The organism is Paraburkholderia sp. NMBU_R16, assembly GCF_013282575.1.
GTDB lineage: Bacteria > Pseudomonadota > Gammaproteobacteria > Burkholderiales > Burkholderiaceae > Trinickia.
In genome coordinates, this window is record NZ_JAAAYE010000001.1 from 57,672 (window position 1) to 173,014 (window position 115,343).

Genomic DNA, 115,343 nt, shown 5'->3' on the forward strand with positions numbered 1-115,343 from the left:
CTCGATACGCGGAAACAAGAGCGCGATGGCGAGCAACACCGCTGCCGCGACGATCGCCGCATCGCGCGATTGCGCCATGACACGCACGCGTTCGCCCAGTGTCACGGCAAATCCTCGCTCTTTGCGCCGCGCAGCTTGATGTCGCGCTTGGTCGTCCCGTTAGCGGCATCGCTATCGGCGACGGTTTCGGGTGCGACGCGCAAGGCGCGCTCGAGGTTGTATCGCGCATCCCAATCGTCAGGCGCGACGCGAAGCAACGCGCGATAGCGCGCCTTGGCCTGCTCGACGAGCGGCAGGGAGCGCAATGACTGCGCTGCGTCGCCCGCGCCCTGGCGAAGATACATATTGGCCAAATCGAACAGCGCCGCGCGGCCGATGGCGTCGTGCGGCCCGTCTTCGACGAGCGCTTCGAAAACACTGCCCGCCTCGCCATAGCGCTTGGCGGACGACAAGGCGATCGCCCAAGCGAGTCTCGCCTCGCGCGATGCACCGTTCTTCTGCCCTTCCCTTCCAGTCCTTCGCGCAACGGTTGCGGCCACGCGCTCGCTTCCGGAAGAGACTTGCGCCTGCGATTGCGCCGGTGCCTGTGTCTGCCCCTTCGCGGCGTCGGCAAGAGCGGTCACCTCGCCGTTGACCTGCGCGGCATGCGCGAGCCTCAGTGCCTCAGTGCCCGCGTACACCGCACAAACGAGGCTCACGGTGGCGAACGCGAGATGAACCGACCTGCGTCTCATGCCCAGCTCCTGACCTGAATCGCGCGCGAGGCGATCACGAGCACGCAGCATACGAGGGCGAGCGCAAAGCACCCAGGGCTGCGATCCTGACGCGGTAGACGCTCGACAAATGAGACGGGAAAGTTCTGCTGTCGATTGATTTCATTCATCGCGGCGGTCATTGCGGGCGCATCGCCCGCCTGAAACAATCGATAAGGCGTTTTGAGCGTCAGAAAGAATCGATGCAGCTGGGCCTCCGGCGAGTCGCCTTCCGCCCGTGCGGCGCGATCGAGCTCGGGGCTGAAGACGCTGCTGCGCAAATAGATGAAGTAAAGCGCGATCCGGTTGCGCTCGAGCCCTTCAGCGATTCGCGCACGGGCCGCGCCATCGAGCAACGCGCCCCCGTCGGATACGAGCACGATCGCGCGATGTCCGGTCCAGGGCCGTTCGTCGAACTGAGCGATCGCGGCGATGAGACCGCGGCCAAGCTGCGTGTCCGGTTGGCCGCGCCCGATCTTCGTCCCGTCGATCGCATCGCGGATGATCGCGTGATCGTAGGTGAACGGCATCGCGAGCACGGGGCTGATGCCGAACATCATGAAGGCCAGGCGATCGTTCGGGCGACCGTCGACGAAATCCGTCAGCGCGGCGCGGGCGACCGCGTTCTTCGAGACCCCCGACGTATTGACGCCTTTGCTCGCCATGACACCGTTCATGCTGCCGCTGCGATCCATCAGAATCAGAATTTCCGCGCCGCGGCCGGTGCGCCGCGCTTCGAGATGAGAACGGCCCGGACCGGCGAGGCCAACCACGGTGGCCGCTATCGCGAGCGCCGCCGCCACACGCGCGACGAATCCGAGCCAGCGCCCGAGCCGGTCTCGCGGGATCCAGGCCGCCCATGAAAACGGTAACGTCTCGCCGCGCCGCGGCAAGAGCGGCAGCAGCGCGAGCGGCAGCCATAGCAGCATCGCGGGCGACGTGAAGTCGAGAGAGGCATTCATCGATGCCGCGCCTTCTCCGCGCGATAAAGCGAACGCGTCAGCGCCGCGAGCCCCGGCAGCGCTGGCTCCACGGCAAGCCCGTCCGGCAGCTCGTCGGGCGTCAACGAGAAGAAGCGGACGTCCGAGCGCAGATAGAACTGTTCCAACTGCGGCCGCAACGGCTGCAGCCAGGGCGCGCGAGCGAGAAGCCGGGGCAACGAGCTCCGTTGCACGACGAAGCCCGCCGTTTCGTTCAACGCGCGATGCACGATCCGCCATGCGGCATCCGTATGCTCGCCGCCGTCATTCGCCATCCGTTGCCGGCGCAGCTCGCGCCACGCGCGGGCGAACGGCAGGCGAGACGCGTCGCGGCGGTTGCGCGCGACCCACCACGCCAGCCACGCGAGGAGCGTGGCGGCGAGGCCGCCGAGGCCGATCGCGATGCGCCGCTCGATCGGCGCAACGGCGAGCGGCGCGGGGCCGCGATCGGGCTGCATCGCGGCCAGCCCGCCGGTGTCGAATGCGGCATCCGGTGCGAGCGGACCGATGCTGATCGGCCAGGCCGGCACGCGCAGCACGTCGCCGGCGCGCGTGCGCAATGCAAGCGCCGGCAGCTCGGTTTGAGTAAGCGCACTTGGCGCGTTCGTCACCTGATACGCGAGCAGGAGCCAACGATTGCCGTCGGCCGCCGTTTCGATGCGAGCCGGTAGCCGCTCGAGCCAAACACCGACGCGACCGCCCGAGGGCAGCACCGGTTCCGCTTCGACGCCGGAGCGCCCGGCACTGGCCAGCCGCACACGCTGCACGAGAACATCGCCGATCGTATGACCGAACGCGCGCGGCTCATCGACATGGGCGATTGCATCGGTCGCGGCAACGCCTATCGTCGGGGCGCCGCCCCCTAGCACGAGGGCCGCGCAAATCGCACATGCAGCCCGGGCCACAATCGAGCGTCGTACCGCAACCCATGCCGTCCTTGCGCGAAGCAAGCGTATGACGCGACTCATGCGCTTTGCTCCATGAAGTATTGCGAGAGCGCTTCGCCATCGAACCCTCCCTCGATGTAGAACGGACGCACGCTGCGCTTCGCGAACAACGCGTCGATCTCGCCGCGGCGACGCGCCACCGCCTCGCGCCATGCGGTGCGCACGCGCGGCGAGAGCCACACGGTCCTGCGCGCGCCCGACTCGACGTCGTGGACCGCGAGCAGCCGACCATCGTCGGGTGGCGCGAGCTCAGCGGGGTCCCAAACGACGATCGGCACGACACAGGCATGCGCGAGCGTATCGAGCACAGCCGGCAACGCATCGAGCGGCCAGTGGAAGTCCGAGGCGATGAAGACGAGCCCCGAGCGCCCCGCGAGCGGCATCAACGCTCGCGCAAGCCCGGCCGCGCCATGGCCGTCATGGCCCGTGCGCGCCGCGCGCAGCATGCCGGCCATGACCTCGCCGGCGCCGCGGCCATGGCGCGGCGGCATGAAGAGATCGTCGCGCTCCATCGCATCGAATGCGCTCATGCCCACCCGATCGCCGGAGCGAAACGCGCTGAAGCCGAGCGCCTCTACGAAATCGGCGACGATGTCGAGCTTCGTGCGACGGGCACCGAAGCGCATCGAAGACGACACATCGACCACCGCGTGCACGGGCACGGCGACACGCTGCAAGCTCAGGCGCACGAGCCATTCGCGCCGCACCGATTGCACACTGGCACGCAAATCGAGGCGCCTCGGGTCGGGAAAGTCGACGAGCCGCGCATGCATGGCGAACTCCTGGCCGGCCCCCAAGCTCGTGCCCGGATGCGAGCCAGGACGCGAACCGCTTGCGCGCCCCGGCAGGCGATAGTGGAATTCGGTCGGTCCGTTCATGCTGTCGGGTCAGGGCACCGCCAGCCGCGCGACGATGGCGTCGATGAGCGCCTGCGCCAACTCCTGCCGGCGCAGCTCGTAGATCGGCGTAAAGAAGACGCGATGGCCGAGCGCGGCGGGCAGCACCGCTTGAATGTCGTCGGGGCTCACATGCGAGCGGCCGCCCAGCCACGCGTTCACGCGCGCGGCGCGCACGAGCGCACTCATGCCGCGCGGGCTTGCCCCGGCCAGAATCAGCCGGTCCATTTCGACGTCTTCGAGCGCCACGCCGAAGCGTTGCGGCGCTTCGGTCGCCTGCCAGATATCGAGCAGATAGCGCTCGATCGCCGCGCTCGCGTGAATGCCCCGCTGGATCGCCGCCCCCATCGCATTGAGCCGTTCCCACGCCACGACGCCCGGACGCACCTGCTCGACGAGCGCATCCGCGTCGTGAAACGCCGTATCGAAGACGAGTGCGCGCCGTACCTCGGCGTCCTCGGGTGTCGGCATATTGAGCTCGAAGAGAAACCGGTCGCGCGCCGCCGAGGCAAGCTCGAAAGTCTCCTCTTTCTCGACTTTGTTGCGATCGGCGAACACCGTCATATGCGGGAAGCGATATTCGCGATCGAACGCCGCGACCGAGCGCTCGGCCATCGCCCTCAGCAACAGCGATTGAACCTGCGGACGAGCGCGGTTGATCTCGTTGAAAAAGAAAGTGGTGAGCTGCTCGCCGCGCCGCAGGAGCGGCCCCGGATCGATGCGAGGCTTGCCTTGCGCATCGACATAGGTGTGATAGACGAGATCGCCGGGCATCAGGTCGATCGTGCCTTCGACGCGCTCGAATGCGCCGCCGACGGCACGCGCGAAGGCGCGCAACACCGTGGTCTTGCCGACGCCCACCCCTCCTTCGAGCAGGACGTGGCCGCGCGCGAACAGCGCGACGTTGATCAAGCGAATGGTCTGCTGCTGGCCGATCACGACCTTGCCCACCTCGTCTTCGAGGCGCAAGGCATCGCTACGCCAGTCTTGAAGCTCTTCCCCCAATGCCATCGATCGATCCCCCACCCGCCGCATAGCCGAGCGCCGCGCGCACGAAACGCGCGCTCGTCGCGCAGGGCCGCTTCCGCCGGCCCCGGGTCTAAGCAGAGTTCATGCCGAAGCGAGGGGGCGAATGCGCGCGTCGCGTCGGGCGTGGCTGAGCGTCGACGGACGCACGCCTGCCGCGTGAGCAACGCTGTCTGTCACGGCACGCCGGGACAGACTGTCACCGAAAGGACAGAGGTCCCGCCCGCGCAGACGTTGCGGGGCGGATCGAGACATTCGCCGCGGACGATCAGCGGGCGATGCGATAAAAGAACAGCGCCGTGCTGCCGGCAAACATGCCGAACAGCGTGAGCGCCATTGCCATGGCGAGATCCATGCGTTCTCCAGAGGGACGGGAGGGGCGGCAGCGGCAACCGTTTCGGGCGGCACGAAAGTCGCATTATGGGCATCCCCCTGTGTCGGACAAAGTCGAGATTTCCCGAGCAAGGGTTTTTCCCAAGCCGCGGCTGGCGCACAATATCGGCTTCGGCGCACACCGGCCCGGTGGTCTGCGCCGCCTCTTCCCCGCTATCCACGGACCATGATGACCCGCTTTCAAGATCACGACATCGTAGAACTGCGTCACGGCGACTCGCTCATACGCGTCGCACCTCAATTCGGCGGCCGCCTGCTGTCCTGGGACATCGGCGCCGAACCGGTCATCTACTGGCCCGATCAGGCGGATTGGAGTCAGCTCGCGCGCGTGCGCGGCGGCAATCCGCTGCTTTTCCCGTTTCTCGGCCGCCATCGCGTGGACGGCCGGCTCGGAGAATGGCGCGACAGCGCCGACGTCGTGCGGCCCATGCCGATGCACGGCTTTGCGCGCGATTTGCCGTTCGCGGCCACGGTCGATGCCGACGGGCGCAGCATCCGCATGACGCTGACCGATACGGAGGAGACCCGCCAGGCCTACCCGTTCGCCTTCCGTTTCGAAGCCTGCTACCGGCTCATCGATAGCCAGACGCTCGAGGTGTCGCTGACCACGGCCAATACCGGCACTCAGCCGCTGCCGTCCTATCCCGGCCACCATTTTTATTTTGCACTGCCGCACAAGATGCGTCCGCACACCACGCTCGAGCTGCCCGCGACGGACCGGCGCCATCAGCTCGAGGACGGGGCCATCACCGCGCCGGTCCCGGGCGAGCCGCGCTACACGCTCGACGAGGCACGCATCCATGATCGCTTCCATTGCCTGCGTGCAATTCCGTCCGCGCCGATCAGCATCGTCTGCCCACCGCTTCGCAAGCGGATCGAGATCGATCTCGACCGGCCGGGTTCGGTGCCCTGGTATGCGGTGACGACGTGGACGGAGAAGGACACCTCCGACTTCTACTGCGTGGAACCCTGGCTCGGGCTCCCCGACGCGATCCATAACGGCTTCGGCTTGCGCTGGATCGCCCGGGGAGAGAGCCACACCGCCATCCTGCGTATTTCGGTCTCGAATATCGGCTAAGCGTCGGCTGACTGCGGGCTGACTGCCGGCTGACTGTGGGCTGACTGTGGGCCGACATCGCCGCCGCGCGCTCGCCAGCCGGTAAAATCCGACGTTTCGAGCGCGCCGCCCGCCGGGGCTGCCGCGGCTCGCCGATGCCGTTCAAGCGAGGATCAATGTCGAGAACAACGATGAGGCGGCTGGCCGCCGCCGCGATGGCGGCGACGCTGGTCGCATGCGGCACGCCCAGTGTCGCGCCGGGGTACTACCGCGTGGAGCGCGGAGACACGATATCGAAGATTGCGCGTGCACACCGCCAATCGGTACCGAGCATCGTGCGCTGGAACAATCTCACGAATCCCGATTCCATCGAGGTCGGACAAGTGCTGCGCGTGGCCCCGCCCGGCGCGGGCTCGACCCGTACCGCACCTGGCGACGTCCGCACGACACCGGGCACCGCGTCCGCTGGGGTGACTCCCCGCGCCGGTTCCGCCACGGAGGCCACGCCCGCGCCCTCCTCGCGCAACGCGCTCGTATGGCCCGCCCAAGGTACGACCGTGCGCACGTTCGATGGCGCCAGCTCGAAGGGCATCGATATCGCCAATGCGCTGGGTACACCCGTCGTCGCCGCGGCTGGCGGAACCGTCGTCTATGCGGGCAACGGCCTGCGCGGCTACGGTAATCTGCTCATCGTCAAACATAACGCGAACTATCTCACCGCCTATGCTCATAACAGTAAATTGCTGGTCCAGGAAGGGCAGACGGTTTCCCAAGGGCAGCAAATCGCCGCCATGGGCGACAGCGACAACGATCGTGTCGCGCTGCACTTCGAATTGCGGTACAAAGGACAGTCGATCGATCCTGCGCGCTACCTGCCGACACGTTGAAAACGCAACGGTCAGCAGTCACGATGATTATTGCGCCCCTAGCATGAGGCTCACCACTCACGAAAAAAAGGCCCGGCAGTGCCGGGCCAACGGGGGTTCGGCGCATTGAGGCAAAGGACCGGTTCGCCGTGCGCCGTGTAGAAATCTAGTCGTTCGGTGCAGCGCCCACAATCGCCGGGGAGCCGCAAGCGATATAAATGTCCGGCAAAGCCGAAGTAATGTCAGGGAAACGATGATTCAATAAGGATTAAGCTGATTTAACGAAGAAAACTTTCTTCAGAAATTATTATGTAATTGCGGTCATTTAAAAATCAGTTCAATCAAGCGTCGGACGAATTGCTGGAGCGAGACAGACATGCTGACGAAGACCGATACCTACGAATCGCTAGTGCGATCTTTTGCGTGGCACATTCCCGCCCGCTACAACATCGGCGTCGATACCTGCGACAAATGGGCCGATGGAAGCGGCCGCCTTGCCCTCGTATACGAAAGCAGCGACGGCACGATCGTGCGCTACAGCTTCGACGACCTGAAGGCGCTCTCGAACCGGCTTGCATCGAGCTTCGCGGCTCGCGGCATTACCCGCGGCGAGCGCATCGGCATCTTCCTGCCGCAGGCGCCCGAAACGGCGCTTGCCCATCTGGCAGCCTACAAGCTCGGGGCGGTTGCGGTGCCGCTCTTTGCGCTGTTCGGTCAGGAAGCGCTCGAATATCGCCTCGCCAACAGCGGTGCCGCGGCACTCGTCACGAACGCGGCAGGCCTCGCGAAAATCGCACCGATCCGCGCCTCGCTGCCCGAGTTGAAAGCGGTGTACTGCATCGATGGCGATGCCCCGTTCGCGGCGCTACCCGAGGCGCTCGCCTTCTGGCCCGAGCTCGAATCGCGCTCGCCCGAGTTCACGCCAGCCGATACGCACGCCGACGACCCCGCGGTCATCATCTATACCTCGGGCACGACCGGCAAACCGAAAGGTGCGTTGCATGGCCACCGCGTCCTACCCGGCCACCTGCCCGGCGTCGAGATGCCGCTGGCATTCTTCCCCGACCATGCGCGAATGATATGGACGCCGGCGGATTGGGCCTGGATCGGCGGACTGCTCGACGTTCTGCTGCCTGCCTGGCACCACGGCGTGCCGGTGCTCGCACGCCGCTTCGAGAAGTTCGAGCCCGAAGCCGCGTTCGATCTGATGGCGCGCCATGGCGTCACGCATGCGTTCTTGCCGCCCACGGCGCTCAAGATGCTGCGTACGGTCGGCTCGCCGCGCGAGCGCTACGCACTTTCGCTCGTCGCGGTTTCGAGCGGGGGCGAATCGCTCGGCGAAGAGTTGATCGAATGGGGACGCGCGGCGCTTGGAGTCACGCTCAACGAGTTCTACGGGCAAACCGAGTGCAACGTCGTACTCAGTTCGTGCAGCACGCTGTTCGAGCCGCGCATCGGCTCGATCGGCAAAGCCGTGCCGGGCCATCGCGTCGCCATCGTCGACGACGAAGGGCGCGAACTGCCACCGGGCACCGAAGGCAACATCGGCATCCGTTCGCCCGACCCGGTGATGTTCCTCGGCTACTGGCGCAATGAGGAAGCGACCCGCGAGAAGTTCGCCGGCGATTATCTGCTGACGGGTGACCTCGGCGTGCTGGATGAGGATGGTTTTTTCCGCTTCGTCGGCCGCAACGACGATGTCATCACGAGCGCCGGGTACCGGATCGGCCCGGGGCCCATCGAGGACTGCCTGCTGGGCCACCCTGCCGTGCGGCTCGCGGCGGTCGTCGGCGTGCCCGACCCGACGCGAACCGAGATCGTCAAGGCGTTCATCGTACTGAACCCGGGCTTTGCGCCGTCGCCCGCATTGGAGCGCGAAATTCAGGAGCATGTGAAGACGCGCCTTGCCGCGCACGAATATCCTCGGGCCGTCGCTTTCGTGACGAACCTGCCGATGACCGCGACCGGCAAGATCATTCGCCGTGCGCTGCGCGACAGCCCGCCCGACGCGGCTTAGGCGCGGCCCGCGATGGCGGGCGTCAGGCCATGCGCCGAAGCACGCCGTCGCGCAAAATGAAGTGGTGATAAAGCGCACCGGCGAGATGCAGGCCGATGAGGCCCAGCAACCCCCACGCGAGCACCTGATGAAGGTCGCCCATTTCATGGCCGAGCGGGGAGCCGGTGGCGGAAAGCGCCGGCAACGAAATCGTCCCGAATAGCGTGACGTGCCAGCCGCGCGATGAAGCGTTGATCCAGCCCATCACCGGCTGCACGATGAGAAGCAGATAAAGAAGGCCATGCGTGAGGCGCGCGACGAGGCGCATCGAGGGCGTCGTTTCGACGACATCGGGTTCGCGCCGCATCAGGCGCCAGACGATTCGGACGAACATGACCGCGATGATCACGGTGCCGATCTCGAGATGCCAGGTAATCAAGCCGACCGGCTGGGTCCCTCGATGAATCTCGGGCATCGTCCATGCGACTACATATTGCACGACCAGCAGTGCAACGATGAGCCAATGCAAAACGCGGGCAAATGGGTCGTAGCGCGAAATCGAAATCGCTGCCATGAGCGGATGTCCTTTGAAGTGAGTGATTCGATAGCCGTTTGAGCGACGACGGATTTTAGCGTGCCGGACAGTCCGCAACATCACCGCGCGTTACGGGATGTAATCGAGCATCGAAAACCGGCGATCAGTATCGGTTATAGTGACGCCCGCCTTGAACCGCATATTCCCATCATGAGTTCCGAACACCCCGACGCCGGCAACGGCCAGCACAGTCCGCTCTATCTGAAACTGCTCGGCGAAACGGCAAAAATCGGCTGGAGCGAGCTCGAACGCTTTTTCGCGCGCGGCATGCTGCTGCTCGTCGCACGCGATCTCGACCTCGTGAGTGTGGCCGAAGCCATTGCCGCGGACGATTCGCAACAAGTGGCGCAATGGCTGTCGGCCGGGCTCGTCGAGCGGCTGCAAGCCGAAACGGCGGCCGAATTCGCCGAGCGCGACCCTGAACTCTGGGCTGTCGTCGTCTCACCGTGGGTCTGCGTGCAAGCGCGCGGCTGACGCTCACCGCTTCGCGCCGCGCTCCCCCTCCGATTCGCCAAGAAGTGTCCTAATATGTACTCGTCGCTTTATGGCGAAAGGAGGCATCCATGGACGCTGAATCGATCGCCGGCCTGGTCGGACTGGGAGTGGGCCTGCTGGTGCTGGTCGGGCTGACAATCTTCGAATCGCTCTCGTACAAGCGGGAACATGGCGAAGGCATCCTTCACCACTGGCTCTCGGCCCATCACATGCTCGACTGGCGACGCAAACATTGATGGCGTCGTGCGTCACGTCCAGCCCGCGTGACGCCTTTCAGGTCGATGCGAATTGCCGAAGCGCGGCTTGCTCTGCAGCCAGCGTGGCGGGCAACTCTGCGCGCATGAAATCCACCCAGGTCCTGATCTTTGCATCGAGATATTCGCGTGACGAATAGAGCGCGTGGATGTTCATCGGCTGCGACGTATAGTCGGGCATGACCCAACGCAGATCGCCGCTTTTCAAACCCCGCATGACCGTATAAGTCGGCAATACGGCGATGCCCATGCCCTCGCGCACGGCCATTGCCATTGCCTCCGCGCCGTTGACCTGAAACGGTGCGGGCGGCAGCACGAACGTTTCGGCGCCGTTGGGGCCGTCGAAATCCCATTTGTCGAATGTCGAGCCCGGCGTCACGAGCCGCAGACAGACGTGATCGGCCAGTTCGCCCGGCGTTTTGGGCACGCCGTGTCGTTCGAGATACGCGGGCGATGCGCACGCGATGCTGAACGCGGTGCCGAGCCGCTGCGATATCAACCCCGAATCGGGCAGGTGGTAGCCGAGTACCAGCGAGACATCGTAGCCTTCGTCGAGCAGATCGGGGATGCGCTGCGCCAACGTGAGTTCGACCGACACGTCCGGGTAGCGCTGCCGGTAGCGGCCGATCGCGGGCACGACGTAGTGTCCGCCGAAGCTCGCCATCGCGTGCATGCGCAGTTTGCCCGACGGGCGCGCGTGCGCATCGCTTGCTTCGGCCTCGGCCTCTTCCACGTAGGCGAGGATCTGCTGGCAGCGGCGCAAATAACGCTCGCCCGCCTCGGTGAGCGCAATGCGCCGCGTCGTGCGGTTCAAAAGACGCGTGTGCAGATGCGCTTCCAGATCCGATACCGCGCGCGACGCGTAAGCGGTCGTCGTATTCAAATGCTGCGCGGCCGCGGTGAAGCTGCCCGATTCAACGACGCGCGTGAAGACGCGCATGTTCTGAAGCGTGTCCATAGCCGGTTTTCCCTTCAACGATGCGGCTCGATTGTTGCACGGCCTGCAACGTCGATTATCTCAAAAGCTGTAAAGATCTCTTGCATCCTTACCGCTTATTCCACAATGACGCGAAAAATATAATCGATTCGGTCTATTACCGCTGTCGAGGAGAGAATCGTGCTACTGCGGATCGGGAAACGAGGTGTCGCGTTCTCGTTTCTTGCATTACTGATGATAATGACCGGTTGCGCAAGCACGCATGGCATTACACCGCAGGCGCAAGTGCCCGACGCCGCGACGCTCGACGTCGGTCCCGCCATCGATGCGGCGAACGCGAGCGCGCAGTGGCCGAAGACCGACTGGTGGCAAGCGTTCGGCGACCCCCAGCTCGATACCCTCGTGCAGACCGCAATCGAGTCGAACCCGACGCTCGCGGCCGCTTCGGCCCGGGTGCGCGAAGCGGCATCGATCGCAGGCGTTGTCGAGGCGGCCGAAGGTCCGCAGGTCGCCGGCAGCCTCGATATCACGCGACAGCATTGGCCGCAGAACGTCTATTACGGTCCCGGGCCGCTCGCGGGGCGCACCACCTGGAACAACACGGGTGCCTTGCACCTGTCGTACCGCCTCGATCTGTGGGGACATGAAAAGAACGCGACCGAGCAAGCGCTCGATGTCGCCCATGCACGCGCGGCCGATGCGCGTGCCGCTCAGCTCGAAATCGAGGCCAACGTCGTACGCGCTTATCTCGATTTCGCTCAGCATTACGCGTTGCTCGATATCGCGACCGATGTGCTCGCGCGCCAGCGGCAATTGGCCGACCTGGCGCGGCGGCGCCTCGCCGGCGGCATCGGCACGCAGCTCGAACTCAGTCAGGCCGAGGCGCCGCTGCCCGAGTATGAACGTACCGTCGAGGCGCGCCGGGAGGCCATCGAGCTCGATCGAAACCAGCTTGCCGCACTGCTCGGCAAAGGTCCCGGTGCCGGTGCCACCCTGGCGCGCCCCGCACTTGCACTGAACGCGCCTGCAGACCTTCCCACTCACCTGCCGGCCGAGTTGATCGGCCATCGGCCCGATGTCGTCGCCGCGCGTTGGACCGTGGCGGGCGAGGCACGCGGCATCGACGTGGCGCACGCCGCGTTCTATCCGAACATCGACTTGGTGGCAACGCTCGGCGGCTACGCGGCGGCCGGTCCGCTATTCGGTTTCCTGCGCGCTGCGAGCGGCGGCTGGACCGGTGGACCGGCGCTGTCGCTGCCAATCTTCGACAGTGGCGCCTTGCGTGCGCGCCTCGGCGCAGCCGCCGCTAGCTATGACGTGGCGGTCGCCCGCTACGATCAATCGATCGTCGGCGCACTCAAGGAAATCGCCGATGCAACGGTGCGCCAGCGCTCGCTGGACATCCAGCAGCACGATGCCGAGCGCGCCGCCGATGCCGCCGAGCGCAGCTATCGCCTCGCCGATCGCGGCTTCCAGCGCGGGCTCACCGATTACGTCAATGTCATCGTCGAAGAGACGCGCTGGCTCGGCGCCCAAGAACGCGTCGCCGAAATTCGTGCCGCGCGGCTCGCGGCCTATGCCACGCTGATGACCGCGCTCGGCGGCGGATTGGCGACGCCCGCCGACGGGCCGGCCGACGAGCACCTGATACCAGCGCATGGCATGCAGGCCGCGCGTGCCGGGATGCAGTCGGTCAGACGAGGGAGCGAGCGATGATGTTGTCCGACAACGCGAACGCTATCGTCTCCCGTGCCGCGGCTGGGCGTGCTGCGTTGAGCGATTGGTGGGACACCGAGGGGCGCACCTGGATACACGTAGCGAAGGCGCTGCTGGCGGCGTTCGCCGCGCTGGCCATCGCCCTGCGGCTCGATCTGCCGCAACCCCGTACGGCGATGACCACGGTTTTCATCGTCATGCAGCCGCAAAGCGGCGCCGTGCTCGCGAAGAGCTTTTATCGGATAGGCGGCACGCTCGTCGGCCTCGTCGCCACACTTGCGCTCGTTGCGCTGTTCTCGCAGCAGCCCGAGTTGTTTCTCGGCGCGCTCGCACTGTGGACCGGCATCTGCACGGCCGGTGCGGCGCGCAACCGCAATTTTCGCTCGTACGGGTTTCTGCTCGCGGGTTATACGGCCGCGCTGATCGGCATTCCCGCCGCGCAGCATCCCGACGGCGCGTTTCTCGCCGCGCTCACGCGTGCGGCCGAGGTTTCGCTCGGCGTCGTGTGTGCCGGCTTCGTGAGCGCGCTGGTTTGGCCGCAGCACGCCAGCGACCAGATGCGCAGCACCGTTCGCGCGCGCTTTTCGAAGTTCGTCGAGTACGTCGCATCGGCGCTCGCCGGCAACATGGCACGCGAGCAGATCGAGCGTACGAACGCGCGCTTTCTGGCGGAGATCGTCGGCTTCGAGGCCATGCGCAGCATCGCCGTGTTCGAGAGCCACGATGCCCGCTTGCGTAGCGGGCGCCTCGCTCGTTTGAACCGCGAGTTCATGACGGCCTCTACTCGCTTTCACAGTCTGCATCAGTTGATGAATCGCCTGCGCGCCGCGGGCGCGCGCGAGATCGTCAACGCGCTCGAACCGTATTTCGCCGAGCTGGCACCCATGCTCTATACGCCCGGCGAGCCGGTGCTCAGGGCATCCGATGCGACACGCTCCGCCGATAGGCTTCAGCACTTCAAGCGTGAGCTGCCAAGCCGCATGCGCGCCACGCGCGAGCGGCTGAACACGCTATCCGATTCGGCGCTGCTCGACTTCGATACCGCTTCCGAACTGCTCTACCGCTTCGTCGACGACATGCACGCTTATGCGCAAACCTATGCGTCGCTCGCAACGGCCAGCCATGCGCGCGAACGTTCGCCGGAGCGCTACGAGCCGAAAACGAGCGCCATCGTCACCGCCATCGCCGGTGTGCGGGGCGCCATCGTCATGGCCGCGCTGAGTGCGTTCTGGCTCGCCACCGCGTGGCCGAGCGGCGCCACACTCGTTTTGAATGCTGCCGCGGTTTGCGCGCTTGCGTCGTCGTCGCCACGCCCGACCCGCATGGCGCTGCAAATGAGCATCGGAACAATGCTAGCGGCAGCGGCCGGTGCGATCGTCGTGTTCGGCATCTACCCTCGTATCGATGGGCTTGCCCTCCTCTGCGCCGTGCTGGCGCCACCGCTCGCGTTCGGTGTGTTTCTTTCCACGCGCCCCAAGCTGGCCGGCATAGGCGCGGGCTTCTGCATTTTCTTTTGCGTCCTGGCGGGGCCCGACAACGTCATGCAGTACGATCCGGCCGGATTTGCCGACAACACGCTCGCGCTGATTTTGTCGATGGTTGCCTGTGCCGCCGCGTTCGCTGTGCTGCTGCCGCCCTCCACGCCCTGGCTCATCGGCCATCTCGTCGCCGACTTGCGGCGACAGGTGGCGCTCGCCTGCCGCGCGCCGCTCGCCAGCGTACGGGCCCGCTTCGAAAGCCGCGCCCGCGATATCGCGTTCCAGGCTTACGCGGTGGCCGAACGTACGCCGGCTGCGCGGCGCGACGCGCTGGCCTGGCTCGTCGCCGTCCTCGAAGTCGGGCACGCCGTGATCGACCTGCGCGGCGAGCTCGTCGGGCTGCCGCGCGATGCGCGTTATGCGCCGACGATGCCCTGGCGGCGCAGCATCGCAGCCGCGGAGCACGAGCTTGCGGCGCTGTTCGAACGTCCGCGGGGCAGGCGTCTCGATGCAGCGCTCGCGGCGAGTGTCGACGCCATCGCCGCCACTCGGCAGGTGCTCGTCGCCTTTGCGCCGCCACGCGAAGAGCGCCATTGCCTGCAGCGCATCCTGAGCCACTTGCACTTCGTGCGCACCGCGCTGATGGATCCGCAATCGCCGCTCGCGGCGTTCGCCTCGCACGGGCAGCGTGCGAACGAAGGCGGCGATGTACCGCCCAACCATGGAGCTCGTCATGCCACGTGATCTCGCCATGTTCGGCGCCTACTTACCGGCCATGGTGCCGCTTTGCGTCGGCGGTGCCGCGCTCACCTGGCTGCTCGATCGCCTGTTTGCGGCCGTGGGGCTGTATCGCTTCGTCTGGCATCCGTCGCTGGTGCGCGCGAGCCTGCTCGTGATCGTATGCGGCGCGCTCGGCCTGGCCGTATATCGTTGAATCACCGTTCGAACCCATCATGAACACTTCCGCAGCTCACCATCCGGCATGGCGTTATTTGATCAGCTTCATTGCGACGGCCCTGGTGTTCGTCGCCGCGCTGGCGATCGGCCGTACACTCTGGATTCACTATATGGACGAGCCCTGGACACGCGATGGCCGCGTGCGCGCCGAGATCGTCAATGTTGCGCCCGATGTCTCCGGTGCTGTCGTCGATCTGCCTGTCGTCGATAACGGGTTCGTCAAGAAAGGCCAGGTGCTGATGCGCATCGACCCGTCGCATTATCAGGTCGCGCTCGAGCAGGCGGAAGCGGCTGTCGCCGCACGCCGGGCCGAATGGCAGATGCGCCGCGCCGACGCGCAGCGGCGCGCCGATATGGACAGCCTCGTCGTGTCGAAGGAAAGCCGCGAGAACGCTGTGCAATCGGCCTCGGCGGCCGAAGCACAGTATCGGCAGGCGCTCGCAGCGCTCGACGCGGCGAAGCTCAACCTTGCGCGCACAACCGTCGTCTCGCCTGTGGACGGGTACGTCACCAACCTGTCGCTCTATCGCGGCGACTATGCGACGGCCGGCACGCCGAAGCTTGCGATCGTCGACAGCCGCTCGTTCTGGGTCTATGGGTATTTCGAGGAAACGAAGCTGCCGCGCGTGAAGATTGGCGACAAGGCCGAGATTCGCCTGATGAGCGGCGGTACGCTGACAGGCCATGTCGAAAGCATTTCGCGCGGCATTTACGACCGCGACAATCCGCAAAGCCGTCAGCTCGTCGCCGATGTGAATCCGACGTTCAATTGGGTGCGTTTGGCTCAGCGCGTGCCGGTGCGCATCCATATCGACGAAGTGCCTGCGGGCGTCATGCTTGCCGCCGGCACGACTTGCACGGTTGTTGTTTCGCCGAGCTGATCGAGGCGGCTAACCGGACCCGGTCGGTTTGCGCGCGGGCATCACACGCCCGCGTGCAAAATGGCTACCGTCTGCGTGCCGTAGCGCACGAGATAACCGCCGTGCACGCTTTGCCACGCGCGGGCCGTCGTATGGTCCGGAAACCAGTTGGTCGCGAAATCGGCGAAACACCCGGCATCGAAACGTAATGCATCGAGCTCGGCGCTCGCACGCGCATCCACGTCGCGCTTGCAGGCGGCCCAATCGGCGTAGCCGAGTTCGGTCGCCAGCATGTTGAGCACATGCTTGAGCCGTACCGACTCGCGTGCGGCGAAAAGCTCCGTGAGCGTATGCGCGGGAACGACCCCGGCGGCTTTGATTCTCCGCAACACGGGTAAGGCACGGCTCGCATCGGCATGCGCCGCGCGCAGCAATCGGCGAGCATGGCGACGCAGGAATTCGACGTGAGAAAGACTCGAACGGGTGGGATTGGCGGTGGACCACATGAACACTCTCCTTTCATTGCGCCGTTCTCGCTGCGGCTTGAAGGTTGAGGTTGCGATGCGTCCGGGAAGGATCGTTCGACTGCTAAGAGCAGGTGCGGGTGGCTTTCGCGAGAACGGGCGCCCTGCCGCGCCCGGTGCGTATTCTAACGCGGGATCTTGCGATGCGCACGCCGGCGAGTCTATTCGGAACTGACTTGTTCTGGCGTACGCAGAGGAGGCGGTAAACACTTGCCGGACGGCGTACTTTTCGACTTGGCCGCGAACGATCCGGCTCGAAGCCGATCCGAACGTTCATGTCACCGATTGCGATTCCATAGCTACCGCCTACCGGCTACCTACTGAAAAGTACGGTCTCGCCGAGCTATCGTTGCGCGGCAGCCCCATGATCCGGCGGGCTTCCGCAGGCGTCGCGATGTCGTAGTCCATTTCACGCAGAATCCGCACGGTGCGCTCGACGAGTTCAACGTTTCGCGCGAGTTGGCCGCGGCGATAGTAGAGATTGTCTTCGAGGCCCACGCGAATGATCTGTCCGCCGAGCAGCAGCGAGTTGATACTTGCGGGTAGTTGCGCCGGCCCGATGCCGCTCACACAGAAGATGCTGTCCTTTGGCAATAGATCGACCATGAACTGCAAGGACTTCGGGTTATAAGGCATCGCATTCTGAAAACCTCGGTGCGCATTCATCACCAGGTTGAATACATACGGTGGCTCGTCGAGCCCCATCTGGATCAAGGTGGTGGCGTCCTGAACGATATGCGTCGGGCTGAAGACTTCCCACTCTGGCTTGATCCCGCGCTTCCTCATTTCCTCGGCCAAAAACTGGCATCGCGACGGTGAGGTATTGAGCAGGACTTCATTGCCGTCAAAGCTCGCCACGAATGTGCAGGCGTCCAGCGTGCACATCTCGGCACCGGCTTCCATGCCCTTCAGACGCTCTGCCCAGACGGTATCCCACATCCCTCCGTCGATCTGCCGCACCATGTCGCCATGAACGCCACCGCCCGTCGAATTGTTAATCACGATGTCGCATTTGGCGCGAATCAATTCGTTGATGTTGCGATAGATGTCGGCGTTGCACGTCGCCTCGTCGTCAGGCCGCCGCGCGTGCACGGCCACGACGCTCGCGCCGGCGTTGTAGCAGTCAAACACGTCCCGTGCGATCTCGTCCGGCTGCGTAGGCAAGTATGGGTTCTGTGACTTGAATGCCATCCCCCCGGTGGGTGCGACGAGGACGATAACCTTATTCGTAGCCATTTCAGTGTCTCCGTGAAAAATTGAATCGATTCGCGCCGCCATGAGCCGCCGGTCGAAGGAGTCGTGCTACTGCGTGGGCGCTTCGGCCAGAAACAGCGAGAGGCGCTGGCGAAGATGATCGGGAATCGCGACCGATTCGCGCCGCTCGAGCGAGAACAGGACGATCGTCTGCTGAACCTTCACGCGTAGCGCGTCACCGGCGAACGCTGCGAGCGAAAGCACGATGGAGCGCGTGCCGATCCGCTTCACGGTCAACTGAAATTTCAGCGTGTCACCGATTTCGCTAGGCGCGACGAAGTCCACCTCGATGCGGACCGTCGGCACACCTAGCTTCTGAATAGCGATGAAATCCGCGTAATTCACGCGCAGTCCTTCGTTGAACCAGTCCTCGATCAGCTCGTGGAACAGCACGAAGTACTGCGGGTAGAAGACGATGCCAGCCGGATCGCAATGCTGAAAGCGAACGAGCTTTTTCGTTTCGAATGAGCCTGCAATGGTCATGTTGCTTTTCCCATCCGGCGCCTCGACTCGTGAAGCGCCGGTTGTCCATCAGTTAAGCGCGCCTTCACGCTCGAGATCGCGTTCGAAATCGATGAGCGCTCGCCCCAGCCGTTCGACGAGATCGTCGATTTCCGGCTCCGTGATGATCAGCGGCGGCGCAATCAGCTGGATATCGCCGAACTGCCCGCGGTTGGCACGCCGGTTGTAAAGCGCGATGCCGTGCGCGAGTCCGTAATTCGTCAGACGGGCCGGCGCATTCATCGCCGGCGGCAATTGACGCCGCGTCTGCTTGTCCGCGACGAGTTCGATCGCCATCAGCAAACCCTTGCCGCGCACGTCGCCGACGAGACGGCTTATCTGCTGCAGCTCATGAAGTCGCCGCTCGAGATACTGTCCCATCCTCGCGGCGCGTTCGACGAGACCCTGTTCCACTACTTCGTCGATAACGGCTTCGGCAACCGCGCACGAGAACGGGTTCGAAAAGTAAGTGTGGCCGTGAACAAAGCCGCCTTGCGCGCCGATCGTCTCGACGATCCAGTTCGGCGCGAGCAGCGCCCCAAAAGGCGTATAGCCCGCGGCAAGACCTTTCGCCAACGTCACGATGTCCGGACGTGAACCTTCCCAATGGTGCGAGGACAGGAATGCGCCCGTGCGCCCCGCACCACACATGATCTCGTCGTGAATGAGCAGCACGCCGTGCCGGTCGCAGATCTCGCGGACCCGCCGGTAATACGACGGAGGCGACACGAGCGCGCCACTGGACAGGCCGCCGATCGGTTCGAGGATGAATGCGAGCACGGTGTCGGGGCCCTCCTCGACGATTCGCCGTTCGAGCGCATCTGCGCAGGCTGCGACATGCGCTTCGGCTGTCACGCCGGGCGGCAACCGGTAGGTCAGCGGCGCGGGAATCTTGGGCATCTGCCGCATCATTGGGCCGTAGATCGACTCGGTAGACGAGTCGCCCGTGACGGCCATCGCGCCCAGCGTGGAACCGTGGTAGCTCGGATCGCGGGAGATCACCTTCCAGCGAGTGGGCTGTCCACAGGCGACCGCGAACTGCCTTGCGAGTTTCAGTGCCGCCTCGATAGCCTCCGAGCCGCCCGAGACGAAGAACGCACGATCGAACCCCTCGCCAGCCAGTTCAGTGAGCTTGCCGGCCAGGCGGACGTTCTGTTCGCTCTCAAAGAAGCGCGGATACGCAAAGGTGACGTGGTGGGCTTGCTCCGATATCGCAGCAACGACGCGCGGATTGGAGTGGCCAAGGTTGCTCACCACCGCGCCCGACGTTGCGTCGAGATACCGGTTGCCGTGCTCGTCGTACAGGTGAATACCTTCGCCGCGCGCAATGCGCGGCGGTCGCGCCGCGCCCTTCGGGAGGTAGAAACTCATGACGCTTCCGCCGCGCGGCGTGTCCCCGACGAGACGCTTTCCAACCGTATCTTCCATTCCAATGCTCCTCACAAAAACGCACTGCCTCGTGCGGCGAAACAATTGTCTTCAGGCGAGGACGCTTGCGTAGCGCTCGACAAACTCATCGAACGCCGACAACAGTCGCCCGATTTCCTTCTCGGTAATGGGCATGCTCAAAACGATAAAGCCGCGGCGCGCGAGATAGATGCCGCGTTCAAGCATGTGAAAGAAGAAGAGATCCTTGACGCTATTGCCCTCGGGTAGCAGGTCTTTGATCGATCGTATTGCGTGCCTGCCGGTCTGAAGATTCATGAGGGACCCTCTTCCGGTGAACTGAAGAGGGACATTGCGCTGCACACAAATCGCGTTCAGTTGCTCGCGCAGGCGATCGCCGCAGGCATTCATTTCCCGCGCGACGTCCGCGGTGTACAGCCTGGATAGACCTGCTGCGCCGGCCGCCATACTCAGGACGTTGTTGTTGAACGTGCCGGCATGCGGCGTGGCGCCAGGCTTGCGCGGATCGAATTGATCCATGATGGATGTCCGACCACCGAACGCACCGAAAGACATGCCGCCTCCGATGTACTTGCCGAGCGTCGTGAGGTCCGGCTCGATTCCAAACGCTTCCTGGAGCCCACCGGGTGCCAGCCGCGAAGTCATGACCTCGTCAAAAATCAGCAGCGCACCGTGCTTCGACGCAAGCGCCCGCAGCCCGGCCAGAAATTCGCGTTCACCGCAGATGCAACCGGCCGCGCCCTGCATCGGCTCGACGACGACGGCAGCGACCTCGTCGGGATGTGATTCGAAGAGGCGCTGCGCGCTCGCCAGATCGTTGTAGTGGGCGATCAACAGGTCGTGCGGGACGTTGACCGGACTGTTGCCGTTCGCGAACGTCAGCACTCCGCCGTGGTACCCGCCAGCAAAAACGATGACCTTGTCACGGCGGGTATGGACCCGTGCAGCCGCGATCGCCATCAGATTCGCTTCGGTACCCGAGTTCGTGAACCGCACCGCGTCGACCGTTGGAAAGCGATCGCAGATCAGACGCGCAAGCTCCGACTCCAGCAGGTTATGTCCGCTCAGATTGATGCCGGTATCGAGCGCACGATCGATGGCCTGCCGGATGACGGGGTTCGAGTGCCCGTAGAGACCCGCCGTGAACTCCGCGATGAAGTCGATGTATTCGTGACCGTCCGCATCCCAGAGGCGGCAACCGTCACCGCGGGCGATGGCGAGCGGAAATGGACTGTAAAAAAGCACCGACCGCGTGTTGCCGCCAGGCATGACCTGAACCGCCCGCTCGTACTGAAGTGCGCTTCGCGGATTGCGCTCGGTGAAACGCTCGACCGCGTGATTGATCGCCTCGGCAAGCGGGGAAAAGGCTGAAGTATCGGAGCTTTCCATCGAGATGTCCCTGTGCATGGCATCGCGTCCCTCGGACCGAACCACTACAAATCCGGCCAGTACGATGAACTACTATTCATTGTACACTGCACAAGCCAAGTTGCAAGATTCTCTGTGTCGCCGGAGAGGACAGAGCGACGGCGAGCCGCGCGCGGCAAAAGTCGGGGGGGCGATTGTCCGGTCTACAATGGGCGCTTGTTCACCACACAATCGCGTTTTGGCAACGAACCGACAAATGACGACATCAGCTCGCAAGGCGACCCTCCCGGGAAAAACGGGCACCGTCAGGAAGGGCCGCGGCAGTGGCGAAGGTATGGATCGAGCTGGTGCCGGCGGGAATTCCCCGGCATCACGTACGCGCACCAGGAAGGACGGGACTACCGGTTCCGGGCTCAGCAAGGAAAGGATCATTGCTGCAGCGATCGAGCAGATCGACCGCAACGGGCTCATGGGATTCAGCTTGCGCGATGTCGCGCGATCGCTTGGCGTCTATCCGTCCGCGGTGTACTGGCACGTTGCGACGCGTGACGACCTGCTCGCGTCGGTTGTCGAAGCCACAATGGCCGACGTTGCGCCCGAACCCGGCAAGACGTCGTGGCAAGACTGGCTCAGGGAGTTGTTCTCCCGGTGCCGGGAGGTGATTCGCCGACACCCGAATGTCGCGCAGCTCCTCGGCGGACACCTCGTCGCCAACGCAAGCTTGAACCCCGGCATGATCGACAGGATTCTTACTGTGCTTGTTGCGGCCGGGTTCAAGGATGATCAGATCGTTGACATGTATAACGTGGTTATCGCAACGATGGTCGGTTTTTCGACGCTTGAATTCGCATCCATGCCCACGGACGATCCCGCGAGATGGGCAGCGCAACTGCAGGAGAAGGTGAGTTCGATCCCGGCGCTCGAGTTTCCGACGCTGGCGCGGTACCTCCCTGCGATGGCCAACAGGTCGTTTATCGTTCGCTGGCAGAACGGCACGGACGCAGCCATGGACTCCAGCTTCAGCGCATACGTCGAAACCGCTATTGCTGGCATGGAGCGGGCGTTGGCGCGCGCCTGATGGCTGCCAACCCGGCAAAACCGCCTGAGACGTTGTCCAATCGCCGCGAGCCTTGGCGTCAGAGTTCCAGGATGTCCCCGATCGTTGCTCCAAGCGGCGCTTCGTCAGTGTCGCTTCAGCAATGAACCTGCAGCGGGCAGCAAAGGGCACACTACCCGCCACCATCAGCCACCACGCCCGCCCACCCCCTCACGCGTGCAGCTTGAACTTCCCAACGAGCCGCTTGAGCGCTTTCGCCTGATCGTCGAGCGAGCGTGCAGCCGCGGTAGCCTCTTCTACGAGCGCCGCATTCTGCTGCGTACCGGCATCCATCTGCGTGACCGCACGGTTGATTTCCTCGATGCCTGAACTCTGCTCCGTGGACGCCGCGGAGATCTCGCCCATGATATCGGTGACTCGCTTGACCGCCTTCACCACCTCATCCATCGTGCGACCGGCGTCCTCCGCCAGCGTCGAACCGTTCTCCACGCGTTCGAGCGAGGTGTTGATCAGCGTCTTGATTTCCTTTGCCGCGGCGGCGCTGCGCTGCGCGAGCGAGCGCACCTCGCCCGCCACAACTGCAAACCCGCGCCCCTGTTCGCCCGCGCGCGCCGCTTCGACGGCCGCATTCAAAGCAAGGATGTTGGTCTGGAACGCGATGCCGTCGATCACCCCGATGATGTCGCCGATGTTTTTCGCGCTCGCATTGATTTCGCCCATCGTCGTGACGACACGCGAAACGACCGAACCGCACGTCGACGCGATCTCCGACGCATTGTTCGCCAGCGAACTCGCCTGCTTCGCGTTATCGGCGTTTTGGCGCACCGTCGAAGTCAGCTGCTCCATGCTCGACGCGGTGCGCTCGAGCGAGACGGCCTGCTGCTCGGTGCGCTGCGACAGATCGAGGTTGCCCATCGAGATCTCACCGGCCGCCGATGCGATCGCCTCCGCACTCGCCGCGATTTCGCCGACCGTTCCGGCTAAACCGGTGCGCATTTCGGAAAGCGCGTAAAGCATGCTCGATGTGTCCTTTCTGCCGAGCGCGATCGGGTGCGATAGGTCGCCCGACGCAATCCGGCTCGCGATGTCCTTCGCATAGACCGGCTCGCCGCCGAGCTGGCGCGTCAAGCGCCGCACGACCCACTCGCTGACGACGATCGCCACCGCAATCAGCGCGGCCGTCATCGCTGCCATCATGACGAACGACGACTTGAAGATGAATGCCGATGCGTCGATCGTCGCTTTAGCCTGCGCGCCGCGGGCCGCGACGAGCGCGTCCACGAGCTTTTCGAGCTTGCCCGTCTCGACCAGCAGAGAAACGTCCTGCATGCCGACTTGCCAGTTCATTTGCGACAAGTCGAGCGGCTGCGCCTTCACGAGCGTGACGAAATCGCGCAGGTGGCTCGCCCACGCCGAGACGGCGGCGGCCAGCTTCGTTTGCTGATCGAGCGCTGCTTTGTCATTGACGTCGGTGTACTGTTTGAGCGTGCCGAGCTCGCCGTTGATCGCGGCAAGGCCCTTGTCGATTTCGGCTCCGAGCTCATCGCGTTCCTTGGCCGTCGTGGCGGTAAGCAGCATTTTTTGCGCACGGCTCGAACGCAGCATGTTGCCGCGCACTTCTTCCGCGGCTCGGCTCGCCACATGGCCCTGCTCGTAGATCGATCTGGACGAATCGTTCAAACGGCTGATCTGCGTGAGCGCGAATATGCCGATCGCCAGCGTTCCGGCCAGCAATACCGCGAATGCCAGCCGCAGCGACATCTTGACCGACAGCCCATTGAGGCGCGCCTTCACGCCGGCACCACGCGACTGGCCGCCCGCCGCGGCACCCTCCGGCACAAACTCCGCCTCCGCACGCAACCTCCGTGAAACCATCTTCATGCAACCCCCTTCTGATAAGCCCCGCCTCGTGGGCAGGTTGGACGGCAAATCCGACCGCTACCGCTGGTCAACGGCATCTTCGGCGGCCTTCTTGAGCCGGGAGATACGAGAGAAAACCCGTATCCGGCGTACATTTTTTGCCTCGATTTTTCGTATGCGGGAGCGGTTATACCTCGCCAAAAAGCGCCTCGATACGAAGCTTGGCAGCGCTTGTCACGTTGGCTCTGCGCCATAAACCGGGCATTCGCGACGCCGACGCGCGACGAAAATGTCTCATGTACGACAAACAATGTCCGAGTCGTCTTTTTGAGACAAACTACACTTACGAAATCGAGGGGCACCGATTCGCTCATTGCTGAACCGCGCTCGTGCCCCAGGCCGCTCACTGAAGCGGCAAACGCTCACTCTTTCAGGATGCCTGGCATGCAGAAGAACGCTCTCGCGGCGAATGCCGCGCCTCAAATACCCCCCGCGCCTGCCGCCGGCGGTGTACAGCGCACGCTCTATTCCGTCCTTGGGGCCATCAGCTTCTCGCACTTGCTGAACGACATGATTCAGTCGCTCGTGCTGGCGATCTATCCGATGCTGAAAGCCAACTTTTCGCTGTCGTTCACGCAGGTCGGCCTCATCACGCTGACTTACCAGATCACGGCGTCGCTGCTGCAACCGCTCGTCGGCATCTATACCGACAAGCGCCCGCAACCGTACTCGTTGCCGATCGGCATGGGCTTCACGCTGAGCGGGCTGCTCCTGATGTCCATCGCGCCGAATTTCGGCGTATTGCTCGTCGCCGCGGCGCTCGTCGGATGCGGGTCCTCCGTCTTCCACCCCGAATCGTCCCGTGTCGCGCGCATGGCCTCGGGCGGCCGCTACGGGCTCGCGCAGTCGCTGTTTCAGGTCGGCGGCAACGCCGGTACCTCGCTGGGCCCGCTGCTCGCCGCGCTCGTCATCATTCCGCATGGTCAACGCAGCATCGCCTGGTTTTCGGTTGCGGCGCTCGTCGCCATCGTCGTGCTCGCGCAAGTCGGCCGCTGGTACAGCCGTCACCCGGCCACCAAGAAAAAGGCGCAGGCCCGCGCAGGCCACCCCGAACTCTCGAAGCAACGCGTCGCGCTCGCTATCGGCGTGCTGGTGCTGCTCGTGTTCTCGAAGTACTTCTACCTCGCGAGCATCAACAGCTACTTCACCTTTTACCTGATCGACAAGTTCCATCTGAGCGTGCAGGCCGCGCAGATCCACCTGTTCGTCTTCCTGGCGGCTGTTGCGGCGGGAACGATCGTGGGCGGCCCGATCGGTGATCGCGTCGGGCGCAAGTATGTGATCTGGGTGTCGATCCTTGGCGTCGCCCCGTTCACGCTGCTGCTGCCGTATGCGAATTTGTTCTGGACCGGCGTGCTGACCGTCCTGATCGGTCTCGTGCTCGCCTCGGCGTTCTCGGCCATTCTGGTCTACGCGCAGGAGTTGATCCCGGGCAACGTCGGGATGGTGGCCGGCTTGTTCTTCGGGTTCGCGTTCGGCCTCGGCGGGATCGGCGCAGCGGTGCTCGGCAAACTGGCCGACGTGACGAGCATCGACTACGTCTACAAGGTCTGTTCGTTCCTGCCGCTGATCGGCATTCTCACCGTCTTGCTGCCGAACGTCGAACAAAAGCGGCAAGCTCGGGCCGGCTGATTCAAACACTTGCCCGCACATCGCGGGGCTCAATTCGTCCGAATTCTCCCCCCGCGCCGGGGGCGAGAACTGAAAACGACTACTTTGCGCGATCAGGTCCACCGTTAGCGCAAAGGAGTCGTGAATGACCGTTTTTCCGCGAGGCGGAAGCACTCGCCCTCTGGCGTTGCCGCCTCTCGCCGCATCGCGTGCCCTGCTCACCACCCTCCTTTCGAGCATGCTCGCAGCCTGCAGTGGCGGCGGCGACGCGCCCGCGGCCACTGCCAGTCCCGCCCCCGTCAATGCGCAGCGGCTGCCCGCCGATCCTCTCTTCCAATACCAGTGGCATCTCGTCAATACCGGCCAGCTCGTGCGCCCCGATCGCTGGTGGCGCGGGACGCCGGGTGTCGATATCAACGTTGCGCCCGTGTGGACGCAAGGCTTCGAGGGTCACGGCGTCACCGTTGCGGTGGTGGATGACGGTATCGAAATCGGGCACGAGGACTTGCGTGCCAACATTGCGCGCGGACTGAGCCGCAACTATGTGACGGGCGGTGCGGACCCGACTCCTTCCATCGAAGAGAGGGCTCACGGTACGTCCGTGGCGGGCGTCATCGCCGCCGCGCGCAACAGCGTCGGAGGCGTCGGCGTTGCGCCCGGCGCCAAACTCGCGGGCCTCAACTTACTGTTGAGCAGAAACGAGTCCGACCTCGCGGACGCGCTGGGCCTCGGCATCGCCGATGGGCGCATCGCAGTCTCCAACAACAGTTGGGGCTCCGCCAACGTTGCCATGCCCGGCATGCGGGACATCCTAGAAGAGGAGATCGTCCGCAAAGGCGTCGACGAAGGCCGCAACGGTAAAGGGATCGTCTACGTTTTCGCCGCCGGTAACGGCAACAAGGATTTCAACGAATCGACGCAACCCCGCCTACCTCACTACGGATGGAGCAACTTCGACCGCTACGTACCGACGCAAGCGCTAGCGGTATGCGCCGTCAATGCAAACGGCGTTGCGTCCGAGTATTCCTCGAACGGAACGAACCTTCTCGTCTGCGCGCCGAGCGATGACATGCCCGACGCGCACGGCATGCCGCAGGGCCCCGCCATAACGACGACTAAGCCGTACAGCAAATACACGCATGAATCGGGCGGCACATCGTCCGCGGCGCCGATGGTCTCGGGCGTGGTCGCACTGATGCTGCAGGCGAACCCCGAACTGACGTGGCGCGACGTGCGCCTCGTTCTCGCGCGCACCGCTCGCGTCCTGCCTTCGATGGAAAACGATCCGGGCGCCAATTGGATCGCCACTGGCGCGACAAACCCGTACACAGGGAATCCGTATCGCTACAGCAGCCGATACGGCTTTGGCCTCGTCGATGCGCAAGCCGCGGTCTCGTACGCGCAGCGCATGAAATCGGTCGGCGGCTCGAGTCAGGCGTTCTGGGCGCAGCCATGCGGGGGCTCCGTCAGTGGAGACGATCAGGCGGCAGCGGCCACGAGCTCCGTCGAGCGAACGTTCAAGATGGCCTGCGGTAACCGCACGGTTGAATTCCTTGAAGCCGACATCGCGCTCGAGCATCCGAATTTCCGCGCGTTGCGCGTGACGCTGGAATCCCCTCGCGGTACGAAGCTGCTGCTGAGCCCCGAGTACCCCCGCTGCGTGGCTTCATACGAGAACTACGGCATGCCCGCCGCGTCATGCCGCACCGAAATGTTCGACCACCGCTTCCGGACTCACGCCGTCACGGCCCTCGACGAACCCGTGAACGGCGACTGGACACTGCGGATCGAGGATGCGCTGAACACGGGCGAACCGATCCAGTTGCGCAGCGCCACGCTTAGCATCTACTGAACGAGGACCATTATGTCAAGACCCGCTCTTTTCGCCGTGGGCGTTGCCACGCTGCTTTGCGCTACGGGACACGCTCCCGCCGTCGCCTCCGAGGCGCCGGCGCCCACTTACTGGTACAACGGCGATGCGAAAGTGCCGCTCTACCGCCAACCGCAATTGCAGGCCCCGGGCCATCGAGAGACAGCGCCGCGCGGCGCAGCGCGTATCGCGGCCGGACGGAATTTGCCCCCCATCTACGAACGCGCACCGCAGGAGTCGGCCGGGCGCCCGTCGGCACTCACCGTATATTCGACGCGCGCCGATTGGCGCCGCGGAAAACTCATGGTCCAAGCACCGGGCGTCGTGTTCACGGTCGCGGACGGCGAGCGCGCAAAACGCGCCGAGGCTTGGCTCGCTGAACGCGGAGTGCGCGCCGAACCCATTGCAGACGGCGCCGCATATAAGGTCGACGACGTCGCGGGCGTACAGGCACTCAACCTGGCAAACGCACTCTATGAGAGCAAGCTCGTGCGCCATGCGCAGCCGAATTGGATGATCGACATCGACCGGCAGTAGACACGCGATTAATCGCTCGTGGAACCGGCGCTAGCCGCCCGCGGGTGCGGCGGCGGCCGCATAGGTGCGCAAGAAGCGTTGCAGCACGCCCGAAGAATAAGCGCCGGCGATATCGCTCAAGAATGTGGTGAACAAGGCGGTTGCATGATCGTCGGCCGTGTCCGAAATCGTTCGCACGATCGCGTGCTGTACGTCATGCTCATAGCAGACCTGCGCTATGGCCGCACCTTCCATCTCGACGGCCATCGCCTCGGGCAAGGCATGCGCCAGCGCGCGTACTTCCGTCGTGCTCGAGACGAATCGGTCACCGCTGACGATCAATCCCCGGTGCACTTGCGGCGCCGCAAACCCAAAGCGTTCGGCCAGCATTGCGCCTTCGTCGGCAAGGAACCGCTGGCAGGCGGTTGCAAGCAGCTCGGCCAGCGGCGCATAAGTGAGAAAGTGCGCGCGCTCGAGCAGCGGCACCTCATAGCGCGGGAAAAGCGGCGAAGCGTCGAGATCGTGCTGCAGCGAGGAATCGGCGACCACGATATCGCCCACTCGCACGCCGGGGCCAACGCCACCCGCGACGCCCGTAAAGATGATCGAATGGACACCGAAGACGTGAATCAGCGCGCTTGCGCTGGCAGCCGCCGCGACTTTGCCCACCCGCGCTAGCGTGGTCACGCAGGGCACGCCGTACGCGGTGCCTACGTGATAGTCGCGCCGGCCGAGCGTCACCGTTTGCATCTCGCCTTCAGCGCGCATCGCTTCGACGAGATCTCCCAACTCTTGCGGCAGCGCCGCCAGCACGCCCAGGCGGCGCACGGCCTGCTCGCCGTGATTTACGGCGTCACTGCCGCTCACGTTGTATGTGCCCATCTGCACCCTCACTCGACCACCTGCAGTTTCGCGACGGCGAGTGCAAGCCACTTCTCCCCATGCCGCTTGAATCGGACGTGCGCGCGCGCATCGGCACCGCTGCCTTCGAGCGCGGTGATGGCGCCTTCGCCGAACTTCGTGTGAAACACCTGCTGGCCGACCCGGAAACCCGTATCGGCCGCGCGCTGCTCGTTCGCAAAGGCGGGCAGCGGCGCCGCGGGCGCCTCGGCGGCGGCATGACCGCCGTAGCGTTGTTGCTCGCGGCCGGGCCGCGCGAACCAATCGCGCCCCCAAGCCGCATTGTCGGATCGCCCGCCCCAGCGCGCGCCCGCTTCGGCTTTCGGCGTCAGCCACTTGAGCGTGGCCTGCGGCAACTCATCGAAAAATCGCGAGCGCACGTTGTAGCGCGTCTGGCCGTGCAACATGCGGCTTTGCGCAAACGAGAGGTAGAGGCGCTCCTTCGCACGCGTGATCGCCACATACATCAGGCGGCGCTCCTCCTCGAGCCCGTCCGGGTCGATCGCACTGTTCTCGTGCGGGAAAAGCCCTTCCTCGAGTCCCGAAATGAAGACAGCCGTGAATTCGAGTCCCTTCGCCGCGTGCACCGTCATCAGTTGCACGGCATCCTGGCCGGCTTGCGCCTGGGAATCGCCCGCTTCGAGCGACGCGTGCGAAAGAAACCCGGCAAGCGGGGTCATCGTGTCTGGGTTTTGCGCGGGCTCGCCCAGCCCCGGCGCGTCGAGTACGGTCACGCCCGCGTCGTCCGGATCGGACGCAATAGCCGGTGCGGCAGTCGCACCCGGTGCTAGCGGTATCGAACGTGCGGGCGTATCGAGACCGTAGCCCTCCTCGCTCACGAACGCGGCAGCCGCGTTGACGAGCTCCTGCAAGTTCTCGAGCCTGTCCTGCCCCTCGCGCTCGCCCTCATAGAAAGCCGCGAGGCCGCTCCCGCGCACGACATGCTCGACCGTCTCGGGCAGGCTCATGCGCTCGGTTTCGGCGCGCATCTTCGCAATGAGATTCGCGAACGCGGCAAGGCTCGAACCAGCCTTTCCGGTCACATAGGGAATGGCGGCTGCCATGGAACAGTTGTAAAGCCGCGCCGCGTCGGCCAACTGTTCGATGGAGCGCGCGCCGATACCGCGTGTCGGAAAATTCACGACGCGTGCGAAGGCCGTATCGTCGTTTGGATTGTCGATGAGCCGCAGATACGCCAGAGCATGCTTGACCTCCTGCCGCTCGAAGAAGCGCAGCCCGCCGTAGACGCGGTACGCAATGCCGGCGTTGACGAGCGTATGTTCGATCGCGCGCGATTGCGCGTTGCTGCGATAAAGGATGGCGATCTCGCTGCGCGCGAGCCCGTTGTTCATGAGTGCGCGGATTTCCTCGACGATCCAGGCGGCCTCCTGCGTGTCCGTGGCCGCCTCGTAGACTCGTACGGGCTCGCCGTGGCCCGCATCGGTGCGCAAATTCTTGCCGAGCCGCCGCGCGTTGTTCGCGATCAGTTCATTGGCGGCGTCGAGAATGTGCCCGTGCGAGCGGTAGTTCTGTTCGAGCTTGATCAGATGCCGCACGTTGAACTCGCGCTCGAAATCGCGCATGTTGCCGACGTTCGCCCCGCGAAACGCGTAGATGGACTGATCGTCGTCGCCGACCGCGAAGATGGCATTCGACTGCCCGGCGAGCATCTTGAGCCATGCGTACTGGAGCTTGTTCGTATCCTGGAATTCGTCGACGAGGATGTGGCGAAAGCGCGCCTGATAGTGCGCGCGCAGCGGCGCATTGTGCGCGAGCAACTCGTAGCAGCGCAGGAGCAGTTCGGGGAAATCGACGACGCCTTCGCGCTGGCATTGTTGCTCGTAGGCGCGGTAGAGCTCGACGAACTTCAGGTTGAAGTTGTCGGTGGCGTCCACCTGATCGGGCCGCAGTCCCTGCTCCTTCGCATTGTTGATGAAGTACTGCAGATTCTTCGGCGGATATTTCTCGTCGTCGACGTTCAAGCCCTTCATCAACCGCTTGATCGCCGACAACTGATCGGCCGTATCGAGAATCTGGAACGTGGCGGGCAGCGCCGCATCGCGATGATGGGCACGCAGCATTCGGTTGCACAGGCCGTGAAACGTGCCGATCCACATGCCGCGCGTATCGATCGGCAACAGCGCCGACAACCGCGCCATCATTTCGCGCGCCGCCTTGTTCGTGAACGTGACGGCGAGCACCGTCGCAGGCGACGCGAGCCCCTGCTGGATCAGCCATGCGATCCGCGTAATGAGCACGCGCGTTTTGCCGCTGCCGGCACCGGCCAGAATCAGTGCCGGTTCGTTCGGCAGCGTGACGGCCGCGAGTTGTTCGGGGTTCAGATTGACAAGCAGATCGGGCATGGAGGAGGCGATAGACGAGGCACGGCGCCCATTATAGCCAGCGGGAGTACGCCGGCGCTCGCCGACCGGCGCGTCCGGCAAAGCCGCGCAGCCCGCCGATGCGGCCGCCCGAACGTGCGACCCTTTATAATTCAACGTTTCCTACGGTCTTTTCATGCATCTTTCGGCGGATTTCCAACCATGAGCGACACCACGCTGGCCAAGAGTTTCGAGCCCCAGACGATCGAGGCCCAATGGGGGCCCGAATGGGAAAGGCGCGGCTATGCCGCCCCGTCTTTCGAGCCGGGTCGCCCCAATTTCTCGATTCAGCTGCCGCCGCCGAACGTCACGGGCACGCTGCATATGGGGCATGCGTTCAACCAGACCATCATGGACGGATTGACGCGCTATCACCGCATGCTTGGCGACAACACGCTTTGGCTGCCGGGTACGGACCACGCGGGCATCGCCACGCAGATCGTCGTCGAGCGTCAGCTCGATCAGCAAGGCGTGTCGCGCCACGATCTCGGGCGCGAGCAGTTCGTCGAACGTGTCTGGGCGTGGAAGACGCAATCGGGCTCGACGATCACCCAGCAGGTGCGGCGCCTCGGCGCATCGATCGATTGGTCGCGCGAATATTTCACGATGGACGAGAAGATGTCCAAAGTGGTCTCCGACGTCTTCGTCCGGCTCTACGAGCAGGGGCTCATCTATCGCGGCAAGCGGCTCGTGAATTGGGATCCGGTGCTGATGACGGCCGTTTCCGATCTCGAAGTGGCCAGCGAGGAGGAAAACGGCCATCTCTGGCACATCCGCTACCCGCTGGCCGACGGCAGCGGACACCTCACGGTGGCCACGACGCGTCCTGAAACGATGCTCGGCGATGTCGCAGTGATGGTCCATCCCGAAGATGAACGATACGCGGCGCTGATCGGCAAGAAGGTGAAACTGCCGCTCACGGATCGCGAGATTCCGATCATCGCGGACGATTACGTGGACCGCGAATTCGGCACCGGTGTCGTGAAGGTGACACCCGCGCACGATTTCAACGACTACCAGGTCGGCCAGCGTCATGGTCTCGCGCCCATCGAAATCCTGACGCTCGACGCGAAGATCAACGACAACGCCCCGGCAGCCTATCGCGGCCTCGATCGTTTCGAAGCCAGAAAGCGCGTCGTCGCCGATCTCGATCGGGCGGGCCTGCTCGAGGCCACCAAGGCGCACAAGCTGATGGTGCCGCGCGGCGACCGCACCGGTGTCGTGCTCGAACCGATGCTGACCGATCAATGGTTCGTCGCGATGAGCAAGCCGGCACCCGCCGGGACGTTCAATCCCGGCAAGTCGATCGCCGAAACGGCGCTCGACGTCGTGCGTCGCGGCGAGATCCGGTTCGTCCCCGAGAATTGGACGTCCACCTACTACCAATGGCTCGAAAACATTCAGGACTGGTGCATCTCGCGCCAGCTCTGGTGGGGCCACCGGATTCCGGCCTGGTACGGCGAGAACGGCGAAGTGTTCGTCGCCCATAGCGAAGACGAGGCGCGCGCACAGGCCGCCGGACGCGGCTACACCGGGGCATTGAGGCGCGACGAAGATGTGCTCGACACCTGGTTCTCGTCGGCGCTCGTCCCGTTCTCCTCGCTCGGTTGGCCGAACGAGACGAAAGAGCTGCAGTGCTTTCTGCCTTCCTCGGTACTCGTCACGGGCTTCGACATCATCTTCTTTTGGGTCGCGCGCATGATCATGATGACGACCCACTTCACCGGGCGCGTTCCGTTCGAGGCCGTCTATGTCCACGGGCTCGTACGCGATCACGAAGGCCAGAAGATGTCGAAGAGCAAAGGCAACACGCTCGACCCGATCGATATCGTCGACGGTATCGATCTTGAAACGCTCGTTGCGAAGCGCACCACCGGCCTCATGAATCCGAAGCAGGCCGAATCGATCGAAAAAAAGACACGCAAGGAATTCCCGAACGGCATTGCCGCGTTCGGCACCGATGCGCTGCGCTTCACGATGGCTTCCATGGCGACGCTCGGGCGCAACGTCAACTTCGACCTCGCGCGCTGCGAGGGCTATCGCAATTTTTGTAACAAATTGTGGAACGCGACGCGCTTCGTCCTGATGAACTGCGAAGGCCACGATTGCGGTTTTTCGAAACCGAAGCCCTGCGCGCCGGGCGACTGCGCGGCCGGCGGCTACACCGATTTCTCGCAGGCCGACCGCTGGATCGTCTCGCTGCTGCAGCGAACCGAAGCCGAGGTGGAAAAGGGCTTTACCGATTACCGCTTCGACAACGTCGCGAACACGATCTACAAGTTCGTCTGGGACGAGTATTGCGACTGGTACCTCGAGCTGGCCAAGGTGCAGCTGCAAAACGGCACGCCGGCCCAGCAGCGGGCCACGCGTCGCACGCTGTTGCGTGTGCTCGAAACGGTGCTGCGGCTCGCGCATCCGATCATCCCGTTCATTACCGAGGCGCTATGGCAAAAGGTCGCGCCGCTCACGGACAGCTACCCGCAGGACGCCGCACCCGGTGCGGCGTCCATCATGGTGCAGCCCTACCCGCGCGCGCGGGAGAGCAAGATCGATGAGGCGGCCGAGCGCTGGGCCGCCGATCTGAAGGCCGCCATCGACGCCTGCCGCAATCTGCGCGGGGAAATGAACCTGTCGCCCGCGACGAAGGTCCCGCTGCTCGTGCATGGCGACGCCACCCGTTGGACGAGCTTTGCGGCCTATGCGCAGGCGCTTGCGCGCCTTTCCGAGGTGCGCATCATCTCGGACGAGGCTACGCTGGATCGCGAGGCGCACGGCGCGCCCACCGCGATCGCGGGAGGCGACCGGCTCGTGCTGAAGGTCGAGATCGACGTCGCGGCAGAGCGGGAGCGCCTTGGCAAGGAAATTGCTCGGCTTGACGCGGAAATTACCAAGTGCGCTGCGAAACTTGGCAACGAATCTTTTGTCGCAAAAGCACCGGCCGCGGTCGTGGAGCAGGAGCAAAAAAGGCTGTCACAATACCGGGATACCGTCGCCAAGCTGAGCGCGCAGCTGGCACGGCTGCCTGTATGACGCGTGCCGGACGAGTCGTTTCGACGAAGCCAATCGATAAAATCAGGGTAATGCCATGCTAAAAGTCACCAAGGCAGTCTTTCCCGTGGCCGGTCTCGGCACACGGTTTCTTCCCGCCACCAAGGCGAGCCCCAAGGAGATGCTGCCGATCGTCGACAAACCACTGATCCAGTATGCGGTGGAAGAAGCGATGTCAGCAGGCATCACCGAAATGATTTTCGTGACCGGGCGCAGCAAGCGCGCGATCGAAGACCACTTCGATAAGTCCTATGAGATCGAAGCGGAGCTCGAGGCACGCGGCAAGGAGCGGCTGCTCGAGCTCGTGCGCAGCATCAAGCCGAGCCATGTGGACTGCTTCTACGTGCGGCAGCCTGAGGCGCTCGGCTTGGGGCACGCGGTGCTGTGTGCCGAGAAGCTGGTCGGCGACAATCCGTTCGCCGTCATCCTCGCGGACGACCTGCTCTACGCTGTGCCGAGTGTCATGAAGCAGATGGTCGACGTGTTCGACCACTATCACAGCTCGGTCATCGGCGTGGAGGAGATTCCGCCGCAAGAGACGAAGTCTTACGGGATCGTCGATGGCAAGGAATGGGAAGACGCGATCATCAAGATGTCGGGCATCGTCGAGAAGCCGGCGCCTGAAGTTGCGCCGTCGAATCTCGGCGTGGTTGGCCGCTATGTCCTGAAGCCTCGCATTTTCGAGCATCTGCGTTCGATCAAGCCCGGTACCGGCGGCGAGATTCAGCTCACCGACGCGATTCAGTCGTTGCTCTCGGACGAGCAGGTGCTCGCTTACAAGTATCACGGCACACGTTTCGACTGCGGTAGCAAGCTCGGGTACCTGAAGGCAACGGTGGAGTTCGCGCTGCGCCATCCGGAAGTGGCCGAAGAGTTCGAGCATTACCTGCGCACGCGCTCGCCGGTAATGGATAGCTAGGATTGGGGCTGCGGACGGCGCGAGTGATGCGGTCAGCGCCGTTCGCAACGGGTTGAGGGCGCGTCGTTCAGTGTGCTGGGGCCGCTGGCACGAGCCCGTACCTGGACATGACCTCGATAAGTTTCTCGCGGTCGGGCGGCCCGCCGGCATTGACGATTGCTCCGACATCACGAAAATACTGAGCGCCAATGTCGGGAGTCAGAACGATCAGCGCGCGGGCAATGCCATCATGTGGATTGCTGAAGTGATGGACCGAACCCCGTGCGGTGAACATCCATTCTCCGGGTGTCAGGTCTCGGACTGCTCCATCGACCGAGTACCGAAGCGTGCCTTCCAGCACATAGACGCATTCTTCGTTACGTGTATGGCTGTGTGGCGGCGGAACCTGCGCGTTAGGGGGCACGGTCAACTCGAAAACACCCATCCCGCCTGTCGCAGTTCCATCTATCAGGTATTGGATGCTCAATTGACCCACGTGGATTGATTCGCGTGTCGCCGCGCCGCTGAGAGTCATTTTCAAACTCCTCGAGATTACGGATTCTCATGGATCCGTCGACGTTGTAGGCGAGGGACGCAGCGCTTGCGGCGCGTCCGGCGACCTGTAGGGCACACTCCGTTTAACTCGGATTATGCGCCTCTCACATGCGCCCAAACATGGATTTGCAGCCGGCGGAAGCGAGGCGCCCCCCGTCGGCGTCGATGGGTACCGCGCGTTCATTTTCGCCTCGCGTTCAGGGGCCGTGAACGGCCAATCAATTTGAACGCTTCGCGAGGCATCGCGAGCCGCCCCGCTCAACGACGACGCATCAAAAACACAAACGTCTTATCCTGCGCCGAGCTTTCGACGATCTCATTACCGGTCTGCTTGGCGAACGCCGCAAAATCGCGCTGCGAGCCCGGATCCGTCGCCAGCACCTTAAGAATCTGTCCGCTCTGCATGTCGGCCAGCGCCTTTTTCGCGCGCAGAATCGGCAGCGGACAATTGAGCCCGCGCGCGTCGACTTCCTTATGAATTTCCATCGGTGATCGGCCTTCGTCGTGAACGGCTCGGCCACGTCAGCCGTGGCCAGTTGAATCGAGCAACGTAAACGTGGAATTTTACCGCAGCGCATCGCGCGACGCTTGCGTCTCGGCTTCTCCCCACCACGGCAGGTCGCCGCTGCTCCAACTGCGTGCACGGAACTGTACGGCGCCGAGAGCGCCACCATCAGGCCGCTCGGGAGGCACAACGACAACGGCGACCGGACGATCGGAATCGGTCGTCCCCGCAACGAGCACCTTGTTGCCGACATGGTGTGCCCGGCCGATCGCCATCGCGATGTTGGTGAGCGCGCTACCCGCGCCCATGTCTCCCAGGCGCGCCGCCGTATTGAAGGTTTGCTTGCGGTAATCGAAGGCTGCAAGCATCTCGGTCAACGAACGGCCAAGCGTGCCAAGCCGCGCCGCAGCTACATCGCTCCCCGCTCCGGCGTCATGGATCACGTAATCGATATTTGCCACTTCGCTATGCGCATAGGCAGCCGCCATCGCTACGGTATCTCGCCATGCTTCGATCGGCCGCACCGCACCCGGCCTCGGAACGTAGTTCCCGATACTCCCAGTGACCGCCCTGCCGATCCATGCAAGCGGCTCGCACTGCGCCTCATAACGTGGGCCCGCAAGCACCAGCAACGCCATATTCTCGCTGGACTGTTGGCCTTTCGACGGGCGATCCGGTGCGTCCCAGTTCATCACCCACACGCTCTTGTCCGGATTCTCCTGCAGATAGTCCAGCGCCGCATTCAGAGAGGCGAAGCCGGCGTTCGCGCCGCCGCGCGTCAAATTCACGTGCGGAGACACCTGAGCGCCGCGGCCGTCGTCCAACGGTGCACTCCCGCTAGCGAAGTCACGGGCGAGCAGCCTATGCACATACTCGTGGACTTCGACCGGATCGAGCCGATAAGCCGGGATGGCATATTCGAGGCGTATATCGCGGATCTCTGCTCCTGGGCCGAAACCGTCAAAGCGCCCGCGGGCGAGCAGCCTGAACATTTCATCGATGTAGCTTTCATGGGTTCGATGGAACGTTTCGCCTTCGCGGTTGTGACGCGCGACCGTCAGCACAGGCCGCAAGGCGCCAGGTTTCGCGCCCGCTGCCGTCCAATCACGCCCCTGATCCTGCTTCATCAAGCCGAGTGTCCAAAGAATTCGCCATTCGGTCGGATAATCGGGTCGACACAGTGGATTGAGCCAAATAACACCGACCACCTGGGCCATATCCATCGCCCCGCGCTCCTCCCCTGCCGACGCGGGTTTGGATTTGTTACGCACCTCGGCTCGAGCGCTATCGAAACCCGTCAGCGCGAAGCAAGCCACGAAAACGTAAAAGCTCACCGTCAGCGGCAAAATCAACAATCTCCTTATCAGATCGTCTGTCGTCAAATACCCGATCTCGACGCCACTCATTCTCACGAGCGGAAATACAGAAATGCCGAACGAGAGCGCAGTCAATGCAGCCGCCCAACCAACCTTGTTGCCATTCACCAGGATCACTCGATTCACAGCAACCTCCGGTCTATAAAAAGATGCCCTTATCCGTTTATCTGGCTTTCGCGGGGCGATAAGCCGCGGCATGACCCACAGGCCACGCCATACGGTGGAATGTTCGCCGCACGAAAAAACGAGCGCGCCCCACCCTCGACAGAAGACGATTAGCAATCCTAATTATCGAGATGGAAAATGCTGTTTGATTCGGAAACAACTGCGGCAGAACTGAGCGATAAACTACCGACGGAAAAGACCGGCGAAATCGATGCTGGGGTTTCTCGGACGAACGCCCGAAAGAGCAAGACAGGCCTGCTAAACAGGCCCGTCGCAAGGGATCGGTTCCACGCAGGGGCGATGACGCGCTACTGCGCCACAGCTATAGCGCGACAGGTTGTCCGCTTTCGAGCGCCCGACGCAGCGCCTGTCCGATACGCGTCGCTTCGAGCGCGTCGGCAAGCGAGGCTCCGGACGCCACACCGTCGCCCGGGCCACCGGACGCAACCGATGCGACCGACGCGACAAAAGCCTGCGCCTCGCATAAAAACGCCTCTTCGAAACGATCGAAGAACGTCGGCGTGCATTCGTTTCGCACACCGCGTTCATCGTAGATCTCGACGCGGTTGGCGCGCGGATTCTGACCGATGGCGAGCGCACCCGATGTACCGATCACCTCGCTGTGCGTATCGTTTCCATGCGCCATCGTTCGCGAAGCGTAAAAAACCGCAAGCCGGCCGCCCTCGAATTCGACGACCCCCACGCCGTTGTCCACATCGCCGCACTCGCGCAAGCCCTCGTGCAGCGCAATCGTCCCCGTCGCATAAGCGCGCGTGGCACGCGCGTTGCCGAAAAACCAGCGCGCGATATCGATATCGTGCACCGTGCAGTCGAGAAAAATGCCGCCCGATGTCGGCGCAAAGCGGACGAAGAACCCTTCCGGATCGTTCTTGTCCGTCGTCTGCGATCGGACCATGAACGGCCGCCCTATCTGGCCTGCCGCCACTTTGTCGTACGCGTCGCGGTAGCTAGGATCGAAGCGACGCATGAAGCCGATCGTCGCAACGAGCGACGGGTGCTCGCGCGCCACGGCCAGCACCCGCTCGCACTCGGCCACATCGAGCGACAACGGCTTCTCGCAGAACACATGCTTGCCCGCACGCAGCGCGGCCACGATCTGCTCGGCGTGCAGCGACGAAGGCGTCACGAGCCACACCGCATCGATCTCGCTGTCGGCAAGGAGCGCTGCGTAATCGGCATAAAGCCGCGGCCCCGGCAGCGCCTCGCGCGCCCAGGCGCGCTCCGCCTCGACGGGACTGCAAACGGCTGTCAGTATCGCGCCCGGCACCCGGTAGGCCAGGTTCATGGCATGCCGTGCGCCGAGGCGGCCAAGCCCTGCTACACCGATCCTGATCGGCGCGTGGTTGGCAATAGTCGTCATCTCCACACTCCACCCGGATCGATCAGGCCGCCGCTTCGTCGATGCACACCGCGCGCCCTTCGCGCCACGAGCGCGTCGCCGCCTCGGCCAGTTCGAGCGCCTTCACGCCGTCGGCAATCGTCGTGCGTACGGGTGTGCCGCGCGTCACCGCATCGAAAAAATGGGCAATTTCATTCGCGTACGCGGTACGGTAGCGCTCGAGAAAAAACGCCTCGGGAACGTCTGTCGATACGGCCCGCGCGCTGAATGCCGTCACTTCCGTCGGCCGCACATTGCCCGCTTGCAGCATGCCACCGCTGCCGAGCACTTCGAAGCGCTGGTCGTAGCCATAGGCTGCACGGCGCGTCGTATTGATCTGGCAGAGCCGCCCCTGCTTCGTGCGGATCGTGACAGCCGTGCAGTCCGCATCCCCCGCCTGCTCGATGGCGGGATCGGTCAGGCAGCTGCCCGTCGCATGCAGCGTCTGCGCTTCATCGCCGAGTATCCAGCGGAAAATGTCGAAGTCGTGAATGAGCATGTCCTTGAAAATGCCGCCCGAGCGCCGAATGTATTCGACGGGCGGCGCCCCCGGATCGCGGCTCGTCACGACGAGCATCTCGGGCGTCCCGATCTCGCCGGCATCGAGCCGCGCCTTGACGGCCGCGAACGTCGGATCGAAACGGCGCTGGAACCCGATCATGCAAACCACCCCGGCACGCTCGACCGCTTGCGCGCAGGCACGCGCGCGTTCGAGCGCGAGATCGACGGGTTTTTCGCAAAACACATGTTTGCCCTGCGCGGCCGAGCGCTCGATCAGATCGGCATGCGTGTCCGTGCTCGAGCAAATGACCGTCGCGCCGATCGAGCGGTCGCCGAGCGCGACATCGGCCTCGACGACTTCCGCGCCATGCTCGCGCGCCAATGCCTCGGCCGCCTCCCGGTTGACATCGACTACATATTTGAGCCGCGCCCCCGGCTGCCGCGCGAGATTGCCTGCGTGAATGCGGCCAATGCGTCCGGCCCCGAACACGGCCACGTTCATCGCGCCGTGGGACTTGTCAGTCATCGTATCCTCCAGTGTCTTTGGATTCTTCAACTTTAAGTTCGAGCCTGTAGGCCAGCGCGACGAAAAGCGCCTGACACAGGCAGATCGTGCTTGTCAGCGCGCGAAATGCAAACGCGCTGCCTTCCTTCACAAACAGTTGCGCGCTCGCATAGCGCGCGAGCGGAGACAGGCGGCTATCCGTAATGACGAGCGTTTGCGCCTGGTGATGATGCGCGACGCGCAGGCAATACTGCGTTTCGCGGCCATAGGGTTCGAAGCTGATGGCGACGACGACATCGCCCTTTTTCACGCTGCGGATCTGCTCCCGGTACATACCGCCGAAGCCGGAAATCAGATGCACGCGCTTGGCCGTGTGCTGAAGCGCATAGACGATGTAACTCGCCACGGCGAACGAGCGGCGCACGCCCACCACGTAGATGTTTTCCGCGCGTTCGAGCATCGTCACTGCCGCGTCGAACTGCTCGTCGTCGAGCGAGGCATCGAGTTCGTCCAGTCCGTTGCGGCAGGCCGTGATGAATTCGCGCGCCATCGTCCGACCCGACAGGCGTCCCGGCTTGTCGTCGATCAACTTGCGGATACGCTGCTTGTAGGTCTGCCCCGAAGGGTTCTGGCCCGTGTAGGCCTGCTTGAACACTTCCTGCAGATCGGAAAACCCGGAAAAACCGAAGCGCTGCGCGAAACGGACGACGGCCGACGGGTGCACGCCGCAACTCGCCGCGATGTCGCTCGTGCGGTCCACCATGACACTCGAGCGGTGCTGCTCGAGATACGTGGCCACGCTTTTCAGTTGCCGCGGCAGCGAGTCGTACGCATCCGCGACACGCTGCATCAACTCTTCGACGCTCGGAAGCTGATCTGTGCTGTCTTCCTGCATGACTGATGTCCCCTCTGTTCTCCCGCACTGCACAACGCTTACCGCAGCAGGCGATGGATGCGGATTATAGGCGTTGGGCCCTCGAAATGGAATGGATTTTCCATTTTCCATACGGATGAAATTTTCTTTGCAATCTCGCGCAAGTTCGCCTACTCTTTTCCGTGAGCGATATGGCCGGGTTGACCGCCGCGCTCGTCACAACATAACTTCGAACAGGTGGAGACAAATGAGACAAAGCAACCGCAAGGCCGCTTTGAAGACGATCGCGGCAACGCTCGCATCGGGGCTCGCCATTGCATTCACGGCGTTCGCCGCGCCGGCCGCCCAGGCGGCCGATGCGAAATTCGTGCTGATCAGCCACGCGCCCGATTCGGATTCCTGGTGGAACACGATCAAGAACGCGATCAAGCAGGCCGACGAGGACTTCAACGTTCAGACCGATTACCGCAATCCGCCCAACGGCGACTTGTCGGACATGGCGCGTCTCATCGAGCAGGCGGCGGCACGCAACTATGATGGCGTCATCGCGACGATCGCCGATTACGACGTGCTGAAGGGTTCGATCAAGAAGGTGACGGACAAGCACATCCCGCTCGTGACGATCAATTCCGGCACGGAACAGCAGAGTAAGGAACTCGGCGCGATCATGCATATCGGCCAGCCCGAATACGCGGCAGGTCATGCCGCCGGCCTGAAGGCGAAGGCGGCGGGCGTCAAGTCGTTCCTCTGTGTCAATCACTATGCAACGAACCCGGCGTCGTTCGAGCGCTGCCGCGGCTTCGCCGAGGCGCTCGGCGTCAATTTCAAGACCTCGACGCTCGATGCGGGCACCGATCCGACCGGCATTCAAACGAAGGTTCAGGCGTATCTGCGTAACCATCCCGACACCGGCGGCGTGCTCGCACTCGGCCCCAATTCGGCGGAGCCGACGATCAAGGCACTGCAGCAAATGGGCAAGGCCGGCAAGATCTGGTTCGCGACGTTCGACTTCTCGCAAGATATCGCGAACGGCATCAAGGACGGCACGATCCAGTTCGCGATCGACCAGCAGCCCTATTTGCAAGGCTATATCCCGGTTGCCGTGCTGGCCATCGTGAAGAAGGACCACACGACCGATCCGCTCAAGATCGAGAAGATCCTGCAAAGCAACGAGAAGTTCAAGAAGCGTCTGGCCGACTACGGTCTGGACCCCGTCTATGAGGCGACCACGATCCGCTCCGGCCCCGGCTTCATCACCAAGGAGAACGTCGATAAGGTCGTCAAGTTCGCGGGCCAGTACCGCTGAACGCAGCCGCGCTTAGCCCAGGCGCATAAGCGCGGCTCGACCTCCGATTCCACTTTTCTTGCGCGGCACGAACGGGCTGGGCCCGGGGATGCCCGGCCCGGTTCGCCCGCGCGATTCAGCTTGGAGACTTTCGATGAGCGTCACCGATCAAATCCACGGCAACCCGAGCCACCCCGAGCAGCCGGGTTCCTCCCCAAGCGCCGCTTCCGCGGCGGCCGCCGACGAACGCGTGCGCAGCGAGTCGTGGTTCAAACATCTGCTCAATCGTCCCGAATTCGCCGCGCTCGCCGGCACGGTCATGGTGTTCCTCGTCTTCGCGCTCGGCGCGCGCGATTCGGGCATGTTCAACCTCGACGGCATCATGAACTGGTCGCAGGTTGCCGCCTATCTCGGCATCCTGTCCGTCGGCGCATGTCTGCTCATGATCGCCGGCGAGTTCGATCTGTCGATCGGTTCGATGATCGGCTTCGCGGGCATGATGGTCGCCCTGCCGACGATGTACTTCCATTGGCCGATCGAACTCTCGATTCTGTTCGCATTCGTGGGCTCGATGGCGCTCGGCGCGCTCAATGGCTATCTCGTCATGCGCACGAGGCTGCCGTCGTTCATCGTCACGCTTGCTTTTCTCTTCATTTTGCGCGGCCTGACGCTCGCGCTGTCCGTCATGTTCGCGGATCGAACGATCATCTCGGGCGTCGGTGACGTGGCCACCCACAGCGCATTCGCCCATATGCTCTTCCAGGGCGTCGCGTTCCACGATTTTTTCCGCTGGCTCGCGCATATCGGCATCGTACGGCTGCTCGATAACGGCGAACCGCTAGTGCCCGGCGTGCCGAAGGTGATCGTCTGGTGGATCGCGCTCGCCGCCATCGGCGCCTTCACGCTTGCCAAGACTCGCTTCGGCAACTGGATCTTCGCCGTCGGCGGCGACGCCAACGCGGCCAAGAATGTCGGTGTGCCCGTGCGTCGCGTCAAGATCCGGCTTTTCGTGCTGACCGCATTTTGCTCGTGCCTCTTTGCTGTGCTGCAAGTCTGCGATATCGGTTCGGCCGCGGCCGACCGCGGCCTGCAAAAGGAATTCGAGGCCATCATCGCCGCGGTGATCGGCGGCACGCTGCTCACGGGCGGATATGGCTCCGTCGTCGGCGCGTCGTTCGGCGCGCTCATCTTCGGTGTCGTGCAGATCGGCATCAGCTACACGAATATCGATTCGGACTGGTTCCGCGTCTTCCTCGGCCTGATGCTGCTTTTCGCCGTGCTCTTCAATCACTACGTCCGCAGCCGCGTCGCGACGTCGCGCTAAGCGCGAACTCCGAACGACAGGAGACTAAACGATGTCTACCCTCGAACACACAACGACGAACGACGACGATTTCATCCTCGCGCTCGAAAACGTGAGCCGCTACTTCGGCAACGTCATTGCGCTCAAGGACGTCACGATCAAGCTGCGGCGTGGCGAAGTCCACTGCCTGCTCGGCGACAACGGCGCCGGCAAGTCGACGCTCATCAAGACGCTGGCGGGCGTGCATGCGCCGAGCGAAGGCACTTATCGCGTCGATGGCAAACCCGTGCATTTCGCTTCGCCGAAAGACGCGCTCGATCTGGGCATCGCGACCGTCTATCAAGACCTCGCGCTCGTGCCGCTCATGTCCGTTGCGCGCAATTTCTTCATGGGCCGCGAGCCGCAGAAAAAGCTTTTCGGGCTCGTGAATGTCATGGATATCGAAACTGCGGCGAAGACGGCTCATGACAAACTGGCCGAGATGGGCATACACGTGCGCGATGCGAACCAGCCGATCGGCACGATGTCGGGCGGCGAGCGCCAGTGCCTCGCCATCGCGCGCGCCATTCACTTCGGCGCGCGCGTCCTGATCCTCGACGAGCCGACCGCCGCACTCGGCGTCAAGCAAAGCTTCAATGTCCTCAAGCTGATTCACAAGGCACGCGAGCGCGGCATTTCCGTTATCTTCATCACTCACAATGTCCATCACGCCTATCCGATCGGCGACTCGTTCACGCTGCTCAATCGAGGCCGCTCGATGGGCACGTTCACGAAGGAAACGATCAGCAAGGAAGCCGTCCTCGACATGATGGCAGGCGGCGCCGAGATGCAAAAGATGATCGCCGAACTCGATGGCGCCACGATCTGACACGCCCTTTCACCACGATCCCGAACTTTCCATGGCAGCGAACCAACCTACTCTCGCCACGGCCACGCCGAGTCGCTTCGCGCCGGGCCGCACACGCGACATCATCTGCCTCGGCCGGCTCGCCGTCGATCTCTACGCTCAACAGATCGGCGCGCGACTGGAAGACGTGTCGAGCTTCGCCAAATATCTTGGCGGCTCCTCGGCCAACATTGCCTTCGGCTGCGCACGGCTCGGCCTCGCCTCGGCGATGCTCGCACGCGTCGGCAACGACCATATGGGCCGTTTTCTGACCGAAACGCTCGCGCTCGAAGGCTGCGACGTCAGCCACACGCGCATCGACCTGGAGCGGCTCACCGCGCTCGTGCTGCTCGGCCTGAAGGACCGCGATACGTTCCCGCTCATCTTTTATCGCGAGAACTGCGCCGATATGGCGATCGACGAAGGCGACTTCGACGAGGCATTCATCGCGTCGAGCAAAGCGCTCTTGATCACGGGCACGCATTTCTCGACCGAGCGAGTGAACCGCGCGAGCCGCCGCGCGCTCGATTACGCGCGCCGCAATCAAGTCCGCACGGTGCTCGATATCGACTATCGGCCGGTGCTTTGGGGCCTCACGGGCAAAGCGGACGGAGAAACGCGCTTCATCGCGAACGAGAGCGTGACCGCGCACTTGCAGCGCATCCTGCCGCTTTTCGATCTCGTCATCGGCACGGAGGAGGAGTTCCGCATCGCCGGGGGCAAGCATGAACTCGTCGATGCGCTGGCGATGGTGCGCGCGGTCACGAGCGCCACGCTGGTCGTCAAGCGCGGGCCGCTCGGCTGCACGATCGTCGATGGCGCCGTGCCTGCATCGATCGACGATGCGCCGACTTATCGCGGTGTGGAAGTGGAAGTCCTCAACGTGCTCGGCGCGGGGGATGCGTTCGCCTCGGGATTTCTGTCCGAGTGGCTGCGCGACGCGCCGTTCGAGCGCTGCGCGCAGACCGCCAACATCTGCGGTGCGCTCGTGGTGGCGCGCCACGCATGCGCCCCGGCGATGCCCACGCCAGCCGAGCTCGCCTACTTCCGCGAAGCCGCCGCGAAGGACCCGGCCCGCATGCGCCGGCCCGATCGCGATGCCGCCCTCTCGCGCCTGCATCGTGTCAGCGTCAAGCGCACGCCGCGCGATGAAGTGCTGGGCTTTGCCTTCGATCATCGGAATCAGTTCTTCGATCTGGCGCAGCAAACCGGTGCCGACGAGACGCGCATCGCCGCGCTCAAGCAGCTTTTCGTGCAAGCCGTCGCGCTCACCGAGAAAAGCCTCGCGCTCGAGGGACGCATCGGCGTGCTCGTCGACGACCGCTACGGGCAGGATGCGCTGAACGCCGCAACGGGCCGCGGCTGGTGGATCGGTCGCCCGGTCGAGCTGCCGGGGTCCCTTCCGCTCGTCTTCGAGCACGGCCGTTCCATCGGCACGACGCTCGCAAGCTGGCCGCGCGAGCACGTCGTCAAGTGCCTCGTGCAGTACCACCCCGACGCGCCGATCGACGAACGCATCGAGCAGGAAGCGCAGTTGCGCGCGCTTTATGACGCGGTTCAAGCCAGCGGACACGAGTTGTTGCTCGAAGTCATCCCGCCGAAGCGCGCCGCGTCCCCCGAGGCGCCCGACACGGTCTACCGCGCGCTCAAGCGTCTTTACAACCTCGGCATTCAGCCCGAGTGGTGGAAGCTCGCGCCCATGACGGCCGTGCAATGGCAAGCGATCGACGCGCTCATCGCCGAGCGCGATCCTTACTGCCGCGGTGTCGTGCTACTCGGTTTGTCGGCTGGCGTCGAGCAACTGGCCGAGGGCTTTCGCGCCGCCGCCGCGTCGACGACCTGCAAAGGCTTCACGGTCGGGCGCACGATTTTCCACGAGCCGAGTCGTGCCTGGCTCGCAGGGGAGATCGGCGACGACGCCTTGATCGCAAACGTACGCGAAAGATTCGAAACATTGATCGGCGCATGGCGCGCGGCGCGCACGAATGCCACGCCGCATGCGTCGAGCGCAAACTCGGAGGCCGCGTGATGAATGCACCCGAAAACGCTCCCGACCCGAACCTCGCTCGGCACGCCGGCACGGGCGCCACCGTCCGTCTGACCGCCGCGCAGGCACTCGTCAGGTTTCTCGCAGCGCAGCGCGTATCGATCGATACCGACGACGGCCAGACCGAGAGCGTGCCGCTTTTCGGCGGCGTATTCGCCATCTTCGGCCACGGCAATGTAGCCGGCATCGGCGAGGCGCTCTATCAGCACCGCGAAGTACTGCCCACCTATCGCGCGCACAACGAGCAAGCGATGGCGCATGCGGCCATAGCCTATGCGAAAGCGCATTTTCGCCGACGCATGATGGCCGTGACGACCTCGATCGGACCGGGCGCGACGAATCTCGTCACGGCAGCGGCGCTCGCCCATGTGAATCGATTGCCGGTCCTGCTGCTGCCCGGCGATATCTTCGTCTCGCGCGCACCGGACCCGGTGCTGCAGCAGGTCGAGGATTTCCACGACGGCGGCGTCTCCGCCAATGACACGCTCAAACCGGTATCGCGATACTTCGATCGCATCGTCCATCCGGCGCAACTGCTGAGCGCGCTGCCACGTGCGCTGCGCGTGCTGACCGACGCCGCGCTCTGCGGCCCGGTCACGCTCGCGATGCCGCAAGACGTCCAGGCGATGGCATACGATTTCCCGGTCGATTTCTTCGCGACGCGGCTGGTCACGTTCCACTCGCCGGCCCCGAGCGCCGCGGAACTGGATGCCGCGCTCGCAGCCTTGCAACGCGCCACGAACCCGATGATCGTCGCCGGCGGCGGCGTGCTCTACAGCCGCGGTGCCGCCGCCGCGTTGGCGGCGCTGGCCGAACGCCACGGCATCCCGGTTGCGGAGACGCAAGCCGGCAAAAGCACGCTGCCTTGGGATCATCCACTCAATGTCGGTGCGATCGGCGTCACGGGCTCGAGCGCCGCCAACGCGCTCGCGCACGAAGCCGATTGCGTGCTGGCCATCGGCACGCGCTTGCAGGACTTCACGACGGGCTCGAACACGCTGTTCACGCAAGCCGAAGTGGTCTGTGTCAATGCGAATATGTTCGATGGGATCAAGCATCGCGCGGTGCCTGTCGTTGCCGACGCCTGCGCGGCAATCGACGCGCTCGCGGCTTGTCTCGGGTCATGGCGGGCAAGCACGGCCTGGACCGAACGCGCACGCACACGGGCCAGCCAATGGCGCGACACGGTTACACAGCGCACCCATGCGGAGCCCGTACCGGGCAAACTGCCGTACGACGCCGACGTCATCGGCGCCGTTCAGCGCTCGTCGGCCCGTTCCGCAGCCGAGGATATCGCAGTATGCGCGGCGGGGACGCTGCCGGCCGAGTTGCATAAGCTTTGGCGGGCGGCACGCCCGGGCGGCTATCACGTCGAATATGGCTACTCGTGCATGGGCTACGAAATCGCCGGTGGCCTCGGGGTTAAGCTGGCCAGGCCGCAACGCGAAGTGATCGTTCTCGTCGGCGATGGCAGCTATCTGATGATGAACAGCGAGATCGCCACGTCCGTGATGCTGGGAGCCAAGCTCATCGTCGTCGTGCTCGACAATCGCGGCTACGGCTGCATCAACCGGCTGCAGCAAGCCTGCGGCGGCGCGCCGTTCAACAACCTGCTCGACGATTGCCTGCAAGGGCCGCTGGGCGCACCGGCGATCGACTTCGCCGCTCACGCGCGTTCACTGGGCGCACACGCCGAACACGTGGCCGACGTGGCTGGCCTCGAGGCGGCGCTCGCGCGCGCGCGTGCGGCCGATCGGACGACGGTGCTCGTCATCGACACCGACCCGGCCCGCACGACCGAAGATGGCGGTTGGTGGTGGGAAGTCGCCGTGCCGGCCGTATCGGAGCGCGAGGCGGTACGCACAGCGCGCGCCGACTACGAAGCGCAGCTCGCGGCACGCGGCACGCGCTAAAAGTTGATTTGCGACTGGCGGCAGCCAGGCGCAAAGACAGATTACACATCGAGGATCAGCATGAGTGCTTTCGAAGTCCGCATCGGCATCAATCCGCTGTCGTGGATGAACGACGACCTCCCCTCGCTGGGGGGCGAAACCCCGCTCGAAGTCGCCCTGACGGAAGGCCGGCAAATCGGCTACGAGGGGTTCGAACTCGGCAACAAATTTCCGCGCGAACCGCAGGCCCTGAAGGCACTGCTCGCGCAATACGACCTCTCGCTCGTCTCGGGCTGGTATTCGGGCCGGCTCGCGCAACGCAGCGCGGAAGAGGAAATTGCCGCGGTCGGACCGCACCTCGAGCTACTCGCGAAAAACGGTGCGACGGTAATGGTCTATGGCGAAGTCGCCGACACGATCCAAGGCTCGCCACTACCGCTCTTTCAGCGGCCGCGGTTCTTCACCGAGGCGCAATGGAGCACATACGCCGAGCGGCTCGAGCGCTTCGCGCGTTACACCCTTTCGCAAGGCGTGCGCGTCGCTTATCACCATCACATGGGGGCCTATGTCGAAACGCCGGCCGATGTCGACGAACTGATGACGCGCACGACCGATGCCGTCGGCTTGCTGCTCGACACGGGCCATATCACGTTCGCGGGAGGCGACCCGCTCGCGCTCCTGGAACGGTACGCCGCCCGCGTTTGCCACGTGCACTGCAAGGATGTTCGGCCCGACGTCGTCAAGCTCGCCCGCAACCGCGATTGGAGCTTCCTCGAAGCGGTCATCAATGGCGCGTTCACGGTGCCGGGAGATGGTGCGGTCGATTTCGCCGCGGTGATCGGCAAGCTCAAGGAGATCGGCTATCGCGGCTGGCTCGTCGTCGAAGCCGAGCAGGATCCCGTCATCGCGCCCAGCTATGCGTACGCTGAAAAAGGGTACCGGACGCTGCGCGCGCTCGTCGATGCGCCATCGATCGCGCCGAACGCCGCCACTGCCAAGGAGATCGCCTGATGAGCCTGCTCGTGAAAGCCCAACGCGAGGGCTCGACGATCGCACGCGTAACACCCGAATCGGCCGGCTGGCGTTATGTCGGCTTTGCCGCCCACAGATTGAGCGAGGGCGAGGCACTCGACGTTCATGAAGTGGCGCGCGAAGTCTGCATCGTCGTGCTGACCGGCACCGTAACGATCGAGGCAGACGGTCAGCGGTTCTCGAGCATCGGTACGCGCGCCAGTGTGTTCGAGGACACGTCCCCCTACGCGCTGTACCTGCCGCCCGGCAAACGCGCGACGGTGCGCGCCGAACGCAGCGCGGAAATCGGCGTCGCAAGCGCGCCGGGTACGGGCCGTTACCCGATGCGTTTGATCGAGCCCTCGCAGATGAAGCGTTCCGTTCGCGGCAAAGGACTCAATACGCGCTATGTTTGCGACATCCTGCCGCAAACCGAGCCCGCCGAATCACTGCTCGTCGTCGAAGTGCGCACGCCGGGCGGGCACGCATCGAGCTATCCGCCGCACAAGCATGATGCCGACGACATTCCGCTCGAAAGTGCGCTCGAAGAGACGTACTACCATCGGCTCGATCCGCCGCAAGGGTTCGCGTTCCAGCGCGTCTATACGGACAGCCGCGATATCGACGAATCGATGGCAGTCGAAAACCACGATGTCGTGATGGTGCCGCGCGGCTATCATCCTGTCGTCGTGCCGTACGGATACGACTCCTACTATCTGAACGTCATGGCCGGGCCGCAGCGCGTCTGGCACTTCAAGAACGATCCCGCGCACGAGTGGATCATCACGCGCGACGTTTGAGAAGCTCCGGCATTGTTCGAGTGCCGAGTGCACACGCTGATGCCTCGCCAGACGATCGCCGCGCCGATACATCTGACGGCGCGGCGATACGCGCGACGGGTGGAGGTTCAAAACACCCGCGAGCGATCTGCCGCGGATGCCTGCGGCTCGACGTCGACGAATTCCATCTTCATCGAAAGCGGTCCTTCGCTCGTGGCCGAATAGCGGACCGCGGGCGCGTTGAGCACGCTCTCGTCCGTTACGCCGAGCCATCCCGTTTCCTGCTCGCGCCCGATAGTGGTCTGGTAGCCGCCGGCCGAGCCATAGTCGACGTCCAGCCCGTCGGCAACGATCAGCCCCACCGCATGGGCGTCGATCTCGCCGCTGTCTTCGGCCGGCACGAAAAGCTCGGCCGAGCCCCCCGGCGGCAACCGGTAAGGCTTCGCCTTCGGGCGACCGTCGAGTATCAGAATCTGGTCGTCCCAGTTGGGGTCGCCGGAAATGAAAATATCGCGGCTCGATTGGTTGCTGACTTGAACGATGGCATCGCTCATGGTTCGACTCTCCTTTGAAAGCGCCGAACGTCAGAACGAGAACGGCGGAGCTTCGCTACGAAACAGCGCGGATTGATTGGCCGTCTGTGCAAATCCGTTCATCGGCGGCGGATAAGGTTCGCCTGCCACGAACCTGCTACCGCTTTGCGCGATCGATTCATAAACGAGCGTCGGCTCTGGAAACTCGGGACTACTGACCGTATTGATTGGATAAGCCATTGCGTGCTCTCCTCAGACTGGACTGCCGCCACTGCGCGCGTGCTCCGGGCTGAAGCCGCATCTGCAGAAGCGGGACGATCCTATCCGCGCCGGTATCGGACCGGGCGAGCCGCGCACCGACTATCGGACGTTCGGAAGCACGAGGCGCGTCATCGCAATCGAGACAGGTTATCTCGAAGCAAAAGCACGGAAAGCGGCCGTCGACTCACTGTCCGACCGCAATCCATTCATCGACGATATCCGAGCCGAGCGCTTGCATCGGGCCGTCGAATACGAGGCGCCCATGCCCCATGACCGCAACGCGTCGGGCAATGTCGCGCGCGATGGTGAAGCGCTGTTCGATCAGCAGCACCGCGCCGCCCTCCTCGCCAAGTTCGCGCAGGCAGCGCAGGACCTCGGCCACTGCCTGCGGCGCCAGGCCTTCGGTAGGTTCGTCTACGATCATGAGCCGCGGCTCGCCAAGCCATGCCCGCGCCAACGCCAGCATCTGCTGCTCGCCGCCCGACAGGCTGCCCGCTTGCGTGCGGCGCCGGGCCGCGAGCATCGGGAACCGGTCATAGGCGCGCTCGAGTGCGGCGCGTATGGCCTGTCGCCGCTTGCCGGGTTTGACGCCGAGCTGCAGATTCTCATCGACGGAGAGTTCGGCAAAAACATCGCGCCGTTCGGCCACATAACCGATCCCGCGCCGGGCGATCTCGAAGGTCGGTTGCGCGATCAGTTCGTCACCGTCGAAGCGAACCGATCCCTCGCGCGCGACCAGCCCGACCAGCGCTTTCGCGAATGTCGATCGGCCCGCGCCGTTGCGTCCGACGAGCGCCACGATTTCACCGGCGTCGATGGACAGATCGACGTCGCGAAGCACCTGCATTTCGCCGTAAAAAGCGCGCAACCCGCGCACGGTGAGCAACGTACTCATGAGAGTGGCCTGTCGCCGAGATAAGCGGCACGCACGCTCGCATCGGCGCGAATCTCGTCCGGCGTACCGGTCGCCACGATGCGCCCCTGCACGAGTACCGAGATGCGATCGGCCAAGCCGAACACGGCCTCCATATCGTGCTCGATCATGAGGAGGGTTTTGCCTGCGCTCGCCGTGCGCAACAGCGCAATGGCTCGGCGCGCTTCCTCGCGGTTCAAGCCGGCAGTCGGCTCGTCGACGAGCAGCGTCGTCGCGCCGCTCGCCAGCGCGATACCGAGATCGAGCGCGCGCGCGTCGCCATAGCTGAGGGCCGCCGCAGGTGCATCGGCATGGCCGCTCAACGCGAGCGCGTCGAGCACTTCCCACGCACGCCGGTCGACCTCGCGCGAGCCGGCAAGATGGCGCCGCCAACCCAGCGAGCGGGCGCTGCCGCAGCGCACCGCGCAGCGCAGGTTCTCGAGCACGCTCATCCGCTCGAACACGCTCGTCGTCTGAAAGCTGCGCGCAAGACCCCGTCGCGCGATTGCGTGCGCCGCGCGCCCGGTGATATCGGTACCGTCGAGCACGACGCGCCCTCTGCGCGGACGGCGGATGCCGGCAATGACGTCGAATAGCGTCGACTTGCCCGCGCCGTTCGGCCCGATCAGCGCGTGGCGCTCCCCGGCCTCGATCGAAAGATCGATACCGCGCAGCACCTCGGTCGCGCCGAAGCGCTGCTCGATGCCTGTCAGGGCGAGCGCTGCGCGCATCATGACCGCGCTCCCCGATGTACCGCCCTGCCGTGCCCGCTCGTTCTCGCGCGCCGCGCATGAAGCGCCGCGATCGCACCGACGCACGCGAGCGCGGCCACGACCGCCCAGGTCATCGGCGAGGCCGCATCGAACCGGTACGCGCCGAAGTGCCATTGCCCTCCGGCATCGGCTGCGAATTGACGTGCATAGAGCGTCTCGATACCGAGTACGCAAGCTGCGAGCGCAGCCAGCCACGCCACGGCACTCGAGAACGCCGCACGCACCATGGCGAGCCGTTCGGATCGGCCGAGCGTGCCGAGCCGCCCGATCGCCGCGAAGCCATGGCCGACGATACCGACGATACCGTTGGGTGCGCGCATCACGATCGCCACGAAAATGAGCCCGAGATAGAGCGGCCATGCGCGCGTCACCGAAGCCAGCCCGACGCTGAAGCCGGTCAGCATGGCAGCGCCGAGCACGGGTCCAAAAAACGACGCGCTGCCGCCCATCACCGTAGCGATCAGCACGTCGCCCGAGCGGGCCATACTCAGGCCTTCGGACGATGCGACTTCGATGTCGATGAGCGTCAGTGTTCCCGCCACGCCCGCAAAAAACGCGGAGACGACGACCATCGCATAGCGAACCCGGCGCGGGTCGGTACCGAGTGCGGACACGCGCCGTTCGTTGTCCCGCACCGCGTTGGCCAGCCGCGCGAACGGCGTGCGCGCCAGCGCTGCCATCGCCGCGCAAGCCAGCATGCACCATGTCGCTACCACCGCATAGGCTTCGCGCGCCGGTCCGAACGTCCAGTGACCCCAGGCCGGTCCGGCCGCACGATCGATGACGACGCCGGCCGCATCGCCGAAACCGGCCGGCGCCGCCCAGACGACAGCGAGCGCCAGCTCGCCGATCCCGAGCGTGATCATGGCAAACGCGGTGCCGGCCCGGCGTGTTGCGATAAAGCCGAATGCGACGGCCAGTGCGGCACCGGCCATGCCGCCGACGAGCGGCAGGTACGGCAAGGCGATCCCGTAACGGTTGAAGGCCTGCGCGGCCACGAATGCCGCGAGCCCTGAATAGGCCGCGTGGCCAAACGAGAGCAAGCCCGTCTCACCGAGCAGCAGGTTGTAGGACAGCGCGAGCACGATCATCGCCGCGGTTTGCGCGAGATAGGCAAGAAGCCCTCGATACTCCGCCGTCAGCGCCAGTGGCGCGGCGAAAATCGCGACCAGCACGACCCATGGAGTGAGAACGCGTAGGGCGCGCGATGCGCGACGCTGCGATGCACTCATCGGCTCATGCGGCATCGCCGCGCGTTCCGGCGATCCCTCGCGGGCGGCATACGAGCATCGCCACGAGCAGCAGGTACGGCACGAGCGGCGCAAGCTGGGCGAGCGTCAGCGCCCCCCACCGTGAAGGCAAAGCGAGCCCGGCCGCGTCGGCGAGCGCGGCGAGCCGCCACGGGCTGGCAGCCGCGAAAGTCTGAAGACAACCGATCAGCAGAGAGGCCGCGAGGGCGCCGCCGATAGAGCCGAGCCCCCCAACGATGACGACGACGAAGACGATCGATCCCATCGACTCGGCCATCCCCGGCTCGACGACGAAAAGCGGTGCACCGACGACGCCGGCCAGCGCCGCGAGGCCCGTGCCCAGTGCAAAAACGAGCGTGCCGATACGCGGCACATCGTGGCCCAGTGCTTCCACGGCCTGCCGCGCGCCGAGCGCGGCACGCAGTACGAGGCCGGTCCGCGAAAGATGCAGGACGGCGTAAAGCAGCGCGAGCATGACGAGCGCCGTCGCCATCACGAATGCGCGATAGCGCGGGAAAGCGGCCGAGTCGAACACGAACAACGGCGCATCGAGTACCGCGGGCACCGGGGCCGCCAGCGTGCCGGGTCCCCAAACGAATTTGACCGCTTCGCCGAGGAGATAGGCGAGCCCGAATGTCAGCAGCAATTCGTGCAACGCGCCTTGCGCGCGCACGTGACGCAGCGCTAGCCGCTCGACGAGCGCACCGGCCGCGCCCACGACGGCGGGTGCCGCAACGATCGCAACCCAGAAGCTCCAATGGGCACCGATTGCCGTGCCGACATACGCGCCGAGCATGTAAAAGCTTGCATGCGCGACATTGAGGACGCCGAGAAAACTGAAGATCAGCGTCAAGCCCGACGAAAGCATGAAAAGCAGCAGCCCGTAGCTGATGCCGTTCATGGCATCGACGATGAATGTGCTCATGATGCTGCGGGCGTTACTGCCCCGGCCTGTCCACGAACTCGAACGGCAGGCCCCGCCGGCGCATCCATTCGGCCAGGGCCTGACCGGTCCCCGCACGCCATGGACGCAGCTTCGCCGGCTCGACGAGCCGATATTCGAGCAGCTCCGGCGACAGCGAAATCGTGCCGTGGGCCTGCACGTGATACGCGATGATGAGCTCGTTCTTTCGAATGAATTCATAGACGCCGATCAGTTCGGTCGTCTCGGCATGCAGCGACGTTTCTTCGCGCACTTCCCGCGCAATTCCGGCTTCAGGCGTCTCGCCGTTTTCGAGAAAACCGGTGATCAGGGCAAACACGCCCTCCGCCCAGGCGGCATTGCGGGCGAGCAGAATTTTGCCTTCGTACTCGACGATTGCCGCGACGACAGGCACCGGGTTATGCCAGTGAACGAACCCACAGTCCCCATCGGGACAGACGCGGCGCGTGCGGCCACCCTCCTCGGCAGCATCGTCGCGCTCGACGAGCGGCTTCGTGCAATGCGGGCAGTATCGATAATCGCTGGAAACGTTCATGGGTGGCGCGGAATGTGGCTGGCCGGCCAGGGCCGGAACGCGCACATTCTAACGGCTTTGCTTTTCGCGCGCGGCGCACGTGCTCCACATCGCCAATACCGCGAGTCCCACGGCGCCGGCAACGAGCAGGCCGGCAGCCAGCCAAAGCGCCGGCGAGAACGAGCCGACGCGCGCCGCAATCGGCGCGGCCACGAGCGGCCCGACGATCTGCCCGAGGCCGTAGGCCGCCGTCGCATAACCCATCAGTCCCGCGGCACGCTCCCCCTTCAGCCGGCGCGCCTCGCGCATCGCAAAAAGCGTGATGGCGGTGAACGGGAATCCGATCAGGATGCTGCCGAGCGCAAAGCCCGCGACATTCGGAAACACGATGCCAAGCGCGATACCGGCCGCTTGCAGCAGATAACAGACGGCGAGCAGGCTCCGGTTGTCCCACGCGGGCGGCACCCGCGCGGCGAGCAGCGCGCCCGGAATCAACGCCGCGCCGAACATCGGCCAGAACAGGTCGGGCCACGAGGAGCCCGGCAACGCGTGACGGGCGATAACGGGCAAAAACGTCGCGGTGATGATGTAGCCGAAGCCCGGCAACCCATAGAGCAGCACGAGCCACGCGCCTTGCGCACCGGCGCGTGGCTCGGATGAAACATGCCCGTCGGCCGGCCCACTCGCAGCGGGTGCCGCGCCTGCCGCCGCCGACGAGGCGTGGGCCGCGCCGTCGTCGGCAAACGTGCGCCAGATCGGAACCGCGCACACGGCGCAGAGCACCCCGAAGCCGATCCACCCGGCCGCCGCCCCATAGCGGGCAAGGAGGCCCGCAAAAAGCCCCGTGACGACAATGCCGATGCCCGGCCCCGTATAGATCAGCCCGCCCCACGCATGCGCACCGCGCCGCGCCAGACGCGCCAGCCCCCACTGGGAGGCGAACACGAACGTCCAGGCGCTCACCGCCCCCGCCGCGAAACGAATCGCTGCCCAGACCCAGAACGCGTCGACGAGGCCCATGGCACACGTGAGCACGACGGTCGCCGCGAGCCCCGCGCGGACCACCCGCCCCGGCTCGACGCGCAGCGCCGCGCAAGTGAGGGCGCCAACGAAATAGCCGGCGTAATTCGCCGATGCCAACCAGCCGCCTCCGCGCAGATCGAGCGCGCCGCCGTGCAGCATCAGCGGTAAAAGCGGCGTGAAAGCGAAGCGTCCCACCCCCAACGCGACAGCCAGGACGACCATGCAGGCGAGCGCCACCCGCGCCGGGCTGGGCTGAGCGGCAAACGACGGAGCGTAGTTTCGTAGCACGGAATGGCGCATGGCGACGGCTGGCGCGCGGCGGTTCGGACAGGGAAATCATAGCTTGACCGTTCGTTCTCGAAAAATGAATAATTTCGAACGGAATCATCTTTGAGAGAGAACCATGGATCTCGCTGCGCTGACCGTCTTTCGCGCGGTCGTTCGGGAAAATGGCGTCACGCGCGCCGCGATGAAGCTCAACCGCGTCCAATCGAACGTCACGACGCGGGTCAAGCAATTGGAGGCGGAGCTCGGCACGCCGCTGTTCGTGCGCGATGGGCGCAGGCTCGTGCTGACGCCGGCAGGGGAAACGCTGCTGCCGTATGCCGAACGGTTGCTCGCGCTGGCCGACGAAGCGCGTCAGGCGCTCGTCGACGATGAGCCCCGCGGGCGATTGGCACTGGGTACGATGGAAAGCACCGCGGCAACGCGGCTGCCGAGCTTGCTCGCCAGCTATCACCAGCGGTGGCCCGACGTAGCGCTCGAGCTGACGACGGCCACGACGGGCTGTCTGCACGAACGGCTCATGAAATTCGAAATCGATGCGGCATTGATGGCGCGGCCACCCGAGCCGGGCATGCTCGACGAGTCGCTCGACAGCGTCCCCGTCTTTCAGGAGTCGCTCGTCATGCTGACGCCGCGCGGCCATCGGCCGATTCGGCAAGCATCCGATATCGCGCTGTCGACACTCGTCGCATTCGAGCGCGGCTGCTCGTATCGAGAATATATCGAGCGATGGTACGCCGGGCATGGTATTCGCCCGGCCCGCGTGCTCGAGCTCGGCTCATATCATGCGATCGTGGCCTGCGTGGCCGCGGGCGCGGGCGTGGCCGTCGCCCCACGCTCGGTTCTCGAGCTGCTGCCGCGCGGTGCGGACGACGTGGCGGTCCACGCGCTCGACGAACTGGACGCGATCGACACGCTGCTCGTCTGGCGCCGAGGGCAATGCTCGGCGGCGCTCAAGGCGCTGCGCGAGCTGCTGCTCGCCGCGCGATCGAGCGCCGCCGCGTTTCAAAGCTGAGCGCGCACCCACCCGGTAACGGCAGCCAGTGCGGCGGGCAGCGCAGCGGGCTCGGTACCGCCGGCCTGCGCCATGTCGGGGCGACCGCCGCCCTTGCCGCCGACTTGCTGGGCAACGAAGTTGACGAGCTCGCCGGCCTTGACCTTCTTGCTCGCGTCCGGCGTCACGCCTGCGATGAGGCTGACCTTGCCGCCGTCGACGGCCGCGAGCACGATGGCCGCGTGCTTGAGCTTGTCCTTGAGCTTGTCCACGGTCTCGCGAAGCGTTTTGACGTCGGCGCCGTCGAGCGTCGCGGCGAGAACCTGCACGCCGTCGACATCGACGGCCTTGGCCACCAATTCGTCGCCCTGGCTCGACGCGAGCTTGGACTTCAGCGCCGCGAGTTCCTTCTCGAGCGATTTGACCTGTTCCTGCACTTGCCCGATGCGCTGCGTGAGCTCGGAAGGCTGCGCCTTGAGCGCCGCGGCCGCGGCAGCCAACTGCGCCTCGAGCGTCTGCGTGTAGCGCACGGCGTTATCGCCCGTCAGCGCCTCGACGCGGCGAACGCCCGCGGCGACGCCGGTCTCCGCGACGATCTTGAAGAAACCGATATCGCCTGTGCGATGCACATGCGTGCCGCCGCAAAGCTCGCGCGAAAAACCGAGATCGAGCACCCGTACCTCGTCGCCGTATTTTTCGCCGAAAAGCGCCATGGCGCCGGCCTTCACCGCTTCGTCGAATGGCATGACGCGTACGACGCCGGGCGCGTTGGCGAAAATTTCCGCGTTGACGATGTCTTCGACACGGCGGATCTGGTCGTCCGTCATCGGCGCGTTATGAACGAAGTCGAAACGCGTTTTGTCGGGATCGACGAGCGAGCCTTTTTGCTGCACGTGCGCGCCGAGCACTTCACGCAACGCCTTGTGCATCAGGTGCGTCGCCGAATGGTTGCGCGCGGTGCGCGCGCGGCGGATCGCGTCGATCTCGGCCTTCACGACGTCGCCCACCTTCAGCGTGCCCTGCTCGAGCGTGCCATGATGGCCGATCACGTCGGCCTGGACCTTGAGCGTATCGAGCACCGCGAAACGCACGCTGGCGTTGGCAATGACGCCCGTATCGCCCACCTGACCGCCCGATTCCGCATAAAACGGCGTGTGATCGAGCACGACGACGGCCTGCTGCCCAGGCGCAACCTGGTTGACGGCCGAGCCGTCGACATACAGTGCGACGATTTTGGCGTCGTCGAAGATCTGTTCCTCGTAGCCGTGGAACGTCGTCTTGGCGCCCGAGTATTCGAGGCCTTGCGCCATCTTGAACTTGCCGGCCGCTCGAGCCTGCTCGCGCTGGCGCGACATCGCTTCGTCGAACGCGGGTTCGTCCACCGTCACGTCGCGCTCGCGGCAGACATCGGCCGTCAGATCGAGCGGAAAGCCATAGGTATCGTGGAGCTTGAAAGCGACTTCGCCATCGAGCGTCTTGCCGCCCTTGGATGCGAGATCGGTCAGCGCCGATTCGAGGATCGACATGCCGTGCTCGATCGTCTCGAAAAAGCGCTCTTCTTCCTGGCGCAGGACGTCCGTCACCCGTGCTTGCGCATCGGCAAGCTCGGGATAGGCGGCGCCCATCTCTTTGACGAGATCGGCCACGAGCTCGTGGAAGAACGGCCGCTTACAGCCCAGCTTGTAGCCGTGACGGATGGCGCGGCGCACGATCCGGCGTAGCACGTAGCCGCGGCCCTCGTTGCCCGGAATCACGCCGTCGACGATCAAGAACGAACACGCGCGGATATGGTCGGCGATGACTTTCAGCGAATTGTTGCCGAGGTCGCTCACGCCGGTTTCGCGCGCGGCGGCCTTGATCAGCGCCTCGAAGAGGTCGATCTCGTAGTTGCTGTGGACGTGCTGCAGCACGGCCGCGATGCGTTCGAGGCCCATGCCCGTATCGACACAGGGCTTGGGCAGCGGCGTCATGTTGCCCTGGGCGTCCCGGTTGAACTGCATGAACACGAGGTTCCAGATCTCGATGTAGCGGTCGCCGTCTTCCTCGGGCGATCCGGGCGGGCCGCCCCAGACTTCGGGACCATGATCGTAGAAGATCTCCGAGCAGGGGCCGCACGGGCCCGTATCCGCCATTTGCCAGAAATTGTCCGACGCATAGCGGGCGCCCTTGTTGTCGCCGATGCGGATGATGCGCTCGCGCGGCACGCCGACTTCGTCGGCCCAGATGCCGTACGCCTCGTCGTCTTCCTGATAGACCGTGACCCAGAGCTTGTCCTTCGGCAATCCATAGACGCCTGTCAAAAGCTCCCAGGCGTAACGAATCGCGTCGCGCTTGAAGTAGTCGCCGAACGAGAAGTTGCCGAGCATCTCGAAGAACGTATGATGCCGTGCCGTATAGCCGACGTTCTCGAGATCGTTGTGCTTGCCGCCCGCGCGGACGCTGCGCTGGGCCGTGGTGGCGCGCGTATACGGCCGCGATTCGGCGCCGAGAAACACGTCTTTGAACTGCACCATGCCCGAGTTGGTGAAGAGCAGTGTCGGGTCGTTGCCCGGCACGAGGCTCGACGAGCGGACGATCGTATGGCCCTTCGATTCGAAGAACCTGAGGAATTTCTCGCGGATTTCGGCGGCTTTCATAAAGGACGGGGGACGGTCTCGATTGGAACCCGGCGTCCGCCTCACGCGGGCGGCCGGCTTCGCCTAAACGACCAATTATACGGAAATGTCGCCCGATTGCCCCTACCGGGCAAGGCGGCTTGGGGTGCGCATCGAAAACCGCTTAAGATGCTCGCGACGCCGGACGTTCGCTCCGGCGGCCGATTCGAGGAGCCAATGACAGACATGGGAGCGCTCAGCCACATTCGCGTACTCGATCTCACCCGCGTGCTCGCGGGCCCCTGGTGCGCGCAGACGCTCGCCGATCTGGGCGCCGACGTGATCAAGATCGAGCGGCCCGGAACAGGCGACGACACTCGCCACTGGGGCCCGCCGTACCTGAAGGCGGCCGACGGCACCGATACACGCGAGGCCGCTTACTACCTCTGCGCGAATCGCAACAAGCGCTCGGTCACCGTGGATATCGCATCGCCCGACGGACAGCGGATCGTTCGCGAACTCGCCGCGCAAAGCGATGTCGTGCTCGAAAACTACAAGGTCGGACAGCTCGCCAAGTATGGACTCGACCACGCATCCCTTACGCAGGTGAAACCCGACCTGATCTATTGCTCGGTGACCGGCTTCGGTCAAACGGGGCCGCTCGCCGAACGCGCGGGCTACGACTTCATCGTGCAAGGCATGGGCGGCTTCATGAGCGTGACGGGCGAACGGGACGGCCAGCCCGGCGGCGGACCGCAAAAAGCGGGGGTGGCGATCGCCGATCTGATGACGGGAATGTACGCGACGGTGGCGGTGCTCGCCGCCCTCGCCCATCGAGAGCGTACCGGCGTCGGCCAGTACATCGACATGGCGCTGCTCGACGTGCAGGTTGCCATGCTCGCCAACATGGGCTCGAACTATCTGACGAGCGGCCGGCCTCCGCAGCGCTGGGGCAATGCGCACCAGAACATCGTGCCCTACCAGGCGTTTCAGGCGAGCGATGGCTGGATCATCCTTGCCATCGGCAACGACGCTCAATTCCGCAAGTTCGCGCAGGTGGGTGGGCGCCCGGAGCTCGCCGACGACCCGCGCTTTGCGACGAACCCCGAGCGGGTCCGGCATCGCGAGACGCTCGTGCCGATCGTCGCCGAGATCGTGAAGACGCGCGGCAAGCGCGAGTGGATCGCGTTGCTCGAAGCGGCCGGCGTGCCGTGCGGGCCGATCAACGATGTCGCCGAGGTGTTCGACAACGAGCAGGTGCAGGCGCGCCGCATGCGCGTGACGGTGCCGCATCCGAGCGGAGCCGAGGCGGCACTGGTACGCAACCCCATCGTCATGAGCGAGACGCCGCCGGAAGTGCACAGCGCCCCCCCGATGCTGGGCGAGCATACCGACGAGGTGCTGCGCAGTCTCCTGGGCTACGACGATGCGACGATCGCCGATTTGCGCGCACGCGCGGTCATCTGAAAGAGCCTCGCGACATCGTTGCGGCCGCGGGCTCGCTGAAGCCCGCTCAGGTAGAATGACCGGAAACGCCGCGCGGGCGCGGCCCGCCTACTTAGCCGATCCTCATTTTTCGCATGAACAACGAACGCAACGATGCGGCGGCCGTGGTGCCGTCCAACTTCATTCGCAACATCATCGACGACGACAACCGCACGGGGAAATGGGGCGGACGCGTCGAAACGCGCTTCCCCCCCGAGCCGAACGGTTATCTGCATATCGGACACGCGAAGAGCATTTGCCTGAATTTCGGTATCGCCCGCGATTACGGCGGCGTCTGCCATCTGCGCTTCGATGACACCAATCCGGAAAAGGAGAGCGTCGAGTACGTCGATTCGATCGTCGACGCGGTCCGCTGGCTCGGCTTCGATTGGGAAAAGGACGGCAAAGCGCATCGCTACTACGCGAGCGACTATTACGAGAAGCTCTATGAGTTCGCCGAGCTTTTGATCGCACGCGGCAAGGCTTATGTCGACAGCCAGTCGGCCGACGAGATGCGCCATGGGCGCGGCACGCTGACGGAGCCGGGCACGCCCTCCCCGTATCGCGAGCGCTCGCCGCAAGAGAGCCTCGACCTTTTCCGCCGCATGAAAGCGGGCGAATTCCAGGAAGGCGAACACGTTCTGCGTGCGAAGATCGATATGAGCTCGCCGAACCTGAATATGCGCGACCCGGTGCTCTACCGCATCCGCTTCGCGCATCATTACCGCACGGCCGATCAGTGGTGCATCTATCCGATGTACGACTACACGCACTGCATCTCGGATGCGCTCGAGAACATCACGCATTCGCTTTGCACGCTCGAATTCGAGGATCATCGTCCGCTTTACGACTGGATCCTCGGCGAGCTTGCCGACGCCGGCGTATTCACGCGCCCTTTGCCGCAGCAAATCGAGTTTTCGCGGCTCAACCTGACGTATGCGATCACGAGCAAGCGCAAGTTGTTGCAACTCGTGACCGAAGGACATGTCGACGGCTGGGACGATCCGCGCATGCCGACGATCGTCGGTGTGCGCCGCCGCGGCTTCACGCCTGAGAGCATCCGGCTTTTTTGCGAGCGCATCGGCGTGACGAAGGTCGATTCATGGATCGACATGAGCGTGTTCGAAGGCGCGCTGCGCGACGATCTCGACGATAAGGCGCCGCGCACCGCGGCTGTGCTCGATCCGCTCAAACTCGTGATCGACAACTTCCCTGCCGATGTATCGGAGCCGTGCAGCGCACCGGTTCATCCGCACCATCCTGAGCGCGGAGAACGCACGTTCCCGATCTCGCGCGAGCTTTGGATCGAGCGCGAGGACTTCGTCGAGAACCCGCCGAAGGGTTATTTCCGTCTCTTTCCGGGCAACAAAGTGCGGCTGCGCTACGGCTACGTGATCGAGTGCACGGGTGCGGAAAAAGACGATCAAGGCAATATCGTCGCCGTGCACTGCAATTACTTCCCGGACAGCAAGTCCGGCACGGAAGGCGCCAACCAATACAAGGTCAAGGGCAATATCCATTGGGTCAGCGCAAAGCATGCGGTTGCGACGGAGGTTCGGCTTTACGATCGCCTGTTCAAGGAAGCGCAGCCCGATGCGGGCGGCCGCAATTTCCTCGAAGCGCTGAACCCCGATTCGAAACGCGTCGTGAACGCGTACCTCGAACCCGGTGCCGAGACGATGCAACCCGAAGATCGTTGCCAGTTCGAACGTCATGGCTATTTCGTCGCCGATCGCCATGACTCGAAACCGGGCAAGCCCGTCTTCAACCGGATCGTCGGACTGCGCGACAGCTGGGGCAAGCCGGCCTGAACAGACGAGCCCCAGGGCGCACAGGGGCCTGCTGCACGCACCGACCGGACGGGGCCGCTCAAGCTGACAGCCGCATCGGCTGCCGGATGCGAATCACAACGTCTTATGCAGTTCGGTCAGTGAAAGCGCCGTTTCGAAGAGCCGCGTGAGGCTGCGGCTCGCGAAGCGGCCCACCTCCATCGGCGCCACCCAACGGAACGCATCCATCTCCGGAATCATCGAGCCGTCCTTGCGGCTGGGAAAAAGCGACGTGCAGTTGCAGCGCGCAAGATCGATTTCTCCCCCTTCAGCGCGCACCGCAAAAAGATGCAGATCCTTGTCCCGCCGATAAACAAAGCGCCCGAGGTCCTTCAGACGCTCGGGCGCAAACTCGATGCTGGTCTCCTCGCGCAATTCGCGCAGCGCCGTATCGATCGGCGCCTCCCCCGTTTCGCCTTGTCCTTTTGGAATGTCCCAATGCGTCGTATCCGTCGCATGGGCAAGCAATACATATCCACGCCGGTCGAGCACAACGACACCGCACGATACGCTGCGTTCGCTCATCGGCTAGTGGCCTGCCAACTCCAGCCGGCCCGACTCACGTCGTCGCAGCCTGACCGACGGCCGCCTTCGGCGCAGGCTCGAGCACGAGCCGATAGATCGCGCCGCCCACCGCCCCGCCAACGAGCGGCACGACCCAGAAAAACCAAAGCTGACCGAGCGCCCAACCACCCTCGAACACGGCCACGCCGGTACTGCGGGCCGGATTGACCGATGTGTTGGTCACGGGAATGCTGATCAGGTGGATCAACGTCAACGCAAGGCCGATCGCGATCGGCGCAAAACCGGCGGGGGCCCGCTTGTCCGTTGCGCCGAGGATGATCAGCACAAAAAACGCCGTCAGCACGAACTCGGTCATTGCCGCCGCCGCCACGGAATAGCCGCCGGGCGAATGTGCTCCGTAGCCGTTGGACGCGAATCCGCCTGCCATGTCGAACCCCGGCTTGCCGGTCGCAATGCAATAAAGCACGCCCGCCGCGGCAATCGCGCCGAGCACCTGCGCGACGATATAAGGTCCCACCTCGTATGCGGGAAAGCGCCCGCCGGCGTACAGTCCCACCGTCACGGCCGGATTGAAATGGGCACCCGAGATATGGCCTACAGCGTAAGCCATCGTCAGCACGGTGAGTCCGAACGCCAACGCCACGCCGGCAAAACCGATCCCCAACTGCGGGTACGCGGCAGCGAGAACGGCGCTGCCGCAGCCGCCCAACACCAGCCAGAACGTACCTAGGAATTCCGCCGCAAGCCGCTTCGTCATGTGTCGCTCTCGATAGGTCATGAGGTATGACGATGCTAGGCCAGGCACTGCAACAACTCAAGCCGTATGAGGCCGCCGACAGCCGATTTGACGAAATTTCATAATTTGTGGGATTTGGCCACGGGTAAGCGCGTTACGCGACTCGATGTACACGCTCATTCGGCCGGCATCGCTTCGTAGCCGTCGGTCAACGTCCGCAAGAACGCGATGACATCGCGAATCTCCCGCTCGTCGAGCGCCGGTTTGCCGCCGCGCCGACGATCGAAAGGGGGCTCGGTATTGATGTTGGCCCAGTACCGCTTCGGCAGATCGTCGAATTTGCCGAAGCGACCGCCAACGACCGGATAGAACCGCTCGGGATGCGTGTCGCGCTCGGCATAAAAGCGCAAGACCTCCTCGAGCGACCGATAGATGCCGTTATGAAAAAAGGTCTGCCGCGTGGCGACGTTGCGCAGCGTCGGCGTGCGAAACAGTCCACAGAATTCGTCGCGCCCGGCCAAGTCCGTGCGCCAAGGCCCGCATGCGCCCAGATCGAAGAACCGAGGGTCGCGATTCGCCGCGAGTGCGCGGTTGCGCGGCACGCCGAGTGCGATCAGGCCAAAGTCGGTAAAGAGGGGCGGCGAGCCATCTTTGGCTCGCTCGCTCGGATGGCAGCTAGCGCAGTTGCCTTTGCGTTCGTCGTTGAATAGTTGCAGGCCGCGCAACTCCGCCTCGCTCAACGCGGCACGGCCGGCAAGATAGGCGTCGTACTTGCTCGTGTAGGGAGAGAACACCGACGGCTTTTCCTCGAATACGGCGAGCGCGTCCAACACCGCATCGAACGTAGCCTGATCGTCGTCGAGCACGTGCGCGCCGAATGCCGCGCGAAATGTCCGGGCGTAAGGTGCCGCACGCACGGCCGCGGCGACATGTGCCGGCGCGCTGCCCATCTCGAATGGCGATAGCAGCGGAACGGCAGCCTGCGCGCGATGGGTGTCGACACGGCCATCCCATGTCAAACCGCCCGTCGGGCCCGCGTCGACGCTTTCGTCGCCTTCGTCATCGGAGTCGTGATAGTGCTCGCTGAAAGCGGGTACCCATTGCGAGTACATCAATGTCGGCACCGCGCGATAGCCGGGTTGGCGCAGATCCGTCCCGCCGAGTTGAACAGATAAAGCATTGGGCGGCCCGAACGCGTGCGCGGGGCTATGGCACGACGCGCAGGCGAGCTTGCCCGAGCCCGATAGCGACGGGTCGAAAAAAAGCTTCTCGCCCAGTGCCGTCTTCATGCGAACCGACGCATACACGTTCGCACGCGTCGCACCGCTTCCGATGCCGATGCCGAGTTCAGCCGCTTCGCCCGGCCGCGGCGCCTGCGCGGGGCGCGTACAGGCGGCAAGCGACGCGATCGCGCAAACCGCGCTTGCAATGGCCACGGCGCTCCGCAGGCGCCGCTCCATGCCGGACACGCGTTCGCCGGCCACACGCGTCACCGCGCTCGCGCACGCGCGTGCGTTGAGCTCCACGTCCAACCTCCCCGTTTCGACGTCGGGAAAAAGACACGTTATCGCGATAAACTGCCGCGACCCGCGCGAGCTGCACCGGCGCACCGATAGATGCCACACGGCACGAAACGCTCGACCCAACGGAGAATAAGCGATGCGCAAGAATACGAGAAAACGCCTTGCTGTGCCTATCATTGCGGCCGTCGTTGCATTGGGCGGTTGCGCCAATGGCACGCTGAGCGGCCGGCAAGACTTGTCGAGCGTGCGCAATGTCGTCGTCATCTATGCGGAAAACCGCAGCTTCGACAACCTTTACGGCAGCTTCCCGGGCGCCGACGGTCTGCAAAACATCTCGGCCGCCAGCGCCCGCCAGCTCGATCGCGACGGCAAGCCGTTACCGACCTTGCCGCCCATCTGGAACGGCCTCACCCAACGCGGTGTCACACCGGCGGTGACGCAAGCGGCAACGCGCGACCTGCCGAACTCGCCGTTCGCCATCGACGACCCGAGCGGCTTCAACACGTCGCGCCAAGTCGCCACGCGCGATCTCTGGCATCGTTTCTATGAAAACCAGATGCAGATCGACGGCGGCAAGAACGACATGTTTGCCGCCTGGGCCGATTCCGGCGGCCTCACGATGGGCCACTACGCGGCCGATACCTCCACACTGCCGCTCTGGAAGATTGCCCGGCAATACACGCTCGCCGATCATTTCTTCATGAGCGCATTCGGCGGCTCATTCCTGAATCACCAATGGCTCGCCTGTGCTTGCACGCCGGTGTACCCGAACGCCGACAAGAGTCCGGCGGCGCGCCTCATTTCGGCGGTCGAGCCCAACGGCGTCACACTCAAGGTGGCCGCCAACTCGCCCAGCTCGGCGCTGGCCGGGCCTCCGAAGTTCGTCAACTCGAGCAACCTGACGCCGGACTTCTACGCCGTGAACACGATGCAGCCGCCCTACCAGCCGAGCGGCAATGCAGCGGCGGCCGGCGGCGATCCGCGCTTCGCCGATCCAGCCAACCCGACGACGCTGCCGCCGCAAACGCAACGTCATATCGGCGATGCACTCAACGACGCGGGCGTATCCTGGGCGTGGTACGGCGGTGCCTGGAATGCCGCGCTCGAAGCGACGAATCGGCGCGACGTCATTTACGGCCCGGACCGGTCGGCCCCCAACTTTCAGCCGCATCATCAACCGTTCAACTATTTTGCCGATATGGCGCCCGGCACGGAAAATCGCGCGCGACATCTGCTCGACGGTGGCGTCAATGGAAGCAAGTTCATCCAGGCGATCGACAACGGCAGCTTGCCGCAAGTGGCGTTCTACAAGCCGCAAGGCAACCTCAACGAGCACCCCGGCTATGCGGACGTCGAATCGGGCGATCGTCATATTGCCGATGTCATCGCGCATCTGCAAAAGAGTCCGCAGTGGCAGCACATGGTCGTGATCGTGACGTATGACGAGAACGGCGGCTTCTGGGATCACGCGGCCCCGCCGAAAGGCGACCGCTTCGGCCCCGCGACCCGGATTCCCGCGATCATCGTTTCGCCGTTCGCGAAAAAGCACTACGTCGATCACACGCAATACGATACGACCTCGATCCTGCGCTTCATCACGCGCCGCTTCGCGCTCAAAGAGCTGCCCGGCCTGAAGACCCGCAATGAAGCGCTCGTCGCGCACGGCAATATGCCGATGGGCGATTTGACGAACGCGCTCGACCTCGCCGGCGATCGATGATCCCGATAACCCGTGCTGCCGGCACACTCGCTCAGGACGGCGTGCCGGCCGCGCTGTCCGACACTTCCCCGGTCGCACGGGAGATCGCGGTCTGCAGCTCGAAGAGCGCCCCATGAGGCGGCTCGCGGTTTTCCAGGCAAGCTTCGAGGCGCGTTGCCGCCTGAGCGACGGCTTGCAGATGAAACCACGAGGCGGTACCGACGATGCGATGCACGATCTCCTTCGCGCGCACGGTATCTTGCTCCAGCGATAGTCCCAACAACGTCGAAAGCTCGCTGACGAGCGTGCGCTGCAGCTTTTCCCACAGATCCGTATGCCGCTCGGAGGGAATGCCCGCTTTCTCCAATTCGACGATGGGGGGCGCCACGATGCCGTGCTGTTGGAACAGCGTGCGCAACGCGTCGATGCCGACCGGCTTTACGAAGACGTCGTCGGCACCCGCGGCGAAGCAAGCCTCGCGCTGCTGCGGCATGGCATTCGCCGTCAAAGCGATCAGCGGCATGCGGCGCCGGCCCAGCTTGCGCTCGAGCTCGCGAATGTGCCGGATCAACGTGACACCGTCCATTCCCGGCATCATGCAATCCGTGATCACCATCGCGTAAGCCTGGCGTTCGACCAACTTCAGCGCCTGCGCGCCGTCGACTGCCGTGTGGCACTCGGCGATGCGCAGCGTCAGGATCTGCCGCTTGAGTACTTCCCGGTTGATCTCCTGATCCTCGACGACCAATATTTGCAACGGCCCCGTCGCTGCCGCAGCCGGATCGGACGTCGTACGAGGCGACGCGGTATGGTGGCACGGCGCGCGTATCGCCGGATCGATCCGCAGCGGCAAATCGATGGCGATCGTCGTGCCGCGGCCAAGTTCGCTGGTCAGCGCTATGGTGCCGCCCATCGATTCGATCAACCGCTTGCAGATCACGAGCCCGAGTCCGGTGCCGGGCGGACGGCTCGCGCTCAACGAGCGGGCCTGCACGAACGGCGCGAAAAGGCGCGCTTGGTCCTCCTGCGCGATACCGATGCCCGTATCGGCCACTTCGATGACGACATGCTCGATTCCGTTTTCGCGCAGACGCAGCTTGACGGACAACGAAACGAAGCCATAGTCGGTGAACTTCGACGCATTACCGAGCAGATTCAGCAGTACCTGTCCGAGGCGCTGTGCGTCGCCGAGATATCGCGGCGCAAGGTCCCGGGCGACGTCGACCGCGAAACGCAACCCTTTGCGTTCGATCTCCGGCGCCGCGATACCGGCTGTCCGTTGCGCCACGTCGGCCAGCGAGAACGGCTGACATTCGAGTGTCAGTTCACCGTTCTCGCTCTTCGCGAAGTCGAGGACGTCGTTGAGGATGCGCAACAGAATTTCAGCCGCGTTGCGCGCCATGTCGACGAGATGCTGGTCGTCGGGCGGTAGCCTGCCGTGATCGAGCAACTGCAAAATGCCGACGACACCGCTCATCGGCGTGCGGATCTCATGGCTCACCGTGGCAAGGAAGACATCGCGTGCCCGGGACGCCTCCTCTGCATCGTGCTTCGCATCGATCAGTGCGGTCTGCGTTTCCTTGGTTTCGGTGATGTCGCGAACGTACCCGCTCCAGACGATTTCCCCGCGCGCGTGAAACTGGGGTGCCGCTTCGAGTTCGACCCAGGTCGGGCGGGGTGCGTTAAGCGACAGAGCGAGCTCGGCGCGCACCGTTTCCAGCGAGCGAGTCGAATGCAGGAAACGGTGCACCAGCCGGAATCGCGCCTGCGCGTCGAGCGCAACCAAAAAGCGCTTGAAGAGTTCGTCCGCCTTGGCGGCTCGCGGGTTGAGCCAATCGTAGGCGCGGCGATTCACGAAGACGAGCGTGAACGGGACGGCAGCGGCATGCTTGGTCCGCACGAACCGCAGCTGAAACACGATCGCGGGCAACGACTGAGTGAGTTCCACGAGTTGCCGTTCGGTCGAGCGCCGCTGCCGTACCTCTTTACGAAGCCGAAGCATGTAGACGCACAAGACCGCGAGGAAAAGCGCCGTCAATACGGCGATCGGCGTCAGGACGATCCACAGCGTCCGGGCAGGTACACCGAACGTGAAGCGCGCCGATAGCCAGCTGTTCTGGATATGCTCGCGCTCGCTTTCGGGAATCGCGGCGAGCGCCCGGTTGATGAGCGGGACGAGTGGGGCATATTGCGGCCCGACGCCGAACGACAACTCCTCGACATAGCCTGCCGGCGCGGCGATGCGCAGGATGCCCTCGTATTTTTCGCGAACGAGGCGGTCGATGACCCCCAGGTTGCCGATGTAAGCGTAGGCCTTGCCTTGCGCGACGGCATCGAGCCCCTCCTCGGCCGAGCCGACGATGATCTTATGCGTGTCGTGCATGCCGGGCAGTTCCGCCGTGAGCGCGTCGGAGTCTTTTACGATCGCGACCTCCGCACCCGAAATGTCGCCGGCGCCCGCGATGAAGGGTGCCGTTTCGCGCGTCACGATGACGAGCGGGTAGCGACCATAGGGAGTCGTGTATTTGAACGTGCTGTTCAGGCCATCGGATTGCGACGTCGCGACGACAAGGTCGAGTCCGCCTTCATTCGCAAGCTGCACCGTCTTCGCCCATGACCCCGCTGGGACGACGTGAAGCCGTAAGCCGAGCGTCTGGCGAACGAAGTCGAGATAATCCGCCGAGATGCCGCCGACGCGACCCGATGGGTCGAGGAATGCGATCGGCGCCCAGTGGGGATCGGTGCCGATCCGCAACGGCGGCAACGATTCGAGATAGGCTCGCTCCTGCGGCGACAGCGCAATGCGCAGGTCCCAGCCAATGTGGGGCGGCTGCTCGTCCTGTCCGTGCGTATGGCAGCCGGCGATCGACAGCGCAACGACGATGCAAGCCAGCCCGACGATGCGCCCGACGCAAGCGCCTACGAATCGCCTGCACGAACCGGCTTGCGCGTTCATGTCAGAAACACGTTGTTCTTGCGGCAATACTCGAGCAGTTGCTGACTATTGTGCGCACCCAGTTTGCGTTGCGCACTCATCTTGTGACGGCTGATCGTCTTTACGCTCCGATTCAGCCGCTGGGCGATTTCGGTCGGACTCTGACCTTGGACGAAAAGCCGGATCACCTCGAGTTCCGCTGTCGTCAGCTTCGCCTCGTGACCGACGCGGGTACCGACGATGCTCGCACCCGCGAGCAGTGACTGGAGCCCGGGACTCAGATAAGAGCGACTCTGCGACACGGCAAGCAATGCGTAATGCAGTTCCGTGACACCGCCGGCTTTTTCGACGATGGCCTTGACGCCCTTGGCTATCAGCTTGTTGAGAATGGCGGCATTGCGCAAAGCAGTGACGACGACAATGGGCGCATTTGGGCAAAGCCGCATCAAACGATCGATTAACGCCATGCCATCCTGGGTGATCTCGCCAGGCATCGAATAGTCGGTGACGATCGCGTCGCACGGCTCGCTTTGAACCACCGCGATCAGTTCGTCCGAGCTGGACGCTTCCGCAACGATTTCCGCGACACCGCTCGCCTCGATAGCGAGACGAATGCCATAGCGGACGATCGCATGATCGTCGGCGAGAATGATGCGGAATGATTTGTTCATGGTTGAGCTCCGACCCGACGCAAGTCGCCGATTGGCGCGGCACGCCGATATGCGCATTGCGCAGGAGGGCGACTCGAACCCGGTTTTGCTTGCGAAAATCAAAAATACTAAAGGGCATCAGTCGAACCGATAATACGAAAAATCTTGTAAATGGAAATCCCAAACGCAGCCAATTACATCTCGATATCGTCGCAACCCAGGTGAAATACCAACATATGGGAAGAAGCGGCCCAACTTGCTCATCGACCGCGATCGAGAAATCGTTCGATGATCGAGTCCCATTCGATTTCCCACGCTCCGCCTCCGACCTCGAGGCGGCAATGACCCTGAGCTAGCGAGACGTCCGCCTTCACCGCCCAGGGCAGCCCGATGCTCGCGGCATCGTCCCCCAGCGCCATTGCATCGTCCGGACTGACGAACAGACAACCGGCCGCCTCTGTGCCAGCGCATTCGCGCAGAGCTTGTGCGCAGATCTTCACACGCTGCGTAGGCGGCAAAGTTGCGGCCAGACGTTTTATCGCCACGGCCAGCGCCGCATCGAGCGTCGTTTCGAGCCGCGCCACCAAGGCATCGCGGCACGTTCTGTAGGCGGCCTCCAACTCGATGGCACGCTCGAGCAACGCGGCATCGGCGCTGCGACGACGCCGCGCGCATTCGAGCGAGGTTTGCTCCTGCAGCACGGCGGCTTCGTCGCGCGCCCGCGCAACGAGTGCATCGGCTTCGCGGCGTATGGCTTCCGCATAGTCGGTCGCTACGTCGAGCGCATCTCGATCTGCGCGCCGAAGCACGGTCCGCGTGATCGGAACGGGACACTCCGGCGGTGTCGCGATGCGGCGGGAGACAAAACTCATGGACCGGTGTTCGTATCGAGCGCGCGTAGCCGTCGCAGCACGGCAAGCCAAAGCGTCACGCACCGAGTCACATCGATCCGCTCGATGACGAGCCATGCGTCGGTCGCCAACCGTTGCGGTGCTCGCATCATCGCGACGCGGGCTGCCACGTCAGGCCAGCCGGCCTCGGCCATTCCAGACAACAGGCTCAGGCCGCAAACCGTCGCATCCCATTGCGCGCCGGATGGTACAAGACGCGCATCGAGGCAACTGACTTCACGATAGCGAAGCGCGATCGATAACTGCGGCTGCGCCGCCCTGCCCGCTTCCTGGACGGCTCCCGCTCTTACGAGTGCGATCCATCCGAAGATCGCCGCTGCATCGAGCATCATGGGCCGCGGCGCGGCGAGCGCCTCGAACCATCGCATATCGGCCGGCGGTGACCAGCACCGTCCAAGCGCGAACGCACCGATCCAGCCGCGAAACAGCAATCGTTGGCCCGCTACGCCGGCAGGAGGCACCGCCGTCGATGCGCCGTATCGCCGATGCCAATCGGCATGGGCCCAGCGCCATGGCGAGCACCAGAACGCCGGCCAACCGTCATCGAGCGTTCCGCTCATCGCTTCGCTGCGCGCAAGCGCATCACCCGACGGCGCAGACGCCATCCCAACATCGCTGTACCCGCCGTGCCGAGTGCCGCTGCCGCCGCCCATGCCGCATAGGACTGACGCACGACGGCTTCGGGGCCGGCTCGCACCGCCGCGGCAGCGGGCTCGCGCTCCTTGACCAGCATCACGGCGACATGTCGATCGTCCTCGCCGGCCAGCCCCGGCACGCCGTTCTTGACGAGCCGTACAAGCCCCGGCAGAAGGCCCGTCAGATCGACATCGGGCCGATGCTTGACGAGCAGCGACGCGGAGGCCGGCACCAGGGGCGCACCGGGCGAGGGCCGCTCGGGCGGTACGACGCGAACACGCACCGACACCACACCGTCGATGTCGAGAATGACGCTTTCCAGCGCTGTTTCGAGCGCATGGACATAACGGCTCCGCTCTTCGAGCGGGCTCGGCAACAGTCCTTTGCCGGTGAATGCATCGGCCAACCCGCGACGAGGCTGCCGCGGCAACCCCGCGTCGCGCAGCGCGCCGGCCGCACCGTAGAACTCGGCGTCGGTGACGGACAGCACGACGTCCTCCTTGTCCCGCGCTCGCTCGACACCGATCCCACGGTGACGCAACGCAGCCTGGATTTCGTTGGCGGCCTGGACATCGGATGAGCGAAACAGTTCGACTCGCGCATCGCAGCCGGCCAGCGCCAACGCGAGTCCCGCTGCGACCCAGCTGCCAACGCGCCAACGACGTGACGATGCGGCGCCATGCGTCATGACGCGGCAATCAGTTGTTTCAGCGAAGCTGTCGCAGTGCCGACGAGCTTCGCGGTCCACAACACATCGAGTTGATACGCTGCCATGAGCCTTGCCTGACGATGCATCGCAATCGCGATATGGGCCGTGCCCGCGCCGTTTGCATGAGCCTTGGCGATGCGCTCGGGCAACTGGCGAACTTCGATCCGGGTGCGGGCGATATGCTCGAGGTGCCCCTCGAGACGATCGAGCGCCGAGGAATGGGCCGGTGCGCGAAGTGTGCGCAGCGATGGGCCGGCCAGCGGTGCCTCGGCCAGCGCCTGCGCGAACTCGGCGCCCTCGCGGGCGAGGGCGGGAGCATCGGCTGCCGGCACGACGCCGACGGCAGGAAACGCCCGAAAATCGGAACGGTGCAACGCGTCCATGGTCTCGCTCCCGGCCGGCATCAAGCCTTGATTTGCTGCGTCAGTTGGCGAAGCGAGTTGATGAGCTCAGTCAACATGCGCGAGTGCGATGCATCGAGACCGGCTTGCGCATCGACCCGGTGCTTTTGCTCCGCAAACGCGAGCGCGGCGTGAGACACCGTCTCGGTCGCACGTACGTGCTGTGCCATCCGGTCCATCGCCGCAGCTTGAACATCCATCGACATATCGTTCCTCGAAGTGATTCGGCCACCGCGCGATAGGGCGGCGGGCCACGCGATTAAAAATGAATGCCTTGCGCTGCTTTGTGCGCGGCATTTTGCATCTTGGTCGCGGAGTCGATCTGACCGCTCGCGATGCTGTTGGCCGTATCGGCCATCATCTTCTGGATATTGGCCTCGGTCTGTAATTCGATCGTCCTCAATTGCATGCTCTGCTGACGTTTGAAAACACTGCCCATCTGATCGAGGTTTTCGGTTCCGTCGGCCGAAACCGCCGACGAGGCGGCACTGGCCAATGTGCTCAGCGCGCTGAGTGCGGGAATCACGGCTGCGAAGGTCATGGCTAACTCTCCCGGGTGTCGGTGAAACGTCTTTACGCTTCCCGGGATCGACGCAGTACCGGGAAGAAATCGACACCTTAGTAACAACGCACGCGCACCGGTTCCATCCAGTGACGAGCCGGTGCGGCGATGCCGCGACGAGCGGGGGCGCCCCGAACGAAACCGGTCGATGCGCATCGATGCGATCGGTTCGGCACGGTGCGTAACATCGTCCGATTTTTATATCAAAATCGACTGCAGCCGCGGCCTGGGGCGACGATCGCGGCTATTCCAAACCGCAAAACATTCGACGCTCATGATTTCGAGGCCTTCGGACCTGCCGGCGCCCCTTGCCGACGCTGACGTGTCCGTCGTATTCGACGACTGGTACCGCTCGCACGCGCTTGCCATTCAACGCTTCATCCTGCGTCGGGTGCGCAGCGCCGAAGATGCGGAAGACATCCTCCAGTCCACCTATCTCGGCGCATGGGAAAACCGGTCGTCCTATCGCGGCACGGCACATCCGAAAACATGGCTCACCGCCATCGCGCTCAACATCGTGCGCAATTACGTCAATCGCACCGCGGACTACCGGTTCATCGTCGAAAGCATCGACGACCACGAAGAAGAACTCGTCGACACGCTCGCTCCCGAGCGCCGCATGTCGATCAACCAGCGCTTTACGCAATTCATCGAATTCGCGCAGTCGCTCCCGCCCGATCAGCAACGCATGATCGAGCTACTGTTTATCGACGACGTCAGCTACGTGCAGGTCGCGCAACGGCTCGGCATCCCCGTCGGCACCGTGCGCTCGCGGCTCGCCCGGCTGCGCGCGAAACTCGAGCGGCATTGCGCATGAACCGCCCCTTCTCCCAGACCACGCTCGACGGACGATCCATGACACCCACACTGAGCCCCACCGAACTCCAACTCGCGCGCGCGATCGAGCACGCCGATGAGGTCCGCGATACGCTTTCGCCGGGCGCTCCGGAGCAGTGGCAGCGCTACGTCGATGCGCTGCGCGGCGTGTCGCTCGCAAACTGGAGCGCAACGACCGATCTACAGACGAAGTTCGTACTGGCGCGCGCAGTGCTCAATGAAATCCGTTGAATGGCTGCGCCGATGCGCGCTCGCACTCATCGGTGCGATCGTTCTCGGCGCCGCCGGCGCACGCGCGGGCGAATCACCGCATGACGGGCTCGATGCGCCCTATGCGTTTCAAGCGGCGCAATCGACGCCGCTCGACGCGCTCGATCGCTTCGCCAAGGATCACGGACTGCGCCTTCGCGTCGCCGCCGAGCGCGGGCGCAATAACGGTAGCTGGCGCACGGCGCGCCTCGCCGGATGGCTTCGGGCAGAAACCGGCCGCGACTTTCTGGAGCAGCTCGCCCGCACTCATCATTTCGATTGGTTCGTCGCGAACCGCACACTGTACGTGAGCGCCCGCACCGCTTCGCGCGTCGAACGCATGGCGCTCGGCGGCCTCGACCCCGAGGCAGCGCGCGCGGCGCTGGCAGCCGTCGGGCTCTATGAGCCGCGCTTCGGCTGGGGCGCACTGCCCGGCCAGGATGCCGTGCTCGTCGGCGGGCCGGGCGAGTATCGATTGCTGCTGCGCCAGTTCCTCGCGCACCGTCCGACCACAAGCGCAGCCGCCGAGCCTCAGCCGATGGTGTTCGTGCTGCGCCATGCGCAGGCGGCCGATGGACCCGCGCCCGAGCGCGGCAAGGCGTCGCGGCCCGGCGTCGCATCGATTCTTCGCCAGTTGCTGACCGGCGAAGACACGCACCTGCCAAGGCACGATTTCTTGCCACATCAGGCTTCGATACCCGATTTGCCCGGGCTCGCCGCACCCACCCCATTGCCGCTCGTCGATGCGATCTTTCCCGGCCGGACCGGCACTGCACCCGTCATGCCTATGCTGCCCGATACGCAATCGAGCGCGCCGCTGCCGCGGAGCTCACGCCACACGGATGTCGTCGTTGCCGCCGACGAGCGAACGAACACGGTGCTCGTGTGGGCCGACGTTGCGCTGCGCACACGCGTGGCGCAGCTCGTCGAAGCGCTCGATCGGCCACAGCCAATGGTATCGATCGAAGTGCTCGTTCTCGAGACAGAGGATGCGGCGCTCATGCCGCCCGCCTCGGAACACGCGTCGGGCCACGGCCACGGCCCCGGCGTCGCGGTGCCGGGCGCCAGCGCTGCCGGTGCCGATGCCCAAAGCGATGCACGATGGCTGAATGCACTCGCCGAGCACCGCGCGCGCGTGCTCAACCGGCAACGCATCGTCGGCTTCGCGAACCGGCACCTGGGCCTGGCGGTCGGCGCGGAAGAGCCGAGTGCGCCCGCCCCGTCGTCGGCGCCGAGCGCCGACCACGCGAACGGTCGGTCAGCGTCGCATGGCGACGCACTCGATCTCGTTGCGCGCGTCCTGCCGGCGCCGCCGAGCGGCCCGGCGGCGATCGCCGTCGAGATCGGGCTCGCTATGCGGCAGCCAACCGGGTTGCCCGGGCAGGAATGGGCCAGCACGAGCAGCACCGAACTGACGACGGCGGTGGTGCTCGAATCCGGTGCGCCGCCGCGGCTCGTTGCCGTCTACCCGGTCGCCACATCGCGCACGCGTCAACGTGCAGTGCTTCTTAGCGCGCACGCGCTCTTACCCTAACGCGGCCATCCCTTACCATGCTCGAAATTCGTATCTTGAGCGGCTTGCATCGCGGCGCCGCATTTCCGCTCGATGGCGACACGATTCGCCTCGGCAGCGGTCCCGACAACGATCTCGTGCTGTGCGATCCCGGTATGCCGGCGCACGCCGGGACATTCTCGCGCGGAGTCGACGATGTATGGTCGTTTCGCGCTGGCGGCACAGGCAAGGCAGCCTGTCCGATCCTCGTGGGCGCCGGGACACGTCTGGCGATCGGCCCCGCGTGCGCGGGAATCGCCGACGAACTGGCGCCGTGGGATGCGGGCCCCGCATCGTCGAGCGCGGCAGCCAGCGGCGGATGGCGGGCAGCACTGCGTACGTCGATCACCGAGCTCGCCTGCGTTGCGGCGTGCGCCGCGATGCTGCTCGGCGCGGCGTTGCTATGGCTCGGGTCCACGCGAAACGCACCCCCCATCGACGCGGCAGGCAATGCACCCGCGGCATCGCAAACGGTCCGGCCTGTCGAGGCATCGGTCTATCCGCCGCCCCGGGCCGTCGCACGCGCCCCGCTCGACGTCGCGAGCGTACGCCACGGCCGCCACGGCTTCGTCGTCACTCGTGAAGGACAAGTCCTGGCGCCCGGCTATCGATGGCGCGACTACACGCTCCAACGAATCGAGCCGCACAAGATCGTGTTCTCGGGTGCGGGCGTCGCGGAGCTCGCATGGTGACGATCGCGCGCCCGTCGTCCGATGCGTGCGATACGGCCGATGCCGCCGCGCTCGACGCCCGCCTCGCGGCGTGGCAAGCCCGGGTGAACGAGCGCTGCGCCAGCCGGGCCACTGCGCATGCATTGGGTCGTGTCGTCGAAGTCAGCGCCACGCTCATCGCCGCGCGGTTGCCTCGCGCCGAAGTCGGGCACTTGTGCGAGCTCGATTGCATCGACGCGCATGGCCATCCGATGCTCGCCGAAGTCATCGGTTTCAACGATTCACGTACGCTGCTCGCTCCGCTTGCGCCAACGCAGGGCCTGGCAACGGGCATGTCGCTGCGATCGCTGGGACGCCCGCACGACGTCGAAGCGGGAACACATTTGCTGGGTCGGCTGCTCGATGGCCTCGGGCGACCGCTCGATGCCTCGCCCCCCGTCGTCCCATCGGGCCGGCACGCGCCGCGTGAATGCGTACGCCGGCCCGTGCTGGCCGCCCCGCCTACGCCACTCGCACGGCCGCGCATCGTCGATGCGCTGACGACGGGCATTCGCGCGCTCGATGGGGTGTTGACGTTGGGCCGCGGTCAACGCATCGGCCTTTTCGCGGGACCGGGTTGCGGCAAGACGACGTTGATCGGTGCGCTCGCACGCGGCATTGACGCCGACGCGGTCGTCCTCGGGCTCGTCGGCGAACGCGGCCGCGAACTCAATGAATTCCTCGAGCGGGAACTCGATTCCGCTGTGTCCGCGCGAACCGTCGTCGTCTGCGCCACCTCCGAGCGCCCGGCCATGGAGCGCGTGCGCGCCGCTTTCACGGCCACGGCGATCGCGGAGGGGCTCAGCGCGAACGGCGCTCATGTGTTGCTGCTCGTCGATTCGCTCACGCGTGTCGCTCGGGCTCAACGGGAGATCGGCATCGCGGCCGGGGAGCCGACAGGGCACGCCGGGTTGCCCCCCTCGGTCTACGCGATGCTGCCGCGTCTCACCGAGCGAGCCGGGCCGTTGCCGCGGGGCTCGATCACTGCCGTCTATACGGTATTGACCGAAACGTCGACGCTCGATCCGATCGCCGAGGAAGCGCGCTCGCTGCTCGACGGGCACATCGTGCTGTCGACGGAACTGGCCCAGCGCGGGCATTTTCCCGCGATCGACATACTCGCGAGTACAAGCCGAGCGATGGACGCGATCGTCGCCGAATCGCATCGAAACGACGCGGCTCGATTGCGCTGCCTTTTGTCGCGATATCGCGATCTTCAGCTACTGCTGACGCTCGGCGAGTATCAAGCAGGGCGCGACGCCGAAAACGACGACGCCGTCGCGCGTCATCCGCGCCTTCTCGCATTCCTGCGTCAAGACACGCGTACGCCGTGCCAATGGCGAGATACGCTCGAGCAACTGCATGCTGCCGTCGCTCATTGATCCGCGCGTCCTGCGCCTGTTGGGCAGGAGGGCGGAGGCCCGCCTCGCACGGGCCGGCGAGCTCGTCGCCGATGCCAGGCGCGATGCGAGCGCGGCATCTCACGAACTCGAATGCGCGCGCCGCGTGCTGGCCAGCCTCGACCTCGAAATCGTTCGCACACGCGAAGCGCTTCGGCGCCGCATTGCGCAAGGCGCTTCCCATACCGACTTCCTGAACCGCAACGATTTCGCGGGCCACGAGCACGCCTATACGCATCTCATGGCGCGCCGTTCCAACGCAGGCTCCGCCGTCGACACGGCGAACGAGCGATTCGAGGTCGCACGCGCGGCGCTGGCCGCAGCCCTGGACACTCAGCGCAAGTGTTGGCGCCAGCGGGAAAAATATCGGCTGGCCGAGCGACTGTCGGCTCGGGCGGGCATCGAGGATCCCGTGGACCTGTCGTCGCTGACCGTATCGTCCACACCGCCAATGCGAGTGCAAGGATGACGCATTCGCCCCGCGCGATAGTGCTGCGCCGAGCTGACGCCGCCCACGTCGCCCAAAGCCGGCTCGCCCGCGTACCGAGCCTGCGTGTCTCGCTGGGCGACGCCAGTACCGCCACGCTCGAGCTTCGTCGCGCGGCGCCCACCGCTCTCGTCGAAGGCTCCGGGCTCGCCATCTCGACCCGATTCGGCTGCATGAGTTGGCACGATTGCGAAGCATGGCTGCTCGCGCTGACAGGCATCGATCCGGGTCTGGCCGAGCACCGCGCGGCGCGGGAGGCCTTCGTGCACTACGCGCTGGCGGCATTGCCCGCACCGCTCGGCGCTGCGCTCGGCGATCCCCGCTACGAGGCGTGCGCGTCCCCTTCGCAAAGCTCGTGCGCAGGCAGCGACAAAATCCTGATCGTCAGCCTTAGTTGCACGGTGCCGCACCTGCGCGTTGCGATGCTCGTGCGCCTCAATGCCGATGCGCTCAACGAGATGATCGAGCACGTCCCCTGGCAGTTCCCGTCCCCGCCCATCGCCCCGTGGCTCGAGCGCTTGCCCGGTCGCGCACGCGTGATCGCCGGAACGCTCGCGATGCCGTCCGCCGACATCCGATCGCTCGTGAGTGGGGACATCCTCCGCCTGCCCTCTCCCGCGTTCGACACGGCCGGCGTCGGACGTGTCGTTTTCGCCGGCCTCGCCTGGCAAATCCGCTGGCGCGACGCCGATTCCAGCTTCGAAGTCCTTCATCCGATGCACGACGATACCTCCTGCCCTCGGCCGTCAGCCACCGGCCTGCCGCCCGATACCCCGAACCCGGTCGACCCGGCGCGCCTGCCCGTGCAATTGTCGTTCGTCATCGGCACCCTCGAACTCCCGCTGGGCGCGCTCGCCGCGGCCGGCCGAGGCACGCTGCTTCGGCTCGCCGAGGGCATGCCGCCGACGGTGCGCATCGAAGCCAACGGTGTGCCCGTCGGCTATGGCGAACTCGTCGATCTCGACGGCCGGTTGGCCGTCGAGATCACGCAGTGGCGCAGCGAGTCCGGGACCGGCGCTTCGCCATGACGCCCGATCAGCATCCGCTCGCACTGCTCGTCTTGCTCGGCACGCTTTCGTTGCTTCCGCTTGCCGCGATCACGATGACTTCCTATCTGAAGATATCGGTCGTCCTCGTCCTGGTGCGCAACGCAATCGGCGTGCAGCAAGCGCCGCCCGCGCTCGCGCTCAACGCCGTGGCGCTGGCCGCCACGCTTTTCGTGATGGCGCCGACGCTGAGCGCGTGCCTGGACGAAGCGCAACGGAGCGCCTCATTGGCAACGGCCGGCGCCGTTTCGGGACGCGAGCAGATCGCGCGGGCCCAGGCGATCGCCGAACCGCTACGTCAGTTCATGCTGCGTAACAGCAGACTGGAAGAGCGCGAGCGGTTCGTCGAACTGGCGCTCCACGGTTCGCCCGACAGGACCCGAGCGGCCGCCGCGAATGACTGGAGCATCGTCGTCCCCGCATTCGTCGTCTCGGAACTGCAGGCCGCATTCGAAATCGGGTTGATTCTTTTCGTTCCATTCGTCGTCATCGATTTACTCGTCTCCAATATCCTGCTCGCGCTCGGAATGCAAATGGTGCCGCCCACGATGGTTTCGCTGCCGCTCAAGTTGCTGCTTTTCGTGGTCGCGAACGGATGGGGTCGTCTTATCGAAGCGCTCGTCGTTTCCTATCGAAGCTGAAGCCGATGCCCGATTCCCTCGCCTTCATGCAGCACGCGCTGATCCTCACGTTCAAGATGTCGCTGATCGTCGCCCTCGTTGCCGCCTGTGCCGGTGTGACGATGTCGCTCGTGTTATCCGCCTTCCAGATCCAGGATCAGACGCTACCGTACGCCGTCAAGCTCGTAGTCGTCTGCGCGACGCTCGCCGCGAGCGCCCACTCATTCGGTACTGAACTCGTCCGCCTCGTCGAACAAGCATTCGCGCTCGCCGCGCTGCCGCGCGGATGAACGTCCATGCCCGATCCGCTCACGAACCCGCTCGGCCCGCTGCTGCCCCTCTTTCTTGCCCTCAGTCTCGGCGCGCTCCGCTGGATCCCCGCACTGATCCTCGTGCCGATCTTCGCTCCGCACGCGCTGTCGCGCATCGCACGCACCGCCGTTGCACTGGCGCTCGCGCTGCCCGCCGTACCGGGTCTGCTGCCAGCCATCGCGGCGCGCGCGCCAAGCCCCGGTCTCGCACTGGGCCTGGCAGCGAAGGAGTGCGCTATCGGCCTGCTACTCGCGACTGTCCTCGCCGTTCCATTGTGGGCCGCCGAGTCGGCGGGGACCTGTCTAGACTATCAACGCGGCGCGAACCCACAGGCGCTCGACCCAGCCGCATCGCCGGACGCCTCGGTCTTCGGCGCCTTGTTCAAGCACGCCTCATGTGTCTATCTGATCCATGCCGGCGCGCTTCATGCACTCGTCGCCGTGGTCTATGCAAGCTTCGCCGTCTGGCCGCCGCTCGCCTGGCTGCCTGCGCTAAACAGCGGCACCTGGACCGCGATCGAGCCATTGCTGACGGCCATGATGCGTCTCGCCGTCCTGCTCGCGCTGCCCTATCTGCTCGCACTCGTTCTCGTCGAAGTCTGCTTCGCCGTGCTCTCGCGAGCCGCGCCACGGTTTCCGGCATACATCGCGGCGTTGCCGTTCAAAAGCGTCCTCGCGGTGCTCGTGGTCGCGCTGAGTCTGCCCGCGCTCTTCGATGCCCTCGCCCAGGCCACCTTCGCGCATGCCGAGGCCGCCATGCACGTCCTCGACCGCATGCGCGCCGATAGGCGATGAGCGAGAAGTCACTGCCGCCTTCCGAGAAGCGGCTGCGCGATGCGCGCGCCAAGGGTAACGTCGCACGCAGCGAGCCGCTCGGTGCACTGCTCGTCCTCGCCGCATCGACGGAGCTTCTCTTTTGGGGACTCGACGCCGCCTGCGAAGCCTGGCTCGAAATAGCGGGCCTGGCGCTGGAGGCGAGCTCGGCCGCGCGCCCGCTGGCCTCGGCGACGCGCCTCGTGACTGCGTGCGCGCGGCTCATGGTGCCAGTCCTGGCTTGCATCGGCGCGACCGCTTTCGCAGCAACCGTATGCGGTGCGTGGATGACAGGGTCAATGCATTTCTCGCCGAAAGTGTCGGCGCCGTCGCTCGCACGGCTCGATCCGCTTGCACATTTTCGGCAACTCGTTTCCGCTCGACATCTCACGGGGCTGGCCATCTCGCTCATCAGCGCCGCGGCACTCGGTATCGCGGCCATGCTCGCACTCGCCGATCGCGTGCAAATCGTGCCGATGTTGCTCGCCCGGCAATCGTTGGGAGCGAACTTGCAAGCCGGCGTCGAAACCGCCCATTTCTTGATCCGCGTGCTGCTGGCCGCGTTCGCCGCTCCGGCATTCGCCAGTGTATGGCTAGCGAAACGCCATCATCGGCGCGGACTGCGCATGTCACATCGCGACATGAAAGAGGAACTGAAGCAGACCGCCGGCGATCCGCAAGTCCGGGCGCGCTTGCGCTCGGCGCTCATCGAGGCTTTGCTGGCCCCTGCCGGCCCGACGCTCGGTGCACCTCGTTCGGGCCGCGCGCTCGTGACGAATCCCGAGCATATTGCCGTCATGCTCCACTACGACGGCAACACGCAATCGGTGCCGGTCGTCGTTGCCAAAGGCGTGGATGAAGCCGCCCAGGAGATGATCGAAGCGGCACAGCTGACCGAGATTCCCGTTTTCCACTTCCGCAAGCTCGCACGGCGGCTTCACGCCGATGTCCAGGTGGAAGCCACGATTCCCGCGGATTGCTATCGCGCGGTGGCGATCGTCTACCGGCTCGTGGACGAACTCGATACGCTCGATGCACGCTGTGCCCAACCGATCGAAATCGACGATCTCTTCTTCGACGAACGAGCTGAGACGTGATCATGCCGCATCGCGCGAGATCGTCCCCACCGCGCGCACCCGTTGCGTCGGCGTCAGTTCCGTATAGGCCAGCACGTAGGCGTCGAATACTTCGTCGCGCAGCAAGAGCCGCAGCGGGCGGCGCAAGTCCTGTGCCGTCAGCACCACCGGTGCCGCGCCATGCTCGTCCGGCGGCCGGCACAGTTCGGCCGCGCGCCTCAGTATGCGCCCGGCGGTCTCCGGATCGATCGCGAACGTCCATCCCTGCGCGCTCTGTTGCAACGAACCGCGCAACGTGTCTTCGAGCGCGCGATCGACGAGGACCGCATGAAGCACGCCGTCGCGCGCGAACTCCTGACATATCTGCGCCTGGAGCGCGAGGCGCACATGCTCGGCGAGCATCGCCGTGTCCTTCTCCTTCGGCGCCCAACTGACGAGCGTCTCGACGATGGCGCGTACGTTGCGAATCGATACGCGCTCGCCGACCAGCAACCGCAACACTTCGGCGAAACGCGGTAGCGGCATCACCTGCGCCAACTCCTTGGCCGCAGCCGGCGTTTCGCGCTGAAGCCAGCCGAACACGAGTTGCGCTTCATGGATCCCGACGAAGCGCTCTGCATGGCGATGCAGCACCTGCGTGACGAGCCGCTCGAAATAGTCGACGGCACCGATGCCCGATGCGAGCGCGCCGGCGTCGGTCAAACGCTCGCGTTCGATCCACACCGCCTTCGCAATGAGCGGGTAGCGCTGCACAACCGCATGTACGCGAAGCGCGTCGTCCGATATCGCCTCTTCCCTGACACACAGGCAGTCGTAGTGAAAGCGTCCATCCGCGGCAGCGACCTCGTGAACGGCGACTTCGTAGGCATCGCCTTCGAGCCGGCGCACACGCTGGATATCGATGTTCGGCACGGTCATGCCATGATGCAGCACGAGCCGGTTGCGCGCGCGCCGCGCGGCGCGCGCGAATTGAGCGAACCGCTCGTCGCCGGCCATTTGCTCCGAGATGAATACGACGATCGGCCGGATCGGCACGATCTGCCGCAAGTCGCATTCGTCAGGGATCGGCGCATCCGGGTGCATTTCCGGCTCGCCCTTACGGCGGGAATCGACGCCGGCCCACTCGCGGCGCAGGCCGAGCGCACCGAAGCCGAGCATCGATGCCGAGACGAGCGCGAACGCTATCCACGGCATCCCGGGTACGGCGGCAAACGCGGCGGCAACGGTGCCGGCGACGATCCATGCCGCCGGCGCCGCCCGCATCTGGCCGAGCACTTCGCGGCCAAGCGTCGTGCCCTGCGGCGTCTGCGCCTCGCCGCCGCGCGTGATGAGGACAGCCGCGGCGATCGAGATCAACAGCGCCGGGATTTGCGCCATCAGACCGTTGCCGATGGTCAACACGGCATAGCGATGAAGCGCCTCGCCAAGCGTCATGTCCTTGTAGACGACGCCGATGGCCATGCCCGCCGTCAGATTGACGATCACGATCACGAATCCCGCCACGGCATCGCCCTTCACGAACTTCATGGCGCCGTCCATGGCGCCGTGCATCCGGCTTTCGCGCGCAAGCTCCGCGCGCAGGTGCGCCACCATGTCGGGGCGAGCGAGGCCGGCGCGTACGTCGGCATCGATGGCCATCTGCCGTCCCGGCATCGAGTCGAGCGAAAAACGCGCGGCCACCTCCGCTACGCGCTCGGCACCCTTGGTGATGACGACGAACTGCACGACCGCCACGATGAAGAACACGATGGCACCGACGACGACGTGATCGCCGGCGACGAACCGTCCGAATGTTTCGACGATCGCCCCTGCGTCGGCGTGCATCAGAATCGAACGGCTCGTGCTGATCTCGAGGCCGAGCCTGAAGAGCGTCGTAAACAGCAGCACCGCCGGGAAGCTCGAGAAGGCGACTGCATTCGGCAGATAGAGCGAGAGCGCGATGAGTAATAGCGCTGTCGCGATATTGAGTGCGACGAGCGCGTCGATGACCGGGGTCGGCAGCGGCAGCACCATCATGAACACGACAAGCGCGACGATGATAGCCACGACGGCATCGCTGCGCGCGCCGAATCGATGCAGCCATTCGAGCGTGCGGGCGAAGGCCATGCGCGGCCCGCCCTGAGCATGATTGATATCCATAGCGCATTGAGTAACGCGCGGACCCCGTGCGGTTCCCTGGGGTACGCGCTTCAGGCGCGCTACGGTTAGAGCGTATCGACAAGCTGGAACTTGCTCAGCGCGTCCAATGCGAACGGGTTGACGACGCTGCTGGCTGAGAGATCGAGCGACACTTTTCTGCCGCCGAAATCGAAGCTCAGACTGAAGCTGTCGGCCCGCTCGCGTGTCAGCTTGCCGAGGTCGAGCAAGCGAAACAGGCGCCACTGGCCCTGCGCATCGACCGCGCTGCGCCCGTCGGCCGCCGCGGGTGCGAAATCGATCCGCGCCGGCTGCGGTGCCGCAGCGCCAGGCCAGTCGAACGAGACGGCACGTCGCGGATCGTGCTGATAGTCGAGTGTTTTTCCGGCGAGCGTCAGCACGAAACGCGTCAACGCGGGATCCATCGATTCGGGCGTGAGCGCGAAGCGCACCTGAATCGTCCGGCTGCCGTCCTGAAAGAACGCTTCGCGAATCGCCGCCGCTTCGCGGAACATCTCGAGCGTCTTCGCCGACATGCCCAGCGCCTTGGCCGACGGTTTCCAGCTCCAGTGGGGCGTGGACATATCGACGTACTGTTGGATGTTGTTGCGGAAAAATGTATCGATGAGACCGCCGGGGCCGAACACGCGCGTGAAATCGTCGAGCGTTACGTCGACTTGCGACGTCCTCACGAACGGATAGCGGCCGTCCAGCGCGGCGTGACCGAAGGGCACGACGTTCGCGCGCCATAGCGCGTCGAGGCGCAGCCGCTCGCCGGCAAGCGTGGCCGCGGTACCGCTTGCCGAGAGTCCGCGCAACATGCCGGCCATCGGCTGGGGCACCCCGAGCGCAGCTTGATCGAGCGCCGTGAGCGCATCGCCCGGCGGCGCCGGGAGGCCATTCGCATGGGCGGCGTCGGCGGCGTCGAGAAACGCGCCTGCCGCGGCAAGCTCGCGCTGCACCTCATCGAGCGCCGACGGCTTACCGTCACCGCCCGAGGCCACGAACCGATGCAACGCTTCGAAATGCCGGTCCACGGGGCGGCCATCCGCGGGGCGGCCATCCGCGGGGCGGCCATCCGCAGCGCGCCCCTGCGCCACAAGCGCCCCCGAAGCCCCCGGCGCGGGTCCATTCGCCGACTTAGCATGCTTCGCACGCCCTGAGCCGAACATCGTTCCCGCACGCGCGAGCAGAGTCCGCCATATCGATTGCGTCGCATGCCCGGTGCCCTTGCCGCTGTCGAGGGAGCCAGCCGCATCGCCGGCCAGCGTCGTTTGCGCGGCCGCCGTCGTTAGAAACATGCGCAGCGGCGAATCGGGCCGTGCCAGGAATTTCACGATCGACGCGCCGTCACTTCCTTTCGGCAGCGGCCGCAGCGAGACGTCGTTCAGGATGCCGTCCCATGCCGCGATGTAACGGTCGAAATAATAGCGGTCGATGTCGCCGGCCAGCATCGCGCGGCGTGCGGGATCGCCCGCCGGTGCCACGTTGCGGCCCATCACCCAGGCATTGCGATCGAGCGCTTGCAGGGCCGCGTCGCGCATCGTCAGATACCGTGCGTATCCCCGGCGCGTGTATGCCCCTGGCACGCCGTCGGTCAGCGGCTTGCCGCTTTTGCGAATGAGGACGAGCCCCGCGTCGTCGCCGCCCATCATGTCGACCGCAAGCGGCTGCCGCATCGCTTTTTCGAGCTCGGGACGTATCGTGTCGAAGACGCGCTCGGCCACCGGAACCGTACCGATGGCGGCACGCGCGCTCCCGACGAGCTCCGCATCGAGCCGTACATCGGCCTTGAAGCTGCCGTTCCCGAAGAGCGCGTCGACATGCTCGAGCCAATCGGCTCGCTGCGCGTCGGTGAGCGGCAGCGAGCACGCGTCGCCGGCAGCCCATGTCCGTACTGCCGTGGCATCGAAGTGGGCTGGATCACCCAGCATCAGATAAACGCGCAGCGTAGCGTAGCGTGCCCCTACATCGAGCCCCGGAGCCGCCAATGCGCGAGCGAGCCGCCGTGCGACGAACGGCTCGATCGTCGCGCGCAGCAACGCCTGGTACCGCGCCCGGGCAGCGGTGCCGAGCTGCTCGCTCCGGCTCAGCCCGAAGCGGGAGGCGAGCGGCACACGCGCGTCGCGCTGCGCATAGCCGAGCGGCAGATTCCTCGCGGCATCGAGCACCGGCAGCATCGAAGCCGGTGCGTCCGAGTCCACGCCGGCGCGGGCCAACTGAGTCAACCTCAGATCAGCGCGCTCGAGGGCCGCTATCGAGGCGAGATTGCGTTCGTAACTGATCGCAAGGCACGCAGCCACGACGAGCGTGCCAACGGCGATAGCGGCCCAAGCGGCTCGGCGCGCGATGCGCTGCCGGCGCGTCGACGGAAGCCGCCGGCCAGCGAGGCCTGCCTCCGGAAACACGACTTCACGCAAGAGCCGCTCGATGAAGTAGCCCCGCCGCCGGCCGCTACGCTCGCCGCGACTCTCGCAGGCGGCCGGCGGAGCCGCCGTGAAGTAGACGCCGCGCAGCATCGCGTCGTCCATGTACGGCGACGTACCGAACGCCTCCTGCAAAAAGCCGCGCAACGATGGACCGAGCGCCGCGAATCGCACCGGAAATCCATAGATCGGCGCAGCGAGCCCCGGTTCGCCGGACGACGGCAACGATTCGACGACTCGCGCCTGTAGTCGGCGCACGAGCGCATCGAAGCGGCTGCCGAACGATGCGAGCGGCGAGCCCGCATCGCTATCGAGCTCGAACGTCGTGCCCCACACCTGAGCCCGCGCACCTTCGTCCAGCGCCTCGAAAAATGGCGCGAAACCCGGTAGCCGGTCGCATCGCGTCACGACGACATAAATAGGAAAGCGAATGCCGAATGTGCGATGCATTGCATCGATGCGCTCGCGTATCGATGCGGCCTGGCCCTCGCGCGCCGAAGCGGCGCTGTCCTCCAACCATCCTGCGTCGACCGTTACGACGACGCCATCGATGGCGCGCATCCGCCGGGTTTGCCGGAGCTTGCGCAGCAACGCTTGCCAGCCGTCCTTCGCGGCCTGCCCGTGCGGCGAGGCTTCGATGAGGATCGCCTCGTTGGCGAGCCACCAGCGGTGCAGCGTAAGATCGTCGTCGACATCCGCGAGCGCACGCTGATGCGAAAATTCGAGCCCGCTCGCCGCAAGCATCGCGCTCTTGCCAGTGCCGTGCTCGCCGAGCACGAGATACCACGGCAACTTGCGCGCGCGCCAACGGCCGGCACCCGGTAAACCGTTGCCGCGGATCAGCGCGAGCGCGCGGCGAAAGCTGCGCTCGAGCGCCATTCGCGAGCGCCGTGACGTGTCGGCTGCGGCTGCATCGGCCTGCGCCTGACCGTCGTCTTGCGTTTCGTTGCGCGGCGCCTTGCGCACGATGCGCACATCGCGCAGGCATTGCACGAGCCAACGCCCGAGCGCGAAGGCCGCCCAGCATGCGAAGAGCGCAACCACGAGCCACGCGCGTGCCGAGGGGCTGGCAAATGGCGTGCGGCCGTTGTAGCCGACGCGCGGCGCCTGATGCCAAATCAGCGTGAGTCCGAGAAGCACCGCCAAGGCCGCAGCGAATGTACGCCAGCTCACGCGTTCAACTATGCGAGGGATCACTTTTCTCATCTCCGACAAGCGCGGCGGACACTGCCCGCCGCGCACTCATAAGGCCGCGCCCGGCGCAAGCACGGTGATGACGACACGCCTGTTGCGTGCGCGCCCTGCGGCGGAATCGTTCGACGCGATCGGATCGAGCGCGCCCCGTCCTTGCGCGAGAAAGCGCTCAGGCCTGCCGGCTTCTTCGCGCAGTAGCTCGACGACGGACGACGCGCGTGCCAGCGAGAGTTGCCAGTTGCTTTGCCCGCTGGAAAGCGGCGGTCGATCGTCCGTATGACCGACGACGATCACGCGATCCGCCGTGCCGTCGAGCGCCGCGCCGATACGCCGGATCAGCGGCACGTCATCGGGCCGTACCGTCGCGCGTCCCGACGCAAAGACGCCATCGCTGAGCAGCGTGATGACGGCACGATCGGATGTTCCGCCCACCGTCACCCGCTGGCTGGCGATCTCGGGCGCGAGCAGCGTGCTCAACCGCTGGCGCAATGCGGTTTCAGTCACCGCGGGTGCGGCCGCAGGCTGCGACGCGGCAGTGGCAAGACGCACGGAGCCGAGCGATTGAATCACGGGCTGCGCTTGCTCCTGCAGCCAGTGGTCGAATACGGCCCCCAGTGCGGCGAGAAAAATGAGTACGCCCGATATTGCCAGCGCCGTGCCGTTGACGTACCGCCGCCGCGGTAGCGGCGCATGAGCGGCCTGCCATTGGGGCGAAAGCGGCGCGAGCGCACGGCCGCGTTGCGCCGCGATGAGGCGGCGCAGTGTGTCCCGAATGCGCTCGAGTTCTGCGTGGCCGCGTGGCATCAATCGGTAGCGTCCCGCCATGCCCAGCGACAAGACGATGAACAGCAGTTCGAGCGCATCGAGATGGCGCCGCGGCTCCTGCGATAGCCCGTGCAGTATCGTGAAGAAGCGCTCGCCGCCCGACGCTTCGCCGAAAAACGTCACCAGCAGGCTTCTTGCGGCCCAGGCGCCGCCGCCCCATGGGGTCGCGGCAATCGTCTCGTCGATGAACGTGCACAGGCAGTAACGCGCGATCGTAACGGTTTCGGCATCGATGCCTTTGGCGGTCGCTTCGTCGCCGAAGGTCTCGATCATCCCGGCGAGACGCGCGCGCAGCGGTTCCAGGGGCTGGGCCGCGCGTGCGTCGCGCAGCGCCGCACCTGCCTCGATCAGCGCGTGCGCGGCACCGACGAGCGGATTCAGCCCCGATGCGAGCGCGGCTCGGTGATGGGCCTGCGATAACGGCGGCAGCTCCGCATCGATCTGCGTCCCGGCCGGCGCCATCTGTTTGTCGGCCACCATCGGGGCGGCTCCGCTTTCCTCCGCTGCGGGCTCCAACGCGTGAGCCCCCTGCGGGCTCGTATCCTCGGTCATGGTCGAATCGCCCACAGCTGCACCTCCAAGCCAGGAAAGTCACCGGAGACATGCAGCGCGATCGCGGCCGATGCCACGATCTGCGGCCACGAGTCGTCGGACGTGTCGAGCGCGAAATAGCAATAGCCGGCGTGAAAAGGCAATTGACGCGGCGCCACGGGCAATCTGCGCAAGGCGACGCCCGGCAGTTGCAGATTGACCAGATCGTGAATCCGCTCGACCGGGCCCACCTTCGTTTGCGCAGGCAGCGCCATCGAGAGCGCTTGCGTCGCCATCTCCGCCTTCACCGCGAGCACGAACTCGGCGGTCTTCAGCAGCCGTGTATCGGGCACGCGCGCGATGCTGACGCCGAACTGCGATTGCTCGAGGCCGAGCGCGACCGCCTGAGGCTCCATCACCATACTGAGCGATCGACGCAGTTCGTCGGCGAGCGGCGCGAAGGTGTCGGCGAGCGCGTCGTGACGATAAGGTGCCGGTATCGTCGCGCGCCGACCGCTCGCAGTGAAGCCCGCGAGCTCGCCCGCCAGTTGCAGCAGTTCCCGAAAGAGTGCCTCCGGATGCAAGCCCTTCACGCTCGCGAGATGCCGCATGAGCGGCTCGTTGCGATTGACGAGCTGCAGCAGCAGAAAATCGGCGATTTCGGCCGCGCCGTTGGCGCCCGGCTGAGCGAGGCGCGCGGCCAATGCGTCGCCGCGCTGCCGAAGCATGCCGGCCAGCTCGTCGATCAACGCGGCGAGTCGGCCGGCGACGCGATAATCGAGGCACGGCGGCACATATCCGCGATCGAGCACGACGCCGTTCGCTTCGCTGCACTCGACCACGCGCGCAACGCCGAGCACGGCATACGCCTGCGTCACGTCGTCGGCAAATGCGAGCGAGAACCGCAGCTTGCCCACATCCATTTCGGTGCTTTCGCGCGAGTCCTCGTTGTTGTCGACGACGACGCAGGCTTCGCGGCGGTAGCGGGCATAGCTCTCGTCGGCCGTCCTCTGCTCGCTCGCCATCTCCGCCACGCCGGGCCGCCTGAGCGGCAGCGCCAGCACGACCAGCGCATCGCGGCGCGTCTCGGGGATATCGAGCGGCAGCGGCAACTCGTCGTCGAGCGGCAGCACGAACGCGGTTCCGTCGGGCATGATGCCCTCGCACGCCGTCAGCGCCACCTTGCCGAGGCCCAATTGCGCCTCGTCGATGGCGAGCTTCCAAAAGCCCCACCCGTAGTGCCGCCGCGTACCCCAGCGCGAATCGATCTGACTGAGCCAGTAGCGGTCTTGCTGCTGAAGATGCTGCTGTTGCAACAGCATGCCCTCGGACCAGACCACCCGGTTATTCCACGTCATGATGATCTCCCTTTCCTATCGCGTTCGGCATCGGTCGTTCCTTTGCTCCTCCGAACATGCTCGTCGCGGCCTTCCAGACCGGACGCATCCAGCGCGTCACGAGCCCGCGTTTGGGCGCTGGACGAGCCGGTGTCGTATCGGCCAACGTCGCCGCCGAACTACCGAGCGTCGCCGTCAATTCGGCGGCGCCCGCACTGCCGAGCGGCACCGAAGCGCGCCACTTTGCATCGTCGATGCGTTCGTACGCCACCACGATGGCGACGGCGCGCGTCGCCGGATCGAGCGGACGCACGAGCGGCACCGTTTCGCCCGGGCTCACCGTGATCTCGGCGCGCCGCAGCAGCGCGCCCTCGAGCACGCGTGCATCGTGGTCGTACAGTTCGAAGAATGTCGCGCGATCGAGCGCATCTCTCGCACGCAACTCGTAGATCCGGACGATCACGGGCGTCGGACGACCCTCGTCATCGGGATTGAGTGACGGCGACGCATGAATCGTCACGGAAAGCGTCGGCTGCGAGCGCGGAACGGGACTCGCACATCCCGCAAGGGCCACCGAAATGACGATCGTCACCGCCTGCAGGCACCGCCGAGTGCTATTCATCTGCACTCTCCCGTGCAGCCGCGGCGCACTCGCAGACGGGCAGGCGAAAAGCCTGGCGCTGAGGCGGAGCATGATCGGCGCGTGCCGCATCCCGCATCTCTCCGACGGCCTCAGCCGTCGCAGGCGTGCCGAGCCCGAGCGGGTCGCGCGCGGCCACCACGGATGCGCCACGCGCGAGAAACGGCGAACCGGCCAACAGCCGCGATGTCGAGCGCAATGGATCGACCGCGTCGACGCATTCCGGAAGCGTTGCGGTCATGGCGGGCCTCATTTGACGGACGAGCCGTCGTCGGCCTCGTCCGGCGCGCTCGGCGATTCGGGCGACGCATTCGCGCCCGAGCCGGCCGAGCCGCCGCTGTTCAAGCCAACGATGGGACCCGAAATCTGTACACCGGCGGGGCTGATCGCGACGAAGCTCTCCCCGACCTTGAGCGTCAGCAACGCTCTCGCTTCGATGCAAACGGTCGCACCGCCCGAAATCGAAACGAGTTCGGCGCTCGCGGCGTAGGTCATCCCGGCTTTCTGGACCACGTTCGCCTCCGCCTGAAGCGACGCGCTGCCATCGACTTTCACGTTTTGCGAACCGATGACGCTCAGGTGTTGAGCGCCCACTTTCACCAGTTGCTTGCCGCGCACGATCGTGTGCTGCGAGCCTCCCACCCACGTGAGGTCATCCTTCTTGACGTAGGTATCGTGGCGGCCGCCGGTGTACAACAGCAGTTGCAGGTCCTTGTCGTTGAAGCGCACTTCGTTGCGCTCGGAACCTTCGATCGCCTTCGTCCGGATCGTCGAAACACCACTGTTCGCAGGCAGCTGATACGGGGTCTCGTTGGTGCTGTTGTAAACGCTGCCGACGATGAGCGGGTGGTCGGGGTCGCCGTCGAGAAAGGCGACCACCACTTCCTGCCCCACACGAGGCACGAACATCGCACCCCATGCCTTGCCCGCCCAGCCCTGCGCCACGCGCACCCAGCATCGCTGCATGCGCTCGCCGTCTTTTGGCGGGTTGAACTGCTCCCAGTGGAACTGCACTTTCACCTGCAGATAGGCGCTCGCAGCCGTCTGGTCGCCCTCGGGGGTGACGACGATCGCCGTTTGCAACCCCGTATGCGGGCGCGGCGTCCGCCGTTGCGGCCGGTAGGGCCGGCTCTTGCGGATAGCGACGAACTCGCAGTCGAACAGCGGCTCGGACGACGCGGCACCCGGCATCGATGCGAGCGCGTCGATCGCGCCGAGCTCGTACTCCGCTGCGACTACGAGATACTCCGCGTTTTGATCGGCGCGCGGGTAGCCCGTCAGCGAAAACGTTCCGCCGGGGTGCACGCCGCGCGCGCTGGCTCGGCCCACTGCGCGGACGGCCTGAGCCTGATGAGCCTCGACAAGCGTCTGGGCGTAGCGATGTCCGTCGCTTTGCGCGGCATAGCCGGGCGAATAGTCAGCGAGTACGTAGGCACTGCGGCCCTCCTTCGACGACGCACGTGCGAGCAAGCCCTGGTTTTCGCTCGAGCGGGCTTTCCTGAAATCGAACGCATTCACCTCGCTCGTGCCCGCCAAAAGCTCTTCTTCGAACGACCATCGATAGACCGACTCGGTCATCGGCTGTCCCGCGGTCACCCACGGCTGAAACGAGATCGTCCCGTAGTTCGCCATCGGCTCGTGCGCGCTCGGCGCATCGGCCAGCACCAGGATGTCCTTGCCGCCGCGATGTTCGAAGTAGTAGTAGATTCCCTCGCGCTCGAGCAGCCTGGAGAAGAAGTCGAAATCGGTCTCGCGGTACTGCGCGCAGTGCGCGAGCTTCGGATAGCTGGCGGTACATCGGTTTTCGTAATCGACGCTGTAGTCATCGAGCAGTTGGCCGACGATCTCAGGCACCGACAAATCATGAAAGAAGCGGCAGTGCGCGCCGCGCGTGAGCAACCATAGGCGCGGGCGAACCGTCGCCTGGTAGCCGACCCGATGTGTGCCGCTTTCGTCCATACCGTAATCGACGAGGCCGACACGCGCGACGATCCCATTGAATTCGCGCATGCCGCCGACGGCTTCCATCGCGAGCGAGAGCGTCGTGCCGACGAGGTCATGGGTGCCGATATCGGCAGCATCGCTCGCGAGCTCGAGCTCGAATTCGAACGGCGTGGCGAGCGCTTCGCTTCCGCGCATGCGAACCAGACGCAAGGTGTCGCCACCCACGCTGCTCTTGAGCTCGATCTCCATATCAGTGTCCGCCGCGGTTGAAATGTCGATTCATCGGTTTGGCGCCCGCCCATCCGGCGCTTACGGCACCATGGTGCGCAGGCTGCCCGCGAGGTCTATCGTGATCGCGCCCAGCCAGGTGCACATACATACGGACTCGTTCGTCAGCGCGGGAAATCCACCCACCAGTACATTCGGCGCGCCCGGCACCCAGGGCGCGACCGTCGCCGGCACACAAGGTGCGGGTGTGGGCGTGCCGAGCGCCGCCGCCGTCGCCGCGATGACCTCCGGATTCGTTGGCGCATTGCACATCCCGAACGTCGGAATGTTGATGAGCGGCTTCGAATCCATGATCGACGCGGCGGGACGTCCTTCGACGATGACCCGCGCTTGCGGCAGCACGTTGAGCACCGATGGCGCGAGACCGAACGAGCACTTCATCATTGCACCCGCAACGACTTGCTGAGCCATGAAAATTCTCCTTTCGCCAACCGATGTCGGCTGTCAGTTTCGATCAGAAAAACGTGCACCGAATCGCATCGTCAACGACAGTCACTTCCACGCGCTCGATTCGCGTTCCGCTTGTTTGCCGCGCGAGCATCGCCTGCCCGATTTCCGGCAACAGCCGTTGAGCGATGACCGCATCGACGAGACGCGCACCACTGTCGTTTTCATCGCATCGTTCGACGATCCAGGTCACGACGACTTCGTCGAAACGCAACGCAATTGCGTGCTGGCTATGCATCTGGTCTTGCACGCGCGCAAGCTGAAGTCCGACAATCGTGCGCAGCGCCGCTTCATCGAGCGGGTAGTACGGAATCGTCGTCATCCGGCCAAGCAGAGCCGGTGCGAATACGCCTAACAACGGGCCGCGCAGCGCCGCGGCGAGCTCCTGCTCCGAGGGCATGGACGCGGCATCGGCACAGGCGCGCATCATGAGTTCGGTTCCGACATTGGTCGTCAGCAGAATGAGCGTGTTGCGGAAATCGACCACCCGCCCTTCGCCGTCCTCCATCCAACCTTTGTCGAATACCTGATAGAACACCTCGTGCACGTCGCGATGCGCCTTCTCCACTTCGTCGAGCAGAATGACGCTGTGCGGCCGACGACGCACGGCCTCGGTGAGCACGCCACCCTCGCCATAGCCGACATATCCGGGCGGCGCGCCCTTCAACGTCGACACCGTATGCGCCTCCTGGTACTCGCTCATGTTGATCGCGATGAGGTTGTGCTCGCCCCCATAGAGTTCGCCGGCCAGCGCAAGCGCCGTTTCGGTCTTGCCGACGCCGGACGGGCCCGCGAGCAAGAACACGCCAACGGGACGGCCGGGACGGTTGAGTCCCGCGCGAGCGGTCTGAATGCAACGTGCGACGCGCGCAGTCGCGTGAGGTTGACCGACGATGCGCGCATCGAGGCGCCGCGCGAGATCGAGCAGCGTTTCGACTTCATCGCCTACCATGCGCCCGACCGGAATACCGGTCCAATCCTGAACGACGGCGGCCACCGCATGACGGTCCACGCAGGCCATGACGAGCGGTGCGTCGCCTTGCGTGGTCCGCAGCTCGCGTTCGGCGTGGCCGAGCGCCGCGAGCGCCTCCCGCCGCGCACAGGCGGCGTGGGGCTCGTGGGTTTCGTTCACGGCTTCGCCGTCAAACGATCCTGCTTCAACCGCTTCAACAGCTTCGACCTCGTCAACCGAGTCGATCTCTTCGGGCACCTTGGACAGATCGCAAAGGCGCCGATGCAGTTCGCGTATCGTCTCGACGAGCGCGCTTTCCCGCTGCCAACGGGCGGCGAGCGCCTCGGCGGTTGCCCGTTCTGCGGCGAGACGCTCGGCCACCGCGTTGGAACGCGCTTCGCGATCGGCACCCCAGGCCGTCTCGCGCTCGATCGACTCACGCTCCGCCTCGAGTGCCGCGATGGTTTCCCGTGCATGTTCCAGCGCCGGCGGAGTGGCATGGTGACTCGCGGCGACACGGGCGCAAACGGTATCGATGAGGCTGACCGCTTTATCAGGCAATTGCCGATCGGCGATATAGCGGGCGCTCAGCGTCACAGCCGCATGCAGCGCTTCGTCGAGCACGAGCACGCCGTGATGCGCCTCCATCGCCGGCACGAGGCCGCGTAACATCGCGAGCGCCTTCGGTTCATCGGGCTCGCGTATGACGACGGGCTGAAAACGCCTAACGAGCGCGGGGTCCTTTTCGATATATCGCTTGTATTCGGCCCACGTGGTCGCGGCAATCGTGCGCAGCGTGCCGCGCGCGAGTGCCGGCTTGAGCAGATTTGCCGCGTCGCCGGTGCCGGCGGCGCCGCCCGCGCCGATCAGCGTATGCGCCTCATCGATGAAAAGGATGACGGGCGGCTGAGCTTGCTGCGCCTCTTCAATCACCTGCCTCAAGCGCTGCTCGAACTCGCCCTTCATGCTGGCGCCGGCTTGCAGCAGCCCGACATCGAGCGCGCGCAGGCTCACGCCTCGCAAAGGCGGCGGCACGCTGCCCGACACGACGCGTTGCGCGAGCCCTTCGACGACCGCCGTCTTGCCGACACCCGCCTCCCCCGTGAGAATCGGGTTGTTCTGACGCCGCCGCAGCAAGATATCGATGATCTGACGGACTTCATCGCTGCGCCCGACGATCGGGTCGAGCTTGCCTTCGCGCGCCAACGCGGTGAAATCGACGGTGTAGCGCGCGAGCGCCTGCTGCTTGCCCATCGGCGCCGGCGCGATCGCGCCGCTCGCCTCGCCGGGCACCGCATCGATGCGCGTACCCGCTGCGCCACCAAACGCTTCCGGCGATTCCCGCAAGAGCGCGTCGAATTCGCTGGTCAACGCCTCGCAATCGATGCGCTTGAATTCCGGCGAAATCCCGACGAGATCGCGATGGAGCGACGGCGTCTTGAGCAATCCCACGAGCAGGTGCCCCGTGCGTACTTCGTCGGCGTCGAACAGCAGCGACGCATAGACCCAGGCGCGCTCGACCGCTTCCTCGACATGCGGCGACAGATCGATGGCGCCATCGGCACCGCGCGGCAACGCATCGAGTGCTTTGGTCAGATCGCGCGCCAGCGCTGCCCTGCCCAGGCCGAAGCGGCGCACGATTCGATGCAGATCGGAATCGTGATCTTGCAGAATCTGGTGCAGCCAGTGCGCCAGTTCGACGTTAGGATTGCCGCGCAGCTTGCAAAAGACGGTGCCGCTCTCGATCGTGCGATAGGCCAGCGTGCCAAGCTTGCCGAAAAGCGCCACCCGACGAATTTCTGCCATAACGAATCCCCTTAATGTGAGCGCGGCGTTGCAATGTCGCCGCGAAAGCGCAGCGACGGCGAACCGCCGTGCGACGCCGAACGCGACCGGCCAAGCCAGGTCTCGCGCGCAAGACGTGTGTTTCGCGCGAGACGCATGGGCACCGGCACATCGGCGTTCAAGCGGATCTCGACGTCCCAGTCGAGCATGCCGCCGGTATAAAGACGAACCCATTCGACGAGTTCGGCGAACTGGGTCGTGCCTGGCTCCAGCACCCGGCGCGTCGCATCGTCGACGGGACCGATGAGGATGCGCACCCCGTGCTGACGGTCCCAGATACGGCGTCCGAGCACATGTCCTCGTCCGAGCGAGACCGCGGCGCGCGATCCCAATGGAGCCAACGCCTCATCGGGCAATGCGAGCCACCGGCCCGCAAACTGCTCGATCGAAACCGGCACGCCGAAGTAAGTGGCGAGCAATGTCGCGAGCCCGCTCGCATGCCGCGTTCGCCCGGTCAGCAGGCCCCCGAAGTAAAGCAATGCCCGGGCGTCGAGACGCGTGCAGTCGCGCCGCGTCGCGTGGCCGAACCCGGCAAGGCTTCCGACGCTGCGCGCGAACGCGTCGTCGTCCGGACGATCGAGCGCAATCACGGGTTCGCTCGTCACGCGAGCCCGATAAAGCAGGCTCAGCATCCGATGATGAAAGACGTCGAGAAATGCGGTCCATGTCGCGTCGCCGGCGCGCAACCAGCGCTCGCGAACGTACTCGGTGAAGTGCAGCGGCATGGGTCCCTGCGGACCGAGCAATCCCGTGTTGACTGCCACGCGCGGAACGCCGCCCGAGGGGGACACCCCCGCGCCTGAGATTTCCTTGCCGCGAAACGCAAGATCGGCGTTCTGACTGAGCCTCAGCGGTTCGTCGGCCGCGCGCAGTGCGCGACCGATACGCGGCTTGTCGCGGTGAGCCGCCTCGACGAGGCGCAGCGCCGCGATGAATTCGAAGCGCGCCGCGGCGGCGCCGATGCGGCGCATGGTGGTCAGAGGATCGCGCATTGTCCGACTCTCGGCGCCCATCGCATCACTTCGCCGCGGCCGGCCGTGCGCACGACCGTCTCGGTGAAATGATTGATGGACACATAAAAGGCGAAGAACGCCTGCAACACCGCGCCGAAGAGAAAACCGCCCTCATAGACAAACGGCGAATCGGCAAACTCGAGCGCGATCTCGAGACCTCGTCCGAAGGCGGTCGGCCCGGCTATCGGCAGACGCCGCGTCACGGGCCGCGCGCTGAGGCGCTCGATCGACATGATCTGGCGCTTCGCGACGTCATCGTCTGGCCTGCAATGCAAGCTCAGCAGATCGCGCAGCGCGCGCGCCCTTGCCTCGGCGGCCGAGCGGCCGTCGTCGAAGCCAAGGTTCTCGGTCAGCGGGAGGGCGTTGGCCGATAGACCATCGACGAGACGCCAGACCACGTCGTCGTTTTGCGCAAGCGCGCCGCGCGGTTCGCTCGGCCCGGCGATGCAACGCACGGACTCGACTGGCATGGGCTCGCCACAAACGAAATCGGTCGCCCCCGCACCCACGCGCATGCGCAGCGGCAGGTCACGGTTCGTGCAAAGTGCGTTTACCCCGAGCTGATGCAAGTCGATCGGCAGGTGTTGCTCCGCGCCGTCGACGAGCGCGATGTAGACTTCGCTGCCCACATAACGCGATCGAGTCCCGAGGCGGCGCTCCTGCTCCGATGGCAGCCGCGTCTCGCGCCGCATCTGATAGTACGCGCCGTCGCGCCCCGCTTCGCCGCCGCGCACGCGATAAAGCGGATCGAAGCGCCTCGGCTCCATCGCACCCATGCGATAGCCGTCGACGCTGACTATCGAGTGGATTTCGAAATCGATCGGACGCGTGCGATCGGCAACGACGTGATATTCGAACTGCTCGTCGGTCACCCAGATGCGATCGGTCCTGCGCTCGAACAGATTGATCGCCGGCGTGCAGTACAGCGCGAACTGCGAGGTATCGATCGCCGATTCGAGCGTCGAGTCGTGCGCATCCAGCAAGAGGACGAGTTCGAACGCCGTATCGTTGCAACTGCGCAGCGCCTGACGCAGGCCTCGCAGTTCGACGAACAAGAATCGCTGAGCAAACGCGAAATACTCCTGCAACAAGCGCAAGCCCGAGAACGATTGAGCGGCATTCGGCAGCAGCGCTTGTTCGTCCGACAAACCCGTCGGGACCACGCAATCCGCCGGCAACACCGCGCAAGGTACCGACGAGCCGGCCGGCACGACATACGCGCCGACGACATGACCGGTCAATTGCTCGTAGATGCGCACGGCTGCGTTGTCGCTTCCACGCAAGTAGATCGGCAAGGTATCCAGGGGCAACGCGCTCGCCGCGTTCACGCCATGCGCTTGAAACCGCAGATGCAGTGCCGCGAGCGGCCGCGGCGATCGCGCTCCGCGTACGTGGCCTAGCGCACCGCTGTCGGGTGCATAACGCGCGTGGACAAGCTCGAGCGGCCACAGCGTCAGTTCGTGTGCGCTTCGATATTCGCATCGCGTCGTGTCGTGCTTGTCGAGTTGTCCGATGAGCGCTGTGTGCCGCGGCACGCGAACCCCGCGGGCGAGACTCGGGTGCGAAAAGTCGGGCGCGAATTGCGCGACGACCATCGACGGAATGGGCGCGAGATACTGCGGAAACAACACTTCCATCAAATGCTGCGCGAAGCGGGGATATTGCGCGTCGAGGCGCATCTGCACCCGGGCCGCCAGAAAGCTGAAGCCTTCGAGCAGACGCTCGACATAAGGGTCGGCACACTCGAAGCGCTCGAGGCCAAGCCGTCCGGCGACCTTCGGAAACGCCTGCGCAAACTCGGCGCCCATCTCGCGCAGATGCGCGAGCTCTTGGCTGTAGTACTTGAGCAGGACCGGATTCATCGCGCGCTCGATCCGTCGAGTCCGCGCACGCTGACATCGCCGTCCTCGACATCGAGTTCGGTGCGGAAATAAAGCCGTTCAGGATAAGGCTGCATCCAAAGGTCGCCCTCGATCAGGAAGGCCATTGCGGTCGGACGCGTGCGCTCCTCGCGAGGCAGTGCGCGAACCCGTACGCTATCGCTGACGATTCTCGGCTCGAACGAACGAATCGCCTCGGCGATCCAATCCGATATCTCGTCCGAGTCGAGATTCGACAGCGCCTTACCTGTGAAATCGGGCAAGCCATAGTTCAAGACGGAGCGACCGATCGCCGAGCAGCCATCGCCTCGTTTGGGCTCGTACCCGGGGAGTCTCGTTGCGTTCAGGAGATTGGATAAATCGCGCAGCACGCCGCGGCGCAATTGTTTTGCCGAAACCACGCGCCGCTCGCGAGCCTCGAACGGGTTCGACGGTGCATCGTCGGTCAGCCGGTCCAGCAGTGCCGGCTGCAGACGGTCCTTCGCTGTGAGTTCGGCCATGAGTGACAAGGTCCATGAGGGTGAAGCCGCGACGCGCGTTCGCGCCGCGGCACATCAAAACGCGAGGCTGCCGACCGAAGCCGGCAGGCAGGCATTGCGTAATTACTCCTTGCCCGTCTTTTTCGTGCTGCGGTCGTACGTGAATTCGATCGCGGCATCGAGCGAGCCGTCCGGCGTCTTCTGCGGGTGGTAGGCAACGTTCATCGACTCAAACACAAGCGACACGTTTTCCACCATTTCGTCCGTGGAACCGTCGCTTCCCGTGGTGTAGGTCGCAACGAAGACATTCGTGAGGTCCACCTTGAGGAACACTTCCGGGGTAGGCTTACCCGTCGATTTGCGCATCTCCAGCGTACCGGTCGAGAAGTGCTTGCCGGTCGTCAGGTACTTCATGATGATGGGCGAGCCCTTGCAAAACTGCTTCTGAAAATTGATGCCGCTCACCTGTGCCGTGCCGGAGGACAGGCCCCCGTCGGACCGATCCTGGGGATAGTTGCTCATTCCCCAGTTCCAGTTCATGACGTTCAGTGCCGCCTTCTCCTCACCGTTTTCGCCCTCGATCCCTGCGAGCACGATCGTGATACCGTTATCTGCCATCTTTGAACTCCTTGCGGTCTTTCGACCAGATTTAACAAACCACTCCCGCGGACGTCGATCCGCGGGTGCTTATCGAGGTCCTCCCGGCGCAATGCGCCGGCCTCGTCAAGCGCCTCCCGAGACAGAAGGCAGCTTGCTGACCAGTCGCAGCGAGACTGTCAGACCTTCGAGCTGGTAATGCGGACGCAGGAAAAACTTCGCCGTGTAATACCCTGCATTACCTTCAACCTCGTCAACCACCACACTCGCCTCTGCCAACGGTCGACGCGACTTCGTTTCGTTCGTCGAATGCGCGGGAGAACCGTCCACGTAATGGATCACCCAGTCCGACAACCAACGCTGCATGTCTTCCCTGCTCTTGAACGAGCCGATCTTGTCGCGCACGATGCATTTGAGGTAATGCGCAAACCGGTTGCACGCAAAAAGGTAGGGAAGCCGTGCCGCGAGGCCCGCGTTGGCCGTCGCCACCGGATCCTCGAACTCTGCGGGCTTGTGCAGCGACTGCGCGCCAATGAACGCGGCCATGCCTGAGTTCTTCATGTGTACGAGCGGCAAGAACCCCGCTTTCGAGAGCTCCGCTTCGCGGCGATCGCTGATCGCGATTTCTGTCGGACAGGTCGAAGCCACGCCCCCGTCGTCGCTCGGGAAGATATGGACCGGCAAATCGTCGACAGCGCCCCCCGATTCAATCCCGCGAATGCGCGTGCACCAGCCGTAGTGCTTGAAAGAGCGGTTGATGTTGGCGGCCATCGCGTAGGCCGAGTTTGCCCAGACGTAGCGGCTGCTGTCGCCGTCGCCCGTGTCTTCCTCGAAGTCGAAGGAATCGACGGGATTCGACTTCGCGCCATACGGCGCGCGTGCCAGAAAACGCGGCAGCGTCAGCCCGATGTAACGGGAATCCTCCGATTCGCGCAGCGCGCGCCATCCGGCGTGCTCCGGCGTCTCGAACAGTTTCGCGATGTCGCGCGGATTGGCGAGCTCGCCCCACGATTCCATCAGCATCACCGAAGGCGCCGCGGCTGCGATGAACGGCGCATGCGAGGCAGCGCAGATCTTCGCCATCTGGCTCAGCAGATCGACATCCGGGCCGCTGTTGTCGAAGTAATAATCGGCCACGATCGCGCCGTAAGGATGACCGCCGAATTGGCCGTACTCCTGTTCATAAAGCTTCTTGAAGAGCGGGCTTTGATCCCATGCCGAACCCTTGTACTTGCGCAGCGTGCGATACAGCTCGGTCTTCGATACGTTCATCACGCGGATCTTGAGCTGCTCGTCGCTTTCCGTATTGCTGACCAGGTAATGCAACCCGCGCCATGCGCTTTCGACCTTCTGGAAGGCCTCGCAATGCAGGATCTCGTTGATCTGTTCGGTGAGCTTCTTGTCGATCGCTGCCACCAGTGCTTCGACGGTGTTCATCACGTCCGTGGAGACGAGTGTGGTGTCCGCGAGCGCATGTTCGGCCAAGGTCCGCACAGCGTTTTCGATGGCCTGTTGCGCCTTGTCGGTTTTCGGCTTGAACTCCTGCTGCAAAAGCCTGGAGAAGTCGCCGGGCTCGATCGTCTCGCTGACGGTCTGCTGCGCGGCGTTCTGCTCTACAGTACTGACGTCTGTCATGACTGAATTCCTTTTAAAGATTGCGTTCAGGCGGCGGGACCATCGGCCTCGGCCTGCCCCTCGGGCTTGGCCTCGTCGAGCTTGGCTTCATCGGACTTGGCGGCGAGTGCACGCATCAGATCCGGATCGGCAAGCAGCTTGGCCACGAGGTCTTCGGCGCCGACCTTGCCGTCCATGTAACGAAGCAGGTTGGCGAGGTGGCCTCGCGCCTCGTAGAGCCGGCGCAGCGGCTCGATATTGCGTGCGAGCGCTTCGGGGGAAAAATCGTCGATCGACCCGAACGTCAGATCGATGCCGAGGTGGCCCTCGCCCGTCAACGTGTTGGGCACCGTCGCAGCGACACGCGGCTTGATCGCTTTCATGCGATCGTCGAAGTTGTCGGTATCGAACTCGAGAAACTCGCGCTCGGCGACAGACGGCAAAGGTTCGACCGATTGCCCCGACAGTTCCGCCATGACGCCCATGACGAACGGCAGCGAAACCTTTTTTTCGGCGCCGTTGATTTCGACGTCGTACTCGATTTGCACACGCGGCGGGCGCGTACGTGCAAGAAACTTCTGACTGCTTTCCTTGGCCATTGAATCGATCTCCATATGAGTGAGTGGACCGGACGAAGTGCAGGCGTTACTGCGACTCGATACCGGCTAAGTGCTTGACTTCGCCCAGACCCGCGGGCGACAGGTCGCTCACGATCTCGATGAAACTCAGATTGACCAGGCGTCGTGCACGCTGCAGCAACAACGGCACCGGGCTGCCAGGCTCGTTTTGCTCGTAATACGCACATAGGCGGTCGAGCATGCGTACGACATCGACCCGATTGACGATGTCGTGCGATGTGGCCGCCGGCGCGGCGCTTGACGTTTCATTCGCGTCCGACGCGACGACCGGACGCCCGGGATGGCGCACGAGGCGCTCCTGCACCGCTGCGACGGCGTGGCGCAACAGTTGGTGAAGGCGGTTCAAACTAATGGCATGGCTAGGCCCCGCTAACGCGGTCAACAGGGTGTCGATCTTCGCCACGCGCTCGCATGCCGTCGCCAGCATCAGCTGAGTCGCGCTCAACCCGTCGAACGGACACGCTGCGAAAGCAGCCTCGATTTCGGCTGCATCGGCCGGCTTGGCGTCCGGCGGTGCCGCCCATTCGCCGGCGGCGATATCGAGGTCGCGCAGACTGAACGCCTCATGCATCGACGATTGAACGAGCGGCGCGGTATGAACCTGGCGTACGAGTCCGGCCTGATCGTCGAGCGCGACGAGGATGTTGATGCGTGCCGTCGGATCGTTGTCATCGTCGGCGTCCAACCGCGGGTGCAAGTGGTCCCAATGGCGCGCAAGCAAGCCCTCGATCAGCGCCAGCCCGGCGTCGAGGCCCGCGAATCCCGACAGCGATTGCAAGGCGCGCGTGAGCCATACGGCCAGTCGCAAATCGTGGCTTTGCGAGAACAGCGAAGCGCAACGCGTCTTGACCGCTTTCCAGTCCGGCTCGATAGCCTCGAGATGCATCCGGCCGTATTGAACATCCGGTGAGCCCTCGACGAGACGCGCCAGTTCGACGTATTCAGGCGAATACTCGAGATCGGCACCGCATGGCGCCTCGGAAGAAACATCCGCCAACATTGCATCGATATCGAGCAGGGACATGGTTCTCAACGTACGCATCGGAAGAAAGGGGGTGAGCGCGTCGGCATGTCAGATTTGCACTGCATGGCGTATCGCGATCTGTGAGCCATTGTTCTCCGTTCGCTTGAGCCTGCCCTTGCGAAACTTCTCAAAATGAACCGCGCTCACGCGATGCGATGGCCATGAAGCTTGGTACACGCCCTAACGCCAGGTGGGCAGCGCCCACGCAGGGTTGGCTTCAACGCGGAATCCATCGCGTCTGATATCTCGTAACAGGCGTTGCAGTTCGGGCTGGCTGGCAACGACACGATGCTCGGCGTGGCGAAACCCGCTCGCGGCATGCGGAATGAAGAAGATCAACGGATAGTCGATTTCGCCGAGCGCGAAGCCGCCGTAGTCGCCATGCATGACCACATCGTTACCCGGTCGGCATACCGCGTTGAGCCTTCGCCGAATGCGGTCGACGGCGAAGGAGATGTTGCCCAGATGCGGATCGCCCATCGCCGCCGCGATGCGTTGACGCTCGGCATCGTTCGCGAACACGAGCGCCGCCTGATGCGCGAGCCGTCTCACGGCACCGCCGATCTTCGGCGACACGAACGTCGCCCGAGGCATGGGACGGTCGTTCACGCCTGGGCTCGCGAGACTCGCATGCGGAAAGACGCACCAGAGGTCGTAGTCGCCGCAGACGGCGTCCGTGTCGCGCGCAGCATGGCCCGCGGCGCGTGGATTCGTCAGCCCGAAGAGCGGCTCGCAGCCTTTCGCCGTGAGTGCATCGAGCGCCGCGCGCCCGACCGGCGGGTCGTTCGCAAGACGCGCCCGCGCAAGTGCGGGTGGTAGTGGCGCATCGGGCCGATACCAGACGCTCCACTTCGCCGTGCCTTGCGTTGGGACAACCAAAAAGGAATGTGCATCGCCCGCGCCGCCCTGTCGCGCCGTGACCTCGAGGAGCGACGCGCTAGCAGGCGATGCCGCGCCCGAGACCGAACGCTCGATCACGCCTCGTGCGAACAATGTCGAAAGCCGCGCGGCCGAAATGACGAGCGGCACCGCGCCGACGCCGGCCGCCACCGCTTGGAGGACGGCTGCCTCCTGCTTCGCGAGGGGCTGCGACGCCTTCGTAAAACGCGGATCGAGCGCGACGAAGCCCGCCATCGGTCCCCAGTCGCACGTCTTCGCCTTGATGTGAAAGCCCTTCGCCGCATAGCCCTCCATCATCAAATCGGTGCACAGCGGGTTCAACTCGCGAGACGCAATGACCATGCGCGACTCGATGCTGACCTGCTTGAACGACTCGACGTGTCGAGGGTGAAATCCCGCGGTCGCATCGTATTCCGGAAATAGACTCATTGCCTTCCCCATTCGCTTTATCAAAGTCTAGGGAAAGCATTGGAAATCAGACCGAATTACCTTTCGACGCGATTATTCTGGAAGTCATCGCGGTTCTCACTCGCGTTGCAGATAGCGATCCTCGAGCGCCGCGGCGCGGCGGGCCGCGGTTCGACTGGCCAGCAGGCGAGCCAGCGCCTCGTCGTCGCCCGCAAGAGCGAGCGACGCCACAAGTTGGCGCGGGTAATGGAACCCCGCCTCCTCGAGCACCCGATCAGTGAAATAGACGGCTGCGCCGCGATCGAGGCTGGCTTCGCCGGTCGCGAGCAGTTCGAAGCCGCCCAGCGCTCGAACCACTTCGTAGGTCAACTGGCGCTCGAATTCCACACTGCACAGACCGCTATCGCTCAGATACCGCAAGTCGTCGTCATCCAAATAGAGCCGACGTTGCGCCGCGCCGGCTTCGTTGCGCGCGGCACCTTGAAGCACCGCATCGGCCGGCGCATGGCCATCGAGCATGATTTTCCACTGCAGCGGCTGGCCCTTGGCGTCCGTGCGCGGCGCATGCGCGAGCAGGTGGCGAAACGTCTCGCTCTCGCAATAGAGGCGGCGATAGAAGTCCGACAACACCTTCGCATCGGCTGTAAGTACCTCGTTGGCGCCCCCAGGGCTCGTCACGAAAACAAAGCGCTTCTCGAACTGCGCTTCGAAGTCGTGCCATGACAGGAAGACGTCGTCTTCCTCCGCCGGCATCGCGTCCAGGATCGCCTTGGCCTCGCGCACGGTCGCGCGTGAAAGCAGCGGCGTTTCGCCGATGCGTGCGTTGTCCGGCACAGGCCCACGTCCCGCATCGACGATCGGATCCAGATACGCGTCCTCCGCCTGCGCGGCACGCAGGGCCGCATCGCGATGAACCTCGAACGCTGCGAGTTGTTCGGGGTCGGGCGAAAGATCGGTGACCGGACTCATGATCTGCTCCGGGATCCGATAACCGGCTTCGTTCAAGATCTTGTCCGTCAGATACACGGGTGAGCCACGATTGAGCAGACCCACGGCCGGCACCGGATCGGACTCGCCGGTGAAGGCATGGATCATTTCGCGCAGATAGGCCTGTTCGAGCGTCCACGGTTCGCGCCCGTTCGGCGACTCGTACTGCATGGCGAGGATGTCGCTGTCGTTCGGCATGAAAATTCGCTTGCCGGTGAAATCCGCGTAAGCCTTCCTCGGGGAGCCGAGCGGCTTCGCCTCGCCCACGACGATCGTCCATTTTTTCCAGTCCTGTCCCGCGTCGTTGCGCGCACGTGTCTGTTCGTCGTCGAAGCGATTCGCGAGTCGTCGAAACGTCGGGCTCTTCCGAAAGAGCGCTTCGTAGAACTCGCCGGCGTCGAACGATCGCCCTGCACCCGCCCGCAATTCGATCTCGAAGTTTTCGGAGCGAATCCGCTGGAAATCGCGCAGCTCGATATCGTTGGCACGTGCCAGTGCCCGCTCGACCTTCTGCACCGTGATGCGGGTTCGAGGGTTCGCGACGGCCGCATCGGATCGCACATTCAGGCCGGTATCCAAATCGGTGTAGTAGCACTCGGTGACGGGATCCCGCTCGATCACCCGTCGATCCCGCGTACGGCGGCCCGTGTGCCAATCGATTTCATAGGCGAGCCCATCCTTGCTGAGGATCGGCACGATCTGGTCCTCGTCGGCAAGGTGCACGATATCGAGCTCGCGCCACCGCACGTGGCGCTCGCCCGAGCGCACGCGTTGCGCGAGTTCGCCATAGGCGGCGGGAACATTGCTGTCGCGCAAGCTGATATCGACAGGGTCCGCGGCGGCTCTGACCACGGACGGATGTACCGTGAGCTCCATGATCGATCCATCCGTGCGAGCAACCGCACGCCCCAGCCTCGGCACGACAGGATGGCTTGCCCGGCCAGCGCCGGCGTGGGCACCCGAGCCTGTCGTCAGGTCGAATAGATCGACGCCCAGAAAGATGAGGCCGAGCGCCGCTTGAGCGGCATCCTTGTGACGCACGCCCTCTTCGATGTTGTAGAGCGAGCCCGCGACCGGCACTGTGTTGATCCACGTCTCGAAGCCTCGCACGGTCGCGCGGTGCTGCTCCGTTTCGGCCGCAAGCGTGCTCGCGATGCGCGCGGCCTCCTGCTCGACGGCGCCGGGTGTGACCGGCCCGGCACGCTCCCAGAGCTTTTCCTTGGCGCGCGCGACGACCCAGGGATGTGACGGTAGTGCGGCGTTGAACTTTTCCTCGGCCGCTTGCAGCGCATCGCGCGGGACGAGCTGAACGTCGCCCGGCAACGACATTCGCGAACCCACGAGACCACTCCAGTCGGCTCGATCCAGGAACTCGTCGATGCGGTTGCCGAACGCCGTTTTCGCGATGTTGGGGTTGTCGCCGCCGATCGTATAGCGACGCTCCTCTTCGATTTCGTCGTCGGCCAATCCGAGACTGCGCAGGATGTCGCGGGCCGCGTTTGGGCGCTCCAGGCACGGCGGCGTGCCGAAAGCCGCAAGCAGGCGCTCGTTGCCGTATTCAGTCAACGCCTGCGTGCGCGCGGCCCAGTCGCCCACGACGATCCGCTGTGCGCCCAGCGCGCCATCGGCTGTCACTTTCCGCGCGAAGTCTCCGATGGGTCCGTCGTTGCCGGCCGCTTCTTGCAGCGCACCGATCAGCGATTCGATTGCCGCCGTGGCGGCGGCGTCGCCCTGCGCGTCCCACGCCTTGCCCTGCCTGGCGAACTTGGAGAGGTGGGCGTTGATCCATTCCATCGGTGCATCGTTGCGGCCTGCCAGCTCCTCGGCCGCCCGCGCCTCGACGCAATTGCGATAGAGCAGCACGAAGTTGGCCGCGTCAGAGACGACGATGTCGTTGCTGCGGGCGAGATGAGCCGCGAAAAGCAACCGGGGGTGAGTCGGATAAAAGGGTGCGGCGGTCCACTCGTTCTCTATCTGCTGGAATGCCTTCAAAAGCGTCGCTGCATCGTCGAGCTTCGGCGGGACCGGCTGGCCGCGGTAGCGCTGAATACGCTCGACGGCAGTCGCCATCGAGTGCTGCGCGGTGCCGAACGGATAGAGGACGCTTTCGCCGATTTGTTCGAACTTGCGCTCGAGCAGGCTGCGCTTTTGTTGAGGGCTCAGCAGCATGAAGACCGGGTCCGCACTGACATCCGCCGAATCGAGCAGGCTCTCGAACGAGATGCGCTGGGCATTGCGCAGTGCGAATCCATCGAAAAAGGGCGTAGTGCGTCCAACTGTGGTCGGTACGGGTAACAACAACGCCAGCGCTTGTTGTCCGGCGCGGTCTTCCTGGAGTGCTTTCGCAAACGCGATGCGCAACTCGGCGATTGACGGCAAGGCCGCCGTGCTCCCCATCGACGCATCGACGTGCAAGCGCCGATAAAGCACGGCGGCCGCGTCGAGTATCGCCTCGTCCGCGAGCTTGCGCGAGCCGGGCCGCGCATCCCAATCGAACGGTATCCACGTATGGAAATGGCGCGCGACACCTTGCAGCAGGTCGCTCGGGCGATCGGCATACAGAGCGGCCTTGGCCGGGTCGACCCACTGCCGCAGCGACGCGTCGATGCGGGCCACCTTGGCATAGGGATCGAACTCGCTGACGCCCCGCGCCGTCGATGCGACTTGGGCATTGACCGCGCCGGCCTCCTTGGTCGCGATCGCGCGGCGCAGCCGCTGCTCGCGGACGTTATCGGCCGGAGCCGGACCGAGGCCTTGGGCACACGGCTCGTCGCGCGCCTCGACAGGCTCCTTCGCTTGGTCCGGTTCAGCCAGCGCGCCGGGATCGGACACCGCGGATGAACGCGACAGGTGCGACAACACATCAACCGAAAACGACATCGGGGTTTCCCACTCCATATAGACGATTAACCTCTTACGCGCTGCGCCTCGAAGGCCCCGGCCAGTGCTTCTATCGCGCGCCGCGCGCGCGGCAGCGTGAGATCGATGAACTTCGGATCGGCAAGCGCAAGGGCTTTTTCTGCGGCATGAAGCGCGGCAAGCGCCTGTTCGTCGCAGGTAAAAAACGACGCGGTGCCCTTGATTCGGTGCAGCCGTTGCGATGCGCTCGAGTACGCCCGAGCGTCGAGCATGCGCTCGAACTCGGACATATCGGTGCGCAGTAATGCTCGGGCCCGTTCGATCAGGCTCGCGAATTCGGCGTTGCCGTAAAGCGCCTCCAGCTGCGTCCATTCGAACGTGTCCGAATCACTCCCGCATTCCCGCATCGGCGCGCTCCCTCCATTTCTCGAAGACCGCGGCGAGTTTTTGCCGAGTAATCGGTTTGGACAGATAGTCGTCCATGCCTGCGTCGTGACAGGCTCGCCGGTCGTCGGGTGTCGCGTTGGCACTGATGGCGACGATCGTCGTACGGAGGTTCGGATTTGCCCCGTCGTCCATATCGGCCTCGAGTCCTCTGATGCGCCGGGCCAGCGTATAGCCGTCCATTCCCGGCATATGGCAATCGAGCAGCACGAAGCGCGGACGCCACCGCGTCCATCGCGCGTGCCCTTCGAGGCCATCGGACGCTCCCTGCGCGGCAATGCCGAGCGCGGCAAGCTGGCGCACGATGATGTCGCGATTGATCTCGTTGTCCTCGACCACCAAGACACCGGCTTCCGCCCAATGCCCAAGCGGTGACGGCAGCGACGTCGGCAGCGGTGCGGACGAGGCCTCTGTCTCGCCGCCCGAGCGCGATGCGGCTGCTTGCAACGCGCCGCCCAGCTCGTCGATCGAACGTAGGTGGCGCGTTTCGCCCCCCTCGATGGCAATAGCAAACGCACCGGCGGTATCGAGCGCGATATCGGCATCGACGGGACCGTCTTGAGTGCTCACTCGACGCACGCCGAGTTTCGCGAGCGCCGCCCGCGCGGCGACTGCCATTCCCGGTACGGGCACACGCATTCTCACGCGTACCCGATCGAGTCGCGGCCAGTGCCGAACGAACGCCCCCCATCGCAGCGGCACGCGTACGTCCACGCGCGTACCGGCCCCGGATGCACTACGCACGTCGATCGTGCCGTCCATGGCGTCGACGAGCTTCTTCACGATCGACAAACCGAGGCCCGTGCCCCCATAGCGTCGCGTCGTCGACCCGTCTTGCTGGGTGAACGGCACGAAAAGGTGCGTCCGATATGCCTCGGCAATGCCGCAGCCGGTATCGCTCACCACGAACTGCAGCAAGCTTCGCCCGCGTTCGATACGGTGCCGGGTCTCGAGTACGACCGAACCGTGAGTCGTGAATCGGATCGCATTGCTGAGCAGATTGGTGAGGATCTGGTTCAAGCGCGCCTCGTCGCCGATCACGAGACGATCGAAATGCGGCATCGCCGCGAGATAAAGCGGCAGGCCCTTGCGGGCCGCGAGCGGTGCATGCAGTTCGATCGAAGTCGCGACGAGGCGATGAACGTCGAACGGGGCCGCTTCGAGCGAAAGCGCGCCCTGCTCCATTTTCAGGTAGTCGAGCGTATCGTCGATCACACGCAACGTCAGGCGCCCCGAACGCTGTGCCACATCCAGATACCGGCGCTGCTCCGGCGCGAGCGGCGTCGTCTCGAGCAGATCGAGCACGCCGATGATCCCGTTCATCGGCGTGCGAATCTCGTGGCTCATCATCGCGACGAACGCGGACTTCGCCCGATCGGCCGCCTGCGCTCGCTCGCGCGATTCGACGGCTTCGCGCCGAGCCGCCTCCGCGATACGCCGGGCCGTACGCATGCGGCAATAGCCGCACAGCAGCAGCGTCAGCGCGACGATCACCGGCACCGCCGAGATGATTGCGATGCCGATGACAATCCGCTTGTCATACCCGACGAGCAGCACTGCGTCGGGGCCTTGCCACTCGCCCTGGTCGTCGACGAAGGCATAAGGCCGGTCGAGGCGTTCGACACCGACACGGGTGAACGGATGCGCGGCAGTCCAATGCCGTTCGCCCTTGGTCAGCGCAAATGGGGCGCTGTCGTCGAATACGTTCGGACCGTGCCGACAGGCCGTGCCCGCGAGGTGCGGGCGATTCGCCGCTTCGGGAGCTTGCGCGCCGGCCACCGCGCAATGCCAGACAGCGAGCACCGCGATGAGGCCGAACCAGGCGCGACGCATCGTGCGACGCAATTCATCGAAGATCGAGCTCATTCGTTGGGTCCGCAATCAAGCGCGGAATTTCTCTTTGAGATAGAGCGCGAGACTGAGATCGTCGGCGACTTGCAGCTTGCGCATGGCGCTGCGCTTGTGGGTGCTGACTGTTTTTTTGCTGCGACGCAGGCGCTCGGCCGTTTGGGAGACGGAAAGTCCCTCGCCGATATAGCGCAGCACTTCCATCTCGGCCGATGAGAGCGTATCTTCGCGCGGCATGGGCACGATGGCCTCGATTTTCCCGTCGCGCGCGGCAAAGAACTTGCGCGGCGAGCCGACCGCATCGCGTACCGCATCCGCGATGAGCGGCAATGGCGTGGCCTTTTCGAGAAAGGCGTTGGCACCGGCCCGATGGCAGACGCACTCGGCGTCGGCGCTGCGCGCCGCCGACAGCACGACGATGACGAGCGACGGAGCCAAAACGCGCAGGCGACGGATGAACGCGGCGCCGTCCAGGCGGTCGTCGGGCAGGTAAAAGTCGACCAAGGCGACGTCGAACGTGTCGGATTCGATCGCGGCAAAGAGCGCATCGGCCGAATAAACGGTCTGCGCGATTTCGAAGTCGGCGTATCCTCGCAAAAACGTCTCGACGCCGAGCGCGACGACTGGATGATCGTCGAGCAGCACAACACGTATTCGATGCTTCGGTCGGGATAACAACAGGATTTTTCTGGACTGCATGCGCTTGTGCCCTCGGCAACTATTTAGTCGATTCGAGCAAACGACCATCGATTCTCAATTGCCCGTCGATCTGGAATGAATGAAAAACTGACCTCTAATATTGCTTGAATATATAGATGACGATGTATGCCAGATGTATTTCGATTTGCATCGTCGAAATTTCTCATTTCTGAGCTAATGCGATGACGATAATCGTATCGCATTGCATGTCGCACGCCTTTCATCATGCTGATTGACATGGGCGATCGATTCTAGCGGACGAGACTGCGCTGAGCAATAGATTTGGGTTATCTCAATATTCTAGTGAGCACCATACTTCTCTTCGTCCGATTTTTTTTAATTCGCAGCCATCTCAATTAGGCTCTGTGATAAGCGATTTGCAGGTTCTCGTACCAGATGTCGAATCGATTCAAAATGGGTAATCAAAAAGCCCGCACGAGGCGGGCTTTTTGGAGGAATCACACTACAGACCACTGAAACCCTAAGGCTTATATCGGTGGGACGCTGTCGACGAGCTCGATGAGCATCGGCTCTGCGCATGCACCCGCCGTACGGAAGAGGCTCTCCCCCATTCCCAGTAGCACCCGACGGAAGTCGCGCTGCATACGTGAAAAAGCCGCGCGGGGCGGCTTGGGCCATGGACGCTAACTAACGTGCTTAGCTATGAAGTACGTCGCCGCGACGAGAGCGGTTCCGAAGCTACAAACGAACGTTACCAACTTCCACGTTTGGGCGTTGATCTCTCGATGAAGTGCGGCCCCCATGTCGCCACGCAGCTCGAACAAATCTGCTTTCGTCGCCATTGGGCCGAGGCGAGTCTCGATCCGCCCGAGTCGATCGCGAGTTTCAAGGTTGGCCGCTTCGAGGGCTGCAATTCTGGGTTCCATCCCGCCATCAAGGTTGCGCAGTTCTTCTTGTCGGCGAAAGCGTTCCAGCAACTGAAATCGGGGTTAGCCATTCTCAGGGGCCCTATCGACTAAATGTCGGGTCGTGTTAATCACGCCATCGACACTGTCCAAAGCCACATTCAGCGCCTCGCCAAGTAGTTTTTGGTCTTCGA

The 115,343-nt window shown here is 64.6% G+C and carries 101 protein-coding genes (1 of these 101 only partly in view); 38 read left to right on the top strand and 63 right to left on the bottom strand.

Features of this window, described 5'->3' with window-relative positions:
• The 6 genes in view from GWC77_RS00245 to GWC77_RS00270 are tightly spaced (at most 23 nt apart) and all read right to left on the bottom strand, a layout consistent with a single transcriptional unit that may run on beyond the window.
• A protein-coding gene (locus GWC77_RS00245) for a VWA domain-containing protein (protein ID WP_173254922.1) crosses the window boundary here: on the bottom strand, positions 1-78 show its 5' portion. 885 nt of this gene lie to the left of the window's left edge; the window shows 78 of its 963 coding nt (coding positions 1-78); the start codon lies at positions 76-78; its stop codon lies off the left edge, out of view.
• A 23-nt stretch (positions 79-101) separates the two neighbouring features.
• A complete protein-coding gene (locus GWC77_RS00250) occupies positions 102-734 on the bottom strand; it encodes a hypothetical protein (RefSeq protein WP_173254692.1) in 633 nt (210 codons plus the stop codon).
• A complete protein-coding gene (locus GWC77_RS00255; RefSeq protein ID WP_173254694.1) occupies positions 731-1,714 on the bottom strand; it encodes a VWA domain-containing protein in 984 nt (327 codons plus the stop codon). Before GWC77_RS00255 ends, GWC77_RS00250 begins: the two co-directional genes overlap by 4 nt.
• Positions 1,711-2,700, bottom strand: coding sequence for a calcium incorporation protein MxaA (locus tag GWC77_RS00260; protein ID WP_173254696.1), 990 nt, complete (start codon positions 2,698-2,700; stop codon positions 1,711-1,713). Before GWC77_RS00260 ends, GWC77_RS00255 begins: the two co-directional genes overlap by 4 nt.
• The gene (locus tag GWC77_RS00265; protein ID WP_173254697.1) at positions 2,697-3,557 is read right to left on the bottom strand and encodes a DUF58 domain-containing protein; all 861 of its coding nucleotides are present in this window, start codon (positions 3,555-3,557) and stop codon (positions 2,697-2,699) included. Before GWC77_RS00265 ends, GWC77_RS00260 begins: the two co-directional genes overlap by 4 nt.
• 9 nt (positions 3,558-3,566) lie before the next feature.
• Positions 3,567-4,586 carry a MoxR family ATPase gene (locus GWC77_RS00270; RefSeq protein ID WP_173254699.1) on the bottom strand — a complete coding sequence of 340 codons (1,020 nt, stop codon included), beginning with the start codon at positions 4,584-4,586 and terminating at the stop codon, positions 3,567-3,569.
• 577 nt (positions 4,587-5,163) lie between these two features.
• Between GWC77_RS00270 and GWC77_RS00275 the strand changes: the two genes are divergently transcribed.
• The 3 genes from GWC77_RS00275 (at position 5,164) to GWC77_RS00285 (ending at position 8,934) form a co-directional block, all read left to right on the top strand.
• Entirely contained in the window at positions 5,164-6,072 is a 909-nt protein-coding gene (locus tag GWC77_RS00275) for an aldose epimerase (RefSeq protein ID WP_173254924.1), read from the top strand.
• A 155-nt stretch (positions 6,073-6,227) separates the two neighbouring features.
• Positions 6,228-6,938 (top strand): peptidoglycan DD-metalloendopeptidase family protein, encoded by a 711-nt coding sequence (locus GWC77_RS00280; RefSeq protein WP_173254701.1) that lies wholly within the window; start codon positions 6,228-6,230, stop codon positions 6,936-6,938.
• Between the two features lie 355 nt (positions 6,939-7,293).
• Positions 7,294-8,934, top strand: a complete 1,641-nt coding sequence (locus GWC77_RS00285) for an acyl-CoA synthetase (protein ID WP_173254703.1) — start codon at positions 7,294-7,296, stop codon at positions 8,932-8,934.
• Between the two features lie 22 nt (positions 8,935-8,956).
• Here GWC77_RS00285 and GWC77_RS00290 read toward each other — a convergent pair whose 3' ends face one another.
• The gene (locus tag GWC77_RS00290) at positions 8,957-9,487 is read right to left on the bottom strand and encodes a cytochrome b (protein WP_173254705.1); all 531 of its coding nucleotides are present in this window, start codon (positions 9,485-9,487) and stop codon (positions 8,957-8,959) included.
• Between the two features lie 171 nt (positions 9,488-9,658).
• Here GWC77_RS00290 and GWC77_RS00295 point away from each other — a divergent pair, with 171 nt between their 5' ends.
• Both GWC77_RS00295 and GWC77_RS00300 read left to right on the top strand, forming a co-directional pair.
• Positions 9,659-9,982: a DUF2288 domain-containing protein gene (locus GWC77_RS00295; RefSeq protein ID WP_173254706.1), complete on the top strand. Its 324-nt coding sequence runs from the start codon at positions 9,659-9,661 to the stop codon at positions 9,980-9,982.
• 89 nt (positions 9,983-10,071) lie between these two features.
• The gene (locus GWC77_RS00300) at positions 10,072-10,239 is read left to right on the top strand and encodes a hypothetical protein (RefSeq protein WP_173254708.1); all 168 of its coding nucleotides are present in this window, start codon (positions 10,072-10,074) and stop codon (positions 10,237-10,239) included.
• Positions 10,240-10,276: 37 nt separating this feature from the next.
• On the opposite strand, the gene GWC77_RS00305 is transcribed toward GWC77_RS00300, so the two are convergent.
• A complete protein-coding gene (locus GWC77_RS00305; RefSeq protein ID WP_173254710.1) occupies positions 10,277-11,215 on the bottom strand; it encodes a LysR family transcriptional regulator in 939 nt (312 codons plus the stop codon).
• 213 nt (positions 11,216-11,428) lie between these two features.
• On the opposite strand from GWC77_RS00305, the gene GWC77_RS00310 reads away from it, so the two are divergent.
• Genes GWC77_RS00310 through GWC77_RS00325 form a run of 4 tightly spaced genes read left to right on the top strand, consistent with a single transcriptional unit; the run spans position 11,429 to position 16,226 of the window.
• Complete coding sequence (locus GWC77_RS00310; RefSeq protein WP_173254712.1) at positions 11,429-12,910, top strand: efflux transporter outer membrane subunit; 1,482 nt, start codon at positions 11,429-11,431, stop codon at positions 12,908-12,910.
• On the top strand, positions 12,907-15,132 hold the full coding sequence (locus tag GWC77_RS00315; RefSeq protein ID WP_254366684.1) for an FUSC family protein: 2,226 nt from the start codon (positions 12,907-12,909) through the stop codon (positions 15,130-15,132). Before GWC77_RS00310 ends, GWC77_RS00315 begins: the two co-directional genes overlap by 4 nt.
• A complete protein-coding gene (locus tag GWC77_RS00320; protein ID WP_173254714.1) occupies positions 15,122-15,322 on the top strand; it encodes a DUF1656 domain-containing protein in 201 nt (66 codons plus the stop codon). Before GWC77_RS00315 ends, GWC77_RS00320 begins: the two co-directional genes overlap by 11 nt.
• A gap of 19 nt (positions 15,323-15,341) precedes the next feature.
• Complete coding sequence (locus tag GWC77_RS00325; RefSeq protein ID WP_173254716.1) at positions 15,342-16,226, top strand: HlyD family secretion protein; 885 nt, start codon at positions 15,342-15,344, stop codon at positions 16,224-16,226.
• A gap of 41 nt (positions 16,227-16,267) precedes the next feature.
• Here GWC77_RS00325 and GWC77_RS00330 read toward each other — a convergent pair whose 3' ends face one another.
• From GWC77_RS00330 to GWC77_RS00350, 5 genes are all read right to left on the bottom strand, one after another.
• The gene (locus tag GWC77_RS00330) at positions 16,268-16,711 is read right to left on the bottom strand and encodes a hypothetical protein (protein ID WP_173254718.1); all 444 of its coding nucleotides are present in this window, start codon (positions 16,709-16,711) and stop codon (positions 16,268-16,270) included.
• Positions 16,712-17,035: 324 nt separating this feature from the next.
• A complete protein-coding gene (locus tag GWC77_RS00335) occupies positions 17,036-17,965 on the bottom strand; it encodes a 3-keto-5-aminohexanoate cleavage protein (protein ID WP_173254928.1) in 930 nt (309 codons plus the stop codon).
• A gap of 66 nt (positions 17,966-18,031) precedes the next feature.
• Positions 18,032-18,466 (bottom strand): thioesterase family protein, encoded by a 435-nt coding sequence (locus tag GWC77_RS00340; RefSeq protein WP_173254720.1) that lies wholly within the window; start codon positions 18,464-18,466, stop codon positions 18,032-18,034.
• Positions 18,467-18,514: 48 nt separating this feature from the next.
• Positions 18,515-19,855 (bottom strand): aspartate aminotransferase family protein, encoded by a 1,341-nt coding sequence (locus GWC77_RS00345; protein WP_173254722.1) that lies wholly within the window; start codon positions 19,853-19,855, stop codon positions 18,515-18,517.
• Positions 19,856-19,963: 108 nt separating this feature from the next.
• A complete protein-coding gene (locus GWC77_RS00350) occupies positions 19,964-21,280 on the bottom strand; it encodes an aspartate aminotransferase family protein (protein WP_173254724.1) in 1,317 nt (438 codons plus the stop codon).
• A 64-nt stretch (positions 21,281-21,344) separates the two neighbouring features.
• On the opposite strand from GWC77_RS00350, the gene GWC77_RS00355 reads away from it, so the two are divergent.
• On the top strand, positions 21,345-22,337 hold the full coding sequence (locus GWC77_RS00355; RefSeq protein ID WP_254366686.1) for a TetR/AcrR family transcriptional regulator: 993 nt from the start codon (positions 21,345-21,347) through the stop codon (positions 22,335-22,337).
• Positions 22,338-22,526: 189 nt separating this feature from the next.
• Here GWC77_RS00355 and GWC77_RS00360 read toward each other — a convergent pair whose 3' ends face one another.
• Positions 22,527-24,197, bottom strand: coding sequence for a methyl-accepting chemotaxis protein (locus GWC77_RS00360; RefSeq protein WP_173254726.1), 1,671 nt, complete (start codon positions 24,195-24,197; stop codon positions 22,527-22,529).
• Between the two features lie 423 nt (positions 24,198-24,620).
• On the opposite strand from GWC77_RS00360, the gene GWC77_RS00365 reads away from it, so the two are divergent.
• The 3 genes from GWC77_RS00365 to GWC77_RS00375 all read left to right on the top strand — a co-directional run bounded on the left by GWC77_RS00365 (position 24,621) and on the right by GWC77_RS00375 (position 28,254).
• On the top strand, positions 24,621-25,868 hold the full coding sequence (locus GWC77_RS00365; RefSeq protein ID WP_173254728.1) for an MFS transporter: 1,248 nt from the start codon (positions 24,621-24,623) through the stop codon (positions 25,866-25,868).
• A 124-nt stretch (positions 25,869-25,992) separates the two neighbouring features.
• On the top strand, positions 25,993-27,699 hold the full coding sequence (locus tag GWC77_RS00370; protein WP_173254730.1) for a S8 family serine peptidase: 1,707 nt from the start codon (positions 25,993-25,995) through the stop codon (positions 27,697-27,699).
• Between the two features lie 12 nt (positions 27,700-27,711).
• A complete protein-coding gene (locus GWC77_RS00375; RefSeq protein WP_173254731.1) occupies positions 27,712-28,254 on the top strand; it encodes a hypothetical protein in 543 nt (180 codons plus the stop codon).
• Between the two features lie 30 nt (positions 28,255-28,284).
• Here GWC77_RS00375 and GWC77_RS00380 read toward each other — a convergent pair whose 3' ends face one another.
• Both GWC77_RS00380 and GWC77_RS00385 read right to left on the bottom strand, forming a co-directional pair.
• Positions 28,285-29,115, bottom strand: coding sequence for a 5'-methylthioadenosine/adenosylhomocysteine nucleosidase (locus tag GWC77_RS00380; RefSeq protein WP_173254733.1), 831 nt, complete (start codon positions 29,113-29,115; stop codon positions 28,285-28,287).
• An 8-nt stretch (positions 29,116-29,123) separates the two neighbouring features.
• Positions 29,124-31,496, bottom strand: a complete 2,373-nt coding sequence (locus GWC77_RS00385; protein ID WP_173254735.1) for a UvrD-helicase domain-containing protein — start codon at positions 31,494-31,496, stop codon at positions 29,124-29,126.
• Between the two features lie 180 nt (positions 31,497-31,676).
• Between GWC77_RS00385 and GWC77_RS00390 the strand changes: the two genes are divergently transcribed.
• The gene (locus tag GWC77_RS00390; RefSeq protein WP_173254737.1) at positions 31,677-34,544 is read left to right on the top strand and encodes a valine--tRNA ligase; all 2,868 of its coding nucleotides are present in this window, start codon (positions 31,677-31,679) and stop codon (positions 34,542-34,544) included.
• Positions 34,545-34,599: 55 nt separating this feature from the next.
• Complete coding sequence (galU, locus tag GWC77_RS00395) at positions 34,600-35,481, top strand: UTP--glucose-1-phosphate uridylyltransferase GalU (RefSeq protein WP_173254739.1); 882 nt, start codon at positions 34,600-34,602, stop codon at positions 35,479-35,481.
• A 67-nt stretch (positions 35,482-35,548) separates the two neighbouring features.
• Here galU and GWC77_RS00400 read toward each other — a convergent pair whose 3' ends face one another.
• From GWC77_RS00400 to GWC77_RS00425, 6 genes are all read right to left on the bottom strand, one after another.
• A complete protein-coding gene (locus tag GWC77_RS00400) occupies positions 35,549-35,995 on the bottom strand; it encodes a cupin domain-containing protein (protein ID WP_173254741.1) in 447 nt (148 codons plus the stop codon).
• 278 nt (positions 35,996-36,273) lie between these two features.
• Entirely contained in the window at positions 36,274-36,501 is a 228-nt protein-coding gene (locus tag GWC77_RS00405) for a sulfurtransferase TusA family protein (protein WP_173254743.1), read from the bottom strand.
• A 78-nt stretch (positions 36,502-36,579) separates the two neighbouring features.
• The gene (locus tag GWC77_RS00410; protein ID WP_173254745.1) at positions 36,580-38,022 is read right to left on the bottom strand and encodes a virulence factor; all 1,443 of its coding nucleotides are present in this window, start codon (positions 38,020-38,022) and stop codon (positions 36,580-36,582) included.
• A 361-nt stretch (positions 38,023-38,383) separates the two neighbouring features.
• Entirely contained in the window at positions 38,384-39,442 is a 1,059-nt protein-coding gene (locus GWC77_RS00415; protein WP_173254747.1) for a Gfo/Idh/MocA family oxidoreductase, read from the bottom strand.
• Between the two features lie 22 nt (positions 39,443-39,464).
• Positions 39,465-40,487 carry an inositol 2-dehydrogenase gene (gene iolG, locus GWC77_RS00420; protein WP_173254749.1) on the bottom strand — a complete coding sequence of 341 codons (1,023 nt, stop codon included), beginning with the start codon at positions 40,485-40,487 and terminating at the stop codon, positions 39,465-39,467.
• Complete coding sequence (locus GWC77_RS00425) at positions 40,480-41,361, bottom strand: MurR/RpiR family transcriptional regulator (RefSeq protein ID WP_173254751.1); 882 nt, start codon at positions 41,359-41,361, stop codon at positions 40,480-40,482. Before GWC77_RS00425 ends, iolG begins: the two co-directional genes overlap by 8 nt.
• Positions 41,362-41,587: 226 nt before the next feature.
• On the opposite strand from GWC77_RS00425, the gene GWC77_RS00430 reads away from it, so the two are divergent.
• The 7 genes from GWC77_RS00430 to iolB all read left to right on the top strand — a co-directional run bounded on the left by GWC77_RS00430 (position 41,588) and on the right by iolB (position 50,564).
• The gene (locus GWC77_RS00430) at positions 41,588-42,646 is read left to right on the top strand and encodes a sugar ABC transporter substrate-binding protein (protein WP_173254753.1); all 1,059 of its coding nucleotides are present in this window, start codon (positions 41,588-41,590) and stop codon (positions 42,644-42,646) included.
• Between the two features lie 133 nt (positions 42,647-42,779).
• Entirely contained in the window at positions 42,780-43,949 is a 1,170-nt protein-coding gene (locus tag GWC77_RS00435; RefSeq protein ID WP_217283124.1) for an ABC transporter permease, read from the top strand.
• Between the two features lie 31 nt (positions 43,950-43,980).
• Positions 43,981-44,796, top strand: a complete 816-nt coding sequence (locus GWC77_RS00440; RefSeq protein ID WP_173254755.1) for an ATP-binding cassette domain-containing protein — start codon at positions 43,981-43,983, stop codon at positions 44,794-44,796.
• A gap of 31 nt (positions 44,797-44,827) precedes the next feature.
• The gene (iolC, locus tag GWC77_RS00445) at positions 44,828-46,843 is read left to right on the top strand and encodes a 5-dehydro-2-deoxygluconokinase (RefSeq protein ID WP_173254756.1); all 2,016 of its coding nucleotides are present in this window, start codon (positions 44,828-44,830) and stop codon (positions 46,841-46,843) included.
• Positions 46,843-48,774: a 3D-(3,5/4)-trihydroxycyclohexane-1,2-dione acylhydrolase (decyclizing) gene (gene iolD, locus GWC77_RS00450; RefSeq protein ID WP_173254758.1), complete on the top strand. Its 1,932-nt coding sequence runs from the start codon at positions 46,843-46,845 to the stop codon at positions 48,772-48,774. Before iolC ends, iolD begins: the two co-directional genes overlap by 1 nt.
• A gap of 60 nt (positions 48,775-48,834) precedes the next feature.
• Complete coding sequence (gene iolE / locus GWC77_RS00455; RefSeq protein WP_173254760.1) at positions 48,835-49,764, top strand: myo-inosose-2 dehydratase; 930 nt, start codon at positions 48,835-48,837, stop codon at positions 49,762-49,764.
• Positions 49,764-50,564, top strand: coding sequence for a 5-deoxy-glucuronate isomerase (iolB, locus tag GWC77_RS00460; RefSeq protein WP_173254762.1), 801 nt, complete (start codon positions 49,764-49,766; stop codon positions 50,562-50,564). The genes iolE and iolB overlap by 1 nt, the downstream gene beginning before the upstream one ends.
• A 107-nt stretch (positions 50,565-50,671) precedes the next feature.
• On the opposite strand, the gene GWC77_RS00465 is transcribed toward iolB, so the two are convergent.
• The 8 genes from GWC77_RS00465 to GWC77_RS00500 all read right to left on the bottom strand — a co-directional run bounded on the left by GWC77_RS00465 (position 50,672) and on the right by GWC77_RS00500 (position 57,053).
• Positions 50,672-51,097 carry a hypothetical protein gene (locus GWC77_RS00465; RefSeq protein ID WP_173254764.1) on the bottom strand — a complete coding sequence of 142 codons (426 nt, stop codon included), beginning with the start codon at positions 51,095-51,097 and terminating at the stop codon, positions 50,672-50,674.
• A gap of 30 nt (positions 51,098-51,127) precedes the next feature.
• Positions 51,128-51,316 carry a hypothetical protein gene (locus tag GWC77_RS00470; RefSeq protein WP_173254766.1) on the bottom strand — a complete coding sequence of 63 codons (189 nt, stop codon included), beginning with the start codon at positions 51,314-51,316 and terminating at the stop codon, positions 51,128-51,130.
• A gap of 205 nt (positions 51,317-51,521) precedes the next feature.
• Complete coding sequence (locus tag GWC77_RS00475) at positions 51,522-52,232, bottom strand: ABC transporter ATP-binding protein (RefSeq protein WP_173254768.1); 711 nt, start codon at positions 52,230-52,232, stop codon at positions 51,522-51,524.
• Positions 52,229-52,981 (bottom strand): ABC transporter ATP-binding protein, encoded by a 753-nt coding sequence (locus GWC77_RS00480; RefSeq protein WP_173254934.1) that lies wholly within the window; start codon positions 52,979-52,981, stop codon positions 52,229-52,231. The genes GWC77_RS00475 and GWC77_RS00480 overlap by 4 nt, the downstream gene beginning before the upstream one ends.
• Positions 52,981-54,255 carry a branched-chain amino acid ABC transporter permease gene (locus tag GWC77_RS00485; protein ID WP_254366688.1) on the bottom strand — a complete coding sequence of 425 codons (1,275 nt, stop codon included), beginning with the start codon at positions 54,253-54,255 and terminating at the stop codon, positions 52,981-52,983. Before GWC77_RS00485 ends, GWC77_RS00480 begins: the two co-directional genes overlap by 1 nt.
• 4 nt (positions 54,256-54,259) lie before the next feature.
• A complete protein-coding gene (locus GWC77_RS00490; RefSeq protein WP_173254772.1) occupies positions 54,260-55,198 on the bottom strand; it encodes a branched-chain amino acid ABC transporter permease in 939 nt (312 codons plus the stop codon).
• A 13-nt stretch (positions 55,199-55,211) separates the two neighbouring features.
• On the bottom strand, positions 55,212-55,751 hold the full coding sequence (locus tag GWC77_RS00495) for an NUDIX domain-containing protein (protein WP_173254774.1): 540 nt from the start codon (positions 55,749-55,751) through the stop codon (positions 55,212-55,214).
• A gap of 48 nt (positions 55,752-55,799) precedes the next feature.
• Entirely contained in the window at positions 55,800-57,053 is a 1,254-nt protein-coding gene (locus tag GWC77_RS00500) for a YbfB/YjiJ family MFS transporter (RefSeq protein ID WP_254366690.1), read from the bottom strand.
• A 103-nt stretch (positions 57,054-57,156) separates the two neighbouring features.
• Here GWC77_RS00500 and GWC77_RS00505 point away from each other — a divergent pair, with 103 nt between their 5' ends.
• The gene (locus GWC77_RS00505; protein ID WP_173254776.1) at positions 57,157-58,053 is read left to right on the top strand and encodes a LysR family transcriptional regulator; all 897 of its coding nucleotides are present in this window, start codon (positions 57,157-57,159) and stop codon (positions 58,051-58,053) included.
• Here the strand turns inward: GWC77_RS00505 and alaS are convergent.
• Positions 58,044-60,668, bottom strand: coding sequence for an alanine--tRNA ligase (gene alaS / locus GWC77_RS00510; RefSeq protein ID WP_173254778.1), 2,625 nt, complete (start codon positions 60,666-60,668; stop codon positions 58,044-58,046). The genes GWC77_RS00505 and alaS overlap by 10 nt on opposite strands.
• 204 nt (positions 60,669-60,872) lie before the next feature.
• Between alaS and GWC77_RS00515 the strand changes: the two genes are divergently transcribed.
• The gene (locus tag GWC77_RS00515; protein ID WP_173254938.1) at positions 60,873-62,093 is read left to right on the top strand and encodes a CaiB/BaiF CoA-transferase family protein; all 1,221 of its coding nucleotides are present in this window, start codon (positions 60,873-60,875) and stop codon (positions 62,091-62,093) included.
• Positions 62,094-62,206: 113 nt separating this feature from the next.
• Positions 62,207-63,922, top strand: coding sequence for a glutamine--tRNA ligase/YqeY domain fusion protein (locus tag GWC77_RS00520; RefSeq protein ID WP_173254780.1), 1,716 nt, complete (start codon positions 62,207-62,209; stop codon positions 63,920-63,922).
• 93 nt (positions 63,923-64,015) lie between these two features.
• Here GWC77_RS00520 and GWC77_RS00525 read toward each other — a convergent pair whose 3' ends face one another.
• The 3 genes from GWC77_RS00525 to GWC77_RS00535 form a co-directional block, all read right to left on the bottom strand.
• Positions 64,016-64,465, bottom strand: coding sequence for an NUDIX hydrolase (locus GWC77_RS00525; RefSeq protein WP_173254782.1), 450 nt, complete (start codon positions 64,463-64,465; stop codon positions 64,016-64,018).
• A 34-nt stretch (positions 64,466-64,499) separates the two neighbouring features.
• Positions 64,500-65,222: an aquaporin Z gene (aqpZ, locus tag GWC77_RS00530; RefSeq protein WP_173254784.1), complete on the bottom strand. Its 723-nt coding sequence runs from the start codon at positions 65,220-65,222 to the stop codon at positions 64,500-64,502.
• A gap of 155 nt (positions 65,223-65,377) precedes the next feature.
• Positions 65,378-66,727 (bottom strand): cytochrome-c peroxidase, encoded by a 1,350-nt coding sequence (locus GWC77_RS00535; protein ID WP_367948977.1) that lies wholly within the window; start codon positions 66,725-66,727, stop codon positions 65,378-65,380.
• Between the two features lie 133 nt (positions 66,728-66,860).
• Here GWC77_RS00535 and GWC77_RS00540 point away from each other — a divergent pair, with 133 nt between their 5' ends.
• A complete protein-coding gene (locus tag GWC77_RS00540; RefSeq protein WP_173254786.1) occupies positions 66,861-68,444 on the top strand; it encodes an acid phosphatase in 1,584 nt (527 codons plus the stop codon).
• A 31-nt stretch (positions 68,445-68,475) separates the two neighbouring features.
• Here the strand turns inward: GWC77_RS00540 and GWC77_RS00545 are convergent, their stop codons facing one another.
• The 8 genes from GWC77_RS00545 to GWC77_RS00580 form a co-directional block, all read right to left on the bottom strand.
• The gene (locus tag GWC77_RS00545; protein ID WP_173254787.1) at positions 68,476-71,379 is read right to left on the bottom strand and encodes an ATP-binding protein; all 2,904 of its coding nucleotides are present in this window, start codon (positions 71,377-71,379) and stop codon (positions 68,476-68,478) included.
• Positions 71,376-72,029 (bottom strand): response regulator transcription factor, encoded by a 654-nt coding sequence (locus GWC77_RS00550; protein WP_173254789.1) that lies wholly within the window; start codon positions 72,027-72,029, stop codon positions 71,376-71,378. Before GWC77_RS00550 ends, GWC77_RS00545 begins: the two co-directional genes overlap by 4 nt.
• 239 nt (positions 72,030-72,268) lie before the next feature.
• Entirely contained in the window at positions 72,269-72,880 is a 612-nt protein-coding gene (locus GWC77_RS00555) for an HrpE/YscL family type III secretion apparatus protein (RefSeq protein ID WP_173254791.1), read from the bottom strand.
• Positions 72,877-73,479 (bottom strand): hypothetical protein, encoded by a 603-nt coding sequence (locus tag GWC77_RS00560; RefSeq protein ID WP_173254793.1) that lies wholly within the window; start codon positions 73,477-73,479, stop codon positions 72,877-72,879. Before GWC77_RS00560 ends, GWC77_RS00555 begins: the two co-directional genes overlap by 4 nt.
• Positions 73,476-74,243, bottom strand: a complete 768-nt coding sequence (locus GWC77_RS00565; protein ID WP_173254795.1) for a hypothetical protein — start codon at positions 74,241-74,243, stop codon at positions 73,476-73,478. Before GWC77_RS00565 ends, GWC77_RS00560 begins: the two co-directional genes overlap by 4 nt.
• Complete coding sequence (locus GWC77_RS00570; protein WP_173254797.1) at positions 74,240-74,647, bottom strand: hypothetical protein; 408 nt, start codon at positions 74,645-74,647, stop codon at positions 74,240-74,242. The genes GWC77_RS00565 and GWC77_RS00570 overlap by 4 nt, the downstream gene beginning before the upstream one ends.
• A 20-nt stretch (positions 74,648-74,667) precedes the next feature.
• Entirely contained in the window at positions 74,668-74,865 is a 198-nt protein-coding gene (locus GWC77_RS00575; protein ID WP_173254799.1) for a hypothetical protein, read from the bottom strand.
• A 59-nt stretch (positions 74,866-74,924) separates the two neighbouring features.
• On the bottom strand, positions 74,925-75,383 hold the full coding sequence (locus GWC77_RS00580; RefSeq protein ID WP_173254616.1) for a hypothetical protein: 459 nt from the start codon (positions 75,381-75,383) through the stop codon (positions 74,925-74,927).
• Positions 75,384-75,501: 118 nt separating this feature from the next.
• Here GWC77_RS00580 and GWC77_RS00585 point away from each other — a divergent pair, with 118 nt between their 5' ends.
• Genes GWC77_RS00585 through GWC77_RS00635 form a run of 11 tightly spaced genes read left to right on the top strand, consistent with a single transcriptional unit; the run spans position 75,502 to position 84,349 of the window.
• On the top strand, positions 75,502-76,044 hold the full coding sequence (locus GWC77_RS00585; RefSeq protein ID WP_173254801.1) for an RNA polymerase sigma factor: 543 nt from the start codon (positions 75,502-75,504) through the stop codon (positions 76,042-76,044).
• Entirely contained in the window at positions 76,041-76,295 is a 255-nt protein-coding gene (locus GWC77_RS00590) for a hypothetical protein (protein ID WP_173254803.1), read from the top strand. Before GWC77_RS00585 ends, GWC77_RS00590 begins: the two co-directional genes overlap by 4 nt.
• On the top strand, positions 76,282-77,847 hold the full coding sequence (locus tag GWC77_RS00595) for a secretin N-terminal domain-containing protein (RefSeq protein ID WP_173254805.1): 1,566 nt from the start codon (positions 76,282-76,284) through the stop codon (positions 77,845-77,847). The genes GWC77_RS00590 and GWC77_RS00595 overlap by 14 nt, the downstream gene beginning before the upstream one ends.
• A gap of 17 nt (positions 77,848-77,864) precedes the next feature.
• Positions 77,865-78,557, top strand: a complete 693-nt coding sequence (locus tag GWC77_RS00600) for an FHA domain-containing protein (protein ID WP_173254807.1) — start codon at positions 77,865-77,867, stop codon at positions 78,555-78,557.
• Positions 78,551-79,957 (top strand): FliI/YscN family ATPase, encoded by a 1,407-nt coding sequence (locus GWC77_RS00605; RefSeq protein ID WP_173254809.1) that lies wholly within the window; start codon positions 78,551-78,553, stop codon positions 79,955-79,957. Before GWC77_RS00600 ends, GWC77_RS00605 begins: the two co-directional genes overlap by 7 nt.
• Positions 79,938-80,444 carry a hypothetical protein gene (locus GWC77_RS00610; protein ID WP_173254811.1) on the top strand — a complete coding sequence of 169 codons (507 nt, stop codon included), beginning with the start codon at positions 79,938-79,940 and terminating at the stop codon, positions 80,442-80,444. The genes GWC77_RS00605 and GWC77_RS00610 overlap by 20 nt, the downstream gene beginning before the upstream one ends.
• Positions 80,441-81,490, top strand: coding sequence for a type III secretion system cytoplasmic ring protein SctQ (gene sctQ / locus GWC77_RS00615; protein WP_173254813.1), 1,050 nt, complete (start codon positions 80,441-80,443; stop codon positions 81,488-81,490). The genes GWC77_RS00610 and sctQ overlap by 4 nt, the downstream gene beginning before the upstream one ends.
• Positions 81,487-82,149, top strand: a complete 663-nt coding sequence (gene sctR, locus GWC77_RS00620; protein ID WP_173254815.1) for a type III secretion system export apparatus subunit SctR — start codon at positions 81,487-81,489, stop codon at positions 82,147-82,149. Before sctQ ends, sctR begins: the two co-directional genes overlap by 4 nt.
• Before the next feature lie 5 nt (positions 82,150-82,154).
• Positions 82,155-82,418 (top strand): EscS/YscS/HrcS family type III secretion system export apparatus protein, encoded by a 264-nt coding sequence (locus GWC77_RS00625; protein WP_173254817.1) that lies wholly within the window; start codon positions 82,155-82,157, stop codon positions 82,416-82,418.
• A 6-nt stretch (positions 82,419-82,424) separates the two neighbouring features.
• A complete protein-coding gene (sctT, locus tag GWC77_RS00630) occupies positions 82,425-83,234 on the top strand; it encodes a type III secretion system export apparatus subunit SctT (protein WP_173254819.1) in 810 nt (269 codons plus the stop codon).
• A complete protein-coding gene (locus GWC77_RS00635; protein ID WP_173254821.1) occupies positions 83,231-84,349 on the top strand; it encodes a flagellar biosynthesis protein FlhB in 1,119 nt (372 codons plus the stop codon). Before sctT ends, GWC77_RS00635 begins: the two co-directional genes overlap by 4 nt.
• Here the strand turns inward: GWC77_RS00635 and GWC77_RS00640 are convergent, their stop codons facing one another.
• The 21 genes from GWC77_RS00640 to GWC77_RS00740 form a co-directional block, all read right to left on the bottom strand.
• Positions 84,350-86,467, bottom strand: a complete 2,118-nt coding sequence (locus GWC77_RS00640; RefSeq protein WP_173254823.1) for a flagellar biosynthesis protein FlhA — start codon at positions 86,465-86,467, stop codon at positions 84,350-84,352.
• Positions 86,468-86,532: 65 nt separating this feature from the next.
• Positions 86,533-90,063, bottom strand: coding sequence for a type VI secretion system membrane subunit TssM (gene tssM / locus GWC77_RS00645; RefSeq protein ID WP_173254825.1), 3,531 nt, complete (start codon positions 90,061-90,063; stop codon positions 86,533-86,535).
• A 69-nt stretch (positions 90,064-90,132) separates the two neighbouring features.
• Positions 90,133-91,476, bottom strand: a complete 1,344-nt coding sequence (gene icmH / locus GWC77_RS00650) for a type IVB secretion system protein IcmH/DotU (protein ID WP_173254827.1) — start codon at positions 91,474-91,476, stop codon at positions 90,133-90,135.
• Positions 91,458-92,798: a type VI secretion system baseplate subunit TssK gene (gene tssK, locus GWC77_RS00655; RefSeq protein ID WP_173254829.1), complete on the bottom strand. Its 1,341-nt coding sequence runs from the start codon at positions 92,796-92,798 to the stop codon at positions 91,458-91,460. Before tssK ends, icmH begins: the two co-directional genes overlap by 19 nt.
• Positions 92,785-93,399 (bottom strand): type VI secretion system lipoprotein TssJ, encoded by a 615-nt coding sequence (gene tssJ / locus GWC77_RS00660; RefSeq protein ID WP_173254831.1) that lies wholly within the window; start codon positions 93,397-93,399, stop codon positions 92,785-92,787. Before tssJ ends, tssK begins: the two co-directional genes overlap by 14 nt.
• Entirely contained in the window at positions 93,392-93,658 is a 267-nt protein-coding gene (locus GWC77_RS00665; protein WP_173254833.1) for a hypothetical protein, read from the bottom strand. Before GWC77_RS00665 ends, tssJ begins: the two co-directional genes overlap by 8 nt.
• Positions 93,659-93,666: 8 nt before the next feature.
• A complete protein-coding gene (locus GWC77_RS00670) occupies positions 93,667-95,610 on the bottom strand; it encodes a type VI secretion system Vgr family protein (RefSeq protein WP_173254835.1) in 1,944 nt (647 codons plus the stop codon).
• 60 nt (positions 95,611-95,670) lie between these two features.
• Complete coding sequence (locus GWC77_RS00675) at positions 95,671-96,060, bottom strand: DUF4280 domain-containing protein (protein ID WP_173254836.1); 390 nt, start codon at positions 96,058-96,060, stop codon at positions 95,671-95,673.
• Between the two features lie 43 nt (positions 96,061-96,103).
• A complete protein-coding gene (gene tssH / locus GWC77_RS00680) occupies positions 96,104-98,854 on the bottom strand; it encodes a type VI secretion system ATPase TssH (RefSeq protein ID WP_173254838.1) in 2,751 nt (916 codons plus the stop codon).
• Between the two features lie 11 nt (positions 98,855-98,865).
• Positions 98,866-99,885, bottom strand: coding sequence for a type VI secretion system baseplate subunit TssG (gene tssG / locus GWC77_RS00685; protein ID WP_173254840.1), 1,020 nt, complete (start codon positions 99,883-99,885; stop codon positions 98,866-98,868).
• A complete protein-coding gene (gene tssF, locus GWC77_RS00690) occupies positions 99,870-101,768 on the bottom strand; it encodes a type VI secretion system baseplate subunit TssF (RefSeq protein WP_173254842.1) in 1,899 nt (632 codons plus the stop codon). The genes tssG and tssF overlap by 16 nt, the downstream gene beginning before the upstream one ends.
• Complete coding sequence (tssE, locus tag GWC77_RS00695; protein WP_173254844.1) at positions 101,765-102,286, bottom strand: type VI secretion system baseplate subunit TssE; 522 nt, start codon at positions 102,284-102,286, stop codon at positions 101,765-101,767. Before tssE ends, tssF begins: the two co-directional genes overlap by 4 nt.
• 102 nt (positions 102,287-102,388) lie before the next feature.
• Complete coding sequence (locus GWC77_RS00700; protein WP_173254846.1) at positions 102,389-102,883, bottom strand: type VI secretion system tube protein Hcp; 495 nt, start codon at positions 102,881-102,883, stop codon at positions 102,389-102,391.
• A 105-nt stretch (positions 102,884-102,988) separates the two neighbouring features.
• Complete coding sequence (gene tssC / locus GWC77_RS00705; protein ID WP_173254848.1) at positions 102,989-104,497, bottom strand: type VI secretion system contractile sheath large subunit; 1,509 nt, start codon at positions 104,495-104,497, stop codon at positions 102,989-102,991.
• 26 nt (positions 104,498-104,523) lie between these two features.
• A complete protein-coding gene (gene tssB / locus GWC77_RS00710; protein WP_173254850.1) occupies positions 104,524-105,075 on the bottom strand; it encodes a type VI secretion system contractile sheath small subunit in 552 nt (183 codons plus the stop codon).
• A 46-nt stretch (positions 105,076-105,121) separates the two neighbouring features.
• Positions 105,122-106,138, bottom strand: coding sequence for a type VI secretion system protein TssA (tssA, locus tag GWC77_RS00715; RefSeq protein ID WP_173254942.1), 1,017 nt, complete (start codon positions 106,136-106,138; stop codon positions 105,122-105,124).
• Between the two features lie 180 nt (positions 106,139-106,318).
• A complete protein-coding gene (locus tag GWC77_RS00720; RefSeq protein WP_173254852.1) occupies positions 106,319-107,467 on the bottom strand; it encodes an anthrax toxin-like adenylyl cyclase domain-containing protein in 1,149 nt (382 codons plus the stop codon).
• 96 nt (positions 107,468-107,563) lie between these two features.
• On the bottom strand, positions 107,564-111,313 hold the full coding sequence (locus tag GWC77_RS00725) for a hypothetical protein (RefSeq protein WP_173254854.1): 3,750 nt from the start codon (positions 111,311-111,313) through the stop codon (positions 107,564-107,566).
• Positions 111,314-111,339: 26 nt separating this feature from the next.
• Positions 111,340-111,699, bottom strand: coding sequence for a hypothetical protein (locus tag GWC77_RS00730; protein ID WP_173254856.1), 360 nt, complete (start codon positions 111,697-111,699; stop codon positions 111,340-111,342).
• Positions 111,680-113,602 carry an ATP-binding protein gene (locus tag GWC77_RS00735; protein ID WP_173254858.1) on the bottom strand — a complete coding sequence of 641 codons (1,923 nt, stop codon included), beginning with the start codon at positions 113,600-113,602 and terminating at the stop codon, positions 111,680-111,682. The genes GWC77_RS00730 and GWC77_RS00735 overlap by 20 nt, the downstream gene beginning before the upstream one ends.
• A 15-nt stretch (positions 113,603-113,617) precedes the next feature.
• Complete coding sequence (locus GWC77_RS00740; RefSeq protein ID WP_367948978.1) at positions 113,618-114,229, bottom strand: response regulator; 612 nt, start codon at positions 114,227-114,229, stop codon at positions 113,618-113,620.
• Between the two features lie 707 nt (positions 114,230-114,936).
• Between GWC77_RS00740 and GWC77_RS00745 the strand changes: the two genes are divergently transcribed.
• Positions 114,937-115,263: a hypothetical protein gene (locus GWC77_RS00745; RefSeq protein ID WP_173254859.1), complete on the top strand. Its 327-nt coding sequence runs from the start codon at positions 114,937-114,939 to the stop codon at positions 115,261-115,263.
• The last annotated feature ends 80 nt before the right edge of the window (positions 115,264-115,343 follow it).

Coding starts and splice junctions, on each gene's coding strand:
- GWC77_RS00250 (WP_173254692.1), bottom strand. CDS start 734: ATGAGACGCAGGTCGGTTCATCTCGCGTTCGCCACCGTGAGCCTCGTT.
- GWC77_RS00255 (WP_173254694.1), bottom strand. CDS start 1,714: ATGAATGCCTCTCTCGACTTCACGTCGCCCGCGATGCTGCTATGGCTG.
- GWC77_RS00260 (WP_173254696.1), bottom strand. CDS start 2,700: ATGAGTCGCGTCATACGCTTGCTTCGCGCAAGGACGGCATGGGTTGCG.
- GWC77_RS00265 (WP_173254697.1), bottom strand. CDS start 3,557: ATGAACGGACCGACCGAATTCCACTATCGCCTGCCGGGGCGCGCAAGC.
- GWC77_RS00270 (WP_173254699.1), bottom strand. CDS start 4,586: ATGGCATTGGGGGAAGAGCTTCAAGACTGGCGTAGCGATGCCTTGCGC.
- GWC77_RS00275 (WP_173254924.1), top strand. CDS start 5,164: ATGACCCGCTTTCAAGATCACGACATCGTAGAACTGCGTCACGGCGAC.
- GWC77_RS00280 (WP_173254701.1), top strand. CDS start 6,228: ATGTCGAGAACAACGATGAGGCGGCTGGCCGCCGCCGCGATGGCGGCG.
- GWC77_RS00285 (WP_173254703.1), top strand. CDS start 7,294: ATGCTGACGAAGACCGATACCTACGAATCGCTAGTGCGATCTTTTGCG.
- GWC77_RS00290 (WP_173254705.1), bottom strand. CDS start 9,487: ATGGCAGCGATTTCGATTTCGCGCTACGACCCATTTGCCCGCGTTTTG.
- GWC77_RS00295 (WP_173254706.1), top strand. CDS start 9,659: ATGAGTTCCGAACACCCCGACGCCGGCAACGGCCAGCACAGTCCGCTC.
- GWC77_RS00300 (WP_173254708.1), top strand. CDS start 10,072: ATGGACGCTGAATCGATCGCCGGCCTGGTCGGACTGGGAGTGGGCCTG.
- GWC77_RS00305 (WP_173254710.1), bottom strand. CDS start 11,215: ATGGACACGCTTCAGAACATGCGCGTCTTCACGCGCGTCGTTGAATCG.
- GWC77_RS00310 (WP_173254712.1), top strand. CDS start 11,429: ATGATAATGACCGGTTGCGCAAGCACGCATGGCATTACACCGCAGGCG.
- GWC77_RS00315 (WP_254366684.1), top strand. CDS start 12,907: ATGATGTTGTCCGACAACGCGAACGCTATCGTCTCCCGTGCCGCGGCT.
- GWC77_RS00320 (WP_173254714.1), top strand. CDS start 15,122: ATGCCACGTGATCTCGCCATGTTCGGCGCCTACTTACCGGCCATGGTG.
- GWC77_RS00325 (WP_173254716.1), top strand. CDS start 15,342: ATGAACACTTCCGCAGCTCACCATCCGGCATGGCGTTATTTGATCAGC.
- GWC77_RS00330 (WP_173254718.1), bottom strand. CDS start 16,711: ATGTGGTCCACCGCCAATCCCACCCGTTCGAGTCTTTCTCACGTCGAA.
- GWC77_RS00335 (WP_173254928.1), bottom strand. CDS start 17,965: ATGGCTACGAATAAGGTTATCGTCCTCGTCGCACCCACCGGGGGGATG.
- GWC77_RS00340 (WP_173254720.1), bottom strand. CDS start 18,466: ATGACCATTGCAGGCTCATTCGAAACGAAAAAGCTCGTTCGCTTTCAG.
- GWC77_RS00345 (WP_173254722.1), bottom strand. CDS start 19,855: ATGAGTTTCTACCTCCCGAAGGGCGCGGCGCGACCGCCGCGCATTGCG.
- GWC77_RS00350 (WP_173254724.1), bottom strand. CDS start 21,280: ATGGAAAGCTCCGATACTTCAGCCTTTTCCCCGCTTGCCGAGGCGATC.
- GWC77_RS00355 (WP_254366686.1), top strand. CDS start 21,345: ATGAACTACTATTCATTGTACACTGCACAAGCCAAGTTGCAAGATTCT.
- GWC77_RS00360 (WP_173254726.1), bottom strand. CDS start 24,197: ATGAAGATGGTTTCACGGAGGTTGCGTGCGGAGGCGGAGTTTGTGCCG.
- GWC77_RS00365 (WP_173254728.1), top strand. CDS start 24,621: ATGCAGAAGAACGCTCTCGCGGCGAATGCCGCGCCTCAAATACCCCCC.
- GWC77_RS00370 (WP_173254730.1), top strand. CDS start 25,993: ATGACCGTTTTTCCGCGAGGCGGAAGCACTCGCCCTCTGGCGTTGCCG.
- GWC77_RS00375 (WP_173254731.1), top strand. CDS start 27,712: ATGTCAAGACCCGCTCTTTTCGCCGTGGGCGTTGCCACGCTGCTTTGC.
- GWC77_RS00380 (WP_173254733.1), bottom strand. CDS start 29,115: ATGGGCACATACAACGTGAGCGGCAGTGACGCCGTAAATCACGGCGAG.
- GWC77_RS00385 (WP_173254735.1), bottom strand. CDS start 31,496: ATGCCCGATCTGCTTGTCAATCTGAACCCCGAACAACTCGCGGCCGTC.
- GWC77_RS00390 (WP_173254737.1), top strand. CDS start 31,677: ATGAGCGACACCACGCTGGCCAAGAGTTTCGAGCCCCAGACGATCGAG.
- galU (WP_173254739.1), top strand. CDS start 34,600: ATGCTAAAAGTCACCAAGGCAGTCTTTCCCGTGGCCGGTCTCGGCACA.
- GWC77_RS00400 (WP_173254741.1), bottom strand. CDS start 35,995: ATGACTCTCAGCGGCGCGGCGACACGCGAATCAATCCACGTGGGTCAA.
- GWC77_RS00405 (WP_173254743.1), bottom strand. CDS start 36,501: ATGGAAATTCATAAGGAAGTCGACGCGCGCGGGCTCAATTGTCCGCTG.
- GWC77_RS00415 (WP_173254747.1), bottom strand. CDS start 39,442: ATGACGACTATTGCCAACCACGCGCCGATCAGGATCGGTGTAGCAGGG.
- iolG (WP_173254749.1), bottom strand. CDS start 40,487: ATGACTGACAAGTCCCACGGCGCGATGAACGTGGCCGTGTTCGGGGCC.
- GWC77_RS00425 (WP_173254751.1), bottom strand. CDS start 41,361: ATGCAGGAAGACAGCACAGATCAGCTTCCGAGCGTCGAAGAGTTGATG.
- GWC77_RS00430 (WP_173254753.1), top strand. CDS start 41,588: ATGAGACAAAGCAACCGCAAGGCCGCTTTGAAGACGATCGCGGCAACG.
- GWC77_RS00435 (WP_217283124.1), top strand. CDS start 42,780: ATGAGCGTCACCGATCAAATCCACGGCAACCCGAGCCACCCCGAGCAG.
- GWC77_RS00440 (WP_173254755.1), top strand. CDS start 43,981: ATGTCTACCCTCGAACACACAACGACGAACGACGACGATTTCATCCTC.
- iolC (WP_173254756.1), top strand. CDS start 44,828: ATGGCAGCGAACCAACCTACTCTCGCCACGGCCACGCCGAGTCGCTTC.
- iolD (WP_173254758.1), top strand. CDS start 46,843: ATGAATGCACCCGAAAACGCTCCCGACCCGAACCTCGCTCGGCACGCC.
- iolE (WP_173254760.1), top strand. CDS start 48,835: ATGAGTGCTTTCGAAGTCCGCATCGGCATCAATCCGCTGTCGTGGATG.
- iolB (WP_173254762.1), top strand. CDS start 49,764: ATGAGCCTGCTCGTGAAAGCCCAACGCGAGGGCTCGACGATCGCACGC.
- GWC77_RS00465 (WP_173254764.1), bottom strand. CDS start 51,097: ATGAGCGATGCCATCGTTCAAGTCAGCAACCAATCGAGCCGCGATATT.
- GWC77_RS00470 (WP_173254766.1), bottom strand. CDS start 51,316: ATGGCTTATCCAATCAATACGGTCAGTAGTCCCGAGTTTCCAGAGCCG.
- GWC77_RS00475 (WP_173254768.1), bottom strand. CDS start 52,232: ATGAGTACGTTGCTCACCGTGCGCGGGTTGCGCGCTTTTTACGGCGAA.
- GWC77_RS00480 (WP_173254934.1), bottom strand. CDS start 52,981: ATGCGCGCAGCGCTCGCCCTGACAGGCATCGAGCAGCGCTTCGGCGCG.
- GWC77_RS00485 (WP_254366688.1), bottom strand. CDS start 54,255: ATGAGTGCATCGCAGCGTCGCGCATCGCGCGCCCTACGCGTTCTCACT.
- GWC77_RS00490 (WP_173254772.1), bottom strand. CDS start 55,198: ATGAGCACATTCATCGTCGATGCCATGAACGGCATCAGCTACGGGCTG.
- GWC77_RS00495 (WP_173254774.1), bottom strand. CDS start 55,751: ATGAACGTTTCCAGCGATTATCGATACTGCCCGCATTGCACGAAGCCG.
- GWC77_RS00500 (WP_254366690.1), bottom strand. CDS start 57,053: ATGCGCCATTCCGTGCTACGAAACTACGCTCCGTCGTTTGCCGCTCAG.
- GWC77_RS00505 (WP_173254776.1), top strand. CDS start 57,157: ATGGATCTCGCTGCGCTGACCGTCTTTCGCGCGGTCGTTCGGGAAAAT.
- alaS (WP_173254778.1), bottom strand. CDS start 60,668: ATGAAAGCCGCCGAAATCCGCGAGAAATTCCTCAGGTTCTTCGAATCG.
- GWC77_RS00515 (WP_173254938.1), top strand. CDS start 60,873: ATGGGAGCGCTCAGCCACATTCGCGTACTCGATCTCACCCGCGTGCTC.
- GWC77_RS00520 (WP_173254780.1), top strand. CDS start 62,207: ATGAACAACGAACGCAACGATGCGGCGGCCGTGGTGCCGTCCAACTTC.
- GWC77_RS00525 (WP_173254782.1), bottom strand. CDS start 64,465: ATGAGCGAACGCAGCGTATCGTGCGGTGTCGTTGTGCTCGACCGGCGT.
- aqpZ (WP_173254784.1), bottom strand. CDS start 65,222: ATGACGAAGCGGCTTGCGGCGGAATTCCTAGGTACGTTCTGGCTGGTG.
- GWC77_RS00540 (WP_173254786.1), top strand. CDS start 66,861: ATGCGCAAGAATACGAGAAAACGCCTTGCTGTGCCTATCATTGCGGCC.
- GWC77_RS00545 (WP_173254787.1), bottom strand. CDS start 71,379: ATGAACGCGCAAGCCGGTTCGTGCAGGCGATTCGTAGGCGCTTGCGTC.
- GWC77_RS00550 (WP_173254789.1), bottom strand. CDS start 72,029: ATGAACAAATCATTCCGCATCATTCTCGCCGACGATCATGCGATCGTC.
- GWC77_RS00555 (WP_173254791.1), bottom strand. CDS start 72,880: ATGAGTTTTGTCTCCCGCCGCATCGCGACACCGCCGGAGTGTCCCGTT.
- GWC77_RS00560 (WP_173254793.1), bottom strand. CDS start 73,479: ATGAGCGGAACGCTCGATGACGGTTGGCCGGCGTTCTGGTGCTCGCCA.
- GWC77_RS00565 (WP_173254795.1), bottom strand. CDS start 74,243: ATGACGCATGGCGCCGCATCGTCACGTCGTTGGCGCGTTGGCAGCTGG.
- GWC77_RS00570 (WP_173254797.1), bottom strand. CDS start 74,647: ATGGACGCGTTGCACCGTTCCGATTTTCGGGCGTTTCCTGCCGTCGGC.
- GWC77_RS00575 (WP_173254799.1), bottom strand. CDS start 74,865: ATGGATGTTCAAGCTGCGGCGATGGACCGGATGGCACAGCACGTACGT.
- GWC77_RS00580 (WP_173254616.1), bottom strand. CDS start 75,383: ATGCGCATCGACCGGTTTCGTTCGGGGCGCCCCCGCTCGTCGCGGCAT.
- GWC77_RS00585 (WP_173254801.1), top strand. CDS start 75,502: ATGATTTCGAGGCCTTCGGACCTGCCGGCGCCCCTTGCCGACGCTGAC.
- GWC77_RS00590 (WP_173254803.1), top strand. CDS start 76,041: ATGAACCGCCCCTTCTCCCAGACCACGCTCGACGGACGATCCATGACA.
- GWC77_RS00595 (WP_173254805.1), top strand. CDS start 76,282: ATGAAATCCGTTGAATGGCTGCGCCGATGCGCGCTCGCACTCATCGGT.
- GWC77_RS00600 (WP_173254807.1), top strand. CDS start 77,865: ATGCTCGAAATTCGTATCTTGAGCGGCTTGCATCGCGGCGCCGCATTT.
- GWC77_RS00605 (WP_173254809.1), top strand. CDS start 78,551: ATGGTGACGATCGCGCGCCCGTCGTCCGATGCGTGCGATACGGCCGAT.
- GWC77_RS00610 (WP_173254811.1), top strand. CDS start 79,938: ATGCTGCCGTCGCTCATTGATCCGCGCGTCCTGCGCCTGTTGGGCAGG.
- sctQ (WP_173254813.1), top strand. CDS start 80,441: ATGACGCATTCGCCCCGCGCGATAGTGCTGCGCCGAGCTGACGCCGCC.
- sctR (WP_173254815.1), top strand. CDS start 81,487: ATGACGCCCGATCAGCATCCGCTCGCACTGCTCGTCTTGCTCGGCACG.
- GWC77_RS00625 (WP_173254817.1), top strand. CDS start 82,155: ATGCCCGATTCCCTCGCCTTCATGCAGCACGCGCTGATCCTCACGTTC.
- sctT (WP_173254819.1), top strand. CDS start 82,425: ATGCCCGATCCGCTCACGAACCCGCTCGGCCCGCTGCTGCCCCTCTTT.
- GWC77_RS00635 (WP_173254821.1), top strand. CDS start 83,231: ATGAGCGAGAAGTCACTGCCGCCTTCCGAGAAGCGGCTGCGCGATGCG.
- GWC77_RS00640 (WP_173254823.1), bottom strand. CDS start 86,467: ATGGATATCAATCATGCTCAGGGCGGGCCGCGCATGGCCTTCGCCCGC.
- tssK (WP_173254829.1), bottom strand. CDS start 92,798: ATGACGTGGAATAACCGGGTGGTCTGGTCCGAGGGCATGCTGTTGCAA.
- tssJ (WP_173254831.1), bottom strand. CDS start 93,399: ATGAATAGCACTCGGCGGTGCCTGCAGGCGGTGACGATCGTCATTTCG.
- GWC77_RS00665 (WP_173254833.1), bottom strand. CDS start 93,658: ATGACCGCAACGCTTCCGGAATGCGTCGACGCGGTCGATCCATTGCGC.
- GWC77_RS00670 (WP_173254835.1), bottom strand. CDS start 95,610: ATGGAGATCGAGCTCAAGAGCAGCGTGGGTGGCGACACCTTGCGTCTG.
- GWC77_RS00675 (WP_173254836.1), bottom strand. CDS start 96,060: ATGGCTCAGCAAGTCGTTGCGGGTGCAATGATGAAGTGCTCGTTCGGT.
- tssH (WP_173254838.1), bottom strand. CDS start 98,854: ATGGCAGAAATTCGTCGGGTGGCGCTTTTCGGCAAGCTTGGCACGCTG.
- tssG (WP_173254840.1), bottom strand. CDS start 99,885: ATGCGCGATCCTCTGACCACCATGCGCCGCATCGGCGCCGCCGCGGCG.
- tssF (WP_173254842.1), bottom strand. CDS start 101,768: ATGAATCCGGTCCTGCTCAAGTACTACAGCCAAGAGCTCGCGCATCTG.
- tssE (WP_173254844.1), bottom strand. CDS start 102,286: ATGGCCGAACTCACAGCGAAGGACCGTCTGCAGCCGGCACTGCTGGAC.
- GWC77_RS00700 (WP_173254846.1), bottom strand. CDS start 102,883: ATGGCAGATAACGGTATCACGATCGTGCTCGCAGGGATCGAGGGCGAA.
- tssC (WP_173254848.1), bottom strand. CDS start 104,497: ATGACAGACGTCAGTACTGTAGAGCAGAACGCCGCGCAGCAGACCGTC.
- tssB (WP_173254850.1), bottom strand. CDS start 105,075: ATGGCCAAGGAAAGCAGTCAGAAGTTTCTTGCACGTACGCGCCCGCCG.
- tssA (WP_173254942.1), bottom strand. CDS start 106,138: ATGTCCCTGCTCGATATCGATGCAATGTTGGCGGATGTTTCTTCCGAG.
- GWC77_RS00720 (WP_173254852.1), bottom strand. CDS start 107,467: ATGAGTCTATTTCCGGAATACGATGCGACCGCGGGATTTCACCCTCGA.
- GWC77_RS00725 (WP_173254854.1), bottom strand. CDS start 111,313: ATGTCGTTTTCGGTTGATGTGTTGTCGCACCTGTCGCGTTCATCCGCG.
- GWC77_RS00730 (WP_173254856.1), bottom strand. CDS start 111,699: ATGCGGGAATGCGGGAGTGATTCGGACACGTTCGAATGGACGCAGCTG.
- GWC77_RS00735 (WP_173254858.1), bottom strand. CDS start 113,602: ATGAGCTCGATCTTCGATGAATTGCGTCGCACGATGCGTCGCGCCTGG.